Source organism: Streptomyces sp. NWU339, assembly GCF_003143855.1.
Lineage (GTDB): Bacteria > Actinomycetota > Actinomycetes > Streptomycetales > Streptomycetaceae > Streptomyces.
In genome coordinates, this window is sequence record NZ_QFRK01000042.1 from 1 (window position 1) to 81,627 (window position 81,627).

At 71.8% G+C, this 81,627-nt stretch carries 70 protein-coding genes and 6 pseudogenes; 33 read left to right on the forward strand and 43 right to left on the reverse strand.

Annotation, left to right across the window (positions count from 1 at the left end; translation table 11 throughout):
- Positions 1-271 precede the first annotated feature (271 nt).
- On the reverse strand, positions 272-1,324 hold the full coding sequence (locus tag DIZ27_RS47685) for a site-specific integrase (protein ID WP_258308658.1): 1,053 nt from the start codon (positions 1,322-1,324) through the stop codon (positions 272-274).
- Positions 1,325-1,459: 135 nt separating this feature from the next.
- Entirely contained in the window at positions 1,460-2,434 is a 975-nt protein-coding gene (locus tag DIZ27_RS33395) for a YafY family protein (RefSeq protein ID WP_109382156.1), read from the reverse strand.
- Between the two features lie 79 nt (positions 2,435-2,513).
- Here DIZ27_RS33395 and DIZ27_RS33400 point away from each other — a divergent pair, with 79 nt between their 5' ends.
- The gene (locus DIZ27_RS33400) at positions 2,514-3,248 is read left to right on the forward strand and encodes an alpha/beta fold hydrolase (protein WP_109382157.1); all 735 of its coding nucleotides are present in this window, start codon (positions 2,514-2,516) and stop codon (positions 3,246-3,248) included.
- A gap of 477 nt (positions 3,249-3,725) precedes the next feature.
- On the opposite strand, the gene DIZ27_RS33410 is transcribed toward DIZ27_RS33400, so the two are convergent.
- From DIZ27_RS33410 to DIZ27_RS33420, 3 genes are all read right to left on the reverse strand, one after another.
- Complete coding sequence (locus DIZ27_RS33410) at positions 3,726-4,532, reverse strand: DUF3825 domain-containing protein (protein WP_109382158.1); 807 nt, start codon at positions 4,530-4,532, stop codon at positions 3,726-3,728.
- A 152-nt stretch (positions 4,533-4,684) separates the two neighbouring features.
- Positions 4,685-4,945: a hypothetical protein gene (locus DIZ27_RS33415; RefSeq protein ID WP_109382159.1), complete on the reverse strand. Its 261-nt coding sequence runs from the start codon at positions 4,943-4,945 to the stop codon at positions 4,685-4,687.
- A gap of 159 nt (positions 4,946-5,104) precedes the next feature.
- Positions 5,105-6,355, reverse strand: a complete 1,251-nt coding sequence (locus DIZ27_RS33420) for a hypothetical protein (RefSeq protein WP_109382160.1) — start codon at positions 6,353-6,355, stop codon at positions 5,105-5,107.
- Positions 6,356-6,539: 184 nt separating this feature from the next.
- Between DIZ27_RS33420 and DIZ27_RS33425 the strand changes: the two genes are divergently transcribed.
- The 4 genes and pseudogenes from DIZ27_RS33425 (at position 6,540) to DIZ27_RS33440 (ending at position 8,417) form a co-directional block, all read left to right on the forward strand.
- Positions 6,540-7,220, forward strand: a complete 681-nt coding sequence (locus DIZ27_RS33425; protein ID WP_109382161.1) for a hypothetical protein — start codon at positions 6,540-6,542, stop codon at positions 7,218-7,220.
- A 21-nt stretch (positions 7,221-7,241) separates the two neighbouring features.
- Positions 7,242-7,550, forward strand: coding sequence for a transposase (locus DIZ27_RS33430; protein ID WP_181383812.1), 309 nt, complete (start codon positions 7,242-7,244; stop codon positions 7,548-7,550).
- A 124-nt stretch (positions 7,551-7,674) separates the two neighbouring features.
- Positions 7,675-7,839: pseudogene (locus DIZ27_RS48925) on the forward strand (IS3 family transposase); the annotation flags it as partial.
- 107 nt (positions 7,840-7,946) lie between these two features.
- Positions 7,947-8,417, forward strand: a complete 471-nt coding sequence (locus tag DIZ27_RS33440) for an IS3 family transposase (RefSeq protein ID WP_181383813.1) — start codon at positions 7,947-7,949, stop codon at positions 8,415-8,417.
- 21 nt (positions 8,418-8,438) lie between these two features.
- Here the strand turns inward: DIZ27_RS33440 and DIZ27_RS33445 are convergent, their stop codons facing one another.
- Positions 8,439-8,792 (reverse strand): hypothetical protein, encoded by a 354-nt coding sequence (locus DIZ27_RS33445; protein WP_146229041.1) that lies wholly within the window; start codon positions 8,790-8,792, stop codon positions 8,439-8,441.
- A 334-nt stretch (positions 8,793-9,126) separates the two neighbouring features.
- Between DIZ27_RS33445 and dhaK the strand changes: the two genes are divergently transcribed.
- Genes dhaK through DIZ27_RS33460 form a run of 3 tightly spaced genes read left to right on the forward strand, consistent with a single transcriptional unit; the run spans position 9,127 to position 11,197 of the window.
- On the forward strand, positions 9,127-10,119 hold the full coding sequence (gene dhaK, locus DIZ27_RS33450) for a dihydroxyacetone kinase subunit DhaK (RefSeq protein ID WP_109382166.1): 993 nt from the start codon (positions 9,127-9,129) through the stop codon (positions 10,117-10,119).
- 48 nt (positions 10,120-10,167) lie between these two features.
- Positions 10,168-10,794: a dihydroxyacetone kinase subunit DhaL gene (gene dhaL / locus DIZ27_RS33455; RefSeq protein WP_109382167.1), complete on the forward strand. Its 627-nt coding sequence runs from the start codon at positions 10,168-10,170 to the stop codon at positions 10,792-10,794.
- Positions 10,787-11,197, forward strand: a complete 411-nt coding sequence (locus DIZ27_RS33460) for a PTS-dependent dihydroxyacetone kinase phosphotransferase subunit DhaM (RefSeq protein ID WP_109382168.1) — start codon at positions 10,787-10,789, stop codon at positions 11,195-11,197. Before dhaL ends, DIZ27_RS33460 begins: the two co-directional genes overlap by 8 nt.
- 26 nt (positions 11,198-11,223) lie before the next feature.
- Here DIZ27_RS33460 and DIZ27_RS33465 read toward each other — a convergent pair whose 3' ends face one another.
- Entirely contained in the window at positions 11,224-11,946 is a 723-nt protein-coding gene (locus tag DIZ27_RS33465) for a glycoside hydrolase family 75 protein (RefSeq protein WP_258308659.1), read from the reverse strand.
- Between the two features lie 208 nt (positions 11,947-12,154).
- On the opposite strand from DIZ27_RS33465, the gene DIZ27_RS33470 reads away from it, so the two are divergent.
- Complete coding sequence (locus tag DIZ27_RS33470; RefSeq protein WP_109382170.1) at positions 12,155-13,174, forward strand: fibronectin type III domain-containing protein; 1,020 nt, start codon at positions 12,155-12,157, stop codon at positions 13,172-13,174.
- Between the two features lie 164 nt (positions 13,175-13,338).
- Positions 13,339-13,875 (forward strand): hypothetical protein, encoded by a 537-nt coding sequence (locus tag DIZ27_RS33475; protein WP_109382171.1) that lies wholly within the window; start codon positions 13,339-13,341, stop codon positions 13,873-13,875.
- A gap of 168 nt (positions 13,876-14,043) precedes the next feature.
- Here DIZ27_RS33475 and DIZ27_RS33480 read toward each other — a convergent pair.
- From DIZ27_RS33480 to DIZ27_RS33490, 3 genes and pseudogenes are all read right to left on the reverse strand, one after another.
- Positions 14,044-14,592 (reverse strand): annotated as a pseudogene (locus DIZ27_RS33480) (PadR family transcriptional regulator); the annotation flags it as partial.
- Positions 14,593-14,623: 31 nt separating this feature from the next.
- Entirely contained in the window at positions 14,624-16,639 is a 2,016-nt protein-coding gene (locus tag DIZ27_RS33485) for an NADPH-dependent 2,4-dienoyl-CoA reductase (RefSeq protein WP_109382173.1), read from the reverse strand.
- Between the two features lie 149 nt (positions 16,640-16,788).
- Positions 16,789-17,160: a hypothetical protein gene (locus DIZ27_RS33490; protein ID WP_109382174.1), complete on the reverse strand. Its 372-nt coding sequence runs from the start codon at positions 17,158-17,160 to the stop codon at positions 16,789-16,791.
- 247 nt (positions 17,161-17,407) lie between these two features.
- Here DIZ27_RS33490 and DIZ27_RS33495 point away from each other — a divergent pair, with 247 nt between their 5' ends.
- The gene (locus DIZ27_RS33495) at positions 17,408-19,522 is read left to right on the forward strand and encodes a SpoIIE family protein phosphatase (RefSeq protein WP_109382175.1); all 2,115 of its coding nucleotides are present in this window, start codon (positions 17,408-17,410) and stop codon (positions 19,520-19,522) included.
- Here DIZ27_RS33495 and DIZ27_RS33500 read toward each other — a convergent pair.
- Positions 19,512-20,411: a putative protein N(5)-glutamine methyltransferase gene (locus tag DIZ27_RS33500; protein ID WP_109382176.1), complete on the reverse strand. Its 900-nt coding sequence runs from the start codon at positions 20,409-20,411 to the stop codon at positions 19,512-19,514. The two genes, DIZ27_RS33495 and DIZ27_RS33500, sit on opposite strands and share 11 nt — an antisense overlap.
- Positions 20,412-20,800: 389 nt before the next feature.
- Between DIZ27_RS33500 and DIZ27_RS33505 the strand changes: the two genes are divergently transcribed.
- From DIZ27_RS33505 to DIZ27_RS33520, 4 genes are all read left to right on the forward strand, one after another.
- Positions 20,801-21,406, forward strand: a complete 606-nt coding sequence (locus tag DIZ27_RS33505; protein WP_109382177.1) for a sulfite oxidase-like oxidoreductase — start codon at positions 20,801-20,803, stop codon at positions 21,404-21,406.
- A gap of 10 nt (positions 21,407-21,416) precedes the next feature.
- Positions 21,417-22,199: a ferredoxin reductase gene (locus DIZ27_RS33510; RefSeq protein ID WP_109382224.1), complete on the forward strand. Its 783-nt coding sequence runs from the start codon at positions 21,417-21,419 to the stop codon at positions 22,197-22,199.
- Between the two features lie 190 nt (positions 22,200-22,389).
- Complete coding sequence (locus DIZ27_RS33515) at positions 22,390-23,358, forward strand: acetylxylan esterase (RefSeq protein ID WP_109382178.1); 969 nt, start codon at positions 22,390-22,392, stop codon at positions 23,356-23,358.
- Positions 23,359-23,541: 183 nt separating this feature from the next.
- Positions 23,542-24,609, forward strand: a complete 1,068-nt coding sequence (locus DIZ27_RS33520; protein ID WP_109382179.1) for a nitrous oxide reductase family maturation protein NosD — start codon at positions 23,542-23,544, stop codon at positions 24,607-24,609.
- Between the two features lie 202 nt (positions 24,610-24,811).
- Here DIZ27_RS33520 and DIZ27_RS33525 read toward each other — a convergent pair whose 3' ends face one another.
- Both DIZ27_RS33525 and DIZ27_RS33530 read right to left on the reverse strand, forming a co-directional pair.
- Positions 24,812-26,503 (reverse strand): multicopper oxidase family protein, encoded by a 1,692-nt coding sequence (locus DIZ27_RS33525; RefSeq protein WP_109382180.1) that lies wholly within the window; start codon positions 26,501-26,503, stop codon positions 24,812-24,814.
- Between the two features lie 270 nt (positions 26,504-26,773).
- A complete protein-coding gene (locus DIZ27_RS33530; RefSeq protein ID WP_109382181.1) occupies positions 26,774-27,502 on the reverse strand; it encodes a class I SAM-dependent methyltransferase in 729 nt (242 codons plus the stop codon).
- An 88-nt stretch (positions 27,503-27,590) separates the two neighbouring features.
- Here DIZ27_RS33530 and DIZ27_RS33535 point away from each other — a divergent pair, with 88 nt between their 5' ends.
- The 3 genes from DIZ27_RS33535 (at position 27,591) to DIZ27_RS33545 (ending at position 30,862) form a co-directional block, all read left to right on the forward strand.
- A complete protein-coding gene (locus DIZ27_RS33535) occupies positions 27,591-27,989 on the forward strand; it encodes a nuclear transport factor 2 family protein (RefSeq protein ID WP_109382182.1) in 399 nt (132 codons plus the stop codon).
- Positions 27,990-28,436: 447 nt separating this feature from the next.
- On the forward strand, positions 28,437-29,588 hold the full coding sequence (gene rho / locus DIZ27_RS33540) for a transcription termination factor Rho (protein WP_109382183.1): 1,152 nt from the start codon (positions 28,437-28,439) through the stop codon (positions 29,586-29,588).
- 83 nt (positions 29,589-29,671) lie between these two features.
- Complete coding sequence (locus DIZ27_RS33545) at positions 29,672-30,862, forward strand: D-alanyl-D-alanine carboxypeptidase family protein (protein WP_109382184.1); 1,191 nt, start codon at positions 29,672-29,674, stop codon at positions 30,860-30,862.
- Between the two features lie 21 nt (positions 30,863-30,883).
- Here DIZ27_RS33545 and DIZ27_RS33550 read toward each other — a convergent pair whose 3' ends face one another.
- A complete protein-coding gene (locus tag DIZ27_RS33550; protein ID WP_109382185.1) occupies positions 30,884-31,900 on the reverse strand; it encodes an asparaginase in 1,017 nt (338 codons plus the stop codon).
- A gap of 23 nt (positions 31,901-31,923) precedes the next feature.
- On the reverse strand, positions 31,924-32,661 hold the full coding sequence (locus tag DIZ27_RS33555; RefSeq protein ID WP_109382186.1) for a FadR/GntR family transcriptional regulator: 738 nt from the start codon (positions 32,659-32,661) through the stop codon (positions 31,924-31,926).
- Between the two features lie 135 nt (positions 32,662-32,796).
- Here DIZ27_RS33555 and DIZ27_RS33560 point away from each other — a divergent pair, with 135 nt between their 5' ends.
- Positions 32,797-33,843 carry an acyl-CoA desaturase gene (locus tag DIZ27_RS33560; protein WP_109382187.1) on the forward strand — a complete coding sequence of 349 codons (1,047 nt, stop codon included), beginning with the start codon at positions 32,797-32,799 and terminating at the stop codon, positions 33,841-33,843.
- Between the two features lie 48 nt (positions 33,844-33,891).
- Here the strand turns inward: DIZ27_RS33560 and crcB are convergent, their stop codons facing one another.
- From crcB to DIZ27_RS33590, 6 genes and pseudogenes are all read right to left on the reverse strand, one after another.
- Positions 33,892-34,266, reverse strand: coding sequence for a fluoride efflux transporter CrcB (gene crcB / locus DIZ27_RS33565; RefSeq protein WP_109382188.1), 375 nt, complete (start codon positions 34,264-34,266; stop codon positions 33,892-33,894).
- The gene (locus DIZ27_RS33570) at positions 34,263-34,649 is read right to left on the reverse strand and encodes a DUF190 domain-containing protein (RefSeq protein ID WP_109382189.1); all 387 of its coding nucleotides are present in this window, start codon (positions 34,647-34,649) and stop codon (positions 34,263-34,265) included. The genes crcB and DIZ27_RS33570 overlap by 4 nt, the downstream gene beginning before the upstream one ends.
- Positions 34,646-35,092, reverse strand: coding sequence for a CrcB family protein (locus DIZ27_RS33575; RefSeq protein WP_109382190.1), 447 nt, complete (start codon positions 35,090-35,092; stop codon positions 34,646-34,648). The genes DIZ27_RS33570 and DIZ27_RS33575 overlap by 4 nt, the downstream gene beginning before the upstream one ends.
- Before the next feature lie 166 nt (positions 35,093-35,258).
- Positions 35,259-35,555 (reverse strand): helix-turn-helix transcriptional regulator, encoded by a 297-nt coding sequence (locus DIZ27_RS33580; protein WP_181383814.1) that lies wholly within the window; start codon positions 35,553-35,555, stop codon positions 35,259-35,261.
- 230 nt (positions 35,556-35,785) lie between these two features.
- Positions 35,786-36,024: pseudogene (locus DIZ27_RS47690) on the reverse strand (arabinogalactan endo-1,4-beta-galactosidase); the annotation flags it as partial.
- 63 nt (positions 36,025-36,087) lie between these two features.
- Positions 36,088-36,261 (reverse strand): annotated as a pseudogene (locus DIZ27_RS33590) (Beta-galactosidase C-terminal domain); the annotation flags it as partial.
- Positions 36,262-36,344: 83 nt separating this feature from the next.
- Between DIZ27_RS33590 and DIZ27_RS33595 the strand changes: the two are divergent.
- The 3 genes from DIZ27_RS33595 to DIZ27_RS33605 all read left to right on the forward strand — a co-directional run bounded on the left by DIZ27_RS33595 (position 36,345) and on the right by DIZ27_RS33605 (position 38,833).
- Complete coding sequence (locus DIZ27_RS33595; protein ID WP_375232032.1) at positions 36,345-36,608, forward strand: substrate-binding domain-containing protein; 264 nt, start codon at positions 36,345-36,347, stop codon at positions 36,606-36,608.
- Positions 36,609-36,678: 70 nt separating this feature from the next.
- Complete coding sequence (locus tag DIZ27_RS33600) at positions 36,679-37,068, forward strand: MarR family winged helix-turn-helix transcriptional regulator (RefSeq protein WP_109382191.1); 390 nt, start codon at positions 36,679-36,681, stop codon at positions 37,066-37,068.
- Positions 37,069-37,414: 346 nt separating this feature from the next.
- Complete coding sequence (locus DIZ27_RS33605) at positions 37,415-38,833, forward strand: sugar porter family MFS transporter (protein WP_109382192.1); 1,419 nt, start codon at positions 37,415-37,417, stop codon at positions 38,831-38,833.
- Between the two features lie 314 nt (positions 38,834-39,147).
- Here DIZ27_RS33605 and DIZ27_RS33610 read toward each other — a convergent pair whose 3' ends face one another.
- The 3 genes and pseudogenes from DIZ27_RS33610 to DIZ27_RS33620 all read right to left on the reverse strand — a co-directional run bounded on the left by DIZ27_RS33610 (position 39,148) and on the right by DIZ27_RS33620 (position 41,823).
- On the reverse strand, positions 39,148-40,602 hold the full coding sequence (locus DIZ27_RS33610) for a cytosine permease (RefSeq protein WP_109382193.1): 1,455 nt from the start codon (positions 40,600-40,602) through the stop codon (positions 39,148-39,150).
- A 195-nt stretch (positions 40,603-40,797) separates the two neighbouring features.
- Positions 40,798-41,326: pseudogene (locus DIZ27_RS33615) on the reverse strand (zinc ribbon domain-containing protein); the annotation flags it as partial.
- A gap of 92 nt (positions 41,327-41,418) precedes the next feature.
- Positions 41,419-41,823: an SseB family protein gene (locus DIZ27_RS33620; RefSeq protein WP_109382194.1), complete on the reverse strand. Its 405-nt coding sequence runs from the start codon at positions 41,821-41,823 to the stop codon at positions 41,419-41,421.
- Between the two features lie 214 nt (positions 41,824-42,037).
- On the opposite strand from DIZ27_RS33620, the gene DIZ27_RS33625 reads away from it, so the two are divergent.
- Entirely contained in the window at positions 42,038-43,483 is a 1,446-nt protein-coding gene (locus DIZ27_RS33625) for a glyceraldehyde-3-phosphate dehydrogenase (protein WP_109382195.1), read from the forward strand.
- Positions 43,484-43,667: 184 nt separating this feature from the next.
- Positions 43,668-44,642: a hypothetical protein gene (locus DIZ27_RS33630; protein ID WP_109382196.1), complete on the forward strand. Its 975-nt coding sequence runs from the start codon at positions 43,668-43,670 to the stop codon at positions 44,640-44,642.
- A gap of 22 nt (positions 44,643-44,664) precedes the next feature.
- Here the strand turns inward: DIZ27_RS33630 and DIZ27_RS33635 are convergent, their stop codons facing one another.
- Positions 44,665-46,320: an FAD-dependent monooxygenase gene (locus DIZ27_RS33635; RefSeq protein ID WP_109382197.1), complete on the reverse strand. Its 1,656-nt coding sequence runs from the start codon at positions 46,318-46,320 to the stop codon at positions 44,665-44,667.
- Positions 46,321-46,566: 246 nt separating this feature from the next.
- Between DIZ27_RS33635 and DIZ27_RS33640 the strand changes: the two genes are divergently transcribed.
- The 7 genes from DIZ27_RS33640 (at position 46,567) to DIZ27_RS33670 (ending at position 51,924) form a co-directional block, all read left to right on the forward strand.
- Positions 46,567-47,712, forward strand: coding sequence for a SchA/CurD-like domain-containing protein (locus tag DIZ27_RS33640; protein ID WP_109382198.1), 1,146 nt, complete (start codon positions 46,567-46,569; stop codon positions 47,710-47,712).
- 68 nt (positions 47,713-47,780) lie between these two features.
- On the forward strand, positions 47,781-48,263 hold the full coding sequence (locus DIZ27_RS33645) for a cupin domain-containing protein (RefSeq protein WP_109382199.1): 483 nt from the start codon (positions 47,781-47,783) through the stop codon (positions 48,261-48,263).
- Positions 48,260-49,528 (forward strand): beta-ketoacyl synthase, encoded by a 1,269-nt coding sequence (locus tag DIZ27_RS33650; RefSeq protein WP_109382200.1) that lies wholly within the window; start codon positions 48,260-48,262, stop codon positions 49,526-49,528. The genes DIZ27_RS33645 and DIZ27_RS33650 overlap by 4 nt, the downstream gene beginning before the upstream one ends.
- On the forward strand, positions 49,525-50,790 hold the full coding sequence (locus tag DIZ27_RS33655) for a ketosynthase chain-length factor (protein WP_109382201.1): 1,266 nt from the start codon (positions 49,525-49,527) through the stop codon (positions 50,788-50,790). Before DIZ27_RS33650 ends, DIZ27_RS33655 begins: the two co-directional genes overlap by 4 nt.
- A 28-nt stretch (positions 50,791-50,818) precedes the next feature.
- Entirely contained in the window at positions 50,819-51,079 is a 261-nt protein-coding gene (locus DIZ27_RS33660; RefSeq protein ID WP_109382202.1) for an acyl carrier protein, read from the forward strand.
- Position 51,080: 1 nt separating this feature from the next.
- The gene (locus DIZ27_RS33665; protein WP_109382203.1) at positions 51,081-51,560 is read left to right on the forward strand and encodes an SRPBCC family protein; all 480 of its coding nucleotides are present in this window, start codon (positions 51,081-51,083) and stop codon (positions 51,558-51,560) included.
- Positions 51,561-51,588: 28 nt separating this feature from the next.
- A complete protein-coding gene (locus tag DIZ27_RS33670) occupies positions 51,589-51,924 on the forward strand; it encodes a TcmI family type II polyketide cyclase (RefSeq protein WP_109382204.1) in 336 nt (111 codons plus the stop codon).
- A 180-nt stretch (positions 51,925-52,104) separates the two neighbouring features.
- Here the strand turns inward: DIZ27_RS33670 and DIZ27_RS33675 are convergent, their stop codons facing one another.
- From DIZ27_RS33675 to DIZ27_RS33755, 17 genes are all read right to left on the reverse strand, one after another.
- Positions 52,105-53,643 carry a VWA domain-containing protein gene (locus DIZ27_RS33675; protein ID WP_109382205.1) on the reverse strand — a complete coding sequence of 513 codons (1,539 nt, stop codon included), beginning with the start codon at positions 53,641-53,643 and terminating at the stop codon, positions 52,105-52,107.
- Positions 53,640-56,543 (reverse strand): hypothetical protein, encoded by a 2,904-nt coding sequence (locus DIZ27_RS33680; protein WP_109382206.1) that lies wholly within the window; start codon positions 56,541-56,543, stop codon positions 53,640-53,642. The genes DIZ27_RS33675 and DIZ27_RS33680 overlap by 4 nt, the downstream gene beginning before the upstream one ends.
- A complete protein-coding gene (locus tag DIZ27_RS33685; RefSeq protein ID WP_109382207.1) occupies positions 56,540-57,706 on the reverse strand; it encodes a hypothetical protein in 1,167 nt (388 codons plus the stop codon). The genes DIZ27_RS33680 and DIZ27_RS33685 overlap by 4 nt, the downstream gene beginning before the upstream one ends.
- Positions 57,699-59,969, reverse strand: coding sequence for a hypothetical protein (locus DIZ27_RS33690; RefSeq protein ID WP_109382208.1), 2,271 nt, complete (start codon positions 59,967-59,969; stop codon positions 57,699-57,701). The genes DIZ27_RS33685 and DIZ27_RS33690 overlap by 8 nt, the downstream gene beginning before the upstream one ends.
- A gap of 266 nt (positions 59,970-60,235) precedes the next feature.
- Positions 60,236-62,308, reverse strand: coding sequence for a PQQ-binding-like beta-propeller repeat protein (locus DIZ27_RS33695; protein ID WP_109382209.1), 2,073 nt, complete (start codon positions 62,306-62,308; stop codon positions 60,236-60,238).
- A gap of 12 nt (positions 62,309-62,320) precedes the next feature.
- A complete protein-coding gene (locus tag DIZ27_RS33700) occupies positions 62,321-63,262 on the reverse strand; it encodes a hypothetical protein (RefSeq protein ID WP_109382210.1) in 942 nt (313 codons plus the stop codon).
- Between the two features lies 1 nt (position 63,263).
- Complete coding sequence (locus tag DIZ27_RS33705; RefSeq protein ID WP_109382211.1) at positions 63,264-66,005, reverse strand: SAV_2336 N-terminal domain-related protein; 2,742 nt, start codon at positions 66,003-66,005, stop codon at positions 63,264-63,266.
- Positions 66,006-66,009: 4 nt separating this feature from the next.
- Entirely contained in the window at positions 66,010-67,122 is a 1,113-nt protein-coding gene (locus DIZ27_RS33710) for a MoxR family ATPase (protein ID WP_109382212.1), read from the reverse strand.
- 58 nt (positions 67,123-67,180) lie between these two features.
- Positions 67,181-69,244 carry a caspase family protein gene (locus DIZ27_RS33715; RefSeq protein WP_109382213.1) on the reverse strand — a complete coding sequence of 688 codons (2,064 nt, stop codon included), beginning with the start codon at positions 69,242-69,244 and terminating at the stop codon, positions 67,181-67,183.
- A gap of 3 nt (positions 69,245-69,247) precedes the next feature.
- The gene (locus tag DIZ27_RS33720) at positions 69,248-70,327 is read right to left on the reverse strand and encodes a hypothetical protein (protein WP_146229042.1); all 1,080 of its coding nucleotides are present in this window, start codon (positions 70,325-70,327) and stop codon (positions 69,248-69,250) included.
- Between the two features lie 301 nt (positions 70,328-70,628).
- Positions 70,629-72,044, reverse strand: coding sequence for an amidase (locus DIZ27_RS33725; protein ID WP_109382215.1), 1,416 nt, complete (start codon positions 72,042-72,044; stop codon positions 70,629-70,631).
- A gap of 80 nt (positions 72,045-72,124) precedes the next feature.
- Positions 72,125-74,119 carry a GAF domain-containing protein gene (locus tag DIZ27_RS33730; protein WP_181383815.1) on the reverse strand — a complete coding sequence of 665 codons (1,995 nt, stop codon included), beginning with the start codon at positions 74,117-74,119 and terminating at the stop codon, positions 72,125-72,127.
- A gap of 75 nt (positions 74,120-74,194) precedes the next feature.
- A complete protein-coding gene (locus DIZ27_RS33735; protein WP_109382216.1) occupies positions 74,195-75,004 on the reverse strand; it encodes a 3-hydroxybutyrate dehydrogenase in 810 nt (269 codons plus the stop codon).
- 54 nt (positions 75,005-75,058) lie between these two features.
- Positions 75,059-75,538 carry an NUDIX domain-containing protein gene (locus tag DIZ27_RS33740; RefSeq protein ID WP_109382217.1) on the reverse strand — a complete coding sequence of 160 codons (480 nt, stop codon included), beginning with the start codon at positions 75,536-75,538 and terminating at the stop codon, positions 75,059-75,061.
- A 68-nt stretch (positions 75,539-75,606) separates the two neighbouring features.
- Positions 75,607-77,217 (reverse strand): apolipoprotein N-acyltransferase, encoded by a 1,611-nt coding sequence (lnt, locus tag DIZ27_RS33745; protein ID WP_109382218.1) that lies wholly within the window; start codon positions 77,215-77,217, stop codon positions 75,607-75,609.
- A 150-nt stretch (positions 77,218-77,367) separates the two neighbouring features.
- Positions 77,368-77,913: a hypothetical protein gene (locus tag DIZ27_RS33750; RefSeq protein ID WP_109382219.1), complete on the reverse strand. Its 546-nt coding sequence runs from the start codon at positions 77,911-77,913 to the stop codon at positions 77,368-77,370.
- A gap of 90 nt (positions 77,914-78,003) precedes the next feature.
- Positions 78,004-78,789, reverse strand: coding sequence for a glutamate racemase (locus DIZ27_RS33755; protein WP_109382220.1), 786 nt, complete (start codon positions 78,787-78,789; stop codon positions 78,004-78,006).
- A 39-nt stretch (positions 78,790-78,828) separates the two neighbouring features.
- Between DIZ27_RS33755 and DIZ27_RS33760 the strand changes: the two genes are divergently transcribed.
- A complete protein-coding gene (locus tag DIZ27_RS33760) occupies positions 78,829-80,022 on the forward strand; it encodes a glycosyltransferase (protein WP_109382221.1) in 1,194 nt (397 codons plus the stop codon).
- A gap of 19 nt (positions 80,023-80,041) precedes the next feature.
- Here DIZ27_RS33760 and DIZ27_RS33765 read toward each other — a convergent pair whose 3' ends face one another.
- On the reverse strand, positions 80,042-81,328 hold the full coding sequence (locus DIZ27_RS33765; protein WP_109382222.1) for a TerD family protein: 1,287 nt from the start codon (positions 81,326-81,328) through the stop codon (positions 80,042-80,044).
- A 118-nt stretch (positions 81,329-81,446) separates the two neighbouring features.
- Between DIZ27_RS33765 and DIZ27_RS46565 the strand changes: the two are divergent.
- Positions 81,447-81,627, forward strand: a pseudogene (locus tag DIZ27_RS46565) (IS630 family transposase); the annotation flags it as partial.

The following is an 81,627-nucleotide window of genomic DNA, read 5'->3' on the forward strand; positions in this document are numbered from 1 at the left end:
CGAGAATCTCGCATCAGATGCGGGGCTCGGAGAGGAACGACAGGTCAGCCATCCGATTGAGTGAAGCGGAACGACACGGGTCCGGCCCGTCCGCTACCGTCTCGGCAGGCATGCGGTGAGCCCTCTATCCGCTGATCAGCGACTTCCTGGCGCCTGACCGGCCAGCGCGGCGCAAGATGCCTCCAGTTCGCGTCAGATGCGATTCGCGCCGGTTCCGAGATACGCGCCAAAGGGGCAACGGGATGATCTTGAAGCCCTGATCCGCTCGGATTTACGTACGGCGGCGTGCAGCGGGGTCGCGTCCGGCGACGTGTCGGGCGACCGCGTCGACGCCGGGGCGGGCGTATCGCTCCAGGGGGCGGACGGAGGCGTGGCGGGCGCGGGCCAGCAGCATCGGGGTCGAGGTGCCGTTCTCGGCGTCGTGGGTGAGTGCGCTGTGGCGGAGCCGGTACAGCGTGAAGCCGTCCAGGTTCTCGATGTCCTCGGGTGAGGCGAGCGGGTTGGCCAGCAGTCGGGTGTTCTCTTCGAAGATCTCCTCGGCCCGGCGGTAGGAGAGCCGGGCCCGTCCGGTCTCGGGGCACACGTCCAGCGTCGGTGTCCCGGCCGGGGCCTTGCGGTCGGTGAGGAACAGCGGGCCGCGGGTGCGGCGGGCGATGAGGCGGGGCAGCAGCTGGGCGGTGCCGGACTGCCAGTGAATCCACTCGGTCGCCCCGCCCTTGGCGGTGATCCTGCCGCGTTTGTCCTGCGGGTGCAGGTCTTCCACGTTCAGGCACAGCACCTCGTCGGCCCGTGCGGCACTTTCGTAAAGGAGCTTCCAGAACGTCTTCTCCCGCAGGGCGACATCCAGGCGCCACAGGGCGGCGATCTGGTTCTCTGCCAGGGCCTTGGTGCGGTCGGGCGGCGCCGGCCGCCGCTCGATGCCGATCGTTGGGTCGGCTTCGATCCAGCCCTGGCGTTGCCACCGGCAGATCGCTTTGCGCGTGATGGACAGTTCGCGGTTGACGGTGTCGGCGTCCATCTCGTCCGCCCGCGCCGCCGCCAGTTCGGCGAGCACCTCCGGAAGCGCCGGGTCGTCGATCGCGGCGACAGGGAACTGGGGCGGCTTCGCGCCCCGGCGGGCGGGCCCCGTCGGCGCAGGCTCGCCGGCGAGCATCCACCCCCACGTCGTCAGCGAGATCCGGTAGATCCGCGCCGAGGACTTCGCGATGCCCGCACCAGTGAGGTACCGCTCGACTGCCGCGGTGTATGACGGCGGCGGGGCGGACAGGGGCACGACCCGGGCGCGCGGCAGACGGAGCGCGCCCCCGCTCCCAAGTTCGGTCACCGGTTCGATCGTCACGCCTGCCCTGCCCTTCCAGTGCTGCCGCAGTAAATGCGTATACCTCACCTGCGGCAGCCGGAGAGCCCGCCGCAGGTCGCGATGATCACGGTAAGGACTCTGCCGCAGTAAATCCGGCATTTACTGCGGCAGTTCTTCCGGTCCCCGCTGGGCGGCTGCGGTGAGCTGGGCGGCCAGATCCTTGAGCGCCTGCCGTAGTTCGTCGGGATGGTGGATGGTGAAGGGCCACTCCAGGGAGGCGAGCATGTGGGCCATGCCGTCCAGCCGTTCTGCCCGTGCGTGCATGAGAACGCCGGTGGGCTGGGCGGTGAGGGTCACCGCTGAGCGAGGTAGCCGGCGAGCGATCTCATCGAGGGGGCCATGGATCGTCACCTCGACCTGCCAGCGGTAGGGCCCCTGAGCGAGGGTCGAGGTCAGGTGGGCCACGGGGTCGAAGCCGTCGGGTGCGGTGAAGCTGTCGGCTCGGGAGGTGACAGAGGCGATGCGGTCGATGCGGAAGGTACGCAGGCTGTCGCGGAGGTGGTCGTGGCCGACGACGTACCAGCGGCCGGTGTGGAAGACCACGCCGTATGGGTCGATGTCGCGTTCGGTGTGTTCCTGGCGCCAGGACTGGTGGCTGATACCGACAGTCGTGTGGGCGCGGGAGGCCTGGGCCAGTGCCAGCAGGACGCCGGTTCCGGGTGCCTGCCCGATCACGGCGTGGGCGGTGAAGGACAGGGTCTCCCGCATGGCGGCGAGCGGTTCGCGCAGGGCGTGCGGAAGCACCCGCTCGATCTTGGCCAAGGCACCGGCACTGGCCGGCGCGGCAGTGCCCATGCCCAGACGTTCTGCCGCGAGCAGGCCAAGGACGACGGCGAGGGCCTCGTCATTGGTGAGGACCAGAGGTGGCATGCGGTAGCCGCGGGCCAGTCGGTAGCCGCCGTAGCGGCCGCGTTCGGCCTCCACGGGGATGCCCAAGTCGCGAAGGTGAGCCGTGTAGCGGCGCACGGTGCGGACGTCGGTGTCCAGGCGGTCGGCCAGCTCCGCCCCGGTGAGCCGGACGTTGGACTGGAGGAGTTCCAGCAGGGTCAGCACACGGGTGAGGGGATGCGACATGGATCACTCGGCATTTCAGGGCGGAATCTGTCCTGTATCGACCTTACGCTCCCCGCAGCACCTACTTCTGGGAGATCACATGACCACCTTCGTACTCGTTCCCGGCGCCTGGCTCGGGGCGTGGGCCTGGGAAGACACCGCCCGCGCGCTGCGCGAGCGCGGCCACACGGCGCTGCCGCTGACACTGACGGGCCTGGCCGAGCACGCAGACCAGGGCGGACCCGAGACGGACCTGGACACGCACATCGCGGACATCACCGGCTTCGTCGAGCGGAACGATCTGCGCGACGTCACGCTGGTCGCCCACAGCTACGCGGCTGCCCCGGTGACCGGGGCAGCCGGACGTCTCGACGACCGGCTGGAGCGCGTGATCTACGTGGACAGCGCCCCGTTCGCCGCAGGCATGTGCATGCTCGACCTCATGCCACCGCAGGCAGCGGACCAGCTGCGCCAGCAGGTCGACGCTTCCGGCGACGGGTGGCGGCTACCGATGCCGCCCTTTGAGGTCCTGGGCTTGTCCAGCAGCCTCGACGGGCTCGATGAGGGCCAGCGGAACGCTCTGCGCACGCGTGCCACCCCTCAGCCGTTCGGCACTTTCACCCAGCGTCTCGCCGGCCCGGCCGAGCCCGGTCCCGGTGTGGACCGTGTCCTGATCGCCTGCCGTGACTTCACGGGGCTGCTGGAAACCGGGGTGCCGATGCTGGCCTACCTGAACCAGCCGCCGTGGCGGCGCCTCGACCTGCCCACCGGGCACTGGCCGATGCTGTCCGCGCCCGCCGAACTCGCCCGCGTCCTCGACAAGGCCGTCTCCTGACCACGCTGGATGAGAGGCACAGCCCGATGCCTGACCACGAATGCCTCCGCAGGCTGCGGGCCTGTGCGCAGGCCCTGGCCGGCGGAGCACGGGAGGCCTCTGCCGAGGCGGTCGTCCGCCGGGTCTTCGCTATCCAGGCCCAGGACGCCACGGCCGCCGACCTGGGCATCCGGGTACGCGGCCGGGACATCACCGCCCAGGCCATCCGCACGGCACATGCGACATCCCGTGGGTTCGTCCCGGCTTTCCTCTCTCGTTGCCGCAGGTCAGCCCGGCAGACGGGAGCGATGGATCCGCACAGATCATGATGGGCCTTCGGGATTCCTGAAGAACCATCATGATCCCTCCACGGACGCACGGGCCGAGGGCGACGAGGTGCCTGGTCAGGCCCCATGCCGGGGAGCCGAGGGGCACGGCGAACTCGCGGGATGTTGCACAGTCCTGGGCCGTTCCCGTGGAAGCTGTGGCCAGGCTTCGCTACGACGGAGCTTCTTCGTCAGCAGCGGGTTGCAGCCAGTCGCTGTCGGGACGAGCCAGCAGCCGGGCGTTGTTGTATGCCATGGCGGTGGTGAGAACCGTGTGGCCACGGTAGAACTCCCCTTGCCGGGAGGCCACCAGCGCGAGGTCCACCACGCTGGCGTCGAGGAGTGACAGCGGGAGCAGAAGCTGAACCGTGTCCTGTGCCGGGTACCAGGTGGGCACTGCTGCCTTGTAGTTGCGGCGAACTCGGTCCTCCGCTCCATCGATGGCCCCCTTCAACGCCATGCGTGCAAGGTGGGGGTTTCCCTGGAGTGTTGCGGGAAATCGGGCAAGGTTTCCCTGGTCGTCGAGGATGTGGTCCACGCTGACAACGAGTTCCCGACGCCAGTCGTAGATGTAGTCTGCTGGGTTGTCGGTGTAGGTCACGAAGTCGGGACGCAGGGAGGGCGGGAAGTGATCCATGAAGTCGCGCTTGCTCTCCAGACGCCAGTCGACGAAAACCCACGGCTGGCTGTCGGGCCGGTCGTTACGTCGGAAGAGCCCGTAGATCGTCTCCTGCCGCGCAGTTGCCAGTCCTGTATTGAAGGCGGAGTAGGACCCATCACTGCTCGTCGAGATCTTGCCCTGCTGGTGTGCGCGCTCGAACGTCCATCGGATGTAATTGCGCAGGATGCGGTTGCCGCTCGCTGAGTCTGCCTCCCGCCCGTCCCAGTTCTCAGGCTCCGCTATATCCGCCAAACGGTCGAAAAGGTCGGGATCACCAGCGCCCTCGCGAAGACTGGCGCTCGATCGAACCTTCCCCATGTGCGCGTACTCGTAGAGCGCGTTGCCAGACAGTCCAGACGGACGGGGTGGTCGTGCCGTAGGCGTCGGCGGTGCCGGAGGCGTCGCGCTGTCGAAGTGCTACTTCAGACGAGCAAGGTCTGCTGGTGACGCCAAGGGGCGGTTCTCGCTGGTCACAGGAACTCTCTCAAGATCGCATGTCGGAAGTGCCCGCCAGTCTTTCTCATATGACTGGGCATCGTCAGGGGCTTCATGAGGTGCCGTTTGCCGATGTCCTCGGCGAGGATGCGGTAGACGGTGGCGACCGAGGGTCGTTTGCCCTGGTTCTCGCCCGAGGTGATTGTCTGAGAGGCAAAGGGCCACCGGAGCCGTTGCTGTACAGCAGCGGAGTACAGCAGCCACCGCAGCCGACCGCCAGAAACCGAGGTGGTCATGGGCCTGGTGGTCGCCCAGGTCCGCTTCCGGGAGCGGTAGTCCGGATCAGGAAGAGGCGGGCGGCGTGGCGCAGCAGACGTTCGAGGTCGTCGACCAGGGCGCGTAGGTCGTGGGTCGTGGAGCCGTCGAGGAGGTACAGGGGTTCGGTTTCCGCGACATCACCGTGCATCTCGGTGTTGCGGCGCCGGTAGGCGTCCCGGACCAGTTGCTCGATGTGTCGGTCCTCGGTGGCCAGTTCCGGGTCGCCAGTCAGGAGTGCCTTCGCGCCGGCGACGAGGTGTTCGCGCTTGTTCTGTGTCCGGGGGGAGCCCCGGGTGCTGTATGAACAGGGACTCCGCGGTGATGCACAGGTCGATGAGGCGGTCCTCGGGAAGGACGCGGCTGCCGGCCATGACCAGGCGGCGCAGGGCGTTTTGCAGGAACCGCATGCGCAGAATGCGGGGGTCGCTCAGGAGCGCGTACACCTCGTGCAGTTCCTCCACCTTGGCCCGGTCAACGAGGAGGGTGGGACGGCCCTCGGTGGGATGATGGACCGCGGTAAGGATGGCGGAGGCATAGCGGTGGGCATCGAAGTCTTCCTGGTCCTGCAGGCGCATGGGGCGGCCGTAGGTGACCGAGCCGCCGCACACGACGCGCAGGGCGGTGAGCATGCGACGGGCGGCGTCGTCGAACGGCGAGGGCGTTGCGGCGTCCGGGTGCTGGTCGCTACCGCTGTGCACGGGAAAGTCGCGTTCGAGGACAAGGGCGTTTTGGTGGAGGCGCGAGAGGATGAAGGAATTCGTACTGGTGAACTGGCCGATGGGGATGCCCATCACCCGCACGGCCTCGGACAGCTCCACATCGCTCATCGGCCGTATGGTCAGCCCGTCCGGAAGAGAGGCGCCCGCCAGAGACGGAGACATGTCGAGGCCGAGGAGAGGCACGTACTCGACCAGGCGCACGGTCTCGGTAAGAAGCCCAGCCTCCACAGCGGCGTAAGCGGCTTCGAAGGCGTCACGATCGAAGCGATATGCACGAGTCGCCTCCACCACGGGAGTCAGCAGGTACTGAACCACGACAGTGTCGAGTTGGCGGCGGACGAGGCTGGAGGGGAACCCGACCAGGGTATCCAGCCGGGTGCAGAGCACCTCGTGGTCGTCAACGACCGCGCGCAAGGCTTGGTACTCGGGGAGGCTGCACCACCAGTCACTGGAGGAGAACTCGACCGGGTGCTGCCACAGTTCGTGCTCGTGGCCCAGAAAGACCTCCTGTTGGGAACCCTTCCAGGAGCGATAGTCCCGCTGAAGGACGAAGCGCGGTCCGCCTCCCTTCTCGGCCAGCGCATCAAGAACCGCGGTGACGAGGTTGGCGGCGGCACAGTGCAGGGGCTCATGAGCAGCGCACATCGGAGGCCTCTCGGGCAGGAACATGCTGGGGAGCAGGGCCCGCCGTCAGGCGAACAGATAAACATGCCAGATCCAGCCGACACCGTGCCGGTCATTTCTGCTCACCGGAAGCGAGGGGCTTCTCCTGAGGCAGACCCACGAGTTCCTGGAGGTTGCTGTACAGCACGGAAGCACCGCAACCGCGACCACCACCCGTGACCGTAGTGTCGTGCTCATCATCGCCGCGATCCTGCTGGTTCTCAAGAACGCGGCCCGCGAGGTCTACTGGGGCGTGTGCCCGGTACACGGCAACACGCTGCGCGGGACCGGCGGCCGCACTTGGTGCACCGACCCAAACTGCGCCAGGTCCTGGGACTACGACCGGCTCGGCAACGCCTGTGGAGAGCCCGCCACGCACACGATCACCGACGCCGAAGGCGGGACGATCCGGGCCTGCGACGGTCAGGCCAAGGACGCGGCCAACCGTCTCGACGGAGCCGTCACCACCACGCTGTCGTCCGACGCCGGCGACGCCCAGGAAGGAAGGACCGTGGCCACCGACTACGCCGAGCTCTGGAAGGCGCTGAACCCGCGTCAGCAGTTCTACCTGAAGACCATCTTCGAGGAGGACCGGGCGCGGGAGGCCGCGCAGCGCGCTGCGGGCGCCTCGGGGAACTGGAACCGCACTCCCGCCTCCGAGTGGCGCGCGATCGACGCGTACCACGAACCGGTCGTACCCGACCTGGTGGGCCGTACGGAGTTCCAGATCCGTTGGCGCGGGACCGGGCACCACGACCAGGGCACCGGTTCCACCATCAAGGTCCTGGTGGAACACGACCTGATCACCCACGACGACCGGGCCACCCCTGGGCTTGATCCGCTTTGGCGGGCATCTGAGATCAGGGGTTGAGTCCCCGGAAGGATGTCCACCATGGAGAGCACGAGGAAGAAGAAGCCGCGTCCTCGCCGCTCGTTCACGCCGGAGTTCAAGACCGAGATCGTCGAGCTGTGCCGACGTGGTGACCGCTCCATCGGCCAGGTCGCCAAGGGCTTCGACCTGACCGAGACCGCGGTGCGCGACCGGGTCAGGCAGGCCGAGGTCGACGCCGGCGAGCGCGACGGCCTGACCAGCGGTGAGCGCGAGGAGCTGGCCCGGCTGCGGCGGGAGAACCGCCGGCTGCGGGAGGACGGGGAGGTCCTCAAGCGGGCCACGGCTTTCTTCGCGACGGAGACCCGGTGACGGTGCATCCGTTCATCGAGGCGGAGAAGCAGGCAGGCCACGGCTCAAACGCGCCTGTGAGCTGCTGAAGGTCTCCCGTGCCGCCTTCCACGCCCGCCGCACCGGCGAGCCCGGCCCCCGGGCCGTGCAGGACGCGGAGCTGACCGAGCAGATCACCGCCGTCCACGCCCGGTCCCGTGGCATCTACGGAGCCCCGCGCATCCACGCCGTCCTCCGGCGTGAGGGCACGGCCTGCGGCCGCAGACGCATCGCCCGGCTGATGCGGGCCGCCGGGCTCGCCGGCCGGCACCGCAGACGACGGCACCGCACCACGATCCCCGCCCCGCACGCGGCCAGCCGCCCGGACCTGGTCCCGCGCGCTTTCCGGCCCGACCCGACCACGACCGACGCCCGCTGGTGCGGCGACATCACCTACCTCCCACCGGCGAGGGCCGGCTGTATCTGGCCACCGTCATCGACATCGCCTCCCGGCGCGTGGTCGGCTGGGCCACCGCCGACCATTTGCGCACCGAGCTGGTTGCCGAGGCGCTGCAATCTGCCTGCCGCCGACGCCGCCCCGCCGGGTCGGTGATCTTCCACTCCGACCGCGGCTGCCAGTACACCAGCCGTGAATTCACCTTCCTGGCAGGTGAGTTGGGTGTCCGGTTGTCGGTCGGCCGCACCGGCCGGTGCTGGGACAACGCCCTGGCCGAGTCGTTCTTCGCCACCTTGAAGAGCGAACTGTTCGGCGACCGCCCCTGGCCCAGCCGGGCCGCCGCCCACACCGCGGTCTTCGAGTGGATCGAGGGCTGGTACAACTTGCACCGGCTGCACAGCAGCCTCGGCTACCGCAGCCCCGCCGGCTACGAGGCCGGCTTGGTGGCCTGACCACCACACCGATGGTGTCCGTCAAAGCGGAACAAGATCAGGCCGGCGTAGCGCGGTCGGCCGGTTCGGCCCCTTGGTGAGGGCGTCGGCGGGACTCATCCGGTGGTCGATGAGCCCGCGGAAGGACTCCGCCGGCCGAGCAGGACCGCCGTGCGGCTCGGCCGGCATCACGTCAAGGACGTCGGCCACCCGACGGTGCCGGGGCGAGCCGTCGTGCACCCGGTCCATGCCGAGCCCGGCGAAGGACTCGGTGAGGTACAGGCCGGACCGATAAGGGAAGCACTTCGGTTCCGATGAGCTGCCGGGACCGTCGGAGCCGAGGTCTCCGCACACCGGGTCACCAAGGGACTCGGGCGTTCTCTTCCTGATTTTCACGACGGAGCCTCTCCCCGGCACCTCCGCGTCGGCCGCGCGGGCCCCGTCCTCATCGCGGTCCGCCCCACCGCCCGGGCACACCTGAGCGCTCGCGTACGTGACCTTCGCTCCTGCAAGGTCAATACTTCAGACAAGAGGACTCCAGCCGGCCCGCATCCGACCACCCAGCAGACCTGACGGGCCGTCACCGAAGTCAGCATTAAGTCAGCATCAGTACCGCCAGAACCCGCTCACGACCGCCACGGACCGTCAAGATCGAGAACTCCCCCTACCTAGTCTGACCAGCAAAAACACAGATGGAAAACCCACCTACTAAGCTCCCTAGGAGGCACCCGTGAAGATGCTGATCAATGTGCCGGAGACCGTGGTCGCGGACGCGTTGCGTGGGATGGCGGCGGCTCATCCCGAACTCGCGGTGGATGTGGAGAACCGGGTGATCGTCCGGCGGGACGCTCCCGTGGCCGGGAAGGTGGGTCTGGTCTCCGGCGGCGGATCGGGGCACGAGCCGCTGCACGGCGGGTTCGTGGGGCCCGGGATGCTCTCGGCGGCCTGTCCCGGCGAGGTGTTCACCTCCCCCGTGCCCGACCAGATGGTGCGGGCGGCGGCGGCCGTGGACAGCGGGGCCGGGGTGCTGTTCGTCGTGAAGAACTACACCGGTGACGTGCTCAACTTCGACATGGCCGCCGAACTCGCCGAGGACGAGGGCGTCCAGGTCGCGAAAGTACTGGTCAACGACGACGTCGCGGTGACCGACAGCCTCTACACCGCCGGCCGGCGCGGCACCGGGGCGACGCTGTTCGTGGAGAAGATCGCGGGCGCGGCGGCCGAGGAGGGGCAGCCACTGGAGCGGGTGGAGGCCGTGGCCCGTCAGGTCAATGAGAACTCCCGCAGTTTCGGCGTGGCCCTGAGCGCCGTCACCACGCCCGCCAAGGGCAGCCCCACCTTCGATCTGCCGTCCGGTGAGCTGGAGTTGGGCATCGGCATCCACGGCGAGCCGGGCCGGGAGCGGCGGCCGATGATGACCTCGCGCGAGATCGCCGAGGCCGCCGTCGACGCGATTCTCCAGGACCTCACCCCCCGCAATCCGGTCCTGGTCCTGGTCAACGGCATGGGCGCGACCCCGCTGCTGGAGCTGTACGGCTTCAACGCCGAGGTGCAGCGGGTGTTCGGCGAGCGTGGTGTCCCCGTCGCCCGGGTCCTCGTCGGCAACTACGTGACGTCGCTCGACATGGCCGGTGCCTCGGTCACCCTGTGTCAGATCGACGAGGAGCTGCTGCGGCTGTGGGACGCACCGGTGAACACCCCGGGACTGCGCTGGGGCGCCTGACGGACACCGGGGTATCGGTTCACAGTGCCTATCTCACAAGGAGTTCCAGTGCTCGACGCCGAATTCTTCCGCCGTTGGATGACGGTGACCGCCGCGTCCGTCGACCGTGAGGCGGAGCGGCTCACCGCCCTCGACTCGCCCATCGGGGACGCCGACCACGGCAACAACCTCCAGCGCGGGTTCACCGCGGTGCGGGCCGCGCTGGAGAAGGAGCCGCCCGCCACGCCCGGCGCGGTCCTGACCCGGTCCGGGCGCCTGCTCATCTCGAGCGTGGGCGGCGCGTCCGGGCCCCTGTACGGGACACTGCTGCGCCGCACCGGCAAGGCTCTCGGGGAGGCCACCGAGGTGAGCAGGCAGCAATTGGCCGAGGCGCTGCGCACCGGAGTGGACGCGGTCCGGCAGCTCGGGGGCGCGGCGCCGGGCGACAAGACGATGATCGACGCCCTGGTGCCCGCGGTCGACGCGCTCGGCGATTCCTTCGCCGCGGCGCGGGCCGCCGCCGAGGAGGGCGCGGTGGCCACGACGCCGTTGCGGGCCCGCAAGGGGAGGGCCAGTTACCTGGGCGAGCGGAGCATCGGGCACCAGGATCCCGGGGCCACGTCGGCGGCGCTGCTGATCGCCGGCCTCGCCGATGCCTCCGGCTCCGCCGGAGCCGCGGAGGCAGCCGGTGAGTGACGGAAAGCTGGTGGGGATCGTCCTGGTGTCGCACAGCGCGCAGGTGGCGGCCTCGGTCGCCGAGCTGGCGACGGGCCTGGCCGGCGCCGGTACCGCGGTGGCCGTCTCCCCGGCGGGCGGCACGGAGGACGGAGGTCTCGGTACGAGCGCCGAACTCGTCGCCGCCGCGGCGGCGTCCGTCGACGGCGGCGCCGGGGTCGCCGTCCTGGCCGATCTGGGCAGCGCGGTGCTCACCGTGAAGGCGCTGCTCGCCGAGGGCGACGAACTTCCGGAGCACACCCGACTGGTGGACGCGCCGTTCGTGGAGGGAGCGGTGGCCGCGGTGGTCACGGCGGCGACGGGAGCGGACCTCGCGGCGGTGGAGGCCGCAGCGGCGGACGCGTACACGTATCGGAAGGTGTGAGGGTCGGGCTCCGGCGCAGTCGCCGTTCACTGGTCGCCGTTCACGAACTGCCGGGCGAGCTTCTCCCCCGTCGTCACCGCCGCCCGGCGGTCCTCGACGGGGGTCACCCGGCTGTCCCTGAACACGATGTAGGTGACACCGGAGGAGGTGCCGCCGCCCTGCGGGTCGGGATCGATACCGAGCGCTTCGGCCGTCGCGTAGGACGCCTCGCCGATGATGCCCGCGGGGCCGGTGTCGCCGACGACCGCGTACTGCACCCGGTCGCGGTACACGACGGCCACCACCGAGCCGCCTCGGACACCGTGCGCCCGGTAGTCCCAGAGCGTGCTCGGCGCCGGCACCACCACGAAGGGCAGGGTCTCGGATTTCAGGGGGCGGCCGTCGGACTGCGTGAAGGCGGTGGTGGCGGAGAAGTGCGGGTCGGTACGGGTGTTGCAGCGAACACCGGGCTGTCCGTCGCAGTCGATGTCCATGTCGGCCTCCCAGAACACGACGTCGCGAGTGCCGCACACCGGGATGGTGGCGCGGGCATCCTGGTCGCTCCGGTAGTTGCCGTGGGAGGCGGGGGTGCAGTCACGCACCTCGGCCAGCAGGTCGTCGGCGCTGACGGCGCTGTCAGCGCCGACGGCGTTCTCCTGCTGCACGACCGGTTGCTCCGTGCGGGTTTGGGACGAGGTGGCGTGGAGCGTCGCCGGGGCGAACAGGGAGACGCCGGCCACGGCCGGTATGAGCGCCTGGACAGGGTTCACGGTGTGTGGGCCTCTCGTAGGGGACACTGCCGAGCACTCGGCCAATCTCATCCCGGAGTGGTGCCGCGGCCACCGAGACAGGACCGTACGACGCACCTCCGGCCCCCTCACAGGGACCCCGCCACACCCTCTTGATGTGACCGCGTCAGCCACGCCATATTGGTACGGACCATTTCACCGTTTCCTGTGCCCTTCGGGAGGCAGAGCCGTGCGAGGCGTTCCTGTTGCCGTGCCCCCGTGCCGACGTGACGCGCTGCGCGGGGTGCTCCGTGGCACGCTCTGCGGTGGGCTCCTGTTGATCGTCTCCTGCGGTGGGAACGGCAGTGGGAACGACGGTGAACGGCCGCCCGGGGCTCCGACGGGTGTCACGGCCGAGGCCGGCAGCGCCACCAGCGTGCATGTCATGTGGAACACCGTCACCGCCGCGGGCGCCGAGGTGAGCCGGTACGAGGTGTATCGGGGCGCCACAAAGGTCAAGGAAGTACCCGGTTCCGAACACATGGTGGATGTCACCAGGCTCCGGCCCGCCACCACGTACGCCTTCACCGTGCGGGCGCGGGACACGGACGGACGGCTCGGACCGCGCAGCCGGGAGGTCCGGGCGACGACACCCGCGGCCGCGGCGGCCGACCGGTCCGCGCCCAGCCGCCCCACGGACGTCCGCGGCACAGCGGCCGGCAGCCGGGCGGTGCAGCTGTCCTGGTCGGCCTCGACGGACGACCGGGGCGTGCTCTCGTACGAGGTGTACCAGGGAGAGACGAAGATCCACAGCGTCGGCGGGGGCCAGACCGCCACCGTGGTGACGGGGCTGCGGCCGGGCACCCGTTACACCTTCACCGTCCGGGCTCGGGACGCCGCCGACAATCTCTCCCCCGCCGGCGCCCCCGTCCGCCTCACCACCCCGGGCCGTGACGACGGCCGCGCCACGGCGCCCACCGGTTTCCGCGCCACGAGTCACCGCTCCGAGGGTGCTTACCACATCGACCTCAGCTGGGTGCCGCCGCGCGTGGACGGGGTGATCACCGAGTACGAGGTGCGGCTGGACGGCCGCGCGGCCACCTCACTCGTCTACGGAGGGGACGCGCCGCGCGACCGGGCGACGTACAGCTTCTACGCGGGCGAGGAGGCGGGGGTCACCCATCGGGTGCGGATCCGGGCCAAGCTGCCGGACGGGACCTGGGGCGGTTTCTCGGCGGAGCGCACGGTGACGACGGGCTCGCGCCGCTGAGCCCCTCTCCGTCCGGGCGACGGCAGTCGTCACCTGCCCGGCGGCGGCCGGAATGCGCCGCGGGGCGGGTGCGCATTGGCTGGGCCCGTGGCAGCACGGGCGTTCCCCGATCCTCGGCGGCGCAAGGGATGTACCGCCGGCCGTGCCGCCGGAAGGCAGTTCACATGCGCTATTCGAAGCCACTGCTCCGTTCCGGTCTGACCGTGGCAGCCGCCGCCGCGCTGCCCCTGACCCTGGCGGGCCCGGCCGCCTCGGGCCCCGGAATCTCCGTGAGCACCACCGGCTCGACGGTCTCCGTCACCACCACCGCGTGCGCCCAGCTCAACGGCAGCTGGGGCACCGCCTCGCTGCTCGACGGCAGCCAGTCGAACTTCTCCCAGGGCCGCCAGGTGGCGCTGTCCGGGACCGGCTCGGGACAGTCCGCCGCCTGGTCGGACGTCCGCTCGGGAACCCACACGGTGATCGTGATGTGCTCGAACGGGACCACCGCGGGCACGCAGTCCGTCGTCGTCGCCGATCCCGCTCCCCGCCCGGCGGTCTCCGACCCATCCCCGCCGACCCGCGGGGTGCTGGGCGGCGTCGGCGGCGGCTCCACGGACTACGGCACGGTGACACTGGTGGCCGGCGGCGCGCTGGTCGGCACCGGCCTCCTCGCCACGGTCTGGTACCTGCGGCGGCGCGGCAAGCCGAACCGCCTCTGAGACGGCGCCGGCCGCCATCACGTCCGACGCGCTCCGGTCGGGCGGCCGGCGTCACTTCCCTCCGGAGCCCGATCCGTCCGGTTCCGCACGCCCGGAGTCGGACGGATCCGTGGGGACGGAGCCCGGCGAGCCGGTCGGCTCGGCCCGCCCGGTCCGCTCGCTCCGCTCTGCCCGCTCGGTGTCCGGCAGCTCCGCGAACTCCGTCAGCGCGTGCTCGAGCCACCGGGTCCAGAAGGTCTCCAGGTCGATGCCGGCCCGCAGCACCAGATGTCGGAGCCGGTCCTCCCTGCCGTCCCTGCCGGGCGGGAAGTCGCGCTGCTCGATGTCCTTGTACTCCGCCAACTGCCTTTCATGCAGCTCCAGATGGCGCCGAAAATCGGCCTCGAGCCCCTCGGTGCCGACCACCGCCGCCGCCCTCAGCCGCAGCAACAGCGCGTCGCGGAGCGGTTTGGGGTCCTGCGAGGCGGAGGCCCAGCGGGCCAGTTCGGTGCGGCCCGCCGGCAGGACCTCGTAGGACTTCTTCTGCCCGCGGGCGGGCTGTTCGGCGGACAGTGCCCGGATCAGACCCTCGGCCTCCAGTTTCCCCAGCTCGCGGTAGATCTGCTGATGCGTCGCGGACCAGAAGTAGCCGATCGACTTGTCGAAGCGCCGGGTCAGCTCCAGCCCGGACGACGGTTTCTCGAGCAGGGCGGTGAGGATGGCGTGCGGGAGTGACATGGGATCGATCCTAGGGACGGGATCCGCCGCTCTACAGGGCCGCCGCCAGCTCCGTACCCTGCTTGATGGCGCGTTTGGCGTCCAGTTCGGCGGCCAGGTCGGCACCGCCGATCAGGTGGACGGCGTGCCCGGCGGCGACCAGTTCCTCGTACAGGTCGCGGCGCGGTTCCTGGCCGGTGCACAGGACGATCGTGTCCACCTCCAGAATGGTGCTCTCGCCGTCGACGGTGACATGCAGACCGGCGTCGTCGATGCGGTCGTAGCGCACCCCGGGGACCATGGTGACGCCGCGGTGGCGGAGTTCGGTGCGGTGGATCCAGCCGGTGGTCTTGCCGAGTCCCGCGCCGACCTTGGACGTCTTGCGCTGGAGCAGGTGGACGGTGCGCGGCGGGGCGGGCCACTGGGGTGCGGTGAGACCGCCGGGCGTGCGGTGGTCCATGTCGACGCCCCACTGACGGAAGTACGTCTCGGGGTGCTCGTGCGCCTTGTCGCCGCCGTCGGTGAGGAACTCGGCGACGTCGAAGCCGATGCCGCCCGCGCCGAGGATCGCGACCCGGTCGCCGACGGGGGCGCCGTCGCGCAGCACGTCGAGGTAGCCGAGCACGCTCGGGTGGTCGATGCCGGGGAGGTCGGGCACGCGCGGGCTGACGCCGGTGGCGACGACGACCTCGTCGTGGCCGGCGACGTCGTCGGCCGTGACCAGGGTGTCCAGGCGTACGTCCACGGCCAGTTCGGCGAGCCGGGTACGGAAGTAGCGCAGGGTCTCGTCGAACTCCTGCTTGCCGGGGACCTTCCGCGCGACGTTGAGCTGGCCGCCGATCTCGTTCGCGGCGTCGAACAGGGTGACGTCGTGGCCGCGTTCGGCGGCGCTGACGGCGCAGGCGAGTCCGGCCGGACCGGCGCCGACGACCGCGACGCGCTTGCGGTGCCTGGTCGGTGACAGCACCAGTTCGGTCTCGTGGCAGGCACGCGGATTGACCAGGCAGGAGGTGATCTGTCCGCTGAAGGTGTGATCCAGGCAGGCCTGGTTGCAGCCGATACAGGTGTTGATCGCCTCGGACCGGCCGTCCGCGGCCTTGGCGACGAAATCGGGGTCGGCGAGCATCGGGCGGGCCATCGACACCATGTCGGCGTGTCCCTCGGCGAGCAGTTCCTCGGCGAGTTCGGGGGTGTTGATGCGGTTGGTGGTGACGAGGGGGACCGAGACCTCTCCCATGAGCCGCTTCGTCACCCAGGTGTACGCACCGCGGGGTACCGAGGTGGCGATGGTGGGGATGCGGGCCTCGTGCCAGCCGATGCCGGTGTTGATGATCGTGGCGCCGGCCGCCTCGACGGCGCGGGCCAGTTCGATCACCTCGTCCAGGGTCGAGCCGCCGGGGACGAGGTCCAGCATGGAGAGCCGGTAGATGAGGATGAAGTCCTCACCGACCGCCTCGCGCACCCGGCGGACGATCTCGAGGGGGAAGCGCGTCCGGTTCTCGTACGAGCCGCCCCAGCGGTCCGTGCGCCGGTTGGTCTGCTCGACGATGAACTCGTTGATCAGATAACCCTCGGAGCCCATGATCTCGACGCCGTCGTAGCCGGCCTGCCGGGCGAGGCGGGCGGCGCGGACGTAGTCGTCGACGGTGCGCTCGACCTCGGCGTCGGTGAGTTCGCGGGGTGCGAAGGGGCTGATCGGCGCCTGGAGCGGGCTGGGGGCGACCAGGTCCTGGTGGTAGGCGTACCGGCCGAAGTGCAGGATCTGCAGGGCGATCCGCCCGCCCTCGCGGTGCACGGCCTCGGTGACGGTCCGGTGCTGCTCGGCCTCCGCGTCGGTGGTGAGCTTCGCGCCGCCCTCGAAGGCCCGCCCCTCGTCATTGGGTGCGATGCCACCGGTGACGATGAGGCCCACGCCGCCGCGGGCACGGGCGGCGTAGAACTCGGCCATGCGCGCGAAGCCGCCCTCGGCCTCCTCGAGGCCTATGTGCATGGACCCCATGAGGACGCGGTTGGGCAGGGTCGTGAAGCCCAGGTCGAGGGGGGTCAGCAGGTGCGGGTATCGGCTCATCGGGCCCTCCGTGCGCGGTGTGGTGCCTCTGTTGTAGAGGACGCGCACCTGTTTGTGCAACTAGTTGCACAAACATGACGGAGGGCGCGGTGAGCCGGCGGCGCAAGGACCGTCGGGGGTGTCCGTGTGCGCCACCGCGCCCCGGCGGGTCACCGGCTTTCGAGGCGGATGTGCAGCTCCTCCTCCTGGTCGCCCGATACCGTGCTCAGATCGTGCACCGTGAACAGGGAGTCGAGGGTGGTGCGGAACCGGTCGACGGCCCAGTAGCCGCCGTGCACGTCGGCGTCGACCGACGACGACAGCCGGGCCGGGCGGGCGCCGCCCTCCTGCGGGGCGGCTACGTCGAACGTGCCGAGCCACACCATCGGGCGGGTCTCGTGGAACTTCTCCGGTACGTCGTCGGAGCACCGGTCGGACGTGTAGCACGCGCACAGCGTGTCGAAGACGATCCGCGCGTCATGCTTGTCGCACCCGCTGATCTCGACCGAGACGGATTCCGGGTGCGCTCGTTCACTGCCCATCGTGATCGCTCCTCTCGTCGCCACACCGGCTTCCCCGCCCCTCCCCAGGGAAACACCGCCCGCGCGGGAGCACTACCCGCGCACCACCGGCGTGCCCGGGGGGGGACCGCGGGGCACCCGCCGGATGAGAGGAAGGAGGTGGCAGCAGACGGTCGGAGCGGCGGAAAATCCCCCCCACGCGCGGTAGAACAAGGGATGGCGGCACCGCGACGGCGTGCCGTGAGAATCGGCGAAGGCGGGGCGTGCGATGAGTTCAGCCGAGTCACCCCTGGTCGAGGGCGGCGGGGCGGCACCGGGGCCGGTCCGTCCCAGCGGGCTGCTCGACGTGCTGCGTGTGGCCTCGGTGGTGCTGGACCCCGAGGGGCGGATCGTCCTGTGGAGCCCCCAGGCCGAGGAACTGTTCGGCTACAGCACCGAGGAGGCGCTGGGCCGGTACGCCGCGCGGATCATGGTGGACGAGCGGTATCTGGACCTGGTGGTCGAGTTGTTCTCCGACGTCATGCGCACCGGGCAGAGCTGGGCCGGGGCCTTCCCCATCCGGCGCAAGGACGGCGGCACCCGGATGGTGGAGTTCCGCAACATGCGGCTGACGGACGACCGCGGCGCCGTCTACGCCCTCGGCCTCGCGGTCGACCAGTCGACCGTGCGCCGGATGGAGCGGGACGTGGCGCTGTCCACCCGGATCGTCGCCCAGTCCCCGATCGGGCTGGCCGTACTGGACACCGGCCTGCGATACGTCTCGGTCAACCCGGCGCTGGAACAGATCAACGGCATGCCGGCCGACGACCATCTGGGCCGCACGGTCCGCGAGGTGCTGCCGCGGCTGGACGCCGACGCCGTCGAGGCCGCGGCGCTCCGGGTCCTGGACACCGGGAAACCGGTCGTCGACCAGTCCATGATCGGCCGGACCCCGGCCGATCCCGAGGTGGACCACGCCTGGTCGGTCTCGCTCTACCGGCTGGAGAACGCGCTCGGCTCGGTGCTGGGCGTGGCCGTGTCCGTGGTGGACATCACCGAGCAGTACCGGGCGGCCGTGGAGGCCGAGACGGCCCGGCGCCGGCTGGCCGTCGTCGCCGATGCCTCGGTGCGGATCGGCACCACCCTGGACCTGGAGCGTACGGCCCGTGAGCTGGCCGACGTGGCCGTGCCGGAACTGGCCGACGTGGCGGCCGTGGACCTGCTGGACGCGGTGGTCCGGGGCCACCGCAGCACCCTCGCCCCGGCCGAACCGGCGATGATCCGGGCGCTGGCGGTCCGGGGCGCGGGCGCGGGCGCGGACGACGCCCTGCGGGCGGCCGATCCGCCGGGCCAGGTGGCCCGGTACGGCCCGGACCGGCTGGTCACCGAGTGCGTACGCACCGGCCTGCCCGTGATGCTGCCGCAGGTGAAGGAGGAACACCTCACCCGCATCGCCCGCTCCGCCCAGGCGACCGAACTGCTGAGCCGGGCGGGTGTGCACTCGTATCTGGCAGTGCCGCTCATCGCGCGCGGCGAGGTGCTGGGCGCGCTCGACCTCAAGCGCACCGGCAATCCACGGCCGTTCGACGAGGACGATCTGCTGCTGGCCCGGGAACTGGCCGCCCGCGCGGCAGTGCAGATCGACAACGCCCGCTGGTACCAGAGCGCCCGCGACGCCGCGCTCACCCTGCAGCGCAGTCTGCTGCCCAGCCATCCGCCCGTCACGGGCGGTCTCGAGGTCGCCTCCCGCTACCAGCCCGCGGGCAGCACCAGCGAGGTGGGCGGTGACTGGTTCGACGTGATCCCGCTGGGCGGCGGCAGGACGGCCCTCGTGGTGGGAGACGTCATGGGCAGCGGCATCCCGGCGGCGGCCACCATGGGACGGCTGCGCACGGCGACGAACACGCTGGCCTCGCTCGGCCTCGATCCGGCGGTGCTCCTGGAGCACCTCGACCGGATCGTCGGCGGTCTGGAGGATGCCATCGCCACCTGTGTCTACGCCGTCCACGACCCCCGTGAGCACCAGTGCCTGATCGCCAACGCGGGACATCTGCCGCCGGTACGGGTACGGGCCGGCGGCACCCCGGAACTGCTCGATCTGCCCACCGGGGTGCCGCTGGGCGTGGGCGGCGTCAAGTTCTCCACGACCGTCGTCGGGATCGAGCCGGGCGATCGGCTGGTGCTCTACACCGACGGCCTCGTCGAGACCCGCCGACACCCGCTGGACCAACGTCTCGACCGCCTGCTCACGCTGCTGCACGGCCCCGACCGCTCCCTCGAGGACATGTGCGACCTGCTGCTGCGCACGCTGCACGAGCCCGACAACTTCGACGACGTGGCCCTGCTCATCGCCCGCGCGACGACTCCCGGTGGTACGGAACGCGCGGGCCGTCCTACGGTCTGACGCCGATCACGACATGGGCGTGCTCCTCCTCGGATGCGGCCCGGCGGGCCCGCAGTCCGGCACCGGTGAGGACGGCGGCGGCCGCGGGAGCCTGCCGGCGGCTCGTCTCGACCAGGAGGCACCCGCCGGGCGCCAGCCAGTCGAGGGCCCCGGCGGCCACCCGGCGCAGCACGTCGAGCCCGTCCGTGCCGCCGTCGAGTGCGACGCGCGGCTCGTGGTCGCGGGCCTCCGGCGGGAGCAGACCGATCTCGCCGCTGGGCACGTACGGCACATTGGCCGCGAGGATGTCGATCCGGCCGCGCAACGCTGCGGGCAGCGCCTCGAACAGGTCTCCGACGTGCACCTGGCCGCCGGCGTCCGCGACATTGCGGCGGGCACAGCGCACGGCGACCGGGTCGATGTCGGCGGCGTGCAGTTCGACCGCGCCGAGCCCGTCGGCCAGCGCCGCGCCGACGGCGCCCGAACCGCAGCACAGGTCCACGACGACGGCCGCGTCGGGTGCCTGGGCGAGCGCCTGCGTCACGAGGAACTCGGTACGGCGCCGGGGTACGAAGACACCGGGGGTCACGGCGATCCGTCGGTCCCTGAACTCGGCCCAGCCGACGACGAGTTCGAGCGGAAGCCCGCGCACCCTGCGCTCGACCATCGCGGTCGCCTCGTCCGGGGTGTGCGCGGCGGTGAGGATCAGCTCGGCCTCGTCCTCGGCGAAGACACAGCCCGCGGCGCGCAGCGTGGCGACGACGGAGTCCCGGTCGGCGGGCGCGGAAGGCGGGGCGGGTGGCGGCCCGGCGGGCTGCGGCCGGGCGGGCTGCGGCCGGGCGGGCTGCGGCCGGGCGGGAGAGAACCGGGGGGAGGACTGCGGGGCGGGCGAGGGAGACGGGGACGGCATGGCGGCAAGAGCCTTTCGGGAGCCGAAGGGTGCTCCCGCGGTCACCTACTGCGGGTGATCCGCGTCGCTTCGAGGTGAGAGCACCCGACCTGACACAGCGGTAATGGGTCTCACCTCCCTGAGCCGTCGACGGCTGGGACCGTCCGCAGCCGAGCCGCCACATTACCCGACGGGGCTGCCGGTCGTCCGGCGTTTTCCGTACGGCGCGGTGCACACGGCGCGGCGAGACCGAGGCCGGTGGGGCGGCCGGGGACGCCGGCGGTACGGCCGGGGGCCGGCAAGAGAGATCGGTGTGCGGGTGTTCTCCGGCACCCCGTACGGTTGAAGCCGGAGAACATCGGAAACACCAGAACCATCTGAGCACCACTCGCAACGGAATCGCCGATCACGTGAACATCACCCGCGGCTTCACCGGCCGCCCCCGCACGGACCATCCCGGCCTGCCGCCCGGCCAGTACGACGCGGGCGACGAATGGCCCGTGCTGTCCGCCGAGGTCACCCCCGACCTCGCGCCCGCCGACTGGACGTTCCGGATCGACGGGCTGGTGGCCGAGCCCCGTACGTGGGACTGGGAGCAGGCGCACGCCCTGCCGGCCTCGGCGTACGAGGGCGCGATCCACTGCGTGACGGGCTGGTCGAAGTTCGGGGTGCGGTTCGGCGGCGTCTCCCTGGACACCTTCATGGATCTCGTCCGGCCCGACGGGTCCGCCACCCATGCCGTCGCCTACTCGCACACCGGCTACACGGCGAACCTGCCGCTCGCCGACCTGACCGGCGGGCGGGCCTGGATCGTCCGGGAGTACGACGGTCGGCCGATCCCGCCCGAGCACGGCGGCCCGGCCCGGCTGATCGTGCCGCACCTGTACTTCTGGAAGAGCGTCAAGTGGATCGCGGGCCTGCGGATCCTCGACCACGACGAGCCGGGTTTCTGGGAGGGCAACGGCTACCACGCGCGCGGCAATCCCTGGGAGGAGCAGCGGTACTCCGGTGACTGAGCGGCTGACACTGCCACGAGGGCCGAACGATCCGGCTCCGCCCGCCCGGTTCACCCCGCCGACACGGTTCGCCGTACCCGGGCGCATCGGCGTGAGCGAGCAGACGGCCTCGGTGTGGCGGACGGCGACACTGACCGGGATCCGCCGCGAGACCCCACGCGCCGCGACTTTCCGCTTCGCCGTGCCCGGCTGGCCGGGACACGTGCCGGGTCAGCACCTGCTGCTGCGGCTGACCGCCGAGGACGGCTATGTGGCTCAGCGCCACTACTCGATCGCGTCCGCACCGGACGGCTCCGGCCACATCGAGCTGACCCTGGACCATGTGGCGGGCGGCGAGGTCTCGGGCTGGTTCCACTCGGTGGCCCGGCCCGGCGACCGGGTCGAGGTGCGCGGCCCGCTGAGCGGCTTCTTCGCCTGGCCGGGCGACCGGCCCGCGCTGCTGCTGGGAGCCGGCTCGGGTGTGGTCCCGCTGATGTCGATGGTGCGGCACCACAGGGCCCGGGGCCTGTCACTGCCCCTGCGGCTGCTGGTGTCGGCGCGCAGCCCCGAGGAGCTGATCTACCGGGGTGAGTTCGGCGCGGAGACCCTGCCCGTGTTCACCCGGAGCGCGCCGGAGGGCGTGGCCGTGGGACGTATGACGGCCGCACATGTGGCGCCGCTCCTGGCCGACGCTCCCGAGGGCGGGTGGGAAGCCTATGTGTGCGGTTCCAACTCCTTTGCCGAGCACGCCTCCAGGCTGCTTGTCGCGGCCGGCCAGCCCGTGGACCGGATCCGTATCGAGCGCTTCGGCTGACCCACGCCCCGCCGGGGCCGCCGCAGGACGGCGGCCTCGGCGGGCACAAGCGCTTTCCGCGCTCTTTACCTGTGTGCCTCTGTTCCCGCGTCGGGCGCGGACGGAGTCACGCACGTGCTCTGGCGACTGTTCCCGTGGCCCACGTACGGTGTGATCGCTTCGTACTGTCTCCGTACAAAGGCGGTCCCTCATGGCCCTGTTCGACCTACCGCTCGACGAACTGCGCGAGTACCGGAGCGCGTCCACGGCCCCGGAGGACTTCGACGCGTTCTGGTCCAAGACGCTCGCGGAGGCACGCGAGCACGACCTGGACGTCCGCTTCGAGCCGGTCGACACGGGCCTGTCCACGGTGCGGGTCCTCGATGTGACGTTCGCCGGCTTCGGGGGCCACCCGGTCAAGGGCTGGCTGACGCTGCCCGCCGGGGCCGAGGAACCGCTGCCGCTGGTCGTGCAGTTCATCGGCTACGGCGGGGGCCGCGGTCTGCCCCACGAGCATCTGCTGTGGGCGTCCACGGGCCGGGCGCACTTCGTGATGGACACCCGCGGCCAGGGCAGCGCCTGGGGCGCCGGCGGTGGTACGGCGGACCCGGTGGGCGGCGCGCCGGCGTACCCCGGGTTCATGACGCGCGGCATCGACGCGCCCGAGAACTACTACTACCGCCGGGTGTTCACGGACGCGGTGCGCGCGGTGGAGGCGGCCCGTGCGCATCCGCTGGCCGATGCGGCCCGCACCGCGGCCGTCGGCTCGAGTCAGGGCGGCGGAGTCGCCCTCGCGGTGGGCGGCCTGGTCCCGAACCTGGCGGCCGTCGCCCCGGACGTTCCGTTCCTGTGCGACTTCCCGCGTGCCGCGACGCTCACCGACCGGCATCCGTACCGGGAGATCGGTCTCTTCCTCAGGACGCACCGGGGCCGCACCGAGGACGCCCTGCGCACCCTGTCCTACTTCGACGGCGTGCACTTCGCCGCCCGCGGCCGTGCCCCGGCGCTGTTCTCGGCGGCCCTCGAGGACCAGACCTGCCCGCCCTCGACGGTCTTCGCGGCCTTCAACGCCTGGACGCACGACGACAAGTCCATCGAGGTGTACGACTTCAACGACCACGAGGGCGGCGGCCCCTTCCAGGAGGCGGCCAAGCTCCGCTGGATGCGCTCGTACGTCTGACCTCGCAAAAGCGCGGGGCCGGTGCTCCGTTCGATCACGACCCCTGCCCCTGTCCACGCCGTGCCCCCGTTCCGGCCGGGCAGTCGGCGGCGGAGCCGGGGAACAGGTCCGATCGGCTCCTTTCTGTATCCATATGGTCGCCAAGAGTGGCGGCGCTGCGAGGGCGCCCATAACGTCTGGATCATGAGGAAATACCAAGTCACATGCCTTAGTTGCGCCATCGCGCCCCTCGTCGTCGGCATGGGCGCCCTCGCGCCGGCCGCCTCCGCCCGCAACGGATCCGAGCAAGTGGTCCGTCCGGACCAGTCCATCCAGGAGGCCGTTGACGCGGCCGCCCCCGGAGCCACCATCGTCCTGACGCGGGGCACCTACCGCGGAAGCGTCACGCTCACCAAGCCGCTGACCCTCCGGGGCGCGGGCGAGCAGACCGTGATCGTGCCCGGAAAGGACGAGGAGGCAGAAAGCGCGTGCGCCAAGGCGGGCGACGGCATCTGTGTCACCGGCACGGACGACCACCCCGTCACCGGGGCACGGATCCAGTCACTGACAGTCAAAGGGTTCAAGAGGAACGGTGTCTCGGCCACGCGCACCGACCAGCTGGAGGTCCGCCGGGTGACCGCCCGGGACAACGGTCAGTGGGGCATCGCGCAGGATCGTTCCACCCGCGCCTCGTTCCGCTACAACACGGCGAGCGGCAACGGCGACGCCGGGCTCTACACCGCCAACGTGTTCGAGGCCGACGCGGAGAGCAAGACCCTCGACTCCCGTGGCACGGTGATCAGCGGCAACCGCCTGACGGGCAACCGGATCGGCATGACCACCCGTCGGCTCAGGAACCTCACCGTCGAGCACAACGTCGTCACCGGGAACTGCGCGGGTGTCTTCGTCGTGCTGCCGCGCACAGTGGGCGACCTGGCCGTCCGCCGCAACGCGGTCTACGAGAACAACGAGTACTGCCCCGCCTCCGCGCGCCTGCCCCACCTCCAGGGGGTCGGCATCGTCCTCGTCGGTACGGAGAAGGTGCTGGTGACGCAGAACTCGGTCCACGACAACGTGGGTGACTCCCCGTACTCCGGCGGGATCGTCGTGTTCGGCAGCATGGACGGCGTCTCCAACGAGCAGAACACCGTCCGCGACAACCTCGTACTGGACAACGGCCCGGCGGACCTGGTCACCCGCGACGAGAAGGGGAAGGACAACAAGTTCGTCAACAACGTCTGCCGGACCTCCGAACCGGCCGGCGCCTGCTGACCGGTTGGTCGGCTTCTCCCGCCCAGCGGGGAACCCCACGCCGAGCGGACGTGACGGCATGCGTGTGGCACGGCGCCCGGAACGGCGAAAGGGCCGGCTCGGAGGAGAAACCCCTCCTCCGAGCCGGCCCTTTCGCCGTCGGCAGGTTCCGCCACGGGCTTCGCCCGTTGACGCGGCTTCCCTCGACGGGGCAGCCGCGCGGCTACCGGTAGCCGAGCGTCGTCATCATTCCGGACTCCGAGTGGTAGATGTTGTGGCAGTGCAGCATCCACAACCCTGGATTTTCCGCGTCGAAATCGGCTACCAGCTTGTGGTGCGGCAGCACCACGGCCGTGTCCTTGCGGGCGCCGGGGGAGTCGGTGTCAGCCAGGCCGTAGGTGTGGCCGTGCAGATGGACGGGATGCCACATGTCCGTGCCGTTGAAGACGACCAACCGCACCCGCTCACCACGTTCGATCTTGTGAATGCGGTCCGGTGAATAGGGCCGGTGGTCGATGCCCCAGTCGAATTTCTTCATACTGCCGGTCAAGATGAGTTTGATCTGACGGTCGGGTTCGCGCCGGTCCAGGGCCACGGATTCGTGCGGCTGCAGCCGCCCGGCCGAAACCAGCACGTTCCGGTTCAACTCCCGCGGACGCGCGGACGGCTTCGGCGCAGCGCCGCTGCCCGCGCGCAGGACGGCCATCGCCGACCCGCCTTTCCCCTCGGCGAGCGCGGTGAACGGGAAGACCCCGCTCTTCACGGTGACGAGCACGTCGTACCGCTCGGCCATGCCCAGGAGCAGCGAGTCGACCTTGTGGTGCTGTACGGGAAAGCCGTCGCTGTGGGTGACGGTGAGCTGGTGGTCCCCGAGCGCCACCCGGAACGCCGTCTCAGCGGCCGCGTTGATGATGCGCAGCCGGATGCGTTCGCCGGGCTTGGCCTTGAACTGCGTGGGGTCGACCGAAGTCCGCCCGTTGATCAGGTAGTACGGGTGGTCGACGTTGCCCGCGTGACCGCCGAGCAGCCTGCTGACGGCTCTCTTCATCACCCGGTAGGTGCCCTTACCGCCGTGCGGTGGCTCCGAAGGGTCGTCGTCCCCGTGCCCCGGCGCATAGGCCAGGGGCGGCCCGTGCCCGACGTCGATCCCTCCCCGGGGGCGGGCAGGCGGGGCGTCACTTTCTTGCTCGCCGTGCCCCGGGCCGTGCCCCATTGCGGGTTTGCCCTTGCGGAGCTGCGCGAACACCTCCTCCGGGGTCGAGCCGTTCACCCCGTCGAGCCAGTCGTCGAGCAGGATGACCCACTCCCGGTCGTAGGAGAGGGGCTCATGGGGGTCGTCCACGATCAGTGGCGCGTAGAGGCCCCTGTCGATTTGCAGGCCCAGGTGCGGGTGGAGCCAGTATGTGCCGGGGTCCGGAACCTGGAACCGGTACGTGAACGATTTGCCCGTGGCGATCGGCCGCTGCGTCACGTGCGGCACGCCGTCCATGTCGTTGGGCACGGCGATGCCGTGCCAGTGGACCGTGGTGGCTTCCGGCAGATGGTTGTTCAGGGTCAGCTTGAGCGTTTCCCCTGCGGTGATACGGACCTCGCGGCCTGGCAGCTCGTCACTGTACGTCCACGTCCTGACGGTCTGCCCGCCCCCCAGGTCGACCGTGCTGGGAGTGGCCGTGAGGGTCAGCCCCCGTGTCGGCCGTTCGGAGCTCGGAGTCTCTGCGGGCGGTGCCTGCGTGCCGTCCCGCGGAGGGGCGGAACGCGCGGGCTCGGCGCCCGGAGCACCATCGATGTGGTTGCGGCCCGGTGCGCCGTCCGAACAGGCGGCGAGCAGGCCGGATCCCACGGCGGCGATCCCGGCACCGAGTACGGCGCGGCGGGGTTGAGAAGAAGTCTGACGGTTACGTTCCTGACTGAACATGGCCCTCCGGTCGGTCGCACACGCACCCACCCCTGCCCAGAAGGGCCTCGAGTGGGGGTGGACACAGCACGACCCAGCATGGGGCACAACGCCCGAAACATCCGGTACATCACGAATCGCCGACGATGTCGATCTGAGGTTGTCCCGCCGCGCGGGGGAGGCCGAATGGCTGGTCAGGGCGGGGTGACGTGGTTTCAGGTTCACTGGTTCGGCCGCTGCCCGGTCGGCGTAGCGTTTCTGCTCGACAAGGCCGACCGGGGCGCGCTCCGGCTACTCCTCGGGCCGCTGGGCGACGACCAGGCGGACCCGGGGGCTGCCGTCCGGCCGCTGCCCGAAATCGGGCAGCGGGTGGAGTTCGACCCGGAATCCGGCCCGGTCCAGCTCGCGCCGGAGGTCACCGAAGCGGAGGGCGCGGTAGTACATGACGAACGGCGGGCGCCACACCGCGTTGCGCACCCGCATCACCGCGTCGAAGCCCGTCAGCATCCAGTACGCGAGTGAGCCCGGCCGGGGCGGAGCGACCACCGGGAAGGCGAACCGTCCCCCCGGCCGCAGCACGCGGTGGACCTGGGCGAACAGCTCCGGCAGCTCGCGCGGCAGGAAGTGGCCGAATGCCCCGAAGCTCACCACCAGATCGAAGACGGGCCCGAACGGCAGCGCCCGCGCGTCCGCCCGCACATGACCGGCCGGCGGCCCCCCGGGCCGGGTCCGCTCGCGCGCGACGGCGAGCATGCCCGCGCTGAAGTCGACGCCGGTGACGCTTCGACGGCACACCCGCGCCAGTACGTCCATGCCCGCGCCGGTGCCGCAGCACAGGTCGAGCCCCGTGTCGAACGGCCCCAGTCTCCGCAGCGTCCCGGCGGTGGCGTCGAGCACCGAGTCGGGCGTACGGAAAGGGGTGTGGTCGAACTTCGACGCGAGGAGGTCGTAGCCGCGCTCCACGGACGACAACGCCTGGACGGCGAGTTCCCGCAGACGCGGGCCTTCGGGGCTGAACATCGCATCAGCCTAGACCCAGGCGTTGCCCGAAGGGCCGAGGAGCTAGCCTCGTGCGCACCTGTGCGATCCGTTGATGTGAGGAGCTGTGATGCGGGCATTCCGTGAGGCTGTCGAGGCGCACGACATGGACGCCGCCGAAGCGCTGCTGGCCGAGGACGTCGTCTTCACCAGCCCGGTCGTCTTCAAGCCCTACACCGGCAAGCCGATCACGGCGGCGATCCTGCGCACGGTGGCGGAGGTCTTCGAGGACTTCCGGTACCTCCGGGAGATCAACGACGTGAACGGCCGCGACCACGCGCTCGTCTTCTCCGCGCGGGTGGGTGACCGCGAGATCGAGGGCTGCGACTTCATCCATGTCGACGACGACGGCCGTATCGACGAATTCACCGTGATGGTGCGCCCGTTGTCCGGCGCGCAGGCACTCGCGGCCGCCATGGGCGCGCAGTTCGAGAAAATCGCGCGTGAGGAGCGGGACCGCTTGGCCTGAGCACACTCGGGAACGGCGGAGCACCGCCCGATCGCCCGACCGGCTCCGTCCCAGGGCCCGCCGACCGCCCCGGCGGGCCCTTCTCCGGCTCTCCGGCTCGTACACCGTCGCCCTCGACCGCGCTCTCGCGCCCCGTGGTACCTTGGCGGCAGCACTCGTTCAGCGCCTCCACGCACACCGCAGGCGTCGGTGCCTTTCCTCTCTTTCTTCTTTTGTTCTTCTCTCTCTTTTTCACCGGTTCATCGGTTCGCCGATCCGCCCGTCGTTTCCGACCGGCCGTCCGGCTTTCCACACCACCTCGTGAGCAGGGCTTCATCGCCACGGCCGAGGTGCTGTTTCCCGCAGCCCAGGGTGGCAGACGCACCCTCCGGCACGGTTCCCCCTTTCCTTCGTACGTCCGTTCCGCCGCATGTTCTTCCCCCGTCGTCCACGAAAGGTCCGACCTCCGTGACCACCACCGCACTCCCCCGCCCCTCCGTCCACCAGCAGCCCCGGCCCGTCAGCGGTGTCCTCGACATCGACGCGGCCGGGAAGGCGCAGCTGCGGGCCGGCACCTGCCTGCCCTCCCCGTCCGACCCCGCCGTCTCCCCCGCGCTGGTCCGCCGGCACGGCCTGCGCAAGGGCGATCACGTCGAGGGGCTGCGCGGCGACCGGCGCGGTCTCACCGAGGTCGCCCGGGTCAACGGCCGTACGCCCGACGCCCTGCGCCACCGGCCGCACTTCGGGGACCTGACACCGCTTCACCCGCGGGAGCGGCTGCGCCTGGAGCACCCCGCGTCCGGTCCGGCCGGGCGCCTCGTCGATCTGCTCGCGCCCGTCGGCAAGGGGCAGCGCGGTCTGCTCGTGGCCCCGCCGAAGACCGGCAAGACCGTTCTGATCCAGCAGCTCGCGGCGGCCGTGGCGGGCAACCACCCCGAGTGCCGGCTGATGGTCGTACTGCTCGACGAGCGTCCCGAGGAGGTCACCGACATGCGGCGCTCGGTGCGCGGCGAGGTGTACGCCTCGACCTTCGACCGGCCCGCGCAACAGCACATCGCTCTTGCCGAGCTGGTGATCGAGCGGGCCAAACGGCTGGTCGAGGCGGGCGAGGACGTCGTCGTCCTGCTCGACTCGCTGACCCGGCTCTGCCGGGCGTACAACAACGCCGCGCCCTCCGGTGGCCGCACCATGAGCGGTGGTGTCGACACGTCCGCGCTGATCGGGCCGAAGCGGTTCTTCGGCGCCGCCCGCAAGGCGGAGGAAGGCGGCTCGCTCACGATTCTCGCCTCGGCCCTGGTGGAGACCGGCTCCCGCGCCGACGAGTTCTACTTCGAGGAGCTCAAGGGCACCGGCAACATGGAGCTCCGGCTGAGCCGCGAAGCGGCCTCCCGCCGGCTGTTCCCGGCCGTCGACATCGTCCCGTCCGGCACCCGTCGCGAGGAACTGCTGCTCACCCCCGGGGAGTTGACGGCCGCACGCGGCCTGCGGCGGGTTCTGCGGCCCCGGGACGGGCAGGCGGCCGGCCTGGAAACCCTGCTGGAGCGGATACGGGAGACCCCCGACAACGCGACCTTCCTCCGGCGCGTCCGGCCGACCCTGCCCGGTGGCCGGCCGACGTGACGGCGTGCGGCATCCGGGTGCTCGCGAAGGGCCTCCGGCCCGGTCACCACGGCCCTCCAGGGTTCCATTCCTACGTTTGCCGTATGGCTATCGGATTTGCTTCACGGGCTGCCGTGTCCACCTGCGCCCTCTGCACGGCGGGCCTGCTGGCGCTCGCACCCGCCGCGGCGACCGCCGGTACGCGTCCGAACCCCGCGCCGCAGGCCGGCTCCGGAGCACGCGCCGCGCCGGACTCACTGCTGTACCGCTCCGGCACACAGGTGCGCCCGCGCGCCGAAGCACCCGAGGTCCCGGAGCTGTCCGCCCGATCGTGGCTGGTGGCCGACGCCGACTCCGGCGAGGTGCTCGCGGCGCACGACGCGCACCGCAGGCTGCCGCCCGCCAGCACGCTGAAGACCCTGTTCGCCCTCACCGTGCTGCCCGTCCTGCCGGGCGGCCTCCGGCACACCGTCAGCGAGGAGGAACTCTCGGACATCGGCCCCGGCAGCAGCCGCGTCGGGGTCGCCGAGGACCACACCTACCGGATCTCCGACCTGTGGAACGGGGTCTTCCTCAGCTCCGGCAACGACGCCGTGCACGTCCTGGCCGCGCTCAACGGCGGCTGGCGGGTCACCGCCGAGCGGATGCAGGAAAAGGCCCGCGCCCTGGGTGCCCACGACACCTGGGTGAGGTCGCCCGACGGCTACGACGCTCCCGGCCAGGTGTCCTCGGCGTTCGACCTGGCCGTCTTCGGCCGGGCGGGACTGCACAGCCCTGACTTCGCGCGGTACTGCTCCCGCGTGGAAGCGATGTTCCCCGGCCGTGACGGCGGATCGTACGGGATCCTCAACACCAACCGGCTGCTCACCGGCGCCGACGGTGTGGAGCGCTACCCCGGCCTCGTCGGGATCAAGAACGGCTACACCAGCAATGCCGGCAACACCCTCGTGGCGGCCGCCCGCAGGGACGGGCACACCCTCGTGGCCACGGTCCTCAACCCCCGGTCGGGCGGCGGACACACCGTGTACGAGGAGGCACGCGCGCTGCTGGACTGGGGGTTCGAGGCGTCCGGCCGGGTCGATCCGGTGGGGTCGCTGGACGCCCTGCGGGCCACGTCGCTGCCGGGACCCCGGGGCCGACCCGCGGCCGGTCCGACCCCGGCTTCGGCCCCCGAGGCACGGGACGCCGAGCCGGAGCGGCCGGTGGCGTGGACGATCACGTGCACCGCGCTGCTGGGCGCGGCGGGCGTGGCGCTGTTCCTGCGGCTCAGGTGGGGCCCGACCGTACCGGGGTGATTCCCCGCCCGCGCGGACCGCTCACCGCGCACCGGACCGGTCGAGCGGGGCGAGCGCGGGTGCGAGGCGGACATCGCCGACCGGGCGGCCGCCGCCGAGCAGCGGTTCGCCCGCGAATCCGGTGAGCAGGGCCGGGTCGACACCGGCCCGGGCGAGGGCGGCGGCGGTCACCGGGACACGTGCCCGGCCTGCGCCGTCGGAGATCTTCACGGCCACGGCACGGCCGTCGGGCAGGGCTGCGACCTGGACGCCCTCGTAGCCGTCCTTGGCGAGCAGCCCGGGAACGGTCCGCATCAGGGCGGCGACGTCCCGGCCGGAGCCGGAGGCCATCTCGGGGTGCTCCCGCATCGCGTCGGCGACCCGGGCCTCGGGGGTGCCGGGCGCGGCGGTGATGACGCGGGCGGCGGCACGGGCGAGTCCGTGCAGGGAGACGGCGAACAGGGGCGCGCCGCAGCCGTCGACGGTCACCCGGGCGACGCGCTGCCCGGTGAGCTCCTCGACGCTCGCGGCGATCGCCCGCTGGAGGGGGTGGGTGGGCTCGAGGTAGTCGTCGAGGGACCAGCCGTTGAGCTTCGCGGTGAGCAGCATGGCGGCGTGCTTGCCGGAGCAGTTCTGGGCGAGCCGGGAGGGCGGGCGGCCGTCGCGCACCCAGGCGTCCCGCACGGCCGGGCCGAGCGGGAGGTCCGGGACGTTGCGCAGGTGGTCCTCGGTGAGTCCGGCACCCGCGAGGACGCGCCGGACACCGGCGAGGTGGCGTTCCTCGCCGGAGTGGCTGGCCGCGGCGAGGGATAGCAGTTCACCGTCGAGCGGCAGCCCGGCGCGCACCATGGCGACGGTCTGGACGGGCTTGAGCGCGGAGCGCGGGTAGCAGGCGGCCTCGATGTCACCGAGCCGGAGCCGGACCTCGCCGTCGGCGCCGAGGACGACGGCGGAACCGTAGTGGACGCCCTCGACGACCCCGCCGCGGACCAGGTGGGCGACGGGGGCGTGGAGGGGTTCGCGGACCGGGGGTGCGGCCGCGGGGGGAGGAATGTTCATCAGGATCGGTCTTCCGTGGTGGTTCAGGATCGGTCTTCCGTGGTGGTGTCCGTGGAAGTGTGCGCGCCCGGCGGGCGGACGATGGCGGCGAGAGTCGTCTCGACGCGGTCGAGATGGTGGGACATCGCCGCGAGGGCGTCGTCCTCGGAGCCGTCGGTCAGCGCCTCCACGATCGCCCGGTGCTCGCGGTTGGAGTGCTCGCGCCGGTCCCCCAGCTGGTTCAGGAAGGCGGACTGGCGGGCCAGCGCGTCCCGGATCTCCTCGATGACCCGGCGGAACACGGGGTTCTGGGTGGACTCGGCCACGGCGAGGTGGAAAAGAGTGTCCATGGCGACCCACGCGGTGGTGTCGGTCTCCCGGTCCATCCGGTCCAGCAGGTGGTTCAGCAGGTCGAGGTTCTCGGGGGTGCGCCGCCGGGCCGCGTACCGGGCGACCGGGAGTTCGACGTGGCGGCGCACTTCCAGCAGGTCACCGGCCGCGTAGTCGCCGAACCTGGGCTCTCCCACCGCATCGGCCACGACGAAGGTGCCCTTGCCGGTCCTGGACACGGTCAGGCCCATGGTCTGCAGTGCCCGCAGGGCCTCGCGCAGCACCGGCCTGGAGACCCCGAGGGTGCGGCACAGCTCCGCCTCGGAGGGAAGTTTGTCGCCGATCGCGTACGCGCCCCGCTCGATGGCGTCGCGAAGGTGGGAGAGAACCGCTTCCATCGCGCTCACGCGGCGCGGCCCCGCCCCACCTGTCTGGCTGTCTGACAGGTTCACGGAAGTGATCGTGCGGGCGAACGCGGGGGCTGTCAAGCAGGGGGCGGCCCGGTGTGCGCGGTGGGGCTACCCACCCCCTCGTTCCGGGGGTCGACATCATTCTGCGGCCGGGCAACCGTTCACATACTCAAGTGCATGGCCAACCCAACGGTGCTCACCGGAACCCCGCTCACACGCGACCGCGAGAAGGGGAGCGACTTCGCCGAACTGTCGCGGCGCATAGCCGCAGAAGGGCTGCTCAGGCGCCGCCCGCTCTACTACACCCTGCGCTTCGGGGCCCTGGCCCTCGCACTCGCGGGAGGGGTGACCGCCTTCCTCCTCCTGGGCGACAGCTGGAGCCAGCTGCTCGTCGCGGCGGCCCTGTCCGTGGTCTTCGGGCAGCTCGCACTCGCCGCGCACGACCTGGCGCACCGCCAGGTGTTCTCCCGTCGGCGCCCCAGCGAAGTCGGTGGTCTGCTGGTGGCCGACGTGCTGCTGGGCATGAGCTACGGCTGGTGGATGAACAAGCACACCCGCCACCACGCGAATCCCAACCACGAGCAGAAGGACCCGGATGTCGCCCCCGACCTCCTGGTCTGGTCACGACGCCAGGCGAGCCGGGCCCAGGGCATCGCGCGGTTCATCGGAAAGCACCAGGCGGCGTTGTTCCTTCCGATGCTGACGTTGGAGGGACTCAATCTGAGTTTCAGCAGCTTCAGGGCGCTGCGCAGCCCGTCGGTGAAGCGGCCGGTGCTGGAGGGGACGCTGCTCGTCGCCCACTTCGCCCTGTACTTCGGTGGCCTGTTCACGGTGCTCTCCCCCGGCAAGGCGCTCGCTTTCCTCGCCGTCCACCAGGGTCTGTTCGGGATCTACCTCGGCTCGGTGTTCGCCCCCAACCACAAGGGCATGCCGATGATCGAGGAGGGGACGCGCCTGGACTTCCTGCGCCGTCAGGTCCTCACCTCCCGCAACGTCAGGGGCGGTGTGTTCGTCGACGTCTTCATGGGCGGGCTGAACCACCAGATCGAGCACCATCTCTTCCCCAGCATGCCCACGCCCGCCCTCGGCCGGGCCCAGGTCATCACCGAGCGGTACTGCGCGGAACTGGGCATCCCGTACTGCCGGACAGGGCTGTTCGCCTCGTACGGCACGGCACTGCGCCACCTCAGGAGCGTGGGGGAACCACTGCGCGAGGCCCGCTGAGGGGGCTGCGGCTCGCACGCGCGGCGGCGGAAGCGGCCGGGACGTCCGTCACGCCCACAGCGCGTCGGCCAGGGCCGTGCCGGCGAACGCCGCGCCCAGCCCGGCCGCGACGCTCGCCACGACGTTCACGGCGGCATAGCGGACGGCCCCCGCCTCGGCGAGGCGGAGGGTCTCGTAGGAGAAGGTCGAGTACGTGGTCAGGGCGCCGCACAGACCTGTTCCGAGCAGCAGCTGGAGGTGCGAACTCGCGGCGCCCTCCGCCGCCGCGCCGGTGAGCAGGCCGAGCGTCAGGCAGCCGGCCACGTTCACCGTGAAGGTCCCCCAGGGGAACACCGAGTCGTACCGGGACTGCACCGCGCGGTCGGTGAGGTAGCGCAGGGGTGCCCCGATGACGGCGCCGAGGACGACCAGCAGCCAGTTCACGGCCCTTCGCCCTTCGTCCCGGGAGCGGCGGGAGGGCCGGGAGGGCGTTCGTGGCCCGGGTACCGGACCACCTCGCAGGCCTCGAGGGTCACCAGGCCCTCGGTGACGAGCGCGTCGAGCTCGGGCAGGAAGGCCCGTACCCGCTCCTCGGTGTCGACGACGACCACCGCCACCGGCAGGTCCTCGCTCAGGGACAGCAGCCGGGAGGTGTGGACGAGCGAGGAGGCGCCGAATCCCTCGATGCCGCGGAAGACGCTGGCGCCCGCCAGTCCCGCCGCGTGGGCCCGGTGGACGATCTCCGAGTAGAGAGGCCGGTGGTGCCAGGTGTCGTTCTCGCCGATGAACACGGTCAGGCGCAGCGCACTGCCGGTCAGCCCTGTCATGGCTGCCTCCTGTTCAGAACGCGACGGGTCGCGGACGCGGCCGCCCACACGGCGCCGAGCGCCGCGAGCGGGGTGACGGCGAGGTAGGTGAGGGCGAGGCCGTGGCTGCCGCCGTCGAACAGGTTCCGGCCGTCGACGGCGTAGGTCGAGAAGGTCGTGAAACCGCCGAGGACTCCGGTGCCGAAGAACGGGCGGACCAGGGGGTGGGCGGTACGGACCTCGGTGATGATCACCATGAACACGCCGATCACGGCGCAGCCGGTGATGTTGACCCCCAGGGTCGTCCAGGGGAACCCGTCCGCCGGTGTCGGCCACCACAGGGAGGCCGCGTACCGGGCGGTGGCGCCCGCTCCCCCGCCGAGGGCGACCACCGCGACGACGGGAGCGGTGGCACGCCGGGCGGGGCGGCGTCCGCGGAGAACCTCGGTGGGCGGGGCTGTCACGGGCGTACGTCTCCTACTCGTCGAGCGGCCCGGACGTGCGGGCGCGCGCCTCCACAAGTAGGGGCCGTTGGCGGCGTGCCGCGGTTCGGGTACGGCGGGCCCCACCGCCGCGCCGCGAGACGTGCTCGCGGCCGAAGGCCACCCTAACGCCTGGGGCACGAGAGGGTCACTTCACGCTGCCGTGGTCGTCGCGCGGTGGCGTGCGCCACCAGCCCTTCTCGAACACCGCCGCGACCTCGGCGATCCGCACCTCGTCGCGCCGGTAGTACGGGCGGCCGGCGACGTGGCTGGTGCGCAGCAGGCCGATGGCCGTGAGCAGCCGGAGGTGGCCGAGGGCCACGGGGTGGGGCATGCCGAACCGGGCGGCGACGGCTTCCGAGGTGACTCCGTGCGCGGCGTGGCCGGGCTCTCTCAGCCACGTCAGGATGCGCAGTCGGGTCCTGTCGGCGGGAGTCCTCAGCATGCCGTCCACCTCCGCCCCGGCGTCCTCTCCGGGCACGTCCACTGTCCCGCGATCGGAGCCCCCGTGTCATGCGCTCCGGCACCTTGTCCGAGAGTCGGCCCGCCCTGGCCACAAGGCGGTCGAACCGCACATCGCCTCGAGGGAACGGGCCCGGCCGCACAGGCACCGTGCGTGCGACCGGGCCCCGCCGCGACTGCAGGAACTCACGAACTCACCGGTGGCGGAACCACGCCGCCACGGCCGCCGGGCTCGGTGTACGAGGCGGCGGTGTCGCCGTACTCGGAGTACTCGGAGTGCTCGGAGTACTCGGGCCAGCCGCGGGGGACGGCCGCGCCTGAACCGTCGGCCTCGAAGCCGCCGTCGGTGAGCGTGCTCGCCGCGGTCGCGGTCCGGGCGGGGGTGCGGTGAGGGAGAGTCCTGCGGCGAGCGGCAGCAGCAGGGCCCGGAGCGTGCGTCCGGGATGGAACATGGGTGTTCGTCGTCCCTCCGCCCGCGGTGTGAGCTGTTCACGCGGGCGGAGGGGAGTCGTGGCTCAGCGGTCGAGTCGGACGACCCGGACGGCTCCGCCCGGGACCGCCAGGCGGCCCGCGGCGCGTTCACCCGTCAGCAGTTCGGTGCCGGGGGTGTCGAGCGGCACCTCGGTGTCGGTGCCGGTGTGGTTGACGGCGAACAGGAACGTGCCCGACTCCCCGGTGCGGCGCACCACTCATCGTCTCCGGTGACCACAGCCGGGCCAGCGGTGAGGCGGGCGCGGAGCGGCTGCTGACCCGTGCGCCGGACTTGGACGCCGTGTTCGTCGCCTCCGATCTGATGGCGCAGGCGGTGCTGACGGCGCTGCGCCGTGCGGGGCACCGGGTACCGGAGGACGTGGCGGTCGGCGGCTTCGACGACTCCCCGGCCGCCGTCGCCACCGGCCCCGGCCTCACCACGATCCGCCGACCCTGGGACCGCATCAGCACCGAGATGGTACGGGTCCTGCCGGCCCGGATCGGCGGCGAGGAACCGGCCGCGGTGATCCTCCCGACGGAACCGGTGAAGCGCGAGTTGACATAGCACGCCGTCCCTGGCCACCGGCGGGAATGCACACGGTCGTTGAAAAACCAACGAGTGCTACCGTTCACCTATGGCAGCTGAGGCGGTGGACTCGCGGCTCGAGGAGCGGTGGCGGGAGATCCTGTCGGTGCACGCGCGCACCCTCGGCGAGATCGACCGCGCGCTGCATCCGTACGGTCTGGGGGCCTCCGACTTCGAGGTGCTCGACATCCTGGTGGCCTCCCCGCCCGCGGAGGGCGAGCAGTGCAGAGTGCAGAACCTGGCCGGACGGATCCATCTCAGCCAGAGCGCGCTGTCCCGTCTCATCGCCCGGCTGGAGAAGGACGGCCTGGTCGCCCGGAGCGTCTGCGCGGAGGACCGGCGGGGCGTGTACGTGACGCTCACCCGAAAGGGCCGCGACCTGCACGCCGAGGTACTGCCGCTGCAGCGCGCGGCCCTCACCCGCGCGCTGGGCGGATAGCCGCCGCCCCACAGGGCGGCCGCGGCGGCGGTACGCCTGCATGCCCACAGGCATTCGGAACGACTCGTCCAGCCGAAGCACGGGCCCGGGCCCCGCTGCCCGGGAACTCCTGCGCCATGAACCCCGCGTGCCTCCGCGACTTCGGGGTAGTCGGATCATGTCCGATAATTGACTGCACCATTTGAACGCAAGCCCACTCGGCGGGCGGTGAAATCTCGCAGTAGCAGGGGTGTTGACTTCGACATGTGAAGGCACGGTCTCTGCGGCGTTGTTTTTTCCTTCAGGTTTCACCTGGAAGGGCTGACCCCCACTCCGGCAGCGTTGCCGGTGCGCCCGAGGAGTACACGTGACCAGCACAGAGCAGGCCCCCAGGCCAGGAGCCGGTACGGCTCATCCCGAACATCTCGGGCACGTCATCTTCATCGCGGCGTCGGCCGCCATGGGCGGTTTCCTCTTCGGTTACGACAGCTCCGTGATCAACGGCGCCGTCGAGGCCATCCGGAGCCGCTATGGCATCGGATCCGCGGAGCTGGCCCAGGTCATCGCCATCGCCCTGATCGGCTGCGCCGTCGGCGCCGCGACCGCGGGCCGCATAGCCGACCGCATCGGCCGCATCCGGTGCATGCAGATCGCCGCGACCCTGTTCGCCATCAGCGCCATCGGCTCGGCCCTGCCCTTCGCCCTGTGGGACCTCGCCTTCTGGCGCATCGTCGGCGGCTTCGCCATCGGCATGGCCTCGGTCATCGGTCCCGCCTACATCGCCGAGGTCGCCCCGCCCGCCTACCGCGGCCGCCTCGGCTCCTTCCAGCAGGCCGCGATCGTCGTCGGCATCGCCACCTCCCAGCTGGTCAACTGGGGTCTGCTCCACGCCGCCGGCGGCAACCAGCGCGGCAACCTGATCGGCCTGGAGACCTGGCAGGTCATGCTGGGCGTGATGGTCGTCCCGGCCATGCTGTACGGGATGCTCTCCTTCGTCATTCCCGAGTCCCCCCGCTACCTGCTCTCCGTCGGCCGCCGCGAGCGCGCCCGCGAGATTCTCGCCGAGGTCGAGGGCAAGGGCATCGACCTCGACGCCCGCGTGACCGAGATCGAGCACGCCATGAAGCGCGAGCACAAGTCCACCTTCAAGGACCTGCTCGGCAGCAGCTTCCTCTTCAAGCGGATCGTCTGGATCGGCATCGGTTTGTCCGCGTTCCAGCAGTTCGTCGGCATCAACGTCGCGTTCTACTACTCCGCGACGCTGTGGCAGTCGGTCGGCATCAATCCGACGGACTCGTTCCTCTACTCGTTCACGACATCGATCATCAACATCATCGGCACCGTGATCGCGATGATCTTCGTGGACCGCATCGGCCGCAAGCCGCTCGCACTCATCGGCTCCTCCGGCATGGTCGTCAGCCTGGCCCTGGAGGCCTGGGCGTTCTCGCACCCGTTGGTCGACGGCAAGCTGCCGGCCACCCAGGGCCTGATCGCCCTGGTCGCCGCCCACCTCTTCGTCCTCTTCTTCGCCCTGTCCTGGGGTGTAGTCGTCTGGGTGCTGCTCGGCGAGATGTTCCCGAACAAGATCCGCGCCGCCGCGCTGGGCGTGGCCGCCGCCGCGCAGTGGATCGCCAACTGGATGATCACCGCGAGCTTCCCGTCGCTGGCCGACTGGAACCTCTCCGGCACCTACCTGATCTACACGTTCTTCGCGGCGCTCTCCATCCCGTTCGTCCTGAAGTTCGTCAAGGAGACGAAGGGCAAGGCGCTGGAGGAGATGGGGTGACTCCCGGCTCGGTCCCGAGGAGAAGGGCCCGAGTCCCCGCCGCCGATCCCCAGGGCTCGCAGAGCGGCTTCCTCGATGATCCGCAGTCGGAGGTGGATCTGCTCCCGGTGCTCCTCGGCCGTCCGCGGGTGCTCGGTGCCGAAGGCGATCAGATCGAGATGGGCGCGCACCGGCACCGATCCCCACACTGTCGTACGCCAGGACTCGAACCCGGCGGACTGGTGGGAACAGAGGATCAGTACCGAGGCCGGGCGGGCCAGGCGTTTTCACTGACGGAGCTCCACCCGCGGTGGAGGGGGAGCGGTCGGGACGCGTCAGACGCCCAGGGGCTCGGGCTGCTCGACGGGCTCCGCTGCGGCCGCCGCTCGAGGCGGCACCGGCGGCTTGGGCAGCGCCAGGTACAGCAGGCCGGAGACCAGAATCGTCGCGATCCAGCCGAGGCCGTACTCGCCGATGACGTTGTTCCTGGCCAGCGGGCCGGTGAACCAGGCGGACGTGGTGAACATCAGCCCCGCGGCGAGGCCGGTCGCCCAAGCGGTGACCGCGGCGGGGGAGAAACCGCCCCGGTACCAGTAAGCGCTGGCGCGGGTGGTGTCGGCCATGGCCTGACCGTCGTACTCCGTACGCCGCAGCATGTCCGCGCCGAAGACGCCGACCCAGGCGGAGAAGGCGACCGCGAGCAGTGACAGGAAAGCGATGAACGAACCCATGAAGCCGGTCGCCACCAGCATCAGCACACTGCCGAAGACCAGCGAGATCACGGCATTGACCGACACCGCCCAGTGGCGCGGCACCCGGAAGCCGAGCGTCTGCGCGGTGAAGCCGGCCGAGTACATCGACATCGCGTTGATCAGCAGCATGCCGATCAACGCCATCAGCAGATACGGCACCGCGATCCAGGTCGGCAGGATCTTCCCGAGGAAGGAGACCGGGTCGGCGGCCGAGGCGAGGTCCGGCACGGAGGTCGCCATCACCACGCCCATGAGCACCATCGGCAGGACGACGATGCCGGCACCGCCGATCGAGGTGCCCACGATCGCCCTGGCGGAGGCCGTACGCGGCAGATAGCGCGTGAAGTCCGGCGCCGACGGGATCCAGCTGACACCGCCCGCCGCGATCATGCCGATACCGGTGATCACCGCGGCCGTCGATCCGGCGGAGTGGGCGAACACCCTCGGCCAGTCGGTGTCCACGATCAGGTGGGCGAGGACCAGGACCGAGAACAGACCGAAGAGGTAGGTCGCGTACTTGTTGCACCGTTGCACGGCGTTGATGCCGAGCCCGGAGATCGCGAAGGTCGCGACGACGAAAGCCAGCAGCATCACCATGTCCAGCGCGCTGTTCGCCTTCAGGCCGAACAGAATGTGCAGGATGGTGAGCATCGCGTAGGCGCCGACCACCGCGTTGATCGTCTCCCAGCCCCAGCGGGCCACCCAGATCAGCGAGCCGGGCAGCAGGTTGCCGCGCTGCCCGAAGACCGCCCGGGACAGCGCCATGCCGGGCGCCCCGCCGCGCTTTCCCGCGATGCCGATGAGCCCGACCAGGCCGTACGACACGACAGGGGCGACGACGGCGACGACGAGCGCCTGCCAGAGATTGAGGTGATACGCCACGACGAGGCTCGCGCCCATGGTGAGCAGCAGCACGCTGATGTTGGCGCCGACCCAGGTGGGGAACAGCTCGCGGGTTCTGGCGGTGCGCTCACGATCGGGCACCTGTTCGATGCCGCGGGTTTCCAGTGCGCCTTCTGTCTCGGCGGTCCTGCTCATGAAGAAGGGTTCCGTGCTTCGGTCGGGGAAAGCGACTACGCGCGTACGGACGCGACCGCCCTATCCTACTTTGATCCGACTTAAGTAATTCAGTGGCGTTTGTCTCCTCGCTGAAGGAACAAGCCTCCTCGGGCCGGGAACCACGGCTGATACCGGCAGGGTTGTGACTCCACCCACGCGTAAACGCGCGGGCTTCGCCGTGCATGCGAACTTCGCCTGGGTGGCGCGGCTCTCCTTCGCGGTGCGCCCGCAGGACGGGCAGGTGCGGGAGGTGTTGCGAGGGTCCACGGCGATGACGGTCCGACCGGCGCTTTCAGCCTTGCGGCCGAGGCTCACGAGGCCCCCAACCCGTGTCGAGGGTGCCCCGGTTCAGGCCCGCTTTGGCGGCGGCGCCGCTCGGGAGGAAAGAGCCTGGCCGCTCGGGGTCGGGCTTGGGTTCGGGGGCGCGGGTCATGCCCGTTGTGTTGAGCCGCTCGTGGGCGATCACGTCGTGATCGCGGACGAGGTACCAGCATCTCCCTTCCCGCTTGATGCCGATCGTCTCGACCCGGCCGCGTACCGGGCGGTGCCGGTGCACGCGGGCGTGGCCGATGCCCTGGAGGCGGACGCGGGCCTGCGCATCGTGCGGGGTGGAGTCCCAGCGGCAGCCGTCACCGTCTTTCGGGAAGGTGACGGTGTCGAAGTGCCCGACGTCCTTGAACCCGGGGTATCCGGTCCTGGCGCCGCCGCCGTGGTCCGGCACGACTTCCAGACCGGGCAGGCGGTCAGCCGCCCACTGACCGCCTGCGACCACTGAACGCGTGCGGAAGGACTCGCCTAGGGGCGGGCCAGCAGGGTGCGGACTCCTTCGGACGTCAGCGTGAGGCGGTGTTCGGAGCTGCCGTCGATGGTGAGGGACAGTTCGTCGGCCGGCCACTGCGCGGCCAGGGCGCCGAGCGGTACCAGACGGTAGCGGGAGACGAACGGGAGCAGGCCCGACATCTCCAGTTCCGAGGTGAACACGGGCACCACCTGGATGCCGTCCGGCTGTTCCATCACCGGCAGCGCGACGGCGCCGGGGTCGGCGGCCGTCTCGTCGCCCGTGTCGTCGGGCACGGGGATCAGTACGTCACTGTTGGCGAGGGCGTCCAGAGCCGCCGTGTCCTCGGTGTTCTCCGAGAGAGCGTCCAGGGCCCGCTGGGCGGGCGTGGGTCCGTTGTTCTCGTGCGCGGGTGTCTCCATGGCTGTTTCCCTCGTAGCGGTGGTCGTACGGACCGGACCGGATCGGTGATCGGAACAAGATCCGCTCCGGGCACGGTCCTGCACGCGTACCCGATCGCGCGGGACGCAACCCTGCCGGAAGGACGTCCTCCGAGGGGCCGGAAGGACACCCCCTGAGAGCCTCTTGACCCGCACGGTTATCATATGAGCGCCGCCTAGCTCGAAAGATAATCCTGTGACTGTCAACGAAGACTCGTTCACCAACTGGAAGCACCGCGAGGAAATCGCGGAGTCGATGATCCCGATCATCGGGAAGCTGCACCGCGAGCGGGACGTCACCGTCCTGCTGCACAGCCGCTCCTTGGTGAACAAGTCGGTGGTCTCCATCCTCAAGACCCACCGCTTCGCCCGCCAGATCGCCGGCCAGGAACTCTCGGTCACCGAGACGCTGCCGTTCCTCCAGGCCCTCACCACCCTCGACCTCGGTCCGTCCCAGATCGACCTCGGCCTGCTCGCCGCGACCTACCGGACCGACGAGCGGGGACTGTCGGTGGCGGAGTTCACCGCCGAGGCCGTGGCAGGCGCCACCGGCGCCAACAAGATCGACCGCCGTGAGCCGCGCGACGTCGTCCTCTACGGTTTCGGCCGCATCGGCCGTCTCCTCGCCCGCCTGCTCATCGAGAAGTCGGGCTCGGGCAACGGCCTCAGGCTCCGTGCCGTCGTGGTCCGCCGAGGCGGTGAGCAGGACATCGTCAAGCGGGCCTCGCTGCTGCGCCGCGACTCGGTGCACGGCCAGTTCCAGGGCACGATCACCGTCGACGAGGCGGCTGGAACGATCGTCGCCAACGGCAACACGATCAAGATGATCTACGCCGACGACCCGGCGCAGGTGGACTACACGGCGTACGGCATCAAGAACGCCATCCTCATCGACAACACCGGCAAGTGGCGCGACCGCGAGGGCCTCTCGCAGCACCTGCGCCCCGGTATCGACAAGGTCGTGCTGACCGCCCCCGGCAAGGGCGACGTGCCCAACATCGTGCACGGCGTCAACCACGACACCCTCAAGCCGGACGAGCAGATCCTGTCCTGCGCGTCCTGCACCACCAACGCGATCGTCCCGCCGCTGAAGGCGATGGCGGACGAGTACGGCGTGCTGCGCGGCCACGTGGAGACCGTCCACTCGTTCACCAACGACCAGAACCTGCTGGACAACTACCACAAGTCCGAGCGCCGGGGCCGCTCCGCGCCGATGAACATGGTGATCACCGAGACCGGTGCCGCCTCCGCCGTCGCCAAGGCGCTGCCCGATCTCGAGGCGACGATCACCGGCAGCTCGATCCGGGTCCCCGTACCGGACGTGTCCATCGCGATCCTCAACCTCCAGCTGGGCCGCGCGACCGACCGTGCCGAGGTCCTCGACCACCTCCGCGACGTGTCGCTCACCTCGCCGCTGAAGCGTCAGATCGACTTCATCAGCGCCCCCGACGCGGTCTCCAGCGACTTCATCGGCTCGCGGCACGCGTCGATCGTCGACGCCGGCGCCCTCAAGGTCGAGGGCGACAACGCGATCCTCTACCTCTGGTACGACAACGAGTTCGGCTACTCCTGCCAGGTCGTCCGGGTCGTCCAGTACGTCTCCGGCGTGGAGTACCCCACCTTCCCGGCCCCGGCCCCCTGACCGACGGACAGACAGACAGGGCGGGGCGGGGCCGGGAAGCGGTCCGGCCCCGCCCCGCCGGTGTTCGCCCTGCTCGGACCCCATGTCCCGGTCTGATGGACGCACGGTGTGACCCAGAGGGCCGGATCGGTAACGATCGCCTCGTACCGGTTGCCCCGCCCAATAAAGTTCCTAGTCTGCGGGCATGTCCCTCTTCAGCAGTCGTACCAGTAAACGTCCCCGAATCGTCCCCGCCCTCGACGACGCCGACCTCGCGCGCGTCCTCAAGCAGTTGAACAAGCGCGGTGGGAGCGTCAAGCAGGCGGAGGTGACACTCGTCGCCACGCTTCTCGAGGAGACCGGGGGCGACTGGGACCGACGCGGCCACCGTGTCTCCGTACTGGCCGACTCGACGGTCGAATCGGGGTCGAAGCTGGCGTCCGCCTGGCTGGCCAAGGAACCGGAGAACCCCGACGCGCTGGTGTTCCACTCCAGGGTCGGCCTGGTCCGCGGCCTGCGGGACAGGCACCTGGAGGACGCGGGGCAGTTGGTGACCCAGTGCCATCGGGCCGCGGAGCTGAATCCGGCGGATCCGTTGCCCTGGGTGACCCTGCTCGGCATGGCCCGGATCGAGCGGTACGCGCAGAGCGAGGTCAACGCCATCTGGCGGGAGGCCACCGGACGCGACCGCTGGCACCGCGAGGCGTATCTGCAGATGCTCGCCCATCTGTCGCCGGAGGAAGGCGGTTCGAGTGCGGCCGTCCTCGACTTCATCGATGTGGTACGCGCCCGTATACCGGCCAACGCGCCGTGCGCCGCGATCGAGGTGACCGCGGCCGTGCGGCAGTACCAGGGACTGGTGGCGCAGGGCGGCGTCCGGGCCATGACGGCAGGTCAGCTGTGGGAGGGCGGACAGATCGCGGCCTCACTGGAGCAGGCCGCCTCCCTCTGGGCGAAGCCGGGATTCTTCCAGCACGCGGCGGCCCAGGCGGATCTGAACGTGCTGGCGTACGCGCTGTGCGCGGCCGGACGGGCCGCCGACGCGCACCCGGTGTTCCAGGCGCTTCAGGGCACGGTGACCCCGTGGCCGTGGAACGACGACGGGCCGGCGGTCCAGCGGTTCGAACAGGACCAGGCCAAGGCGGAGCGGGGGCGGCAGGGCGGCGTCGGAGGAGCCTGACGCCGCCGCTCCACGCCCCTCGTCAGTCCCGTGGCCGGTCCAGGATGTCCGCGACGGCGTCGTGCAGCGCCGTCGCGGCGTCCAGAACGGCCCCTTCGGAGCGCCACGCCACGAACCCGTCGGGGCGGACCAGCACCGCGCCGTCCTCGGTGACGCCGTGGGCCTGTGCCCAGTTCGCATCGGCGTCCGGTGTCAGGTCCGCGGTCGGACCGCTGCCGATCCGGTACGAGTCGAGCGGCACCGGCAGGCGCTTCGCCACCTGCTCCGCGGCGGTGTGCCAGGCGCCGTCCTCGGAGCTGAGCAGCACCAGTGACCGCTCGTAGAGGTCGAGGGTGGAGACGCGGGCGCCGGCGCGGTCCAGCCACAGGTGGGGTGCCCGGCTGCCGGGCTCCCCCGCCAGCTGCAGGCCGTCGGGGACGACCGGCGCCGCCGGGTCGCTGCCGAGGACCGCGCCCCGCGGATAGCGGTAGCCCAGCGCCACGTTGAGGATTCCGCCCTTCGGGCCCTTGCCGCCGGCGCCCGCCGCGGGCGTGTAGCCGGGGTGACTGTGCTCGACCGAGCGGTTCGAGGCGCGGGCGCTGGTCGCCTCCGCGACCGGACGACGCTCGGCGTCGTAGGAGTCCAGCAGTCCGGGTCCCGCCCAGCCGCCGAGGACGGCGGCCAGTTTCCAGGCCAGGTTGTGCGCGTCCTGGATACCGGTGTTGGAACCGAACGCCCCGGTGGGCGACATCTCGTGGGCCGAGTCACCGGCGAGGAACACCCGGCCGTCGGCGTAGCGTTCGGCGACCCGTTCGGCGGCGTGCCAGGCGGCCCGGCCGGTGATCTTGACGTCGAGGTCAGGGGCTCCGATCGCCCGCCGGATGTGGGCAACGCACCGCTCGTCGGTGAACTCCTCGAAGGTTTCGCCGTGTTCGGGGTGCCAGGGGGCGTGGAACACCCAGTTCTCGGCGTTGTCGACCGGGAGCAGCGCCCCATCGGCTTCCGGGTCGGTGAGGTAGCAGAGGATGAACCGCCGGTCGCCGACGATGCTCGCGAGGCCGCGGGAGGAGAAGGTGACGCTCACGTTGTGGAACAGGTCGCCCGGTCCGTTCTGCCCGATGCCGAGCCGCTCCCGGACAGGGCTGCGCGGGCCGTCCGCTGCGACCAGGTAGTCCGCCCGGATGGTGGTGTGCTCGCCGGTCTCCCGGCTCTTGACCCGCGCCGTCACACCGTCGCCGTCCTGGTCGAACGACATCATCTCGGTCGCGAAGCGCAGGTCGCCGCCGAGTTCGCGGGCGTGTGCGAGGAGCACCGGTTCGAGGTCGTTCTGGCTGCACTGGCACCACCCGCCGGGGCTGAACCGGGCCAGTCCGCCGCCGGGGTCGATCTCCTTGAAGAGCCACTCGCCGTCGCCGTCCACCAGGCTGGGCGTCTGCATGATCCCGTGGTTGTCCGCGAGGACCGACGCGACCTCCCTGATCTGCTGCTCGACTCCGGCCACCCGGTACAGCTCCATGGTGCGCACATTGTTCCCGCGCCCGCGCGGGTGGATCGACGTGCCCGGGTGACGTTCGACGAGCGTGTGCGGCACCCCCAGACGTCCCAGGAACACGGACATGGACAAGCCCACCAGGGAACCGCCGACGATCAGGACGGGCGTGCGGTGGCCGATCTCGTCGGCCGTTTCCGAACGGTTCATTGAACTGCCTCCAGCGTCGCCCGCGACGGGCGTGGAAAAGGATGCCGGATCCATGCCCGGTACAGGCCGTCCCGCGTCCTGGTGGCACCCGGTTGACGCGGGGTTCACCCACCTGCCCCGTGGCGCTCGCGCACATCACGGGGCGCGTCGACGATCGATGCAGGGCGACCCCGGACCTTCGGATGCGGCGGCCGTTCCCGACCTCCAGTGAAGAACCTTCCGTGAAGAAGAGGAGAGGTGCGCCGGATGACCACCACGGGACGCACGACGGACCGCACGACGGGCCGCATACCGCAGTCGGCGTTCGACGGCTCCAGGCTGCGGGTGACCCTGATGCTCGACCTGTACGACGGGGCCCAGGAACAGTTCCTCGACGCGTACGAGCACATGAGCAGCATGATCGCGTCCGTCCCCGGTCACATCAGTGACCAGCTCTGCCAGTCGATCGAGAACCCCTCGCAGTGGCTCATCACCAGCGAGTGGGAGAGCGCCCCGCCCTTCCTCGCCTGGGTGAACAGCGAGGAGCACATCGAGACCGTCCGCCCGCTGCACAGTTGCGTCCGCGACACCCGGTCGATGCGCTACAGCGTCCTGCGCGAGATGCGGAACGGCCGGCCGCTCACCGGGCAGGCCGCCGAGGACCTCCAGGCGCAGGCCCGCGTCGGTGAGAGCGTGGCCCGACACGCCCTCACCTTCACCGTCAAGCCGGGCACCGAGTCCAAGGTCGCGGAGCACCTGGCCGGATACGCGTCCCCCAAGGCCGCGATGGAGAACAACACGCGGTTGCGCCGCACCTCCGTGTTCATGCACGGCAACCGCGTGGTGCGGGCCATGGAGGTGGAGGGCGACCTGGCCACGGCGCTGCGCCAGGTGGCCGACCAGCCCGAGACCCGAGCGGCCGAAGAGGCCATCAACCCCTATCTGGAGCACGCCCGGGAGCTCAGCGATCCCGGCTCCATGCGGGTGTTCTTCACCAGGGCCGCGCTCCCCGCCGTGCACCACGTCGACAGGGACGGGCCCCGGCCCGCGGGTCTGCGGCGGCATGCGCTGTACTACCCGGCCGTCGCGGGCCGCGGGGAGGAACTGGCCCGGTTCCTCTCCCACCAGGACGAGGCCGCGGCCGACGAACCGGACGGCCCGGTGTACTCGAGCACCGTCTTCCAGCGCGACAACGTCGTGGTCCGTCTGATCGACGCCACCGGCGACCTCGACCTCGACCCCCTCGCGGCGCTCGGCATCAAGGGCGCGGGGAAGGCGGCGGAGCTGGAGCGGCTCATGGACGGCGCCGCGGTCGGCGTCGAGGGCCCGCTGGACTCGGAACGCAACATCAACCGGCTGCTGTCGCACGCCGACATGCTGCCCGTCACCGACCGCAGCGCGGCGGATTCCTGACGGCAAACCGCGGGGACGTTCGCAGCCCGCGCGCCCGGACGTCCCCGCCACACCCGGAGGTACCAACCATGTCCAAACAGCATCCACGCATCGTGGACCTGAGCGAGACGGAGCCCAACCGACGGCGCGGGGGCGACCTCAGAACCCTGCTCACCCCGGCCACGGTGGGTTCCACCAGCGGTTTCATGGGGCTGGCCATCATCCAGCCCGGTGAGCGCATCGGCGAGCACTACCACCCGTACTCCGAGGAGTTCGTCTACGTCGTCAGCGGCGCCCTCGAAGTCGACCTGGACGGGGAGCCGTTCGCGCTCCGGGCCGAGCAGGGGCTGATGATCCCGATCGACATGCGGCACCGCTTCCGCAACGTCTCCGACGCCGAGGCCCGCATGGTGTTCCACCTGGGTCCGCTCGCCCCGCACCCGAGTCTCGGTCACGTCGACACCGAGGAGAACGCCGGCTCCGTGGCCGGTCCCCAGCTGACCGTGGGCGGGCCGGTTGCGTCCGGGCCGGGTCAGGACCGGCCGGCCGATCGCAGTGGGGCCATAAAATGACCCGGCGAGTGGCCGTCACCGGTATCGGTGTGGTCGCTCCCGGCGGCACCGGAGCGACGGCCTTCTGGGATCTGCTCGCAGCCGGCCGCACCGCGACCCGCGGCATCACCCTGTTCGATCCGAGCGGTCTTCGCTCCCGCATAGCCGCCGAGTGCGACTTCGACCCGTTCGCCCACGGCCTCGACCCGGATCTGTGCCAGCACGCCGACCGGTACATCCAGTTCGCCGCGGTGGCCGCCGCCGAGGCGGTCCGCGACTCCGGGCTCGACGTCGCCACCGACGACCCCTGGCGCACCGCGGTGTCGCTGGGCAGCGCGGTCGGCGGCACCACCCGGCTGGAGCACGACTACGTGCAGGTCAGCGAGCACGGCAAGCGCTGGGACGTGGACCACCGGCAGGCCGACCCGAAACTGCACATGGCGTTCCAGCCGAGCACCCTCGCCTCGGTCGTCGCCGAGCGGTTCGGCGCGCGGGGCCCCGTGCAGACCGTCTCCACCGGTTGCACCTCCGGCCTCGACGCGGTCGGTTACGGCTTCCACACCATCGCCGAGGGCCGGGCCGACGTCTGCATCGCCGGGGCGTCGGACTCCCCGATCTCGCCGATCACGATGGCCTGCTTCGACGCCATCAAGGCGACCTCGCCGAACAACGACGACCCGGAGCACGCCTCCCGGCCGTTCGACGCCCGCCGCGACGGCTTCGTGATGGGCGAGGGCGCGGCGGTGCTCGTCCTCGAGGAGTACGAGCACGCCCGGGCCCGCGGCGCGGAGATCCACTGCGAGATCAGCGGGTACGCCACGTACGGCAACGCCTACCACATGACCGGTCTGACCACCGAGGGCCTGGAGATGGCGCGGGCCATCGACAGCACGCTCGACCAGGCCCGTCTCGACCCCACACTGATCGACTACGTCAACGCGCACGGCTCCGGCACCCGGCAGAACGACCGGCACGAGACGGCCGCGGTGAAGCGGTCCCTCGGCGCCCACGCCCACGAGACGCCCATGAGCTCCATCAAGTCGATGGTGGGGCACTCGCTCGGCGCGATCGGCGCGATCGAGGTGGTCGCCTGTGTGCTCGCCCTCAAGCACCAGGTCGTACCGCCGACGGCGAACTACGAGACCCCCGACCCCGAGTGCGACCTGGACTACGTGCCGCGCACCGCCCGTCCGCGGAGGCTGAGGAACGTGCTCTCCGTCGGCAGCGGATTCGGCGGTTTCCAGTCCGCGGTGCTGCTGACCGGGCCGGGTGGGAGGACCCGATGAGCACTCAGCGTACTCAGCGCACTCCGCGCCCCCGCCGCGCCGCCATCACCGGCATCGGTGTGATCGCGCCCAACGGACTGCGGACCGACGCCTACTGGAAGTCCGTCAGCGAAGGTGTCGGCGTGCTGGACCGGATCACCCGCGAGGGCTGCGGACATCTGCCGCTGCGGGTGGCGGGCGAGGTCCGGGCCTTCGACGCGGCGGCCCTCATCGAGGACCGCTTCCTGGTCCAGACCGACCGGTTCAGCCACTTCGCGATGGCGGCGGCCGCCCTCGCCCTCGACGACGCCGGGCTCGGCAGCGGAGATCCCGCGGAGCCGTTCTCCATCGGCGTGGTCACCGCGGCCGGTTCCGGCGGCGGTGAGTTCGGACAGCGAGAACTGCAGAAACTCTGGGGGCAGGGCCCGCGGTTCGTCGGTCCGTACCAGTCCATCGCCTGGTTCTACGCCGCGAGCACCGGCCAGATCTCCATCCGCGGCGGCTTCAAGGGCCCGTGCGGGGTGGTGGCGAGCGACGAGGCCGGCGGGCTCGACTCCCTCGCGCACGCCGCCGGGGCGGTCCGGCGCGGCACCGACACGATGATCGTCGGCGCCGCGGAGGCACCCCTCGCCCCCTACTCGATGGTCTGCCAGCTCGGCTACCCCGAGCTCAGCACGGCCGAGGACCCGGACCTGGCCTACCGTCCGTTCACCTCGGACGCCTGCGGGTTCGTACCCGCCGAGGGTGGCGCCCTGCTCGTCGTCGAGGACGAGGAACGCGCCCGCGAACGCGGGGCGCCGGTACGGGCCACCGTGGCCGGCCATGCCGCCACCTTCACCGGTGCGTCCCGCTGGGAGGAGTCCCGGGAGGGGCTGGCCCGCGCGATCCGCGGCGCCCTCGACGAGGCGGGCGCGGCCCCGGAGGAGGTCGACGTGGTGTTCGCCGACGCCATGGGCGTCCCGGAGGCGGACCGCGCCGAGGCGCTGGCGATCGCCGACGCACTCGGCACGCACGGCACACGGGTGCCCGTCACGGCACCCAAGACCGGTTTCGGCCGGGCCCACTGCGCGGCGCCCGTGCTGGACACGGTGGCCGCGGTGCTCGCCATGGAACACGGTCAGGTGCCTCCCACACCCAACGTGTTCGACATCTGCCACGACCTCGACCTGGTGATGTCGCGTGCTCGGCCCGCCGAGTTGCGCACGGCCCTCGTTCTCAGCAGGGGACTGATGGGCTCCAACGCGGCGCTGGTCGTGCGTCGCGGTGGCGAATCCGCCCGGTAGTGCCGGGCGGGAAAGGAGCAGACAACCCATGATCACCACCGAAGTGACCTTCGACGAACTGGCTGCCCTGATGAAGAAGGCGGCCGGCATCACCGTGGACCCCGCGGAACTCAGGCAGGCGGCGGAGTCCCCCTTCGACTCCTTCGGCCTCGACTCGCTCGGCCTGCTCGGCATCGTCGGCGAGCTGGAGAACCGGTACAGCGGGTCGCTTCCCCCCGACTCGGAGCGCTGCAGGACGCCCCGGGAATTCCTCGACCTCGTCAACAGCACCCTCAAGGCTGGAGCCTGAAGTGACAGGACACACCGAGAACAGCATCACTGTCGACGCTCCCTTCGACCTCGTCTGGGAGATGACCAACGACCTCGAGAACTGGCCGCAGCTGTTCAGCGAGTACGCGTCCGTCGAGGTGCTCTCCCGCGAGGGGGACACCACGACGTTCCGGCTGACCATGCACCCGGACGACAACGGGAAGGTGTGGAGCTGGGTCTCCGAGCGCACCCCCGACCGCGCCACGCGGAGTGTGCGCGCCCGTCGCGTCGAAACGGGGCCCTTCGCCCACATGGACATCCTGTGGGAGTACGAGGAGCTCCCGGGCGGCGTCCGGATGCGCTGGACCCAGGACTTCGCGATGAAGCCCGACGCCCCGGTCGACGACGACTGGATGACGGACAACATCAACCGCAACTCGCGTACGCAGATGGCGCTCATCCGGGACCGGATCGAGCAGGCCGCCCGCGACCGCAAGGGCGCGTCCGTCACGTCCGGCTGACCGCCGACCCACCCGGAAAGGACCGTCGATGCACCACGCACTCATCGTCGCCCGTATGGCGCCCGGTTCGGCGCCGCGGATCGCCGACGTGTTCGCCGCCTCCGACCGGGGCGAGCTCCCCCACCTGATCGGAGTGAACCGCCGCAGGCTCTTCCAGTTCGGTGACGACCTGTATCTGCACCTCATCGAGTCCGAGCAGGACCCGGCACCCGCCATCGCGAAGGTGGCCGGGCATCCCGAGTTCCGCGGCATCAGTGAGCAGCTGGAGGCGTACGTCAGCCCGTACGACCCCGCGACGTGGCGCAGTCCCAAGGACGCCATGGCGCAGTGCTTCTACCACTGGGAGCGCGACGCCGGCTCCTGAGCGGGCGAACCGAACAGCCCCGAGGCCGCCGATGCCGCGCATGTCGCGGAGCCGACGGCCTCGGGGCTGAGCCGTGTGCGGATCACCCGGATGAGCCGTGGTGCCACGCCACCCGGCGAAGCGGCGTGGACCGCCCGGCGGCAGAAGTCGCCCAGGGCTGCCGCCGGGAACGCACTCCGCTCAACCGCGCTGCGTGGGCGGGGGCACGTAGCGGAACTCGATGCCGCACAACAGCACCGTCTCGCCGGGGGAACAGACGATCTCGCGTTCCGGCCGGTCGGCGGTGCGGCAGCGCAGGAGAATGGGCGGCTGCTCGCGCAGCGGTCCCGGGACGCTCCTGATCCTCACCGATCCGTTGCTCTCCAGCAGCGGTGAGAGGTCCGCGGTGACCTCACGGCGCCCCTGCAGGGGGATCTGCACCTGCTGCCGGGCGTCGACCCCTTCGGCGGACACCAGGCCCCGCACCGGGCGGTACCGGCGCAACAGCCGGACGGTCACCAGGGCGAGGGCCAGCAGGAGGGTACCCAGCAGGGCGGCCCAGCGCACCGGGTCGACCGAGACCTGTGCCGTCCCCCGCACCGCCAGGGACTCCCCGGCGGGGGACGCGGCCAGCCGGGCCGGCCGGTCGACGAACCGCTCGGCGGCCCGCGCCACCGGCGTGCTCACCCGGCCGTCGACGGACAGGTGCCAGGTCTCGGCCCGGGGGCCGCTCCCCCACCCCTTGCGATGAGCGGTGACGGAGCTCAGCACGAGGTCGATGTCGCGGGACTCCCCGGGCTTGAGGTCGACCGAGCGGGGCAGCTCACCGACCGGCTCGACGCCCTCGGGGAGCCCTTCGATCCGCAGGTCGCCGATCTGCACGGGCAGCGCGTCGGTGGTGGCGGTCAGCCGTACCCGGAGGTCGGGTCCGGCCGGCACCGACCCGTTCTCCGGCCTGTCCGGCCACGAGACGGACACCCCCTTGCCCTGGTCCCCGGCCACGGCGAGGGCGGCCTGCCGCAGGCGGGTGTCGTCCTGAGCCGCCGTCATCGCGGCCCGGGTCCGGGACCCCGACTCGTCCAGCATCCGGTAGCCGGGGAACACCTTGGCCAGGACGTCCTCGACCTCGGCGCCGGGGGCCAGGGCGATTCCGTAGCCGGTCAGGGTGCGGTCGGCGGGCAGTCCCGAGGCCTGCTTGCGCAGGGCGGACCAGCCGCTCGCGGAGAAGTCCCGGTACTTGGTGTCGTCGGGTGCGTGCAGTTGCGCGTCGGACAGCAGCAGTACCCCGCCGACGTCGGTGCCGGCTCTTTGCAGGCCGTCCAGCGCCTGTTCGAAGGCGCGCCCGAAGTTCGACGCGGAGCCGTCGGGGATGGCGGGCAGCGCCTCGTCGAGTTCCGCGAGCGCCTCGTCGCGGGAGACCATCTCGCAGGTGCGCGCACCGTCGCTGAAGGGGATCAGGCAGACCAGGTCCTCGGGGTGCAGGGACTTCAGGAAGGTGGGGAGCACCGCTCGGACCTTCGCGTACGAGCCGCCGTTCGCCATGGACTGCGAGGTGTCGACGGCGATCGCGTAGCTGGCCCCGCGGGTGCCCACCACCGTGTCCAGGAACTGCTCCAGATCACCGGCGTCCGCGGCCCGCGCGGGGGCGAACGGGCTCAGCGCGGGCCCCAGGGCGAGGAAGGCGGTGGCCAGTGCCGCGACGAGTGCGCGCCGGGCCGGCCGGGTGGGGTCGTCGTTCATCGGTCGCTGCTCCCTCTGTTCCACTTCTTGTGCTTGCGTGGCGTTCTCGGTGCCAGGTTGAAGATGGACATCAGCCGTATCCGCCGCAGCTCACGCACCCGGTGGCGGCGGTCCCTGAGCTCCCGCTTCGCCTCCCGGAACACCGGCCCGGCCAGCCATCCGCCGCCGCTGTGGCCGGAGGCGTGGCCGGCCATGATCAGGCTCCTGATCTCGTGCAGGATGTCCGCGGTGAGGTCGACGCTGCACTGGTGATCGGTGAGCAGCGTGCGTTCCAGGTGGCCGAAGAGCGCGTCGCGTTCCTTTTCCGGGGCCCTCTCCCACCAGCGGCCGGTCAGTTCGAGTGCCCGGCGGCCCGCGCCGGAGCCCAGGTCGAGGGTGAAGGGCGCCCACGCCACCGCGATGTCCCGGGGGGAGCGGAGCTGCTGGACGGCCCCGGCGAGGACGTCCAGTGGGTGGGGTGCGTCGCCGGTCCGGTTGCCGGTGCCGATGACTGGCGGGCGCCCGCGGCCTTCGCGGGGTGCGGCCGCCGCCCCACCGGCGCCGGTCCCGGTGGCGGCCTCGGAGCCGGCCCCGGTCCCGGTGTGCTGTTCCAGGGCGGCCCGGTGCACGGCCTGGTTCTCCTGTGCCTGGCGGGCGGCCCGCAGTTGGGCGTTGTGGGCGGCTTCCTGATCGGCGAGGCGCCGGGCCTGGACGGCCCGGTCCGTCTCCAGGGCGGCCTGCCGTCGCCGCCATGCCTCGTTCCGGGCGTCGACGCGGCGGCGCAGTTTCTCCGCGGCCGCCTCGTCCGGCACCCGCAGCAGGGCCGTCAGCACGGTGGACTCGCCCTCCTTGCCCCAGGGTTCGCCGAGTACCGGCGTGGCGAGCTCCCTCACGAGCAGTGCCAGGAAGGGTGCCAGTCCCTCGTTCCGGAGGATGCCGTGCAGGCTCTGTGCGTAGGCGTGGCACGCCGACTCCCGCCACGGGGGCCCGGCGGCCGGGGCGCCCAGCAGGCAGCTCAGGACGTCGGCCCGCGCCCGGCAGTGCTGCCACACCTCCGTGTCGGTGGCGAGCAGGGTCCGCAAGGTGCCGCGCGCGTCCGGCCGGCCCGGGCGCGCCGGGGTCTGGACCGGGGGTTTCCGAGATCCGCCCCGGCCCCGGAAGGAAAGCCTGGAGGTGGCTCCGTCGTCGCCCGTTGGTCCGCTCTCCCCTCGTCCGGCGGCGACGGAACACAGTTGCGGCCACAGCCACCGGACGGCCTCGGCCGTCCAGTCGGGCCGCCCCGAACGGACGGTGGCGGTGAGCACGTGGAGGGCGTCCTCGGCAGTGGGACGCGGTTCGACGAGGGCCGCCTCTCTTCGTTCGCCCACCGGCAGCACCGCCCAGGCCCGCAGCCAGGCGGGGGCCTCGTGCGCGGTGGGCTCGAGCAGGGCCAGCCAGCCCGCGAGCCGCACGGGGTCGGCCGATTCCCGCACGAGCACCTCGAGGGTGAGTCGGCGCGTGTCCCGGAGCACGCGCACGGCGTCGGCCCGGCCGTCGGCCGCCCTGCCCGGGCCCAGCAGGCACAGGCAGTCGGCCGCGTACCGCAGGCGCTGGGCGTCGGCCGGTTCCCCGCTGCCGGGCAGCAGCCACAGCACCTCGGCCTCCTTGCGGCACAGTTCGACCAGCCGCCAGAGCTCGTCCAGCCTGGCGCGGCACGAGGTGCTGTCCGCGGCGGCGGAGACACCGCTCAGCACCACGTTCAGCAGGGCCTCCGCCATCAGCGCGGACACCCGCGGTCCCGTCTTCTCGTGCACCCAGTGACGGCTCAGCGCGTCGTGCACCTCCCGGCCCCCGGGTTCGACGGCGTAGTCGATCCCGCACCTGACGAGCCGTAGGAAGCCCTCGGAGTCCGTTTCCTCGCCGTCCGTCAGGCTGTTCAGTCCTCTGGTCACCAGCTGCACGGACTGCTCCCCGGCCTCCACGGCGTGCACCGCGGCGCGGAAGGGGTCGAGCCGGTCGAGGACGCCCAGGACGGCCCCCGGGTCGGCCGGTGCGACGGAGGCGTCGAACTCACGCAGGCCGGCGGTGACCGCGTCGAATCCCAGGCCCTCGATCAGGCGGGAGAGCCGTCGCCGGTACTCCTCCGGGGCGCCGGCCGGAACCTGCGGGAGGGTGCCCAGTTCGACGCAGCGGGCGGACGGCGTGTGCGCCGGTCCGAAGGCCAGGTGGGTGTGCGGCTCGTCACCGCCGTCGACGCAGCTGCCCACGGCCAGCCCGCTGCGCACCCCGTACGGCAGGAAGCCGACGATCGCGTCGAACACGGCCAGCCGGGCCCTCGCGCCGAGGGAGCCGCCGCCGGTGATGACGACGGGACCGCCCTGCAGCAGGAGCGCGGCCACGGCCGCGGCCCAGTGCACGGCCGCGGCCCACCGCCGATCGCTGTCGCCGGTGGTGCCGGGTACATGGTCGGCGATGGTCTCCAGGCCCTCCAGCAGGCCGTTGTCGGCCGGGGCGGGCACCTCCAACGGGATGGTCTCGTCGTGCTCCGGCGGCAGACGCAGGGAGGCCACGGCGTCCCACAGAGTGACGTACTCCGCCCGCCGGCGCACCAGTTCGGCGGATTCGAGCAGCACGTAGCGCGTCGGCGTGATGTCCCGGTTCGCGCCGTCGCGCAGGGTGGAGGGCTCCATCACGGAGACGCCCGTCCACTGCTGGTCGGTGAAGGAGGTGAAGGACAGGCCCACCACGGAGACCCAGGGCAGCCGGTCGCGCGTGGCCGCCGCGGAGGGCGGGTTGCCGAGACTGGCGTCGGTGATGTAGTCGGAGAACGTGGCGCGGCGCCGTGCTCCCCCGGTGCAGCGCAGCACGTCGTACTCGTCCAGCGAACCGGCCTGTTTGCTGTACCAGGCCCACCATGCCTTCACGGTGAACGTGTCGTTCACGGACGGCTCCCGTTCCGCATGCCGAGCAGCAGGGCCACCAGCGGGTCCATGACGTTGTACGGGCGGAGCGGGCCCACGATGCGGTACCCCCCGTCGACGACGTTGACGTTCCCGAAGCGGCGCAGGTCGATGGATCCGCCGGGCATGGTGCCGAACCCGATCGCCGAGGTGGTGAAGAAGTGGAGGCGCGCGGGATGGAAGTTGGCACGCAGGGTCTGCCCCACCAGTCGCATGGTGCTGCCGTGCAGGTCGTCGGCGAGCCAGTCGAAGAAACCGGCGGGGTCGGACACCACGGGCACGCCGTTCGGTCCGAGGTCGGTCCAGCCTCCGCGCCGGGCCCGGTCGAAGACCTCCGGGTCGTCGAACTTGGTGAGGCACACGGCCAGATGGTGCGGAAGATAGGGCCCGTCCAGCCGGTTCTCCTGCATGCAGAGCCGGGTGATCCGGGTCAGGGTGCCGTTGAGGTAGGCGAACGAGTCGCTGTCCTGCGCCTCGCGCAGCGGGTCGAAGAGATAGACGAGTCCCTGTGCCCTGGCCAGGTGATCTATGCTCCGGGCGGCGATGCCGTCGCTCCTGAGGTCCTCGTAGGCGCCGCCGGGCACGTCGAGCACGCTCAGCTCGAACTCCAGCCGGTTCGCGGGCCGCCTGCGCCACAGGCGGCGCCTGCCGAAGGCGGTACCGCTCAGGTCCCCGCGAAAGCGCCAGGCGTACGGGCGCACGGCCTGGGTGGCCGGGGGGAAGACCTTGTCGATCGCCAGCTTCCGCGCCGTCTCCACCAGAAACCTCTCCGACACGTCGTCGGAGGGCACCACCTGCCAGCGGCCGAACGGCCCGGCCGGATCGAGCGCGGCGAGCCGGAGGGCGCCCAGGAACGTGGTCTTGCCCGAGGCCGGGGAGCCCCAGACGCCGATCCGGGTCGACACCTCCCTGGTCTGCGGGGCGGGGGCGAACTCGACGGGTGCGGCGTGGGCCGGCTCGTTCTCGGCCTCCTCGACCTCCCCGTGCTGATCGGGTTTCTCAGCCCGCTCGTCCTGCTCGACCGGCGCGGCACGGATCTCGGATCGCCAGAGGTGTTCCATCGGCGCCGGCCCGGCTTCCCGGAAGCGGTCCGCCGACGACAGGGACGGTGGGAACCGGGTCTCGTCCGGATCTTTTTCAGTCATCGTGCTCACTGTCCTTCTGGCTGAGTGGTACCGCCGGCGAACCGAGTCGCGCGCCATGGCGGTGGGCGGGTCCGCGGACCGCCGGTCCGGTGGCCGGGTCGGTCAGCAGCCCGAGGGCTTCGGCGGGGCGGCCCAGGGCGCCGTTGACGCACGAGGCGACGTCGTCGGGTGTGTGTGTCCCGAGGGTGAACAGGTGGTCGCGGCCGAGGTCGCGCCAGATCTGCCGGAGCCGCTCACGGGTCCTGGGCCGCCAGCTTCCGGAGGTGTCCACGCCCGCCGTGTCGCGTACGCCGATGACGGTCAGGTCGGGGCAGGTCACCGTACGCAGCCGGTCCAGGGCTTTCTCGTAGTCGTGCCGGTCGGGGCAGGGCAGGCTGAGGTCGGCCTGCTGACGGGCGGGGTGGGGCGGCCTGCGGGCCAGCACGAGCAGCAGGTGCCGGGCCCCGTCGCGCCAGTGCCGCCAGTGGGCGGCCGCGTGCAGGGCGTCCTCGAGCGGCGCACCGTAGTCGTGGCGTACGGGCCGTACGGGGAAGTGGCGGACCGCCTCGGCCGCCGCCTCGGCGGAGCCGGGACCCCAGAGGCTGAGGACGGACTCCCCACCGCGTTCCGCGCGCACGGGAAGGACCTTGTGGTCCTCGTATCCGACGATTCCGACCCGCAGGCCCTTCGGCTCGTCCCGGCCCTCCGGACCGCCCGTCCCCGCTGCACCTTGCGCACCGTGGCGGCCGGGCCCGGAGTCCGGGGGGAAGGCGTTCCCGAGTTGCCGGAGCACCGACCGCAGGAAGCGGACGCGGCGCTCGGACTCGTCCTCGGTGCCGCCGAGTTCGAGCAGCAGCAGCACATCGGCCGCGGCGGCTGCGGGCCCCGCTGCCCCGGCGGAGTGCGACGACGTCTGCCCGTTGCGGTCCTCGGGGAACAACTCCGGCTCTGTGAAACGAAGTTGCCCGTTGCTGTCGAGGGCCACCGTGACGGTGGTCCGGCCTCCCGGCCGCACCCTCGCGCGTGCGGCGCGCAGCACCGGCCAGTCCTCGGCCCGGACTCCTTCCCTGGCCGCCACCAACGGCAGGGCGAAGACGCCCTGCCTCCTCCGGCCGACGGGGACACCGGTGCCGGTGTCCGTACCGATGTGCGGATCCACTTCCGTGTCCGTACCCGTAGCCGCATCCCTGTCCGTGTCCGCCAACAGCTCGACGGAGGCGAACAGTTCGCCTTCCCGGGGCAGGGTCGTACCGCCCGGGAAGAGGATGCGGGCCTCGGCGGCCGTCCGCCGGGCCGGCGGACCGCCGCGGGCGGGACGGGTGAGCAGGGCGTAGCCGTGCCGCAGCGGAACCCGACGGCAGACGCTCGCCACGATGTCGTCCAGGGTGCGCGTGTCGGAGGCGTCCAGCAGCATCCGGGCCGCCGCCGGCGCCCTGGTCGTCAGCGCCTGTGCCGCATAGCCCGGCCAGCGCCAGCCGTGGGCCTGGCCGACGAGGATCAGCGGCACCGCGCGGCCCTGGGCACGCGCGGCGTGCAGGGGGGCCAGCGTCGTCGCCAGCGCACGGTGGACGGCGGGCTCCCACGCCTCGTCGGTGGCCCGCGGCACCTCGTGGGTCCCGTAGGGGGGCGCGGCGCCGATGCCGCCGGCCAGCAGGAAGGCGCGTTCCGTCGTCGACGCGGGCAGCCAGGGCGCGGCGTCCGGCCACCGTACGTCACCGCCCGGGGGGTCGTGCGTCCATCCGGTCCCCTGCGGGCAGCGGCCCAACTCCCGCAGGGCCAGCCCGGAGGCGGAGATCCCGAGGACACAGACCGCGTCGTACTCGCCGGCCGCGAGCGCGGTGAGCACGGACAGGGCGCCGGTGGGGCTGCCCGGGTCGGCGTCCTTCCGCTCAGCCGGGCCGAAGGGGTCGAGGGAGCCGAGCGGGCGGGGGGAGCGCGGACTGCCACCGGGCGCCGTTGCGGGGGCGCGGCGGATCAGGGGGCGCAGGCGGGTGTCGACGGTGCCGCCGGGCGGCACACCGCGGGCCCGGCCGCTCGCCGTCAGGTGCCGGGTCGCGAGGACGGCCGCGGCCATGTCCCAGGACCAGCAGGCGGCGATCTCCGCGTCCCACGCCGTCGGCCCGACGGCCGCCGTCGTCCGCTCCCAGCCACAGGCCGTACATCGCCGCCCGGCATCGCCCGACCAGCAGACGGGGCAGTGGCCGGGTTGCGTGGCGTCGTCGTGCCCGAGGTCCGGGGGCCGTGGCCGGATGTGCTCGGGTCCGTCGCGGCGGACGCTCGTCACGCGCGGCGTCCACGGGCCGGGGCGGGGTCACCGCTCATGGCTGCCGGTCCGGTCTCCGGCCACCTGTCGCTGTTCACGGTTCCCCCCTCGGACCGCAGTCCCCGCCACCGCCCCGGACCACAGAACCCCCGGTCACGGGCTGTGAGCTGAGAACGCGTCAGCGATCGTAGTGGGACTCTCACCCCTCTGTCAGAGGAAAAGGCAAAATCTCTCATTCTCGTTCCTGATATGCATGTACATCACCTGGTGTACGGGTATGACGGAGTTCAGTTCACGGCCCGATACCTGCCGCCGGCCAGGGACAGCCTGCGCACCGCGCCGTCGAGGCCGACCGCGATCAGACCGTCCTCGACCGGACGCAGTCCTGAGACGTAGGGCAGTTCCCAACGCCCCAGCGGACGGCCGTCATGGGCTCCGAGCAGCCGGATCCCGCCCTGGTCGGCGACGCACACGGCCGAACCGTCCACGAGGACGTCCAGGGCACACGGGGCCGCCCCGCCGAGCACCGACGTCGTCCACAGCGGGCGGCCGCCCCCGGCGTCCAGAGCGGTCACCGACCCTTCCGTGGTCACGACCACGACAGCCCCGCCGCATCCGACGGCGGCCAGGTGCACGGTGCCGCCGACCGGCGCGGTCCACAGGTGCTCTCCCGTCACCCGGTGGAGCGCGTACACCCTCCCGTCCGCCCCCGGTACGACGACGACCTCGTCGAGCGCCGTCACGCCGGCCGGGCCGGCGGCACTCAGGTGCACACTCCACAGCCGGCTCCCGTCGTCCATCCGGCGGCACACCACCTGGCCACGGTCGGTGCAGTAGACCGCCCTGCCGACGGCCACCACCGGCCGTCCCGTCACCGCTCCGGCGTTCTCGACGGCCCAACCGCGGTCCCCGGAGCGGAGGTCGAGGGCGTGCACGCGGGTCCCCTCGGCCACGAAGAGCCGGTCCGGGTCGTCACCGAGGGCCCCGGACCAGCCGACCGCGTGGACCGCCGCGGTGTACCGGTGCCGTGCGTGCGCGGGGCCGGCCGCGGCCAGCCGGACATGGTGCACCGCTCCGTCGGCGGCGCCCAGGACCACCGCGTCCCGTGCCGGAACCAGTCCTCCTCGCACCGGTGCGCCGAGGTCCAGGCGCCACAGGGGCCGCCCGCTCCGGTACTCGACGCCGTAGAGAACCCCGCCGGCCGTGGCGATCAGCACCATGTCCCCCATCAGCCAGGGAGGAACGCGCAACCAGTCGTGGCAGTGCCACACCCATCGCTCACCGGCGGCGGGTGCGGGTACCGGGGCGGTGGCGGGTACCGTCGCGGGCGCGGGCACTGTCGGGGCGAGGCCGTGGTCCGCCCTGCTCCCGGGGCGCGACCGTACCCGCTCCCTCGTCCCGTCCGGTGCCCGCCCGCTCTCCCGTTCCCCCGCCTCCTCCCGTGCCAGGCGGTCGGCGCACGGCCCGATGAGGGAGCGCAGCGCGTCCAGGTGACGCCTGAACACACTCAGCGCCGCGGGCGGGTAGGGGATGCGGTCCGCGTCCGTCGCGCGGGCCAGCGCGGCGCGCACGTCGTCCATCGTCGGACGCTCGGTGTCGGTGAACCGGAGGCACGCGGTGACGATCTCACGCAGCGGACCGGCCTCCAGGCCGGTGATGTCCGGTGGCTCCGTCAGGGCCCGTAGCCGGATGTCGAACTGGTTGTGCCCGTTGTAGGGGGGATGTCCCGTGGCGGCGAACAGCAGGGTCGCGGCGAAGGCGAAGACGTCGGCGGGCCCCTGCGCGCGGCCGAGGCCGCTCGCCTGCTCGGGGGCGGCGTACTGGAAGCTGCCCATGGCGTCCGCGGTGACGGTCACGCAGGGTTTGGCGGCGAGCCGTACGAGGCTGAAGTCGATGATCCAGGGACGGGTCGCGGTGACGAGCACGTTGCTCGGTTTCAGGTCCCGGTGGTAGAGCCGGGAACCGTGCAGGCCGGCCAGGGTGCCCGCCAGACGGCGGCCGAGTACGAGCACCGTGTCCTCGGGCAGCGGGCCGGAGCCGTCGACCAGCTGTTGCAGTGAGGGGCCCGGGATGTACCGCGTGGCCAGCCAGGGGCGGCGGGCGTCCGGGTCGGCACCCAGGAGTTCGGGGATGCCCTCTCCCCCGGCCCGGTCGACGGCCTCGATCTCGCTGTGGAAGCGGGGTCTGAGCCGCTCGGACTCGGCGATGTCGGTGCGGATGAGTTTGACCGCGGCGAACCGCTCCCGCCCGCCCGGTTCCTCCCGGCCCAGGAACACCTCGCCGAATCCGCCCGCGCCGATCCGGGACAGCAGCCGGAACCTGCCCAGCTGCCTGGGGTCCTCACGCCTCAGTGTCTCCATCGAGGGCACCGGTCAGACCTCTCCGTGTGTGTCGGCCCGGCGGCCCGGCCGGTCTCGTGGCCCGTCGTCGCAGGGGAACGGGGCGGGGGCGGTGCGCAGGGCGAGGGCGCGCAGCATGCCGTCGGTGCCCAGTTCCTGCTGCAGCAGCCGCAGCCGGGCCAGGTGGGTGCGGGCGGTCGGGGAGAGGGGCTCGGGCGGGATCCCCTCGTCCACGACACGCCGCCGTGGTGACGACGCCTTCGTGTAGCAGATCCAAGGCATGTCCTCAGTGGCGTCGGGGGCCCAGGTCGCCGCCGTCAGCGTGGCCCGGTAGCCGTAGGACAGCAGGGAGACGACGGCGTCGATGACACCGATCCGGTCGAGGGCGAACCGGTCGTCCGGGGCCCGCAGGGCGACCGGCGCCTCCAGTGCGACGGCGGCGGTGGCGGCCGTCCAGCCGAAGCCGGCCTTCTCCACCAGGCGCGTGGTCCGCTCGATGTGGTCGGCCTGCGCCGTGAGGAGCACGGGGGCCGACGCCTGCTCCTCGTCGGCCTCGGTGGGCAGCGGTACCGGCCGTACCGCGTTCCACAGGGAGACCAGTCCCAGCCCGTGCCGGGCCAGTTCCTCGTAGGGCAGCAGGAAGCACCGGGTGGTGGCGGACCGCCGGCCCGAGGAGTCCCAGGTCGCCTCCGCGAAGCTGTTCCAGTCCGTCACGGAGACGGTGATCCACCTGCTCGCGGTGTCCTCCCCCGCGGCGCCGCAGACGCCGAAGGAGACCCAGGGGAGCACCTCGCCGGGGCGTCCCGCGGTGGACCAGGGCGGCGGGGTGCCGAACAGCGTGGCTCTGATGACCCGTTCGAACCACGGCACGGCCGAGGGGCCGTCGCTGCACCGCAGGACGCGGTAGTCGCTGCTGTCTCCCGGCGATTTCGACAGCACCGCCCAGCGCGCGCGCAGACGGAGAGTGGGAGTCATGTCAGTTCCCTCCCGAGGCGCGCCCCAGGGCGATCAGCGGTTCCAGCACGTTGACCGGCCGGGCGGGGCCGCGCAGCGCGGGCAGGCCGTGTTCGTCGTGGGTCTGGTTCGAGCAGTCGTCCAGGTTGAGCGTGCCGCCGCGGGTGCGGTGGAAGCCGATCGCCGACACCGCGTACCAGAGCACGTGGTCCGGGAGGAAGTACGCCTTCGTCAGCGCCCGCGCCCGCGCCACATAGGCGGAACGGTCTGCCAGCCAGCCGATGTAGCCCTCCGCGTCGACGGCGGGTACGCACGGGTCTCCCTGCGCGTTCTGACCGACCCAGTTGCCGCGCCGGGCGCCCTGGAAGACGGAGGGCTCGTCGAACTTCGTGACGCAGAAGGCGACGCGGTGCGGCAGGCGTCCCCGCACCAGCCGGCCCTGTTCGTGGAACTCCTGCAGCAGTCGCTCCAGGTGGGGGGCGAGGAACTCGGCCTGGGGACCGCTGCCGGTGGGGTCGACCAGGATCACCAGATGCCCGGCGCGGCCCAGGTGCGCGTCGAGGATGTGGTTGTCGCCGTAGTTCTCCCGTTGGTACTCGTGGCCGCCGACGTCGCAGAAGTCCAGTGCGAAGTCGATCCGCTCCGGCCGCCGCCGGCCGGTGAGTTCGGCACGAAAGACGTACGAGAACGAACTCGGGCCCAGCGTCGCCTGGGGGAACTGGCGCGCCACCGCCAGGGCGTAGGTCTGCTGCACGAGGAATTGCTCGGCCCGCTCGCTCTCGGCGATGACGTTCCAGCGGCCCAGGTCCAGGGGCGCGCCCGCGGCGGCGAGTCCCGCGGCCGCCAGGAAGGTCGTCTTGCCGCTGTGCGCGGCCCCCAGGACGGCGATGGTGTGTCTCGTCTGCCGTGCCGCGGCCTCCCGCGTGGCGCGTTCCCCGGACCGCACGCCGTCCCCGGGCCGCACGGCTCCCCCGGTCTCCGCGGTCTCGGGTACCGAAGAGGGCGCACGGTCGGCCGCCGGGACCGGCGCGGGAGCCTCCAGGTCCTGCGGGGGCGGGGCGGGGGCGGCTGCGCCGGTCCGGTGGTCGAGTCCGTCGACGGCCGCCTCGATGCGGCGCACCGCCTCTTCGTAGGGAGGGCCCATCCCCCGCAGGATGCGGGCGGCGATCTCCGCGAACGGGCGGGTCTCCGGGTCGATCTGACCGATCAGGCGGGCATCACGCGGGGAGGCCAGCAGGGCGGGGAAGGCCAGCGAGGCACGGCCCTGCATCCTGGCCACGTACGCGGACACCGTCTGGAAGACCCGCACCGCTTCGACCCGGTCCATGCTCTCCAGCAGGATCTGCCGGGCGTCCCCGGTGAACTCGTAGGCGGGATCGTCCGCCGGTGTCCCGACGCCCTCCCGCGCGCGCCGGGTACGCAGCAGCCCGCTGAAGAACACCTCCGCCAAAGGGGTGGGGTCGTAGGGCTCCTTGCGCCAGCTGCTGGTGACCATGTGCGTCAGCCACATGGTGGACAGGCTCAGCGGCACCACGGCAAGGCTGCGCAGCAGCCGCCGGGCACGCCCGCCGGCGACGGCGTCGAAGTCGTCGAGCAGCTCACCGGCGGTGGCCGTGTCCAGTGGGACGGCGTCCGGGGCGCCGGGAGGACCTTTCCGCCCGCGTTCCGGGCCGGGGGCGACGATCCAGGCCGAGGCGGACACCGTACCGTCGTACGCCCCGGTGACCATTGCGGCCCAGCGGTTCAACGGTCCGGGCGCGAGGGGTACGACGGGGACCGCGTGCGGGCGGCCGCCGGAGGGCGGGCGGCCATCGGGCCACAGGTCTCCCAGGGACCAGCCGGCCGGTGTGAACCGCCGCGCGAGGCCGGTGAACCGCCCGGACCGGACACCCTGCGTCTCCGGGTGGAAGGACACCGGCAGCGGGTCGATCCCGGTGCGCCCCCACAGATAGCGCGGCAGCAGATGGACGATCACCACCGGTCCGTACGAGGACAGCAGATGGACCTGCTCCGACATCCGGCCGTCGTGCCAGCCGGGCCCGACGCCATCGGTGACCAGGGCGATCAGGCGTCTGCCGTCGGGCTCCAGCAGCGTGCGCAGGCTGCCGGAGCCACCGTCGGCCGCCGAGGGCACGGTGCGGGCGGTCCGCGAGTCCAGCCGACGCACGGTGATCGACCGGAAGGCGCCGTACTGGGCGACGGCTCGGGCCAGTTCGCGCAGCAGCGGCGTCCACAGCCTCATCGACGAGCCGGTGTCGCACACGAGCGCGAGGTCGAAGTGCGGTTCCTCGGCGGGCTTGACCATCGGCACGACCATGCCGGTGGCCGCCGCCCACTCGGCGGTGGCCACCTCGTCCACCACGGTCCGTGCGGGTGAGGGGCTGGTACGGCGCAGGGGGCGAAGGGCGTTGCCGAGCCCCGGGCGGCCGGGCAGCATCCGGGGCGGCAGGGGCGCGTCGACCAGGGCGGTGATCTCGCCCGCTCCGGTGAGCAGCGGCTCGGCGTCCCTCAGCCACAGCCCCATGTCCGCCCGGCCGTCCGGTGTCCGGCCCGTGGCACCGGCTCCCGGGGACGTACCGCGGTGCGCGGGGGCCCCGCCGCCCGGGGCGAGGCCCGTGGACCGGAGGTCGTGTCCCGGGCCGCCCGTCGTCGACGGCGGGCCGGCCTGGGGCAGTCGTGCGGCCAGCCAGGCGATGTCGAGGACTTCGCTCAGCCCGATCCCGGCCGGGGAGTCCAGCAGCGCCCTCGCGACCTCCGGGTGCACCGTGTCACGCCCCGGAGAGCGAGTGGAACACGGCGTTCGCGATCGTCTCCATGTCGTCCGGTCCCAACTGGGCCGTGAGCCTGAGGCGTACGGCGTTGATCAGCTGGTCCGGTGAGAGCTGGCGGCCGGCGGTGGTCAGTCCCTCGTACTGTTCCAGGATGTCCTCCACCTGGGAGAGGTCCTCCATCTCGGGGACGTGCGCGCGGAGGATCTCGTGGAGACGGGTCCCCTCGGGACGCTTGAGGGTCAGGAAGAGGCACCGCCGGCGGAAGGCCGGCGGGAATTCCCGGTCGCCGTTGCTGGTGAGGATGACGATGGGGAACTGCGCGCACCGGACGCGGCCGTCGTGCACGGGTACCCGGGCGTTTCCGTCCCAGCTGAGCACGTGGACCGGTGACTCGGCGACCCGGCGCAGCTCGGGGATCTCATAGCCGCCGGTCTCGAAGACGTGCAGCAGGTCGTTGGGCAGATCCACGTCGCTCTTGTCGATCTCGTCGATCAGCAGCACGCGGGGCCGGCGTCTGGGCAGCAGCGCGTCGCCCAGCGCGCCGAGCCTGACGTACTGTCCGACGTCCTCGTGACCGCCCTCCGCCCGGTCGCCCTGCGGGCGGCCGGGCACGTCCTTGCGCAGGTTCATGTCGTGCAGGCGGCCCAGCACGTCGTAGTCGTAGAGCCCTTCGCGCAGGGTCGACCTGCTGGTGATGCCCCACCGCAGGACGGGGCCCAGGGCGAGCTCCCGGGCGACGGAGGCGGCCAGGGTGGTCTTCCCCGTTCCGGGCGGACCGGTGACCAGCAGGGGCCGGCGGAGCTGGATGGCGGCGTTCACCAGATCGTGCGCCTCCCAGTCGCCGCGATAGGCGACCGCCCCCTGGGTGTCCCACCACTCCTCTTCCTCGGTTCCGGGCGGCGGCACCGGGAGACTGCGGTGCGTGGGGTCCCGCTCGCGCAACGAGTCCTCCGACCTGGGGGACACCAGTGCCCGCAGTCCGAAGGAGCGCCAGGGCGGGGGTTGGGGAATGTCCGGGACCGCGCCGCCCGGAGTCCGGGGCCCGCCCCAGTGCCCCCGGTAGACCCACCAGTCGGGAGCCGTCGCGCCGGTGGCCGTCCCTTCCGTCATTGCACTTCCCTTCTGTCGTGGGACCGTCGCTCCGGCCGCGTGGGGCCGGCCGCTCCGGTCAGGGCATGGTCACCGAGGTCGGGACGAACGGAGAACGACGCGGGTCGTCGAAGAGCACGACCATGTCCCGGAACACTCCGGCCTCGTCACCTCCGGTGCTGCGCAGGTCGAAGACGATCTCGGGAAGGTCGTGCAGGGGACGGCCGTCGAGTCTTCGCATCAGGCTCTCCCGTACCAACGCGCCGTCGCAGACCGCGTCGTCGTCACCACCGCGCGCACAGCCGTCGGCCGGGGGCCGGTCCGGCCAGATGGCCAGCAGGGCGCCGTTGTTGAGGGCGGTGCCGACGAGGTCGAAGTGAGCCGACTCGGTCAGCGGGCGGGAGAGCACGATCCCGGCGTACGGCTCGGCCGCACCGTTCGTGTCCTTGGCACCGTTTCTGAGGAACGCGGTCTCCATGGCCCGGGTGTGCCGTGCGAGCTCCGCTCCCCCGGTCGTACAGGAAGTGGTGCAGACGCTCCACTGCAGGCGGGCCGCGGGAACCGAGTCGAGGAGGGACGCCCCGCGTTGCCACCGCAGTGTCTGGGGGCCTTTGCGGTGCCGCCAGCGGTCCCGCAGCACCACCGGGCCGCTGTCCCCCAGCAGCGGTGCCTTCCCGCTGGGTACGGCGAAGCTCGGCAGGGTGTCGAAGCGGTGGCCGAACAGGTCCCGGTCGACGATGAACTCGACCCAGGCTCCGTCGAGTGCGGAACGGACCTTGGTGGGAGCGCTGTGGTGGATCTGCTCCACGAGCGTGGCGAACCCGTCCTTGTGCCAGCTCTGCTGCTGCAACCGGATCCGTTGACGCTTGTGTTCCGTGTAGAACCACGCCTGGGCGCGGTAGCTCGGCCCCCGGGCGTCCCACGGCGCGAGGGGCCCGGCGGGTGCGGCGGGCGCCGGGCCGTGGCTCAGTTCGTCCCGGCGTTGCAGGTCGATCACCAGGTGGCCGCGCTGCCACGGGGAGGTGGGCGGCACGGAGACGGTCGCCAGCGGTGGCAGGCCCTTGTGCGCGGCCCAGGAGGCGTACCACTGGTGCATGTCGTCCCGCAGCCGCTCGATCCGGGCGAGGACGGCGCAGAGGCCGGTGATGCAGTGGCTGCCGTCCGCGCGGTGGGGCAGCCGCGTCACGCGCACGGCCGTCTCCGGCAGGGACAGGTCGTCGGCGATGCGCGGGCCGAAGGCGTGCAGCCACTCCCACACCCCGCTCTCCTCCCGCGGAGTCAGTTCGGCCCGTTCCACCGCCCGGCGCAGCGCTTCGGCCTGGGCGGCGGTGACGGCGACGCCGGGGAGGAAGTCCTGGTCCACGAGGAACCGGCCCCGGTGGGACAGCCAGTAGTGGGTGGGGATCTGGCCGTAGCCCGGGTCCTCCTGCCGATAGGCCGCGCAGAAGCGGTCCTCGAGGGCGACTGCGGTCTGCTCGATCTGTTCCAGGTCCAGTCGGTCACCGGACGGCAGCGCTTCCAGTTCGTCCAGGAGCCGGTCGGTGAACACTCCGCCCCGGTCCTCGTCGAAGAGGGCCTGTTCGCCGTGGCGGGCGCCGTAGAGCACCAGCGGGTTCCAGTCCGGGTGGGGTACGACGCCGTCCGCGGTGACCAGCGTCTGAACGCCGCCGTCCGGGCTCTGGACGAAGTCCGCCTCCCGGCAGGCGTCGATCACGAACAGCTGGCGTTCGGGTCTGCCCGGGCCGGCCATTCCGCGTTGCAGGTCCTCGAGTTCGACGCGTTGGTTGTACGGGAGGTACAGGAAGTGCCTGCGGCCCTCCCGGCTGACGGTGCCGTGTCCGATCCAGTAGAAGACGAAGGCGTCGGCCTCCTTCAGGCCGTCCAGGAGTCTGGGCCGGGCGAAGAACTTGACCATCGAACCGAGATCGGCCGCCACCAGATCGGCCGAGGTGGCCTTCAGCCGGGCCGGCAGCGGGTCGGGCAGCGGTCCGGCGTTGGTCAGGAAGGTGATGGAACACGGTTCGGCGACATGGCTCACCAGCCAGGAGGCGAAGCGGACACCGGAGGCCAGGGAACCGGACATGGGCCGCAGCGACGAGCCCTCGTACGTCTCCGGGCACACCACCAGAGCGCGTACGACCATCGATCAGCACTCCTCGACGGCCGTGCGGACCGCGTCGTACACCCGCGGTGTGGTCCAGTAGGCGCCGTGCGCCCGGGGGAACGGCTCCCGGGTGTCGACGGCGACGTCCCTGACCCGGCCGGCGAAGTGGTCGTCGGCGGGGAAGGCCAGGAGGTCCTCCTGGTCGACGATGTTCACCCAGCGGTCCGGGAAGTGGTCCGGCAGGGATGCGCCGAGGCGGTGCGTCGCCAGCGCGTCGAGACCGTACAGGTAGGGAACTTGGCTGCCCACGGTCACCAACAGCCGTACGTTGGGCAGGGCGTGGGCCACCAGACTCTCGAAGCAGGCGATGCCGCCGAGGCTGTGGCCCAGCAGGACCACGGGCCCGCCGATCTCCCGTACCCGCTCCGCCAGGTAGGTCCGCAGGGGCCTGCCGCGGGCCTGGTAGAGCAGGATGTCGCCAAGAGCCGGTGTGGCGCGGGTGAGGAGGGCACCCCGGTGTCGCCGGACCACCGGACGGGCCATGTGCTGTGCCGTGGACCAGGCGACGGCCCGGGCCCTGTCGCCCAGGCCGAGGGCGGCTCCGCCCAGGGTCTTCTCCACGACACGCCACAGCGCGTCGCGTTCCGCGGCGGAGACGAGAACGGGGCCGCCGGCGTCGCGTTCGCGGAAGCGGATGTAGGCGGAGGTGACGGACCGCGCGACCAGGTCGTGCGACGCCCTTGCGGTGAGAAAGGGAAGGGCCGCGGCGAACTCCTGGGCGCGCAGCAATTCCGCGACGGCTTCACGGAATTGCTCCCTCGGCTCGCCGTCCGGAATCAATTCGCCGACATCGGGATCGTCCGCCAGATCCCGCACGCGGCTCCTCAGCAGATTCAGCGCCCTCGGCGAGGTGGCGGACGCGCCACCGGGTGCCCCCAGGACCGCCGTCCGGATCTCGTAGAGCGGGTCGTCGTACAGCCGGGCCCACACCGCCCGCTCCGCGTCCGACCAGGTGACCCCGGAACCGTCGGGGGACCATGCCGGTCCCGCACCGTCCGGCGCGTCGGTCCCGTCCGCCGGCGCGACACCGAGGACGTCTCCCCAGGAGCACGTCTCCACCACGGTGCCCGGCAGCACCTTCCGGAAACCGTCCCCGATTCTGTCGAGCGCTTCCTGCTCACGCTTCGACCGAACGCCCGTTCCGTGAACGAACAGAATTGTTTTCACACGCGTTCTCACATTCCCCCGACCCCGGCGCCGCGGCCACGAACACCGCGGCGGCCGCCAACATTAGCGCGGCATGAGGGACCATCACCCCGAACTTCATGAATTCGACACAGTCGGGGCATAAGTCACCTGTCCGGAAAGGTAATCACCTTCAATCGATCAGAAGCGGACAAGGCGTCAGGCGCGACGACCGCGCTCACACATCCTGGATACGCCGGAAAGGGCGGTCCGCCTCCAGCTCGAACGCGACCTCCAGCAGCGCCCGTTCACTCCCGGGGCGGCCGGAGAACATGATGCCGACGGGCAACCCGTCCTCCGTCGCACCCGGGGCGGGCACCGAGATCGACGGCGTACCGACGACATTGTCGACCGGTGTGAACGCGACGTACGCCAGAATCCGCTCGATCAGTGTCGGGTAGGAGACGGCCGGGCTGAGATGACCGATCGGCGGCGTGGTGTGGGCGAGCACGGGGGAAAGGACCAGATCGAACCCGCGGAACGCCGCCGCGTACGCCTCCCGGGTACGTTTCAGCCGCCGCAGCACGCCCGGAGTACGCCGCCAGGACTTGACGTATTCCTCGCGCAGCCCCCTGCTGAGGCCGTCCATCCGGCGCCGGTCGAAGTCCGCGCCGAGGGTCCGGCCCGTGACGCCGAGGAGAAACGACAGCAGCCCCCAGTAGGTGAGGAAGTCCTCGGTGAAGCGGGGGTCGATGGCCAACTCCACGGGCTCCACGGTGTGGCCCAGCCGTTCGAGTGTCACCACGGTCTCGGTGACGGCTTCCCGGGTGGTGGTGTCGGAGGGGACACCGTTCGGCGAGTCCAGCAGGAATCCGATGCGCATCCGCCGTCCCGAGGGACCTTCGACCAGGCCCAGGGGCGGCAACTTGGGGTTGCGCCAGTACGTCTCGGCGGCGGCGAGGAACGCGGCGGTGTCGCGCACGGAACGGCTCACGATGCCGTCGGAGACTACGTCCAGAGGCAGTTGACGGCCCTGCGCATTGGCCACGACCCGGCCACGGGTGGGCTTGAGACCGACGAGTCCGCAGCAGGCGGCGGGGATCCGGATCGAGCCGCCGCCGTCGTTGGCGTGGGCGATCGGCACCGCCCCGGCGGCGACGAGCGCCGCACTGCCGCCCGACGAACCACCCGCCGAGTAGCCCGTGTTCCACGGGTTGCGAACGGGCTCGGCACCCTCGTACTCCGTGGTGGGGCTGAACCCGAACTCGGGCAGCCGGGTCTTGCCCAGCACCGTGACGCCGGTGCTCAGGAACTGCCGGGCGAACGGCGCGTGCCGCCGCGCGGCCGCCGGAGTGAAAGCGGCGCTGCCGTGGCCGGTGGGCAGTCCCCGGTAGTCGGTGTTGTCCTTGACGAATGTCGGCACCCCGGCGAAGGCGCCGCCCGCCCCGCCGACGTGCGCCGGGACGTCGGCGTGCGTCTGGACCGCGTTGAGTCTCGCCTCGACCGACCGCACCCGCTCCGCCGCGTCCCGGGCGGCCTCGGCGGCACTCACCTCCCCCCGCCGGATCGCCGCGGCGAGACCGACGGCGTCGTGTTCCCCCAGGGCGTCGTCCCGGAAGGCGTGCACCGCGCCGCGTTCCTCGAAAGTCGTCACCGCTACCTCAGCTCCCGGCCGTACGGATGGTTGCCCGGCATCATTCCGTACCGACAAGTAACACGCGAGAGGTCCGCCCGTCAGCTCCGTCCGGGTGTCGACGGGTCCGCCGGTGCCGAGAACCGGTACAGGCGCAGGGCCAGCTGGATCTCCAGGGCGCGGGCCGGGCTCTGCCAGTCTTCGCCCAGAAGGCGGCCGACGCGCTCCAGGCGCTGGGCGACCGTGTTCACGTGCACGTGCAGGTCGTCCTTGGTACGGGCAGGGCTCATACCGCAGGCGAAGTACGTGTCGAGGGTGCGCAGCAGTTCGGTGCCGCGTCGTTCGTCGTACACGACGACCGGACCGAGGGTGCGGTCGACGAAGCCCGCGATGTCCCGCTCCCCGGCCAGGAGCAGCCCCAGGAAACCGAAGTCCTCGGCGGCGGCACCGTCGCCGGAGCGGCCCAGCACGCGCAGGGCGTCGAGGCAGCGCCGGGCCTCCGCGTAGGCCGCCGCCACGGTGTCGGGGCGGGCGGTGAGGTGCTCGACCGGGGCGGACGCGCCGACGGTGACCGGCTCGTGCACGGCCGTTCCCAGGTGCCGGGCGGTACGACGGGCCAGGTCGGTGGCGGTGTCACCGGGAGCCAGGGGCAGCAGCAGGACGGTACCGCCGTCACGCGCGGAGGCGAGACCATGGCGGGTCGCCGCGAGGTGCGACGCCGCGGCCCACAGGCGCCGACGGGCGTCCGCCTCCTCGTCGGCGTCGGCGGCGGCGCCCTCCAGGCGGGCGCTGAGTACGGCATGCGTTGCGTCGAGGTCGGCGTGCAGCCGGGCCGCGCGCTCGCGCAGCAGGCGCGGGTCGCGGTCGCGGGCGTCGAGCAGGTGGTCGAGCAGTTCGCCGCGGACGCGCTGCTCCGCCTCGGCGGCGGAGCGGCGGGCGAGCAGCAGGAGCGAGGTGACCATGGCGGCGCGTTCCAGAGTGCGCTGGTCCACGGGGTCCAGGCCGGGGTGGCCGCGCAGCACGAGGGCGCCGAGGAGTTCGTCGCCCGCGGCCACGGCGGCGATCCAGTCGCGGCCGTGCCGTACCGCGTGTCCTTCCGCGCGGGACGCCTCGAGGGCCTGGGCCGGGGCGGCGGCGGCCTCGATGAACTCGACGGTGCCGTCCAGGACCTGGGAGACGGCGGCGGCCACGTCATGGACTCCGCCGCCGCGCAGGACGAGTTCGGCGAGCCGGTCGTGGACGTCGGAGGCGCGTTCGATGACCCCGCTGCGGTCCTGGATGATCTCGTTGGCGCGCTCCAGATCGGCGAGGGCCGAGCGGGTCTCGGCCAGCAGGTTCGCGGTGTCGATGGCCGCCGCGGCGAGCGCGGCGAAGGAGCCGACCAGGGCGACCTGTTCCCGCTCGAAGACCCGGGCCCGCCGGTCCGCGGCGAACAGCACGCCGATGACGGTGTGCCCGAGCATGAGGGGCACCCCGAGGATGGCCACCAGTCCCTCGTCCCGCACGCCGGTGTCGATGGTGAGGGTGTGCTCGAAGCGGTCGTCGCGGAAGTAGTCGTCGGTCACATAGGGGCGGGCGGTCTGGGCGACCAGGCCGCCCAGGCCCTCGCCCATGCCGAGGCGCAACTGCTGGAAGCGGGCCGCGACCGAGCCCTCGGTGACCCGCATGTAGGTGTCGCCCCGGGCGGGGTCGTTCAGGCTGAGGTAGGCGACGTCGGTGCCGAGCAGCGAGCGGGCGCGCTGCACGATCGCCTGGAGCACGGCGTCCAGGTCGCGCAGTCCGGCCAGGTCGTGCGCGGTCTCGAAGAGCGCGGACAGCTCGGCCTCCCTGCGGCGCCGCCCCTCCAGGTCGGAGCGGACGCGCAGGGCGAGCCGCCTGGCCTGTTCGAGGGCGGCGATCCGCTCGGCGGGCAGTCCCTCGGCGCGGGCCAGGAGCACCGGCTGCTCGTAGGCCTCGGCGGACGCGCCCCGGGCCAGGAGCTCCAGGAACGGCGCCTCGGCACTGCCGTACGCAGAACGGTCGTCAGGACGGGCCCGGTCCGGCACTGTCGGACCGGGAACCGGGGGCTCGGTGGACTGCACGTGATCGCGGGACATGGTCTCAGGATTCCTCATCCCGCGTTCGCCCCGTCAGACCTGTGGACAACTCGGCCGGTGGGGCCGGACGGTGGCTCAGTGCGCGGTCCAGCCACCGTCCAGCACCAGCGAGGTGCCGGTCACGAAGGACGCCTGCGGGGCGCACAGATACGCCACCGCCTCGGCGATCTCCTCCGGTTCGATGAGTCGTTTGACCGCGCTGTCCCGCAGCATGACCGTGGCCACGACCTGCTCCTCGGGGATGCCGTGCGCGCGGGCCTGGTCGGCGATCTGCCGCTCGACCAGCGGGGTGCGCACATAGCCGGGGTTCACACAGTTCGAGGTGACGCCGTGGGGCGCGCCTTCGAGGGCGGTGGTCTTGGACAGCCCCTCGAGACCGTGTTTGGCGGCCACATAGGCGGACTTGTATGCCGAGGCACGCAGCCCGTGGACCGAGGACACGTTGACGATGCGGCCCCAGCCCTGTCCGTACATATGGGGCAGGGCTCCGCGGATGAGCCGGAACGGCGCCTCCAGCATCACGGTGAGCACCGTGTGGAACACCTCCGGCGGGAAGTCCTCGATCGGCCGTACCAGTTGCAGTCCGGCATTGTTGACCAGCACGTCCGTGCCCACGGCGACGAGTTCGGCGGCGTCCAGGTCCATGAGGTCGAGAACGTGCGGCTCGACGCCGCCCCCGAGGCCCCGGGCCTGCTCGGCCAGCGCCTGCAGGCCGGCGGCGTCCCGGTCGACGGCTCTCACCTCGGCCCCGGCGGCCGCGAGCCGCAGCGTGCAGGCGCGGCCGATACCGCCGGCGGCGCCGGTGACCAGAGCGGTACGGCCGCTGAGGTCGAGCGGGGAAACATGAAAAGCGCGGCGGGCCTGGCGGGCGTGGGGCGCGGTCATGTCCCGACCCTAGGCAGCGCCCCTGCCCCGCCCCATATGGTGACGCCCCACAGTTCAGCCGGAACCAGTGGAGTCGAACCATGTGGGTGCGTCGGCCATGGCTTGCTTGATCCGGAAGCGCCCGAACTCGTTGAGATCCGGCAGCGCGTCCACGGCGAACCAGCCGACGTCCAGCGACTCGTCGTCGTTGACCCGTGCCTCACCGCCGACGGCCCGGCAGCGGAACGTGATGTCCATGTACTGGCAGATGTCGCCGTTGTCGTAGGTCACCGGGCTCAGCGCCTGGACCAGGACGACGCGCTCGACGACGCAGTGCACCGCGGTCTCCTCCTCGACCTCGCGCACGGCACAGGCCGCGGGCTGCTCCCCCGGGTCGGGGATGCCGCCGATCACCGACCACTTACGGGTGTCGGACCGGCGGTTCAGCAGCACTCTGCCCTCGTCGTCGAAGACGAGGGCGGTGACCCCGGGGAGCCAGAGCAACTGGTGGCCGGCGGAGGCGCGCAGGGTGCTGATGAAGTCAGGAGTAGCCATGCTGTGGACCTTAGCGGGCGGGTCGGGCCGTGCCGCGGCGCTTCAGGGCGTGTGTGCCGGGCGTACGACTACGCGTCACCGGCGCGCCGCCCGCGCACACCTGCGCCGACGGCCCACCCCAGGCCGCCCGCGGCGACCAGGACGAGAGCGGTCTCGGGGAGGACGCCGAGGCGGGTGGCGGGGGTCTGCGAGGAGCGCAGCGGCACCTCCTGCACCAGGGAGTCGGCGACGAACATGCCGGTCTTCTGGCTGACCGTCCCGTCCGGCATGATGATCGCGCTCACCCCGCTGGTCACCGGGACGGTGACGGTGCGGCTGTGCTCGACGGCGCGGACCCGGGACATGGCGAGCTGCTGGTAGGTCATCTCGCTGCGGCCGAAGGTCGCGTTGTTGCTGGGTACGGAGATCAGCTGGGCGCCGTCCTTGACGGTGTCGCGCACCGCCCAGTCGAAGGCCGCCTCGTAGCAGGTGACGAGGCCGACCCCGGTCCCGGCCATGGTGAACACGCCCGGTTCGGTGCCCCGGCTGAAGTCCTGGCGGACCATCGACGTCCAGTCGTCGTTGATCGCCCCGAGCAGAGGGCGCAGCGGGAGGTATTCGCCGAACGGCTGGATCTGCCGCTTGTCGTAGGTGTCGACGGGGCCCTTCACCGGGTCCCAGAGGACCTGCTCGTTGAGCAGCCTGCCGTCCTTGCCCACCACGGCGCCGACCGAGACGGGCACGCCGATCGCCTTGGCCGCCCGGTCGATCACGGCATACGCGTCGGGGTTGGCGAAGGGGTCGATGTCGGAGGAGTTCTCCGGCCACAGCACGATGTCGGGCCGCTCCACCCGGCCCGCGTCGACCTCCGCGGCCAGGCGTTCCGTCTCGCGCGCGTGGTGGTCGAGAACGGCCCGCCGCTGCGAGTTGAAGTCGAGCCCCAGCCGCGGCACATTGCCCTGGACGACCGCGACGGTCGCCGTACCGGTCTCGGCCGTGCCGCTCACCAGCGGCCGGGCGGCCACCGCGGCCACGGCCGGCACCGCCACGCTCAGCGCGCCGACGGCCGCCGCGACGCGCCGCACGGTCCCGGTGCGGCGGGCGTCCACCGCCACCCGCACGATCTCGTACAGGCCGAAGCCGCACAGCACGACCGCGAAGCCGAGCACCGGGGTCCCGCCCAGTGCGGCGAGCGGCAGGAAGACGCCGTCCGCCTGCCCGAACGCGATCTTGCCCCAGGGGAACCCGTGGAACGGCACACGCGCACGTGCCGCCTCACCGGCGATCCACAGCGCGGCGGCCCACACCGGCCACCCGGGCAGCTTCGACACCGCGGCGACACCCGCGCCGACCAGCGCGACGAAGAGCGCCTCGATCACGGCGAGGGCGATCCACGGACCGGGTCCGACCTCCACACCGGTCCAGACCAGGAGCGGCAGGAGGAAGCCCAGCCCGAAGAGATGGCCGAGGCCGAGCCCTGCCTTCCAGCCGCGCCCGCGCAGCACCCAGCCGAAGACGGCGAAGGCGGGCAGCGCCAGCCACCACAAGGTGCGCGGCGGGAAGCTGATGTAGAGGAGCAGCCCGGAGAGTGCTGCCGCTACGGCCGGAACGAGGCGCGCGAGCCGCCTGGACCACGCCTTGGGCGCGGTCTGCGGCGGCATCGGGGCCGACTCGCCGACGGAGGTTGCGGTGACGGTCACCCGGAGAGTCTACGGCGCGTGACCTGGGCGCCGACCGCACGATCGCCCGGCCGCGGAGCGCGGCCCGGCCGGGACCCGGCCACCGGGCGGCACGGTTCGCGCTGCGTCTGCCGACCGAGGGGATCGCGGTGGCCGCTCTCCCCCGGCAGGTCAGTGGACCGGGCCTGGCCGGTGCGGGCGCAGGCGGTCGCGGATGACGCGTACCGCTGCCTCCGCGTCGTCCACGGTGATCGTGAAGGTGTGTCCGTCCCACAGGCTCAGGACGAGGCCCTCACCACGGCGCACGACGACCGCCGTGCCCTTCTCGGGCCGCCAGCGGTAGCCCCAGCCGCCCCAGTGCCGCGGGGTGACGTGCGGTACGAACTCGGCTCCGGCGACGTGCGACAGCGGGATGCGGCGGCGCGGCACGCCCATGTGACCGCAGCGCACCTCGAGGTGGTCCTCGTCGACACGCAGCGCGACGTGCACGAAGGCGAGCGTGCCGAACAGGACCAGCAGCCCGGCGGCGATGCACCCGACGACGGCCATGGCCAACGGCGCGACGCCGGTCGTCCACGTCGAGTCGACGGCCAGCACGATGCCGAGCGTCACACAGGCGGCACCGATGAGTGCCAGGAGCCACTGCATGCGGTTGGTCGCGCGGCCGGTCCAGACGTGGGGGTGCGGGGGGTGGGCACTGCGGGGGTGGTCCCTCATGCGCTTGAGGCTACTTCGGTTTCGCCGTGTGGGTACGGGGTCGCACGGCGTGACTGCGCCGACCGGGCGTGAACCGGTTCCTCGACGGTCTCACCCGGCGGGGGTGACCTCCTGCAGCAGCCGGCCTTCCGCGTAGGTGAGGGCGGCCGACGGAAGCGTGCCCTCGCGGCCGCTCAGCAGCACCGTGAGGGTGCCGGTCGCCGAGGCCTCGGGGGCGGGCCGTTCCCCGACCCGGCGCATGGCCTGGGCGGCGACCGCTCCGGCGGAGCCGTGCAGGACCAGTGGCGGCCGGCCGGGGCGCCGCACGGCGGCCCGGATGCGTTCGGCGACCAGTTCGTAATGGGTGCAGCCCAGGACGACGGTCGTCACATCCTCCGGGGTGAGTTCGGCGGCGGCGGCGACGGCCGCGTCGATCGCGTTCTCGTCCGCGCGCTCCACCGCTTCCGCGAGACCCCAGCAGGGCACCTCGGTGACGGTCACGCCGTCGGCGAAGTCCCGGATCAGGTTCCGCTGGTACGGGCTGCCGGTCGTCGCCGGGGTGGCCCAGATGGCGAACGGCCCGCCGCCGGCGGCCGCCGGCTTGATCGCCGGGACGGTGCCGATGACCGGCAGGACCGGTTCGAGGCGGGCGCGCAGGGCGGTGAGGGCGTGCACGGTGGCGGTGTTGCAGCCGACGATCAGGGCGTCGGGCCGCCGTGCGGCAGCCGCCTCGGCGACGGCCAGGGCGCGGGCGGTGAGGTCCTGGGGAGTCCTGGGGCCCCAGGGCATGCCGTCGGGGTCGAGGGAGAGGACGAGATCGGCGTCGGGGCGCAGGCGCCGTACCGCTGCGGTGGCCGCCAGCAGGCCGATTCCGGAGTCCATGAGCGCGATCTTCACCCGGCCACGATAGACGATGAGCCGCTTCCGGCCGCTTCCGTGGGGCAGACTGCGCGCGTGAGCGCCGTAGTGTGGACCGCCGCCGTGTCCCTCGCCGCCTGGCTGTGGCTGCTGCTCTTCCAGGGCTTCTTCTGGCGTACGGATGTCCGGCTGCCGGCCCGGCGGGAGCCGGAGGCGTGGCCGTCGGTGTGCGTGGTCGTCCCCGCGCGTGACGAGGCGGCGGTGCTGCCCGCGAGCCTGCCGTCGCTGCTCGCCCAGGACTACCCCGGGCGGGCGGAGGTCTTCCTGGTCGACGACGGAAGTACGGACGGCACCGGGGAGCTCGCACGGGAGCTGGCGGGCCGGGCCGGGGGCCTGCCGCTGACCGTGGGCTCGCCCGGTGAGCCGCCGGCCGGCTGGACCGGCAAGCTCTGGGCGGTGCGGCACGGCATCGGGCTGGCACGCGCGCGGGCGCCCGAGTACCTGCTGCTGACGGACGCCGACATCGCGCACGCGCCCGACAGCCTGCGTCGGCTGGTCGCGGCGGCCCGTACCGGGGGGTTCGACGTCGTCTCGCAGATGGCGCGGCTGCGCGTGGAGAGCGTCTGGGAGCGGTTGGTCGTACCGGCGTTCGTGTACTTCTTCGCGCAGTTGTATCCGTTCCGCCGGATCGGGCGGAGGAGGACGCGGACGGCCGCGGCGGCCGGGGGCTGTGTACTGCTGCGCGCCGAGGCGGCCGAGCGGGCGCGGATCCCCGACGCCATCCGGCAGGCCGTCATCGACGACGTGGCCCTCGCGCGGGCGGTCAAGTCCGGCGGCGGACGGGTCTGGCTGGGGCTGGCGGACCGGGTGGACAGTGTGCGCCCGTATCCGCGGCTGGACGACCTGTGGCGCATGGTGTCGCGCAGCGCGTACGCGCAACTGCGGCACAGCCCGGTGCTGCTGGCCGTGACGGTCGTGGGGCTGGCGCTGGTGTACCTGGTGCCGCCGGTGGCCGTCGTCGCGGGACTGGTGGCCGGGGACCGGGGGGCCGTGGCCCTCGGTGCGGCGGCCTGGCTGGTGATGGCGGGAACGTACGTCCCGATGCTCCGCTACTACCGGCAACCGCTGTGGCTCGCTCCCCTGTTGCCGTTCACCGCGTTCCTGTACCTCCTGATGACGGTCGATTCGGCGGTGCGGCACTACCGCGGGCGGGGTGCGGCCTGGAAGGGCCGTACCTACCCGCGTCCGGGCGCGCTGCCCGATGAGGGCTGAGCCGGCCGGCCGTCGAGGGTCACTTGCGGCCCGGGGTCCAGTTCATGCCCCATCCGTAGGCGCGGTCGACGGTGCGCTGAGGGCTCACTCCCCGCTCGGGCACCAGATAGCGGGCCTCGCGCTGGACGACGAGGTCGCCACCGGTGTTGGTGATGAGGGCGAGGGCGCACACCGTGGAGGGGACGGTGCACTCGTCGAGCGAGAAGTCGACCGGGGCGCCGTGCTGCGGCTGGAGGGTGACCGTGGCGTGCAAATCGGCGAAGGAGCGGGCGCCCTCGTAGATGGTGACGAAGACGAGGATGCGCCGGAAGTACTGCTGGTGGTCGAGGTTGACGGTGAGGTTCTCGCCGGACGCGACGGCGCCGGTGCGGTCGTCGCCGTCCAGGTGGATGAACGGGGGCCGCCGCAGGGATCCGAAGGCGTTGCCCAGGGCCTGGACGACTCCCTTGCTGCCGTCGGTGAGTTCGTACAGGGCGCACAGGTCGAGGTCGAGGTCGGAGTGCATGGCGGCCGGGCGGCCCAGCTTGCCCGCCCAGCCGGAGAACTGTTTGCGCACCTGCCAGTTGAGGTTCACCCGGAGGGCACCCGAGGTTCCGCCCTGTTTGGTCAGCGAGACGGCCGGGGCCTCCTTGGTGAGCGTCACCTTGGTGAGCCGGACCGGCGCCGGCGACGTGGCGGGCGGGGCGAGGGGCCGGGCCGCGGGGGCCGGAGGAGGCGCGGGGGCCGGAGGAGGCGTGGCGGCCGGGGGCGTCGAAGGCGGAGCCGGGACGGCCGGGGCGGCGTGCTGCGGCTCGTCCACGGTGATGCCGTAGTCGGTGGCCAGGCCCTCGAGTCCGTTGCTGTAGCCCTGCCCCACTGCGCGGAACTTCCAGGCTCCCTGACGGCGGTAGAACTCGCCGAGCACGAAGGCGCTCTCGCTGGTCGCGCCCATGCTGTCGAACCGGGCCGCGACGGTGCCCCGCGCGGCGTCCCTGACCTCGATGTACAGGTCGGGGATCCGGCCGAAGGTGCCACCGTCGGAGGAGGCCGCGAGGATCACGGTCTCGACACCGGGCTCCACGCGCGTGAGATCGACGAGAAGGGTGTCGGTCACCTGCCCGCCGGCGTTCCGCTTGCCCTCGTGCCGGACGGCTCCGGAGGAGTGGGCGGGTTGGTTGTAGAAGACGAAGTCGCCGTCGGAGCGGACCTTGCCGTCGGCCAGCAGCAGCGCGGAGGCGTCCGCATCGGGGACGCCGGGGCCCGGGCGCCACCCCAGTTCCACCCTGAGTGCCGCGGTCGGCACCGGTGTGTTCGATCCCTTCGACATTGACATGTCCGCCCCCATCACGTGCCACCTCGCCAGGTCACACCCGGCGTCCGTCGGATCTCGTCCGCCCAACCTAGTGTCTTGAGTCTTTGATTCATTGCATAAGTATGCTGGGGTCATGGCGCGAATGGGACGGCCCACGGTCGAGGTGGTTCTCACCGACGACGAACGCGAGACGCTGCAGCGCTGGGCGAGGCGCCGCACCTCTTCCCAGGCTCTCGCGCTGCGCTGCCGCATCGTGCTGGCTTGCGGAGACGGGGCATCAAACACTCGGATCGGCAAGGATCTTGGGGTTCACC

Excerpts from the sequence above, each read along its gene's own strand:
- DIZ27_RS33395 (WP_109382156.1), bottom strand. The coding sequence starts at position 2,434 with ATGTCGCATCCCCTCACCCGTGTGCTGACCCTGCTGGAACTCCTCCAG.
- DIZ27_RS33400 (WP_109382157.1), top strand. The coding sequence starts at position 2,514 with ATGACCACCTTCGTACTCGTTCCCGGCGCCTGGCTCGGGGCGTGGGCC.
- DIZ27_RS33410 (WP_109382158.1), bottom strand. The coding sequence starts at position 4,532 with ATGGGGAAGGTTCGATCGAGCGCCAGTCTTCGCGAGGGCGCTGGTGAT.
- DIZ27_RS33415 (WP_109382159.1), bottom strand. The coding sequence starts at position 4,945 with ATGACCACCTCGGTTTCTGGCGGTCGGCTGCGGTGGCTGCTGTACTCC.
- DIZ27_RS33420 (WP_109382160.1), bottom strand. The coding sequence starts at position 6,355 with ATGTTCCTGCCCGAGAGGCCTCCGATGTGCGCTGCTCATGAGCCCCTG.
- DIZ27_RS33430 (WP_181383812.1), top strand. The coding sequence starts at position 7,242 with ATGGAGAGCACGAGGAAGAAGAAGCCGCGTCCTCGCCGCTCGTTCACG.
- DIZ27_RS33475 (WP_109382171.1), top strand. The coding sequence starts at position 13,339 with ATGCGCTATTCGAAGCCACTGCTCCGTTCCGGTCTGACCGTGGCAGCC.
- DIZ27_RS33485 (WP_109382173.1), bottom strand. The coding sequence starts at position 16,639 with ATGAGCCGATACCCGCACCTGCTGACCCCCCTCGACCTGGGCTTCACG.
- DIZ27_RS33490 (WP_109382174.1), bottom strand. The coding sequence starts at position 17,160 with ATGGGCAGTGAACGAGCGCACCCGGAATCCGTCTCGGTCGAGATCAGC.
- DIZ27_RS33495 (WP_109382175.1), top strand. The coding sequence starts at position 17,408 with ATGAGTTCAGCCGAGTCACCCCTGGTCGAGGGCGGCGGGGCGGCACCG.
- DIZ27_RS33500 (WP_109382176.1), bottom strand. The coding sequence starts at position 20,411 with ATGCCGTCCCCGTCTCCCTCGCCCGCCCCGCAGTCCTCCCCCCGGTTC.
- DIZ27_RS33515 (WP_109382178.1), top strand. The coding sequence starts at position 22,390 with ATGGCCCTGTTCGACCTACCGCTCGACGAACTGCGCGAGTACCGGAGC.
- DIZ27_RS33520 (WP_109382179.1), top strand. The coding sequence starts at position 23,542 with ATGAGGAAATACCAAGTCACATGCCTTAGTTGCGCCATCGCGCCCCTC.
- DIZ27_RS33525 (WP_109382180.1), bottom strand. The coding sequence starts at position 26,503 with ATGTTCAGTCAGGAACGTAACCGTCAGACTTCTTCTCAACCCCGCCGC.
- DIZ27_RS33530 (WP_109382181.1), bottom strand. The coding sequence starts at position 27,502 with ATGTTCAGCCCCGAAGGCCCGCGTCTGCGGGAACTCGCCGTCCAGGCG.
- DIZ27_RS33535 (WP_109382182.1), top strand. The coding sequence starts at position 27,591 with ATGCGGGCATTCCGTGAGGCTGTCGAGGCGCACGACATGGACGCCGCC.
- DIZ27_RS33545 (WP_109382184.1), top strand. The coding sequence starts at position 29,672 with ATGGCTATCGGATTTGCTTCACGGGCTGCCGTGTCCACCTGCGCCCTC.
- DIZ27_RS33550 (WP_109382185.1), bottom strand. The coding sequence starts at position 31,900 with ATGAACATTCCTCCCCCCGCGGCCGCACCCCCGGTCCGCGAACCCCTC.
- DIZ27_RS33560 (WP_109382187.1), top strand. The coding sequence starts at position 32,797 with ATGGCCAACCCAACGGTGCTCACCGGAACCCCGCTCACACGCGACCGC.
- DIZ27_RS33570 (WP_109382189.1), bottom strand. The coding sequence starts at position 34,649 with ATGACAGGGCTGACCGGCAGTGCGCTGCGCCTGACCGTGTTCATCGGC.
- DIZ27_RS33580 (WP_181383814.1), bottom strand. The coding sequence starts at position 35,555 with ATGCTGAGGACTCCCGCCGACAGGACCCGACTGCGCATCCTGACGTGG.
- DIZ27_RS33600 (WP_109382191.1), top strand. The coding sequence starts at position 36,679 with ATGGCAGCTGAGGCGGTGGACTCGCGGCTCGAGGAGCGGTGGCGGGAG.
- DIZ27_RS33610 (WP_109382193.1), bottom strand. The coding sequence starts at position 40,602 with ATGAGCAGGACCGCCGAGACAGAAGGCGCACTGGAAACCCGCGGCATC.
- DIZ27_RS33620 (WP_109382194.1), bottom strand. The coding sequence starts at position 41,823 with ATGGAGACACCCGCGCACGAGAACAACGGACCCACGCCCGCCCAGCGG.
- DIZ27_RS33630 (WP_109382196.1), top strand. The coding sequence starts at position 43,668 with ATGTCCCTCTTCAGCAGTCGTACCAGTAAACGTCCCCGAATCGTCCCC.
- DIZ27_RS33635 (WP_109382197.1), bottom strand. The coding sequence starts at position 46,320 with ATGAACCGTTCGGAAACGGCCGACGAGATCGGCCACCGCACGCCCGTC.
- DIZ27_RS33640 (WP_109382198.1), top strand. The coding sequence starts at position 46,567 with ATGACCACCACGGGACGCACGACGGACCGCACGACGGGCCGCATACCG.
- DIZ27_RS33645 (WP_109382199.1), top strand. The coding sequence starts at position 47,781 with ATGTCCAAACAGCATCCACGCATCGTGGACCTGAGCGAGACGGAGCCC.
- DIZ27_RS33650 (WP_109382200.1), top strand. The coding sequence starts at position 48,260 with ATGACCCGGCGAGTGGCCGTCACCGGTATCGGTGTGGTCGCTCCCGGC.
- DIZ27_RS33655 (WP_109382201.1), top strand. The coding sequence starts at position 49,525 with ATGAGCACTCAGCGTACTCAGCGCACTCCGCGCCCCCGCCGCGCCGCC.
- DIZ27_RS33660 (WP_109382202.1), top strand. The coding sequence starts at position 50,819 with ATGATCACCACCGAAGTGACCTTCGACGAACTGGCTGCCCTGATGAAG.
- DIZ27_RS33670 (WP_109382204.1), top strand. The coding sequence starts at position 51,589 with ATGCACCACGCACTCATCGTCGCCCGTATGGCGCCCGGTTCGGCGCCG.
- DIZ27_RS33675 (WP_109382205.1), bottom strand. The coding sequence starts at position 53,643 with ATGAACGACGACCCCACCCGGCCGGCCCGGCGCGCACTCGTCGCGGCA.
- DIZ27_RS33685 (WP_109382207.1), bottom strand. The coding sequence starts at position 57,706 with ATGACTGAAAAAGATCCGGACGAGACCCGGTTCCCACCGTCCCTGTCG.
- DIZ27_RS33695 (WP_109382209.1), bottom strand. The coding sequence starts at position 62,308 with ATGGAGACACTGAGGCGTGAGGACCCCAGGCAGCTGGGCAGGTTCCGG.
- DIZ27_RS33700 (WP_109382210.1), bottom strand. The coding sequence starts at position 63,262 with ATGACTCCCACTCTCCGTCTGCGCGCGCGCTGGGCGGTGCTGTCGAAA.
- DIZ27_RS33710 (WP_109382212.1), bottom strand. The coding sequence starts at position 67,122 with ATGACGGAAGGGACGGCCACCGGCGCGACGGCTCCCGACTGGTGGGTC.
- DIZ27_RS33715 (WP_109382213.1), bottom strand. The coding sequence starts at position 69,244 with ATGGTCGTACGCGCTCTGGTGGTGTGCCCGGAGACGTACGAGGGCTCG.
- DIZ27_RS33730 (WP_181383815.1), bottom strand. The coding sequence starts at position 74,119 with ATGTCCCGCGATCACGTGCAGTCCACCGAGCCCCCGGTTCCCGGTCCG.
- DIZ27_RS33735 (WP_109382216.1), bottom strand. The coding sequence starts at position 75,004 with ATGACCGCGCCCCACGCCCGCCAGGCCCGCCGCGCTTTTCATGTTTCC.
- DIZ27_RS33740 (WP_109382217.1), bottom strand. The coding sequence starts at position 75,538 with ATGGCTACTCCTGACTTCATCAGCACCCTGCGCGCCTCCGCCGGCCAC.
- DIZ27_RS33750 (WP_109382219.1), bottom strand. The coding sequence starts at position 77,913 with ATGAGGGACCACCCCCGCAGTGCCCACCCCCCGCACCCCCACGTCTGG.
- DIZ27_RS33765 (WP_109382222.1), bottom strand. The coding sequence starts at position 81,328 with ATGTCGAAGGGATCGAACACACCGGTGCCGACCGCGGCACTCAGGGTG.